The organism is Inquilinus limosus, from assembly GCF_002195995.1.
GTDB lineage: Bacteria > Pseudomonadota > Alphaproteobacteria > DSM-16000 > Inquilinaceae > Inquilinus > Inquilinus limosus_C.
The window spans coordinates 64,424-179,766 of the sequence record NZ_NHON01000002.1; the positions used below are offsets into that span (position 1 = coordinate 64,424).

The 115,343-nt window shown below is 69.4% G+C and carries 93 protein-coding genes and 5 pseudogenes (1 of these 98 cut by a window edge); 55 read left to right on the forward strand and 43 right to left on the reverse strand.

What is annotated here, in order from left to right; all coding sequences use genetic code 11:
• Positions 1-71: 71 nt before the first annotated feature.
• On the forward strand, positions 72-812 hold the full coding sequence (locus tag BWR60_RS01840; protein WP_088149297.1) for a TetR family transcriptional regulator: 741 nt from the start codon (positions 72-74) through the stop codon (positions 810-812).
• Here the strand turns inward: BWR60_RS01840 and BWR60_RS01845 are convergent.
• The 16 genes from BWR60_RS01845 to BWR60_RS01920 form a co-directional block, all read right to left on the reverse strand.
• Positions 757-1,620: a shikimate dehydrogenase gene (locus BWR60_RS01845; protein WP_230982921.1), complete on the reverse strand. Its 864-nt coding sequence runs from the start codon at positions 1,618-1,620 to the stop codon at positions 757-759. The two genes, BWR60_RS01840 and BWR60_RS01845, sit on opposite strands and share 56 nt — an antisense overlap.
• A gap of 247 nt (positions 1,621-1,867) precedes the next feature.
• Complete coding sequence (locus BWR60_RS01850) at positions 1,868-2,182, reverse strand: hypothetical protein (RefSeq protein WP_144445496.1); 315 nt, start codon at positions 2,180-2,182, stop codon at positions 1,868-1,870.
• 60 nt (positions 2,183-2,242) lie between these two features.
• On the reverse strand, positions 2,243-3,853 hold the full coding sequence (locus BWR60_RS01855) for a hypothetical protein (protein ID WP_144445497.1): 1,611 nt from the start codon (positions 3,851-3,853) through the stop codon (positions 2,243-2,245).
• A gap of 123 nt (positions 3,854-3,976) precedes the next feature.
• Positions 3,977-4,660 carry a YoaK family protein gene (locus BWR60_RS01860; protein WP_088149406.1) on the reverse strand — a complete coding sequence of 228 codons (684 nt, stop codon included), beginning with the start codon at positions 4,658-4,660 and terminating at the stop codon, positions 3,977-3,979.
• Between the two features lie 4 nt (positions 4,661-4,664).
• On the reverse strand, positions 4,665-6,086 hold the full coding sequence (locus BWR60_RS01865; RefSeq protein WP_088149405.1) for an alginate export family protein: 1,422 nt from the start codon (positions 6,084-6,086) through the stop codon (positions 4,665-4,667).
• A gap of 16 nt (positions 6,087-6,102) precedes the next feature.
• Positions 6,103-6,996 (reverse strand): glyoxalase, encoded by an 894-nt coding sequence (locus tag BWR60_RS01870; protein ID WP_088149301.1) that lies wholly within the window; start codon positions 6,994-6,996, stop codon positions 6,103-6,105.
• A gap of 26 nt (positions 6,997-7,022) precedes the next feature.
• Positions 7,023-7,466 carry a DoxX family protein gene (locus tag BWR60_RS01875; protein WP_088149302.1) on the reverse strand — a complete coding sequence of 148 codons (444 nt, stop codon included), beginning with the start codon at positions 7,464-7,466 and terminating at the stop codon, positions 7,023-7,025.
• Positions 7,467-7,468: 2 nt separating this feature from the next.
• Positions 7,469-9,373, reverse strand: a complete 1,905-nt coding sequence (locus tag BWR60_RS01880) for an amidohydrolase (protein WP_088149303.1) — start codon at positions 9,371-9,373, stop codon at positions 7,469-7,471.
• 87 nt (positions 9,374-9,460) lie between these two features.
• Positions 9,461-9,721, reverse strand: a complete 261-nt coding sequence (locus BWR60_RS01885) for a DUF1427 family protein (protein ID WP_088149304.1) — start codon at positions 9,719-9,721, stop codon at positions 9,461-9,463.
• A 36-nt stretch (positions 9,722-9,757) separates the two neighbouring features.
• Positions 9,758-10,405 (reverse strand): hydrolase, encoded by a 648-nt coding sequence (locus BWR60_RS01890; protein WP_088149305.1) that lies wholly within the window; start codon positions 10,403-10,405, stop codon positions 9,758-9,760.
• A gap of 244 nt (positions 10,406-10,649) precedes the next feature.
• Positions 10,650-11,606, reverse strand: a complete 957-nt coding sequence (locus tag BWR60_RS01895; protein ID WP_088149306.1) for a LysR family transcriptional regulator — start codon at positions 11,604-11,606, stop codon at positions 10,650-10,652.
• A 161-nt stretch (positions 11,607-11,767) separates the two neighbouring features.
• Complete coding sequence (locus BWR60_RS01900) at positions 11,768-13,831, reverse strand: alpha-amylase family protein (RefSeq protein ID WP_088149307.1); 2,064 nt, start codon at positions 13,829-13,831, stop codon at positions 11,768-11,770.
• Positions 13,832-14,016: 185 nt separating this feature from the next.
• The gene (locus BWR60_RS01905) at positions 14,017-15,315 is read right to left on the reverse strand and encodes an ABC transporter substrate-binding protein (protein WP_088149308.1); all 1,299 of its coding nucleotides are present in this window, start codon (positions 15,313-15,315) and stop codon (positions 14,017-14,019) included.
• A gap of 92 nt (positions 15,316-15,407) precedes the next feature.
• Positions 15,408-16,202: a carbohydrate ABC transporter permease gene (locus tag BWR60_RS01910; protein ID WP_218823293.1), complete on the reverse strand. Its 795-nt coding sequence runs from the start codon at positions 16,200-16,202 to the stop codon at positions 15,408-15,410.
• 86 nt (positions 16,203-16,288) lie between these two features.
• Positions 16,289-17,194 carry a carbohydrate ABC transporter permease gene (locus BWR60_RS01915; RefSeq protein WP_088149310.1) on the reverse strand — a complete coding sequence of 302 codons (906 nt, stop codon included), beginning with the start codon at positions 17,192-17,194 and terminating at the stop codon, positions 16,289-16,291.
• Between the two features lie 332 nt (positions 17,195-17,526).
• Entirely contained in the window at positions 17,527-18,327 is an 801-nt protein-coding gene (locus tag BWR60_RS01920; RefSeq protein WP_088149311.1) for a GntR family transcriptional regulator, read from the reverse strand.
• 162 nt (positions 18,328-18,489) lie between these two features.
• Here BWR60_RS01920 and BWR60_RS01925 point away from each other — a divergent pair, with 162 nt between their 5' ends.
• Positions 18,490-19,485 (forward strand): D-2-hydroxyacid dehydrogenase, encoded by a 996-nt coding sequence (locus tag BWR60_RS01925; protein ID WP_088149312.1) that lies wholly within the window; start codon positions 18,490-18,492, stop codon positions 19,483-19,485.
• A gap of 188 nt (positions 19,486-19,673) precedes the next feature.
• On the opposite strand, the gene BWR60_RS01930 is transcribed toward BWR60_RS01925, so the two are convergent.
• Positions 19,674-20,441 carry a GntR family transcriptional regulator gene (locus BWR60_RS01930; protein ID WP_088149313.1) on the reverse strand — a complete coding sequence of 256 codons (768 nt, stop codon included), beginning with the start codon at positions 20,439-20,441 and terminating at the stop codon, positions 19,674-19,676.
• A gap of 252 nt (positions 20,442-20,693) precedes the next feature.
• Here BWR60_RS01930 and BWR60_RS01935 point away from each other — a divergent pair, with 252 nt between their 5' ends.
• From BWR60_RS01935 to BWR60_RS01955, 5 genes are all read left to right on the forward strand, one after another.
• Complete coding sequence (locus tag BWR60_RS01935) at positions 20,694-21,734, forward strand: ABC transporter ATP-binding protein (RefSeq protein ID WP_088149314.1); 1,041 nt, start codon at positions 20,694-20,696, stop codon at positions 21,732-21,734.
• Between the two features lie 12 nt (positions 21,735-21,746).
• Positions 21,747-23,036, forward strand: a complete 1,290-nt coding sequence (locus BWR60_RS01940) for an ABC transporter substrate-binding protein (protein ID WP_088149315.1) — start codon at positions 21,747-21,749, stop codon at positions 23,034-23,036.
• Positions 23,037-23,200: 164 nt separating this feature from the next.
• Positions 23,201-24,133 carry an ABC transporter permease gene (locus BWR60_RS01945; RefSeq protein WP_088149316.1) on the forward strand — a complete coding sequence of 311 codons (933 nt, stop codon included), beginning with the start codon at positions 23,201-23,203 and terminating at the stop codon, positions 24,131-24,133.
• A 3-nt stretch (positions 24,134-24,136) separates the two neighbouring features.
• The gene (locus tag BWR60_RS01950; RefSeq protein WP_088149317.1) at positions 24,137-25,039 is read left to right on the forward strand and encodes an ABC transporter permease; all 903 of its coding nucleotides are present in this window, start codon (positions 24,137-24,139) and stop codon (positions 25,037-25,039) included.
• Between the two features lie 5 nt (positions 25,040-25,044).
• Positions 25,045-25,779: an aspartate/glutamate racemase family protein gene (locus tag BWR60_RS01955; RefSeq protein WP_088149407.1), complete on the forward strand. Its 735-nt coding sequence runs from the start codon at positions 25,045-25,047 to the stop codon at positions 25,777-25,779.
• Positions 25,780-25,887: 108 nt separating this feature from the next.
• Here the strand turns inward: BWR60_RS01955 and BWR60_RS38600 are convergent, their stop codons facing one another.
• The 3 genes from BWR60_RS38600 to BWR60_RS01965 are packed head-to-tail and all read right to left on the reverse strand — an operon-like array spanning position 25,888 to position 27,225.
• Positions 25,888-26,016 carry a hypothetical protein gene (locus tag BWR60_RS38600; RefSeq protein WP_275542362.1) on the reverse strand — a complete coding sequence of 43 codons (129 nt, stop codon included), beginning with the start codon at positions 26,014-26,016 and terminating at the stop codon, positions 25,888-25,890.
• Entirely contained in the window at positions 26,016-26,315 is a 300-nt protein-coding gene (locus BWR60_RS01960; RefSeq protein WP_088149318.1) for a LytTR family DNA-binding domain-containing protein, read from the reverse strand. The genes BWR60_RS38600 and BWR60_RS01960 overlap by 1 nt, the downstream gene beginning before the upstream one ends.
• 49 nt (positions 26,316-26,364) lie before the next feature.
• Complete coding sequence (locus tag BWR60_RS01965) at positions 26,365-27,225, reverse strand: LysR family transcriptional regulator (RefSeq protein ID WP_088149319.1); 861 nt, start codon at positions 27,223-27,225, stop codon at positions 26,365-26,367.
• 136 nt (positions 27,226-27,361) lie between these two features.
• On the opposite strand from BWR60_RS01965, the gene BWR60_RS01970 reads away from it, so the two are divergent.
• The 4 genes from BWR60_RS01970 to BWR60_RS01985 all read left to right on the forward strand — a co-directional run bounded on the left by BWR60_RS01970 (position 27,362) and on the right by BWR60_RS01985 (position 31,265).
• Positions 27,362-28,198: an oxidoreductase gene (locus tag BWR60_RS01970; RefSeq protein ID WP_088149408.1), complete on the forward strand. Its 837-nt coding sequence runs from the start codon at positions 27,362-27,364 to the stop codon at positions 28,196-28,198.
• A 10-nt stretch (positions 28,199-28,208) separates the two neighbouring features.
• The gene (locus tag BWR60_RS01975) at positions 28,209-28,508 is read left to right on the forward strand and encodes an EthD family reductase (RefSeq protein ID WP_088149320.1); all 300 of its coding nucleotides are present in this window, start codon (positions 28,209-28,211) and stop codon (positions 28,506-28,508) included.
• 87 nt (positions 28,509-28,595) lie between these two features.
• The gene (locus tag BWR60_RS01980; RefSeq protein WP_230982924.1) at positions 28,596-30,110 is read left to right on the forward strand and encodes an MFS transporter; all 1,515 of its coding nucleotides are present in this window, start codon (positions 28,596-28,598) and stop codon (positions 30,108-30,110) included.
• 258 nt (positions 30,111-30,368) lie between these two features.
• The gene (locus BWR60_RS01985; protein ID WP_088149322.1) at positions 30,369-31,265 is read left to right on the forward strand and encodes a LysR family transcriptional regulator; all 897 of its coding nucleotides are present in this window, start codon (positions 30,369-30,371) and stop codon (positions 31,263-31,265) included.
• Positions 31,266-31,461: 196 nt separating this feature from the next.
• Here BWR60_RS01985 and BWR60_RS01990 read toward each other — a convergent pair whose 3' ends face one another.
• From BWR60_RS01990 to BWR60_RS02005, 3 genes are all read right to left on the reverse strand, one after another.
• Positions 31,462-33,639 (reverse strand): xanthine dehydrogenase family protein molybdopterin-binding subunit, encoded by a 2,178-nt coding sequence (locus tag BWR60_RS01990; protein WP_230982922.1) that lies wholly within the window; start codon positions 33,637-33,639, stop codon positions 31,462-31,464.
• Entirely contained in the window at positions 33,636-34,118 is a 483-nt protein-coding gene (locus BWR60_RS01995) for a (2Fe-2S)-binding protein (protein ID WP_088149323.1), read from the reverse strand. The genes BWR60_RS01990 and BWR60_RS01995 overlap by 4 nt, the downstream gene beginning before the upstream one ends.
• Before the next feature lie 391 nt (positions 34,119-34,509).
• Positions 34,510-35,205 carry a GntR family transcriptional regulator gene (locus BWR60_RS02005; protein ID WP_088149325.1) on the reverse strand — a complete coding sequence of 232 codons (696 nt, stop codon included), beginning with the start codon at positions 35,203-35,205 and terminating at the stop codon, positions 34,510-34,512.
• 105 nt (positions 35,206-35,310) lie between these two features.
• Here BWR60_RS02005 and BWR60_RS02010 point away from each other — a divergent pair, with 105 nt between their 5' ends.
• The 5 genes from BWR60_RS02010 to BWR60_RS02030 all read left to right on the forward strand — a co-directional run bounded on the left by BWR60_RS02010 (position 35,311) and on the right by BWR60_RS02030 (position 40,681).
• On the forward strand, positions 35,311-36,450 hold the full coding sequence (locus BWR60_RS02010; protein ID WP_088149326.1) for a mandelate racemase/muconate lactonizing enzyme family protein: 1,140 nt from the start codon (positions 35,311-35,313) through the stop codon (positions 36,448-36,450).
• Between the two features lie 35 nt (positions 36,451-36,485).
• Complete coding sequence (locus BWR60_RS02015; protein ID WP_088149327.1) at positions 36,486-37,730, forward strand: extracellular solute-binding protein; 1,245 nt, start codon at positions 36,486-36,488, stop codon at positions 37,728-37,730.
• Between the two features lie 64 nt (positions 37,731-37,794).
• Positions 37,795-38,901, forward strand: coding sequence for an enolase C-terminal domain-like protein (locus tag BWR60_RS02020; RefSeq protein ID WP_088149328.1), 1,107 nt, complete (start codon positions 37,795-37,797; stop codon positions 38,899-38,901).
• A complete protein-coding gene (locus BWR60_RS02025) occupies positions 38,898-39,836 on the forward strand; it encodes a carbohydrate ABC transporter permease (protein ID WP_088149329.1) in 939 nt (312 codons plus the stop codon). The genes BWR60_RS02020 and BWR60_RS02025 overlap by 4 nt, the downstream gene beginning before the upstream one ends.
• Positions 39,836-40,681 (forward strand): carbohydrate ABC transporter permease, encoded by an 846-nt coding sequence (locus tag BWR60_RS02030; RefSeq protein ID WP_088149330.1) that lies wholly within the window; start codon positions 39,836-39,838, stop codon positions 40,679-40,681. Before BWR60_RS02025 ends, BWR60_RS02030 begins: the two co-directional genes overlap by 1 nt.
• A 99-nt stretch (positions 40,682-40,780) precedes the next feature.
• On the opposite strand, the gene BWR60_RS02035 is transcribed toward BWR60_RS02030, so the two are convergent.
• Genes BWR60_RS02035 through BWR60_RS36165 form a run of 6 tightly spaced genes read right to left on the reverse strand, consistent with a single transcriptional unit; the run spans position 40,781 to position 45,448 of the window.
• A complete protein-coding gene (locus BWR60_RS02035; RefSeq protein ID WP_088149331.1) occupies positions 40,781-41,581 on the reverse strand; it encodes an ABC transporter ATP-binding protein in 801 nt (266 codons plus the stop codon).
• Positions 41,575-42,597, reverse strand: coding sequence for an ABC transporter permease (locus tag BWR60_RS37970; protein ID WP_088149332.1), 1,023 nt, complete (start codon positions 42,595-42,597; stop codon positions 41,575-41,577). Before BWR60_RS37970 ends, BWR60_RS02035 begins: the two co-directional genes overlap by 7 nt.
• Positions 42,584-43,627 carry an ABC transporter substrate-binding protein gene (locus BWR60_RS02045; RefSeq protein ID WP_088149333.1) on the reverse strand — a complete coding sequence of 348 codons (1,044 nt, stop codon included), beginning with the start codon at positions 43,625-43,627 and terminating at the stop codon, positions 42,584-42,586. Before BWR60_RS02045 ends, BWR60_RS37970 begins: the two co-directional genes overlap by 14 nt.
• Positions 43,624-44,637 (reverse strand): ABC transporter substrate-binding protein, encoded by a 1,014-nt coding sequence (locus tag BWR60_RS02050; protein WP_088149334.1) that lies wholly within the window; start codon positions 44,635-44,637, stop codon positions 43,624-43,626. The genes BWR60_RS02045 and BWR60_RS02050 overlap by 4 nt, the downstream gene beginning before the upstream one ends.
• A 23-nt stretch (positions 44,638-44,660) precedes the next feature.
• A complete protein-coding gene (locus BWR60_RS02055) occupies positions 44,661-45,209 on the reverse strand; it encodes an OsmC family protein (protein ID WP_088149335.1) in 549 nt (182 codons plus the stop codon).
• Between the two features lie 41 nt (positions 45,210-45,250).
• Positions 45,251-45,448: a hypothetical protein gene (locus BWR60_RS36165; protein WP_144445498.1), complete on the reverse strand. Its 198-nt coding sequence runs from the start codon at positions 45,446-45,448 to the stop codon at positions 45,251-45,253.
• A gap of 594 nt (positions 45,449-46,042) precedes the next feature.
• Here BWR60_RS36165 and groES point away from each other — a divergent pair.
• The 3 genes from groES to BWR60_RS02070 all read left to right on the forward strand — a co-directional run bounded on the left by groES (position 46,043) and on the right by BWR60_RS02070 (position 49,095).
• Entirely contained in the window at positions 46,043-46,360 is a 318-nt protein-coding gene (gene groES / locus BWR60_RS02060; protein WP_088149336.1) for a co-chaperone GroES, read from the forward strand.
• Between the two features lie 28 nt (positions 46,361-46,388).
• Entirely contained in the window at positions 46,389-48,020 is a 1,632-nt protein-coding gene (gene groL / locus BWR60_RS02065) for a chaperonin GroEL (RefSeq protein WP_088149337.1), read from the forward strand.
• A 400-nt stretch (positions 48,021-48,420) separates the two neighbouring features.
• Positions 48,421-49,095, forward strand: a complete 675-nt coding sequence (locus BWR60_RS02070; protein WP_088149338.1) for a response regulator — start codon at positions 48,421-48,423, stop codon at positions 49,093-49,095.
• A gap of 27 nt (positions 49,096-49,122) precedes the next feature.
• Here the strand turns inward: BWR60_RS02070 and BWR60_RS02075 are convergent, their stop codons facing one another.
• The 5 genes from BWR60_RS02075 to BWR60_RS36815 all read right to left on the reverse strand — a co-directional run bounded on the left by BWR60_RS02075 (position 49,123) and on the right by BWR60_RS36815 (position 56,077).
• A complete protein-coding gene (locus BWR60_RS02075; RefSeq protein ID WP_088149339.1) occupies positions 49,123-50,547 on the reverse strand; it encodes a TolC family outer membrane protein in 1,425 nt (474 codons plus the stop codon).
• A gap of 8 nt (positions 50,548-50,555) precedes the next feature.
• Positions 50,556-51,311: an SDR family NAD(P)-dependent oxidoreductase gene (locus BWR60_RS02080; protein WP_218823296.1), complete on the reverse strand. Its 756-nt coding sequence runs from the start codon at positions 51,309-51,311 to the stop codon at positions 50,556-50,558.
• A 106-nt stretch (positions 51,312-51,417) separates the two neighbouring features.
• Positions 51,418-54,558, reverse strand: coding sequence for an efflux RND transporter permease subunit (locus tag BWR60_RS02085; protein ID WP_088149341.1), 3,141 nt, complete (start codon positions 54,556-54,558; stop codon positions 51,418-51,420).
• Positions 54,555-55,754, reverse strand: coding sequence for an efflux RND transporter periplasmic adaptor subunit (locus BWR60_RS02090; protein ID WP_230982925.1), 1,200 nt, complete (start codon positions 55,752-55,754; stop codon positions 54,555-54,557). Before BWR60_RS02090 ends, BWR60_RS02085 begins: the two co-directional genes overlap by 4 nt.
• Positions 55,755-55,915: 161 nt before the next feature.
• Positions 55,916-56,077, reverse strand: a complete 162-nt coding sequence (locus BWR60_RS36815) for a hypothetical protein (RefSeq protein ID WP_179221594.1) — start codon at positions 56,075-56,077, stop codon at positions 55,916-55,918.
• A gap of 334 nt (positions 56,078-56,411) precedes the next feature.
• Between BWR60_RS36815 and BWR60_RS02100 the strand changes: the two genes are divergently transcribed.
• Positions 56,412-57,770 carry a sensor histidine kinase gene (locus BWR60_RS02100; protein WP_088149344.1) on the forward strand — a complete coding sequence of 453 codons (1,359 nt, stop codon included), beginning with the start codon at positions 56,412-56,414 and terminating at the stop codon, positions 57,768-57,770.
• A 112-nt stretch (positions 57,771-57,882) separates the two neighbouring features.
• On the opposite strand, the gene BWR60_RS02105 is transcribed toward BWR60_RS02100, so the two are convergent.
• Entirely contained in the window at positions 57,883-58,893 is a 1,011-nt protein-coding gene (locus tag BWR60_RS02105) for a LacI family DNA-binding transcriptional regulator (RefSeq protein ID WP_088149345.1), read from the reverse strand.
• Positions 58,894-59,140: 247 nt separating this feature from the next.
• Between BWR60_RS02105 and BWR60_RS02110 the strand changes: the two genes are divergently transcribed.
• The 21 genes and pseudogenes from BWR60_RS02110 to BWR60_RS02235 all read left to right on the forward strand — a co-directional run bounded on the left by BWR60_RS02110 (position 59,141) and on the right by BWR60_RS02235 (position 90,829).
• Positions 59,141-61,069, forward strand: coding sequence for an ABC transporter substrate-binding protein (locus BWR60_RS02110; RefSeq protein ID WP_088149346.1), 1,929 nt, complete (start codon positions 59,141-59,143; stop codon positions 61,067-61,069).
• 79 nt (positions 61,070-61,148) lie between these two features.
• Positions 61,149-63,257, forward strand: coding sequence for an alpha-amylase family protein (locus tag BWR60_RS02115; protein ID WP_088149347.1), 2,109 nt, complete (start codon positions 61,149-61,151; stop codon positions 63,255-63,257).
• A gap of 30 nt (positions 63,258-63,287) precedes the next feature.
• Positions 63,288-64,274, forward strand: coding sequence for an ABC transporter permease (locus BWR60_RS02120; RefSeq protein ID WP_088149348.1), 987 nt, complete (start codon positions 63,288-63,290; stop codon positions 64,272-64,274).
• A complete protein-coding gene (locus tag BWR60_RS02125) occupies positions 64,274-65,449 on the forward strand; it encodes an ABC transporter permease (protein ID WP_088149349.1) in 1,176 nt (391 codons plus the stop codon). The genes BWR60_RS02120 and BWR60_RS02125 overlap by 1 nt, the downstream gene beginning before the upstream one ends.
• Before the next feature lie 20 nt (positions 65,450-65,469).
• The gene (locus BWR60_RS02130) at positions 65,470-67,209 is read left to right on the forward strand and encodes a dipeptide ABC transporter ATP-binding protein (protein ID WP_088149350.1); all 1,740 of its coding nucleotides are present in this window, start codon (positions 65,470-65,472) and stop codon (positions 67,207-67,209) included.
• Positions 67,210-67,297: 88 nt separating this feature from the next.
• Entirely contained in the window at positions 67,298-69,412 is a 2,115-nt protein-coding gene (locus BWR60_RS02135) for a beta-galactosidase (RefSeq protein WP_088149351.1), read from the forward strand.
• Between the two features lie 284 nt (positions 69,413-69,696).
• Complete coding sequence (locus tag BWR60_RS02140) at positions 69,697-70,545, forward strand: hydrolase (RefSeq protein ID WP_088149352.1); 849 nt, start codon at positions 69,697-69,699, stop codon at positions 70,543-70,545.
• Positions 70,546-70,584: 39 nt separating this feature from the next.
• Positions 70,585-72,144, forward strand: coding sequence for an ABC transporter substrate-binding protein (locus BWR60_RS02145; RefSeq protein ID WP_088149353.1), 1,560 nt, complete (start codon positions 70,585-70,587; stop codon positions 72,142-72,144).
• Between the two features lie 528 nt (positions 72,145-72,672).
• Positions 72,673-73,626, forward strand: coding sequence for a helix-turn-helix domain-containing protein (locus BWR60_RS02150; protein ID WP_088149354.1), 954 nt, complete (start codon positions 72,673-72,675; stop codon positions 73,624-73,626).
• A gap of 617 nt (positions 73,627-74,243) precedes the next feature.
• Complete coding sequence (locus BWR60_RS02155) at positions 74,244-75,062, forward strand: helix-turn-helix domain-containing protein (RefSeq protein WP_088149355.1); 819 nt, start codon at positions 74,244-74,246, stop codon at positions 75,060-75,062.
• A gap of 402 nt (positions 75,063-75,464) precedes the next feature.
• Positions 75,465-82,934: pseudogene (locus BWR60_RS36170) on the forward strand (hypothetical protein); the annotation flags it as partial.
• 312 nt (positions 82,935-83,246) lie between these two features.
• Positions 83,247-83,429: pseudogene (locus tag BWR60_RS38895) on the forward strand (hypothetical protein); the annotation flags it as partial.
• 62 nt (positions 83,430-83,491) lie between these two features.
• Positions 83,492-83,575 (forward strand): annotated as a pseudogene (locus tag BWR60_RS38900) (hypothetical protein); the annotation flags it as partial.
• Between the two features lie 174 nt (positions 83,576-83,749).
• Positions 83,750-83,863, forward strand: a pseudogene (locus BWR60_RS38905) (hypothetical protein); the annotation flags it as partial.
• Positions 83,864-83,935: 72 nt separating this feature from the next.
• A pseudogene (locus BWR60_RS38910) lies at positions 83,936-84,022 on the forward strand (hypothetical protein); the annotation flags it as partial.
• A 62-nt stretch (positions 84,023-84,084) separates the two neighbouring features.
• Positions 84,085-87,135, forward strand: coding sequence for a YadA-like family protein (locus BWR60_RS02210; RefSeq protein ID WP_343216349.1), 3,051 nt, complete (start codon positions 84,085-84,087; stop codon positions 87,133-87,135).
• Between the two features lie 13 nt (positions 87,136-87,148).
• Positions 87,149-87,721, forward strand: a complete 573-nt coding sequence (locus tag BWR60_RS02215) for an invasion associated locus B family protein (protein ID WP_144445500.1) — start codon at positions 87,149-87,151, stop codon at positions 87,719-87,721.
• A 19-nt stretch (positions 87,722-87,740) separates the two neighbouring features.
• Positions 87,741-88,352 (forward strand): hypothetical protein, encoded by a 612-nt coding sequence (locus BWR60_RS02220; RefSeq protein ID WP_088149357.1) that lies wholly within the window; start codon positions 87,741-87,743, stop codon positions 88,350-88,352.
• A 22-nt stretch (positions 88,353-88,374) separates the two neighbouring features.
• A complete protein-coding gene (locus tag BWR60_RS37590; protein ID WP_218823299.1) occupies positions 88,375-89,217 on the forward strand; it encodes an OmpA family protein in 843 nt (280 codons plus the stop codon).
• A 200-nt stretch (positions 89,218-89,417) separates the two neighbouring features.
• On the forward strand, positions 89,418-90,215 hold the full coding sequence (locus tag BWR60_RS02230; RefSeq protein WP_088149358.1) for a hypothetical protein: 798 nt from the start codon (positions 89,418-89,420) through the stop codon (positions 90,213-90,215).
• A gap of 8 nt (positions 90,216-90,223) precedes the next feature.
• On the forward strand, positions 90,224-90,829 hold the full coding sequence (locus BWR60_RS02235) for a hypothetical protein (RefSeq protein WP_144445501.1): 606 nt from the start codon (positions 90,224-90,226) through the stop codon (positions 90,827-90,829).
• A 22-nt stretch (positions 90,830-90,851) separates the two neighbouring features.
• On the opposite strand, the gene mug is transcribed toward BWR60_RS02235, so the two are convergent.
• Both mug and BWR60_RS02245 read right to left on the reverse strand, forming a co-directional pair.
• Positions 90,852-91,388, reverse strand: coding sequence for a G/U mismatch-specific DNA glycosylase (mug, locus tag BWR60_RS02240; protein WP_088149360.1), 537 nt, complete (start codon positions 91,386-91,388; stop codon positions 90,852-90,854).
• 20 nt (positions 91,389-91,408) lie between these two features.
• Positions 91,409-92,209, reverse strand: a complete 801-nt coding sequence (locus BWR60_RS02245; RefSeq protein WP_088149361.1) for an IclR family transcriptional regulator — start codon at positions 92,207-92,209, stop codon at positions 91,409-91,411.
• Positions 92,210-92,350: 141 nt separating this feature from the next.
• On the opposite strand from BWR60_RS02245, the gene BWR60_RS02250 reads away from it, so the two are divergent.
• Genes BWR60_RS02250 through BWR60_RS02265 form a run of 4 tightly spaced genes read left to right on the forward strand, consistent with a single transcriptional unit; the run spans position 92,351 to position 96,520 of the window.
• Positions 92,351-93,658, forward strand: coding sequence for an MFS transporter (locus tag BWR60_RS02250; protein ID WP_088149362.1), 1,308 nt, complete (start codon positions 92,351-92,353; stop codon positions 93,656-93,658).
• A gap of 4 nt (positions 93,659-93,662) precedes the next feature.
• A complete protein-coding gene (locus tag BWR60_RS02255; protein WP_088149363.1) occupies positions 93,663-94,409 on the forward strand; it encodes an SDR family NAD(P)-dependent oxidoreductase in 747 nt (248 codons plus the stop codon).
• Positions 94,410-94,445: 36 nt separating this feature from the next.
• Positions 94,446-95,342, forward strand: coding sequence for a polysaccharide deacetylase family protein (locus BWR60_RS02260; protein WP_088149364.1), 897 nt, complete (start codon positions 94,446-94,448; stop codon positions 95,340-95,342).
• An 11-nt stretch (positions 95,343-95,353) separates the two neighbouring features.
• Positions 95,354-96,520 carry a M20 family metallopeptidase gene (locus BWR60_RS02265; protein WP_088149365.1) on the forward strand — a complete coding sequence of 389 codons (1,167 nt, stop codon included), beginning with the start codon at positions 95,354-95,356 and terminating at the stop codon, positions 96,518-96,520.
• Positions 96,521-96,540: 20 nt separating this feature from the next.
• Here the strand turns inward: BWR60_RS02265 and BWR60_RS02270 are convergent, their stop codons facing one another.
• The 3 genes from BWR60_RS02270 to BWR60_RS02280 all read right to left on the reverse strand — a co-directional run bounded on the left by BWR60_RS02270 (position 96,541) and on the right by BWR60_RS02280 (position 102,080).
• Entirely contained in the window at positions 96,541-97,116 is a 576-nt protein-coding gene (locus BWR60_RS02270; protein ID WP_088149366.1) for a flavin reductase family protein, read from the reverse strand.
• 525 nt (positions 97,117-97,641) lie between these two features.
• Positions 97,642-99,993, reverse strand: a complete 2,352-nt coding sequence (locus BWR60_RS02275; RefSeq protein WP_088149367.1) for a xanthine dehydrogenase family protein molybdopterin-binding subunit — start codon at positions 99,991-99,993, stop codon at positions 97,642-97,644.
• Between the two features lie 311 nt (positions 99,994-100,304).
• Entirely contained in the window at positions 100,305-102,080 is a 1,776-nt protein-coding gene (locus BWR60_RS02280; protein ID WP_088149368.1) for an autotransporter outer membrane beta-barrel domain-containing protein, read from the reverse strand.
• A 425-nt stretch (positions 102,081-102,505) separates the two neighbouring features.
• On the opposite strand from BWR60_RS02280, the gene BWR60_RS02285 reads away from it, so the two are divergent.
• The 9 genes from BWR60_RS02285 (at position 102,506) to poxB (ending at position 112,061) form a co-directional block, all read left to right on the forward strand.
• Positions 102,506-103,522 carry a LacI family DNA-binding transcriptional regulator gene (locus BWR60_RS02285; protein WP_088149369.1) on the forward strand — a complete coding sequence of 339 codons (1,017 nt, stop codon included), beginning with the start codon at positions 102,506-102,508 and terminating at the stop codon, positions 103,520-103,522.
• A gap of 59 nt (positions 103,523-103,581) precedes the next feature.
• Positions 103,582-104,523 carry an ABC transporter substrate-binding protein gene (locus BWR60_RS02290; protein ID WP_218823300.1) on the forward strand — a complete coding sequence of 314 codons (942 nt, stop codon included), beginning with the start codon at positions 103,582-103,584 and terminating at the stop codon, positions 104,521-104,523.
• A 67-nt stretch (positions 104,524-104,590) separates the two neighbouring features.
• Positions 104,591-105,382 carry an ATP-binding cassette domain-containing protein gene (locus tag BWR60_RS02295; RefSeq protein WP_218823301.1) on the forward strand — a complete coding sequence of 264 codons (792 nt, stop codon included), beginning with the start codon at positions 104,591-104,593 and terminating at the stop codon, positions 105,380-105,382.
• A complete protein-coding gene (locus tag BWR60_RS02300) occupies positions 105,379-106,398 on the forward strand; it encodes an ABC transporter permease (RefSeq protein WP_218823302.1) in 1,020 nt (339 codons plus the stop codon). Before BWR60_RS02295 ends, BWR60_RS02300 begins: the two co-directional genes overlap by 4 nt.
• 8 nt (positions 106,399-106,406) lie before the next feature.
• On the forward strand, positions 106,407-107,507 hold the full coding sequence (locus tag BWR60_RS02305) for a phosphotriesterase family protein (protein ID WP_088149371.1): 1,101 nt from the start codon (positions 106,407-106,409) through the stop codon (positions 107,505-107,507).
• A 3-nt stretch (positions 107,508-107,510) separates the two neighbouring features.
• Positions 107,511-108,275, forward strand: coding sequence for a glutamine amidotransferase (locus BWR60_RS02310; protein WP_088149372.1), 765 nt, complete (start codon positions 107,511-107,513; stop codon positions 108,273-108,275).
• Positions 108,276-108,460: 185 nt separating this feature from the next.
• On the forward strand, positions 108,461-109,381 hold the full coding sequence (locus BWR60_RS02315; RefSeq protein ID WP_088149373.1) for a ribokinase: 921 nt from the start codon (positions 108,461-108,463) through the stop codon (positions 109,379-109,381).
• Entirely contained in the window at positions 109,378-110,217 is an 840-nt protein-coding gene (locus BWR60_RS02320; protein WP_088149374.1) for a BtpA/SgcQ family protein, read from the forward strand. Before BWR60_RS02315 ends, BWR60_RS02320 begins: the two co-directional genes overlap by 4 nt.
• 116 nt (positions 110,218-110,333) lie before the next feature.
• The gene (poxB, locus tag BWR60_RS02325) at positions 110,334-112,061 is read left to right on the forward strand and encodes a ubiquinone-dependent pyruvate dehydrogenase (RefSeq protein ID WP_088149375.1); all 1,728 of its coding nucleotides are present in this window, start codon (positions 110,334-110,336) and stop codon (positions 112,059-112,061) included.
• A 60-nt stretch (positions 112,062-112,121) separates the two neighbouring features.
• Here poxB and BWR60_RS02330 read toward each other — a convergent pair whose 3' ends face one another.
• Positions 112,122-112,520, reverse strand: a complete 399-nt coding sequence (locus BWR60_RS02330; protein ID WP_088149376.1) for a RidA family protein — start codon at positions 112,518-112,520, stop codon at positions 112,122-112,124.
• 385 nt (positions 112,521-112,905) lie between these two features.
• On the opposite strand from BWR60_RS02330, the gene BWR60_RS02335 reads away from it, so the two are divergent.
• Positions 112,906-113,550 (forward strand): SGNH/GDSL hydrolase family protein, encoded by a 645-nt coding sequence (locus BWR60_RS02335; protein WP_179221596.1) that lies wholly within the window; start codon positions 112,906-112,908, stop codon positions 113,548-113,550.
• 152 nt (positions 113,551-113,702) lie between these two features.
• On the opposite strand, the gene BWR60_RS02340 is transcribed toward BWR60_RS02335, so the two are convergent.
• Positions 113,703-115,223 (reverse strand): carboxypeptidase M32, encoded by a 1,521-nt coding sequence (locus BWR60_RS02340; RefSeq protein ID WP_088149378.1) that lies wholly within the window; start codon positions 115,221-115,223, stop codon positions 113,703-113,705.
• Positions 115,213-115,343 carry the 3' end of an ABC transporter ATP-binding protein gene (locus tag BWR60_RS02345; RefSeq protein ID WP_088149379.1) on the reverse strand. Its footprint extends 898 nt past the window's final position, so only the last 131 of its 1,029 coding nucleotides appear in the window; its start codon lies off the right edge, out of view — the gene reads right to left on this strand; it ends in the stop codon at positions 115,213-115,215. The genes BWR60_RS02340 and BWR60_RS02345 overlap by 11 nt, the downstream gene beginning before the upstream one ends.

Genomic DNA, 115,343 nt, shown 5'->3' on the forward strand with positions numbered 1-115,343 from the left:
GTTCCGGAGAAGTAGAGGCGTCCTTTGCCGATCGGAGCGAAGGCGTCGGTGCGGGGAGACGGGCCAGGGCGATGGCGGGCAGGACCAAGTCGGGCGCGGCAGAGCGGAAGACCTCCCGCAAGAACGACCCGGAGCGCACCAGGGAGGATATTCTCGAGGTCGCGACCGAGGAGTTCGCGGCCCACGGGCTGAGCGGGGCCCGCGTCGACGCGATCGCGGAGCGCACCCGCACCTCCAAGCGCATGATCTACTATTATTTCGGCGGCAAGGAGGGGCTGTACCACGCGGTGCTGGAGAAGGCTTATGCCGATATCCGCACCGCCGAGGCGGAGCTGCATCTGGAGGGGCTGCCGCCGGAGGAGGCGATGCGGCGGCTGGCCGAATTCACCTTCGACTATGACGAGGCGCATCCCGACTTCATCCGCCTGGTCAGCATCGAGAACATCCACCGGGCCGAGCACCTGGCGCACACCGCCTCGATCCGCAGCACCAATCTCGGCATCGTCCAGACCATCGCCGCGATCCTGGAGCGTGGGCGGAAGGACGGCGTGTTCCGGGCCGAGATCGACCCGGTCGACCTGCACATGCTGATCAGCGCCTTCTGCTTCTTCCGCGTCTCCAACCGCCACACCTTCGGCACCATCTTCCGCCGCGATCTGTCGGAGCCGGGCTTGCGCGAGACGCACCGGCGGATGATCGGCGACGCCGTCATCCGCCTGCTGCAGGGCCAGGCGGCGGTCGCGCCCGCAGGGGCTGCTAGCCCGGCCCGAGCGAAGCGAAGTGCCGGGTCATCCGGCCGGCGTCCGGCGTGATGCCGGTGAACAGCCGGAACGCCTCGACCGCCTGGAACACCGCCATGCCGCCGCCGTCGAGGGTGCGGCAGCCGCGGGCGCGGGCGACGCGCAGCAGCTCGGTCTCGAGCGGGAAGTAGACGATCTCGGCCACCCAGTGCCGCGGCGCCAGGAGTTCGGCGGGCAGCGGCAGGCCGGGATGTTTCGCCATCCCGGTCGGGGTGGCGTGGATCAGCCCATTCGCCGTGGCCATGGTGGCGGCGAGATCGGTGCCGGCCACCGCGCGGCCCGCCCCGAACCGGGCGGACAGGCCGGCGGCCATGGCCTCGGCCCGGTCCTGGTCGACATCGAAGATCACGAGCTCGCCGACCCCGAGGGTCAGGGCGGCATGCGCCACCGCTGCGCCGGCGCCGCCGGCGCCGAGCTGCACCGCGCGGTCCTTGCGCACATCCGGCAGGCCGCGCCTGACGCTCTCGGCGAAGCCCCACCAGTCGGTGTTGTGGCCGACCCGCCGGCCGTCCTCGAACACCACGGTGTTGACCGCGCCCAGCGCGCGCGCGTCGTCGGACAAGGCATGCAGCAACGGGGTCACCGCCTGCTTGCAGGGATGGGTGATGTTGAGCCCGGCGAAGCCGCGCCGCTCTGCCGCCGCGACCAGCTCCGGCAGGGCCTCGATGCCACGGCAGAGTGCCTCAAGATCGATCAGCTCGTACTCGTAACGCAACCCCTGTTCAGCGCCTTCGCGCATATGCATGGCCGGGGTCCGCGACGCCTGGATGCCGGCGCCGATCAGGCCGACGCGGAAGGTGGTCGGGCGGATATGGGTCACGGGCGGAAACCAGATCGGAATTGTCCGGCCACAGCCGTTTTCAAGGCATCCGGGATTCTTCGGTGATGGCCCATGATCATTCATCCATGCTGGATCTCTGAAAATGTACGAACTGGTACGTTCAGTCAACAAACCAGATCTGAGATGTGAATTTGCTGAGCGCCGGCTGCGCACGGCGCCGGCCGAGAGGCTCGCGCCCGAAGCCCATCTGCGCGTCACCCAGCTGGTGTTCGGGCCGTTCTCCGGATCAGGGGTCGAATGTCGGCGGGCTGTGCCGGATCTCCGAGCAAGCCCTCGCCATCATGCGGGGCATGGCCGACGTGCAGCAGGCCAGTTGCGACTGGGGCAACCGCGTGCCGCCCTCTGCTACATCCTCGACCAGGACCTGCGCCTCATCGGCCCGTCGCCGGCGGAAGCGGCGCAATAGCTGCAATTCCGGCTCATCGGCGTCACGGTCACGCAGCTTCGCGAGAACATCCACACCATCAATGTCGTGGCCCGGCTGATTCACTGTGCCCGGACGGGGAGCTTCGTCGGCTTGGACGATGTCCGGTTTCGGCATGCCACGGCAATGGCCGGAAATGGCGCATGAAAGACCGGCGGCGCGGGGATCTTCGACGCATCAGCCGCCGACCGGAACCCCGACCGGCAGGTCGTCCTTGCGGTCCAGCCGCTGCGCCTGCACCTGCGCATCCACGGGCAGACCCTCGATCCGCACCTCGGCCACGTCAGCGGGGTCGATGCCCTCGGGCAATGCCACCGAGACGTTGTTGCTGCTGTTGAGCCGGTTGTCGCCGATGTTGAACAGGCCGCCGGCATGGTATTTGCCCACCGTCACCACCCGCCCGTCATTCAGCACGACCTGGATGCGATCCACATCCTTGAAGTCGCTGCCCCGGCCGTCGACCAAGTTGAGGTACAGGCGGTCGTGCGGCCGTCCCTCGTCGAGCTTGCCTTCGCGACGCATTTCCGCGGTGGACACCGTCCAGGTCCAGGGATGGTCGTTCATCAGGCTGATGGTGTTCTTGTCCGGGGTCACGATCGGCGCGCCCGAAAACGCACGATTCCGGGCGCGATGCGGATGGTCCGACGCCCAGCCGTACTGGTTGTGGCCGTTGACGACGGTCACCACCGGGCGGCCGTTGGCATCCACCTCCCAGTGCGATGCGCCTTCGCCCAGGCTCTTGGAGTCGAACCCGACCACTTCGCCCGAACGGTCGTCCACGGTCACGCTGAACACGGATTCGTCGTCGGTGTTGCGCCCCCACTTGCCGTTGAGGCGCCCGGGCTCGGCGCCATCGCCGCCGTCCTCGTTGCTGTAGAGCACCGAGTAGCTGATCGTGGTGGTGCCGTCATCGTTGCGCCGGACCTGGGCGCCGCTGAGCAGCGGCACGTTGTTCCCGGCCTGGCCGTTGTCCTCCAGATGCACCACGGGCGCGTAGCGCGCGGCCAGCGCCGCATCGCGCTCCTGCGGACCCGATGCGTGCATGTCCAATTGCCGGGTCGACGCCCGTACGTCGCTCACCGCGCCTTGGTTGCCGGTTCCGATCGCGGTGCTGTCGCGCAGCTCGATCGTGTGGGGCCCGTCGCCGAGCGCACCGAGGTTGACGTCGACGCCTTCGGGATTCTCGCTCAGGATCGTCGCATCGGCGTAGTAGCGGCCATCGACATAGACCGACACGATGCCGGCGTTGCTGCCGTCGGTATTGCCCCAGGCAGCACCCGAAGGGGCCTGCGCATCGATGTGCAGGATGATCGGGTTCCCGCCCGAACCGTCCACCTGCCGCGACTGCAGCAGCGGCAGCGCGCCGCCGTCCCGGATGGCATGGACGGTCACGTCCTTGCGGCTGATGAAGCCGTCGGTCGAACCGCCTTCGGCGGCAGTGTCCAGGCCGTCGAACGCTTCATCATGCGTCACCAGGTAGTCGGCGGCAGCGCGCTGTTCCCAGGTCGCGGCGGGATTGTCGCGCACCGCGCGCAGGTCGTCGCGGCTGACGATCTGGTCGCGCGAACCGCGGTGCGCGGCGGTGTCGAACATCCCGAAGTCCCGATTCAGCACCAGGATGGCGCGGGCCTCATCCATCGGCTGCGGCGCGGACGGGATCGGCATGTCGGCGGAGGTCAAGGATCGGGCGGAGTCGAGGGCGCGATCGAACGAGGAGGTGGAACCGGCAGCAACCCTCCTCGACATTGTCGAGGGCGAAGCCGCCGCGGGAGCAACACCGTCGGTCATGGCGGGACCTCCTGGTTTTTCTGTTCCGCGAGAAAGCGACGCTGGCAGCTTATACCAGTTCCTATGGAGGTCGACTCTCAGGGTGCGGGGCGGCGGCGCCCGGCGGCCCGCCAGGCCTTTCGGCTATGGGCTGGCCTTGCTCGTCGATGCGCCGGCGAGCAGGGTCGAGATCAGCGCGATGACCGGCGGAACCGCGAAGCACCATTCCCCGACCAGGACAAAGGCCAGGGCGGCCGCCCCGCAGCCCAGGGCGAAGGCGATGACGGCGGCCGACATCCGGGCCAGGCGGGACCGGGCCGCACCGGCCGCATCCGGCGCCACGCCGTGCAGGAGATCGGCCAGGTCGATCATGATCTGGGTCGTCGTGCCGGTCATCAGCGTGGTCGGCGGCGCGCTGGCCAGATGGATGCGGTGGACCGCGTTCTGGATCGCCATCGCCGATACCAGCACCATCCCGGTGACGATCGCCGGCCAGGCGTCGCCGTCGGGAAAGGGACCGAGCCGGATCGCCAGCGCGGCGCCGGCGGCCAGCAGGATCAGCTTGAGGACCAGCATCGCCCGCAGCGGGTTCAGCCCGGTGCCCTCCAGCCCGTAGGCCAGGGATCGGGTGCCGATGACGACGAGGCAGAAGACCGGCAGGGCCAGCAGCTTCGCCACCGCCCCGGTGGTGCCGAGCGCCACGGCCGCGCCGAAGGTGACGAAGTTGCCGGTCACATGCGCGGTGAACAGCCCCTGCAGCGCCAGGAACCCGGCCGTGTCGACATAGCCGGCATTGAGGCTGAGAATCACCGGGAGGGTCGGTCTCATCACATCACCATCCGAATTTCAGCTCGATGCCGAGATAGTCGCTGTCATGCGCGCCGGCGTGCCGCAGCGTGTCGCCGACCTGATAATGCACGGCCTCGACCGCCCCGGTCAGGTTGGCGTTGAAGGCGTAGTCGGCGCGGAACTGGCCGTAGGCGCCGGTCCAGGCGTCGCCCTGCCCGGCGGTGCCGCCGACCGGGACGTTCGGCTGGGTGTAGACCGCGTCGGCAGTGGTCTGGCGCCACAGCAGGCCGATCGCCGCCGTCAGCGACAGCCCGTCGACCGGCTTCACCGTCACCGACGGCTTTACGTGGATCAGGTTGCTGTAGCCGGTGTAGCCGCCCAGGGTGAAGTAGTAGCCGTTCGGGAACAGCGGGTTGAAGGTGCCGAGCGTGCCGTCGCCGGGACGGGTGTCGCCGGAGGCGGCGTCGACCTGCAGGCCGATCCGTGGCTTCCACGGCGCGTCGGCGAAGGTGTAGCCGGCCCGCGTGCCGACGGCCCAGGCGGCGATCGACTTGGACCCGACCGAGCCGGTCTGCCCCATCGCCTCCAGGTCCCAGTCCAGCCCGTCGGCGGCGCCGGCGAAGCGGGCGTCGAAGATGTCGCGATGCTCGTATCCGTCGGCATCGAGGTAGTGCGCATCCTGGCGATCGTAGCGCGCGTAGTAGGCCGACAACTCCTGCGTCCCGAGCACCTGGCGTTCGACGCGCACCGTGCTGAACAGGAAGGTGTCATCCGATCGGTCGTCGAAAGGCTCGCCGTCGAAATACTGCACCGGCTGGCTGACGAAGCCGAGCACGCGCCACGGCCCGCTCTCCCAGTCCATCCAGAAGGCGTCGAAGGACTGGCGGACATTGGGGCCGTCGCGCGAGGAGACGAAGCGCTGCAGATCGAAGGCGAAATCCTGCCGGCCGATCCGGGCCTTGACCACGCCATCGCCCGCCGGGTGGGTGAATTCGAGGAAGGCGAGGCGCAGGTCGAGCGGGTTCTGGTCGACCGGCGCGATCGACCGCTTGTCGAAGGCCCGGTCATCCTCGAGCTGGACAAAGAAGCGCCAGTTCTCGTTGAAGTGCAGGTCGGCATGGATCTGCAGCCGCTGCAGCAGGTAGCCGTCGCCCTTGCTCCCGCCGGTGCCGAAGCCTGGCGTGTCGTTGATCTCGAAGCGCTCCCGCAGGGTCGCGCCGAAGGACAGGTAGGTCTGCGGGTTGCCGGACCAGAGCGGGATGTATTTCAGGCCGTCGAAGGGTTGGGTCCGCAGCGCGGGATCGGCCAAGACCGACCAGTCCTCCTGCCAGCGGTTCATCTGGATCTTCGGCCGCGCCGCCGCCGCGTCCGGCACCTCCTGCGCCGCCGCGCCGGGCAGCAGCGCCATGGCCGCAAGCAGCCCGGCCCCGACGGCCGCGAGGGCGCGGCGGGGCCGGCCGATCATCCCTGCCGTCACCGCCTCAGCCATGCGGGGCCGGACCATGGATCTCGGCGATGTAGCCGCCGGGGAACTCGACCATGGCTGCGCTGCGGCCGTCGGCGGTGTAGGGCGCGACCAGCACCGCCGCGCCGGCCGACCGGGCCTTGGCCAGCGTGTCCTGGAGGTCCGCCACCTCATAGCCGGTGGTCTCGAGGCCATAGGGATAGGGCAGATGGCCGTCGGTGACGAGGGCGGTCAGCCGGCCGAAGGTCGATTCGACCCGGATCCGCCGGTAGGTGTCGCCCGGCCGGCCGATCTCGACGCCGGGCGCCTGCCTGTCGTCGGACACCAACTTGCCTTGCGAGAAGGCCAGAAAGCCGCGCAGGAAATCGTCGATGCCGTCGGGCGAAACATAGACCCGGTTCTCCGGCACGGTCTGGAACGGCGCGTAGGACGGCTTCGCCGCGTGCCAGTAGAGCTGCATGTTGATGCCGCCCGGCCACTGGATGACGGCGTCGCGGCCGATCGGGTCGGGGAAGGCGTCGACCAGCACGATGGCCCCGGCCGCCCGGGCGGATGCCAGCGCCGCGTCCAGATCGGTGACGAGAGTGCCGGTCCGCTCGGCCCCGAACGGATACGGGATCGGCGTCGTGAAGCCGAACAGGGAGACGGTGCCGACCGGCGTCTGCAGCAGCTGCGAGGTGGTGCGGCTCGGCGTCGGCGTCACGGTCGCCACCACCTGCTTCGTGCTCTGCCCGCCGAAGGTGGCGAGAAAGCTGGTGGCGAAGCGGTCGACATCCGCGGGCGCCACATAGACATGGGTGGTGTCGTATTGCGGGCCGACGGCGACCGGTGCGCCGGTCTCTCCGGCCCGTGCGGGGAACGCGGCCAGGATGCTCAGGCCGAGGGCCGCCGCGAGAAGCGGGATGCGCATGGGAGAACTCTCTCTGGTCAACAGGCTCAGCTCGGACGTTTCCGGTCCCGGAGGTCGTGCCAGGCGACGAGCAGGAAGCCGCCGGCGAGGCCGAGATGCTCGAAGAAGGCGTTGGCGGCGCCGAAGCGGTCGGGCGGCGCCATCTCCCAGAACCGTAGCACCAGGAGGGTGGCCGTCAGCGTGAACCCGGCGAGGGCCAGGGCGCCGAGCCACCGCCAGACCCCGGTCAGGATCAGGACCGAGGCGCCGAGCTCCAGCAGGATCACCGCGACCGCGGCGGGGGCGGCCGGGGCGATGCCGAAATGCTCCATCTCGGCGATCGCGACCGGGAAGTCCGCGGCCTTGTTGAGCCCGCCCTGGAGGTAGGCGGCGCAGAGTCCCAGCAGCGCCAGCCACCGGGCCCAGCCCGCCCCGAGCACGGGGCGGACGGACGAGGCGGCGCGGCTCTCGATGGTCGCGAGTGCCGGCATCGTCACACCGCCCAGCAGGCGCAGCCGAGGGCGCCCCAGAAGCTCTTCAGGTCGGAGACCGGCAGTCGGGCCGACCAGGCCGAGGCGTGATCATGGCCGTGGATGCCGCAGCTGGCCGCGCAGCCGCAGCCCGCCGCCACCGTTTTCTGCAGGGCCGCGGAGCCGGCCTGTTCGGTGTCGCCCCAGGCCGCATAGCCGCCGAAGCGGCGCACCGGCGACCAGTCGGGCATGGCGGGCGGCGGGGCGGCCTCGTCCAGCGGGGCGAAACCGCCCGCGGCCCAGACCACCCTGCCGCCGACCATGGTCAGCTCCGAGCTGGTGTCGGCGATCTCGCTCTCGGCGCAGGCGAAGAAGTCCCGGTCGGGCACGATCAGGTCGGCCAGCTGGCCGACGGCGATACGGCCCTTGCGGCCTTCCTCATTCGAGAACCAGGTGACGTTCTCGGTCCACATCCGCAGCGCCGTCTCGCGGTCGAGGCAGTTGCGCTGCGGGGTGATCCGGAGGCCGCCGACGGTCCGGCCGGTGATCAGCCAGGACAGCGAGACCCAGGGATTATAAGAGGCGACCCGGGTCGCATCGGTGCCGGCCGAGACCTTGACGCCCGTCCCCAGCATCCGCGCCACCGGCGGCGTGGCCGCGGCGGCGCCGAGGCCGTAGCGCTCGACAAAATACTCGCCCTGATAGGCCATGCGGTGCTGCACGGCGATGCCGCCGCCCAGCGCGGCGATGCGGTCGATCGACCGGTCCGAGATCGTCTCGGCATGGTCGAAGAACCAGTGCAGCCCCTCGAGCGGGATGTCCTGGTTCACCCGCTCGAACACGTCCAGCGCCCGGCTGATCGTCTCGTCATAGGTGGCGTGCAGCCGCCAGGGCCAGCGGTTCTCGGCCAGGATGCGGACCACGCCCTCCAGCTCGCCCTCCATCTCCGGCGGCATGTCCGGGCGGGGCTGGCGGAAATCCTCGAAATCGGCGGCGGAGAAGACCAGCATCTCGCCGGCCCCGTTGTGCCGGAAATAGTCGTCGCCCTGCCGGTAGCGCGAGGTCCGGGTCCAGTTCAGGAAGTCGTCCTTCTCGGCCTTCGGCTTCTGGGTGAACAGGTTGTAGGCGAGGCGGATGGTCAGCTGGCCTTCATCCGCCAGCGTCTGGATAACGGCATAGTCCTCGGGGTAGTTCTGGAAGCCGCCGCCGGCGTCGATGGCGCCGGTGACGCCGAGGCGGTTCAGCTCGCGCATGAAGTGCCGGGTCGAGTTCACCTGGTAGTCGAAGGGCAGCTTCGGCCCCTTGGCCAGGGTGGCGTAGAGGATCGCGGCGTTGGGCTTGGCCAGCAGCAGACCGGTCGGGGTGCCGTCGGGCCCGCGCGTGATCTCGCCGCCCGGCGGCTCCGGTGTGTCCTTGCCGTAGCCGACCGCCCGGAGGGCGGCCGCGTTCAGAAGGGCGCGGTCGTAAAGATGCAGCAGGAACACCGGCGTGTCCGGGGCGGCGGCGTTCAGCTCCTCGATCGTCGGCAGTCGCTTCTCGGCGAACTGGTGCTCGGTGAAGCCGCCGACCACGCGCACCCATTGCGGCGGCGGGGTGACGGCGACCTGCCGCTTCAGCATCGCCATGGCGTCGGCCAGCGAGCGCACGCCGTCCCAGCGCAGCTCCATGTTGAAGTTCAGGCCGCCGCGTATGATGTGCAGGTGGTTGTCGATCAGGCCGGGCAGCACCCGCCGGCCCTTCAGGTCGATGATCCGCGTCTTCGGCCCGGCCAGCGGCATCACCTCATGGTCGGCGCCGATGGCGCTGAACCTGCCGCCGGCGATCGCCACGGCACTGGCGGTCGGCCGGGCGGGGTCGAGGGTGGTGATCAGGCCGCGATGCAGGATCACGTCGGGCGCACCCGGGGCGGGCGCACGGGTCTCGGTCATCGGGATCTCTCCTGTGCGAAGGCGGGCGGCCGCCCCGGATGGGGTGGGCCGCGACACGGGCGGAGTCGGGGAGCGGCCGAGCCGCGGCTATCCCTCGGCGCGATCCGGCGGCTGGCCGCCCTTCGGCAGGTGCCCGAACATGTGCGGCTTCACCTGGTGGAGCCAGGACACCACCGTCGGCTCCCGGCCCCACAGGCTCCTGACGATCGGCGGGATCTGTTCGCCGAGGAGCATGCCGAGAAGCCCGATCAGGGCGACCACCGGCGGCGCCGGCGAGCGCACGTTGAGCACCGCGTAGATGACGCCGACGAGGATCCCGACGGCGAGCGACACCAGATAGAGCTTCATGGCCATTCCTCTTCGGCGAGCGGGCGGGACAGCGGCTTACGCGGCCGCGCCGGCCTCGCTGGCGTGCTCGCCGAGCGCCCATTTGGAGAAGCGGATCTGGATGCCGTAGGGCGAATGGGCCTTGATGATCTCCATGCACCCGTCATAGGTCTCCACCCGGGCCCAGTCCTGCTGCAGCTCGAACAGGTACTGCAGCGAGGTGATCGGCACCGCGCCGGCCTGGATCATCCGCTCCATCGACCGGGTGTGGGCTTCCGGAGAGATGTCGCCGCAGGCGTCGGCCGGCACGTAGATCTCGAACCCCTCCTTCAGCATGTCGAGGGTCGGAAACAGCACGCAGGCCTCGGTCCACAGCCCGGCGACGACGATCTTCTTCCGTCCGGTGGCGTGGACCGCCTTGCGGAAATTGGCGTCGAGCCAGGAGTTCATCGAGGTGCGGTCGATGATGTCGTGGCCGGGGAACAGGTCGGTGACCTCCGGCATGAACGGGCCGGAGAAGCTCTTCTCGGCCACCGTCGAGATCACGGTCGGGATCTTGAACAGCTTCGCCGCCTTGGCCAGGATCTGGACGTTGTTGAACGGCACCAGCCGGTCGTGCGACTGCACGCCCTGATACATGGCCGGCTGATAGTCGATCAGGGCGATGGCGCTGTTCTGCGGGGTGAGCATATCGAGCTTGGACATAGGTCTTCCTCTGCCGGAAATCGGACATTGAAAGGCTGCGAGAGGACGACCTCGATCGAGGACGGTCCGGCCTCGCCGCCATCGCGGCATGTTCAGGGAGAGGGCCGCAGAGATCGCAGCCCCGGGCCGGCGCAAAGGATCGTCACCCCTCGCGCCGCGGCATCAGACTAGCCGAGCTGGTCGGAACCGCTGAGGACAACCGCTTTCCGGCCTGCAAGGCGAGTTTGCGGAATCGCCTATATCGCTAGGCGGCCGGTGATTCCGCCGTGGCGACCGGCGCGCCAGACATGGCGAGGTCGCCTTCAAAGAGGGGGCGCGACTTGCCGATCTCGCTGGCCAGATAATCGAGGAACACGCGCACCCGGGCCGACTGGCGAAGGTCGGGATGGGTCAGCAGCCAGAGATCGGTGGCGAAATCGGGGACGGGCGGGCCCAACCGGACCAGCGTCGGGCGGACATCGCCGATGAAGCAGGGCAGGTGCCCGATGCCGATCCCGCTTTCGACCGCCTCCGCCAGGCCGAGGACCGTGTTGATCTTGTACACGACCCGCTCCGGCGCGACGTGCTGCCGGACGAAGCGCACCGCCTTGAGCGCCGCCAGATTGTCGCCGAGCGACACCCAGGGCCGGTCGGCGAGGTCGCGCAGGGCACGGGTCTCGGGGCGGGGGAAATCGGCCGCCCGTCCATAGAGCGCCCAGGCGATCCGGGCGACGCGTCGCCCCACCAGCGTCTCCGGCGGGCTGTCCGTGGCCCGGATCGCGACGTCGGCGTCGCGCTTGGACAGGTTCAGGGGCTCGTTGCTGAGCACGACGTCGAGCCGCACGTCGGGGCATTCGCACTGGAACCGTGCGAAAAGCGGGGTCAACAGATGGATCAGCAAGGAGTCATTGGTGGTGACGCGCAGCTCGCCGGCCGGCGTGATGGTTCGTCCCGCCACCTTGCGGGTGAAGCCGGTGATGTCGTCGTCCACGCGGGCGGCCAGCTCCACCATCTCCTCGCCGACCGGGGTCAGGACATAGCCGGAGCGGTGCCGCTCGAACAGCGTCGCGCCGAGCGCCTGCTCGACCTGCCCGAGGCGGCGGAACACCGTCGAGTGGTTGAGGCCGAGCTGCGCCGCCGCCCCCTGGAGCCCACGGGCGTCCGCGATGGCCTTGACCAGCCGGAAGTCGTCCCAGGGGATGTTGCTGAAAGGCTCGCCCATATCCTCGGTCCTGCAGGCTTCATGGCGGTGATGGAGACATGCTGATCCTTTCCTGTTCGCAAGGCAAATTGCCTCTCTGCGGGAGAATATTTGCATTGATGCAAGATCTCGGCCGAGTGGCCCGGAAACGACAGACAGTTGACCTCGGCCGATTCCGGCGATCACCCCGTCTTGATCCTGACGACCTCGAAGAGCTCGAGCGGCGGCAGGTCGATCAGGAGATCGCCATTCGCCTCCCGGATCGCCGGGGTCTCGCCCGATACCAGCAGCTCCGGCTCTCGGGACATGCCGGCCCCCTTCAGCCGGAGGCGTCCGCCCGTGATCGTCAGATGCGGGCCGAACGACTTTCTCCGGGCGCCCGACTGGTTGATGAGATGCACGATCAGGTGGTTGTCGTCGCGGCCGAGGATCAGCTCGACCTGCTCCGGCAGCTCGGCAAAGAGCCGTTGCCCGGTCAGGGGCCCGATCGCGTCGAGGAAATGATCGCGTATCTGCGTGGTGCCGAACTCGCGATAGGTCCGGCCGATCGTCCAGGGGATGTGGACAATCGTGCCCTGGCTCGCGGCCCGCACGAGGTCGGGATCGTCGCTGGCGGTATGGCCATAGCACTTCTCCGGCGGCCCGAACGGCGCCTGCGGCAGCAGCCTGCCGACCTTCTCCACGCCGGGCTTCCAGACGAAGCGGGCGTAGCTGCCATAGACCGGGATGATGGACGGCGCGTACCGATAGTTCCCGATCTCCGGCTGTTCGCTGGCGGTGACATAGGTCGACCACAGCTCGTCGCCGGATTTCGGCGTGCCGACGCGCATCAGGGCCGGGCTGGCGGCAAGCTCGATGCTGCCGTCCTCGGCCACGCCGCTGCTGCCGGTCAGCACGAGATGGCCGCCCCTGCGGACGAAGGCATCGAGGGCTTCGGCGGCCTGCCGGCCGAGCACGCCGAGATCGGGCAGGATGACGAGCGCATAACGTTCCAGCGCGCCTTCCTCGGCCATCTTGCCGATCAGATCGGCCGCCAGGACGTCGAACGGCAGATGCTTCTCCTGCAGCGCCTTGTAGAGGCCGCGGAACTCCTCGACCGAGTCCGCGAAGCCGGGGCTGGCGCTCCGCAGCCGGTCCGGCCGCACGAGCGCGATGCTGGAGGCCGGCTTCAGCCCGGCATAGAGGTCGCGATGCTCGCGGCGAAACGTCGTGATCGGGCCGGAATGGGCGAGGTTGGCATAGGGGATGCGGCCGGGCGCGCCCATGATGTAGGTCGAAGGATTGCCGCCGCGCGCGATCGCCTGCAGCAGGTATTGCGCGAAATGCTCCGGCTGCTCGCCCGCCATGCGATAGGGCATGTCGACGAAGGAGACCGAGTTCACCATCAGCGCGATCTCGGGCATCGCCGTCACATGCGCGCTGACCCATTCCGAGGTGTTGTGGTGCCACAGCTCGCGGCCGAAGGCGTTGTTGGCCTCGTGGTAGATGATCGGCGCGCCGCGGCCGAGCACGAGGGCCGCATCCGGGCGCCGCGCCGTGATGTGGGCGGCGATCTTCGAGGTCAGCGTCCTGATCACCTGGCTCGAGAATTTGAGCCATTCCGGATAGGTGGGCGAATCCGGACCGTCCGGCAGCTCCTGCCCGTTGCTGAAGGCGCGGAAGCCTTCCTGGCATTTCGCGCAGTGGCAGACGCCGTGATAGACGCGGCTGTAGTCGCGCTCGGAGAAGCCGAACCAGTTGAAGAAGAAGCCGTCGACCGGGTAGCGGCCGATGATCTCGTCGAGGATCTCGAGCGAGCGGTGCTGGTAATAGTCGGCGGACGGGCAGGTGCTGAACAGCGTGTTGTAGACCTGCGGCTTCCCGGCCGGCGAGACGAACAGCCACTCCGGGTGCTCGCGCGCGATGCGTGCGGAGACCTTGGAGAAATCCAGCCGCGAGAGCACCCGGATGCCGCGGCGGTGCGCGGCCGCCACGGCATCGCCGATCAGGTCACCCGAGGGCCGGTCGGCGAGGAACGGGCTGCGCGTCTGGAACGGCAGCTCGGTCGGGTAGAAGGACGCGATGCCCCCCGTGTTGATCAGCCAGGTATCGGCGCCGTAGCCCTCGATGACGTCCAGCGCCGTCTCGACGTCCATGACCGCATCGATTTCCTGGAGGTTGGTCTGGAACACCGAGAAGGGCCGGCGCCACCAGCCCCGGTCTCCAGGGACGTCGACGGTGGGTTTCGCTTCATGATCGAGGGGCATAGGGCGCGTCTCCTAGCTGCATTCGGGTGGAAGCCGACGGAATGTCGTCGAGCGTTTTCACGTTGCCTCTCCCGCAAGCGGGAGAGGCAAGAAACTCACCGCTTTCGTTCAATCGGGATGATCCGATCTCGCCTAAGCTCATCCAGCTTTATGGGGGCTCTGTGGGACTCGGTTGGTTTGGTCACTCAGGCCCGCCGCATCAGGGCATGGCCTTGATCGATGAAGGCCTGGGCGGCCTCCTGGACAGAGGATTTGCCGAAGCCGACATCCTCGTTCACCCGGCGCATCAGGTCTTCGATGGCGCGTCCGGCCTTCTGTGGCGGGGGCGCCGGCAGCGCCTTGGGCAGCGCGGCCTGGCTGTATCTGAGAACGCGCTGATCGACCGGCGCGAGATCCTCGAGCTCCAGCACCGCCTCGAGCGCGGGCCTGGAGGCGGGCGGTCCGCTGATCAGGCCGAGGATCCTGGCCGATTCCGGATCGCTCACGAACCAGTCGATGACCTTGACGGCCGCTTCCTTGCTGCCGCTCTTGGCGTAGAGGCAGAGCGAGCTGGTCGGCTGCGGGTAGTATCCGGGGCTGGCCCCGGCGCCGGCCGAGGGCGGGGTGGTGATCGCGAGCGTGTCCTTCGTCAGGGCCTGATATCCGCCGGCGAGATCCTGCGAGGCGATCGGGGCGAAGACCGCCTTGCCCTTGACCAGCGGGCTGTTCGGCCATTCGGTGCCGGTGAACTGGGCCTGGAGGTCGGCCGGCACCGCGCCGCCGCTCTTGCGCATCTTGTCCCAATAGTCGAGCCACTGGGCGACGTCGTCGACGGTGACGGCCAGTGTCTTCCCGTCATAGAGCGACCGGCCCTGGCTCATCAGATACATCTGGAAGGCGTCGAGCCTGGCGGCGCCGTCGTGGCTGCCATGGATCTGCGGGTCGGCGCGATGGATCTCCGCGCAGAATTTCGCGAACTCCTCATAGCTCCAGGCGGCCGGCGGCTCGCCGATGCCGAGGCGCTGCAACGTGGACATGTTGCAGGCGAGGCCCTGGATGCTGACGGCGATCGGCACGCCGTAGATCCTGCCGTTCAGCCGGCCGAGATCGAGCACGGTCGTGTCGAACAGGTCGGCTCTGAAGAGGGACGGGACGAAATCGTCGAGCGGGGCGAGGGCGCCGCGAGGGGCGTATTGCGCCAGGTCGGCCTGGCCGAGCGTGATGACGTCGGGCGCGTTGCCCCCGGCGACCATGGCCGCGATCTTGTCCGGCCACGAGGCGCTCGGCACGCCCTCGAAGGTGACGGGCGTGTCGGGATGAAGCTCGTTGAACCTGGCGATCGATCGGCCGCGGGTCTCGAGCTTCTGCGCGTTGCCGAAGATGCCGAAGCGGACCGGCGCGGTGTCGGCCCCGGACGACCGGCTGCCGAAGGCGGCGAGCCCGCCGAGCGCGGCGCCGCCGAGGAGCAGGGTCCGTCTGCTCATCGCGGTGTCGATCGTGGTCATTGTGCTGTTCCTCCTCCCTGGTTCCGGGCCGCGCCGTTCGCGGCGGCGGCGTGCCCTGCGTGGACGGATGGGCGTGCGGCGGACGCGCCGGCCTATCCCTTGATCCCGGACGTGCTGATCCCCTCGACCAGCCGGCGCTGGAAGACGAGGAAGACGACGAAGGTCGGGACGAGGCTGAGGACCGACATCGCCAGCAGCTGCGCATAGGCGCCGCCGGACGAGTCGACGAGGCTGCGCAGCGCGACCGGCACCGTCAGCGATTCCGGCGAGGTCAGGTAGATCAGCTGCGAGAAGAAGTCGTTATAGGTCCAGATGAAGGTGAAGATGATCGTCGTGATGATTGCCGGCCGCAGCAGCGGGAAGATGATGTGCCGGAACAGCGCGAAGGTGCCGCAGCCGTCGATGGTCGCCGCCTCGTCCAGCTCGCGCGGGATCGTGCGGATGAACTGGACCATCAGGAAGATGAAGAACGCGTCGGTCGCCAGGAACTTCGGCACGATCAGCGGAAGGGTGGTGTTCACCCAGTCGAGGCCGACATAGAGGACGTATTGCGGAATCAGGAGGGCGTGCGACGGCAGCATCAGCGTCAGCAGCATGATGGTGAACAGCACGCCCTTCAGCGGAAATCTCAGCCTGGCGAAGGCGAAGGCCACCAGCGAGCAGGCGAACACATTGCCGATCACCGCCCCGAGGCAGATGGCGAAGGAGTTGATGAAGTAGCGGGTGAAGCTGGGCGTGGCTGCCGTCCAGCCCTGAATGTAGTTGTCGAGATCGAGCCGCGTCGGCAATGCGGCCGGGTTCGAGAAGATCTCCTGGTCGGACTTGAACGAGCTCAGCACCATCCAGATCAGGGGATAGATCATCGCCAGCGCGCCGATCACGAGCACGGCATAGACAGCCCATCCCGCACGGCCTCGCCGGTTTTGCTTGATATTGCCTTTCGGCGCGAGGCCCAGCTCCAGCGCAGCCATCGTCATTGATCTCCGTAGAAGACCCAGCGCCGGGAGAAGGCGAAGTTGATCGCCGTGAAGAACGCGATCACCACCAGCAGGACCCAGGCCATGGCCGAGGCGTAGCCCATGTGAAAGCTGGTGAACCCCTCCTGGTACAGGTAGAGCGTGTAGAACAGGGTCGAATCCGACGGGCCACCGGTGCCGCCGCTGACGATGTAGGCGGAGGTGAAGGCCTGGAAGGAATGGATGATCCCCATCACCAGGTTGAAGAAGATCACCGGCGTGATCATCGGCAGCGTGATGTGCCGGAACTGCCTCCAGCGGCCGGCGCCGTCGATCTCCGCGGCGTCGTAGAGCTCCTGCGGCACCTGCTTCAGCCCGGCGAGGAAGATGACCATCGCCGACCCGAACTGCCAGGCGTGCAGCAGGATCAGCGTGTAGAGCGCGTATCGCGGATTGGAGATCCAGTTCGGCGCGTCGATCCCGAACAGGCCGAGGGCCTGGTTGACCACGCCGCCGTCGCCGAAGAGCTGGCGCCACATCACGGCGACGGCGACGCTGCCGCCGAGCAGCGACGGCAGGTAGTAGATCCCGCGGAAGACGCCGAGCGCCCGGACCTTCTGGTTCAGCAGGATGGCGACCAGCAGCGCGAAGGCGAGGTGCAGCGGCACGCCCAGGAAGACGTAGATGAAGGTCACCGTGAACGCGCCGAGATAGCGCGGATCGTAGGTGAAGAGGTCGATGTAGTTGGCGAGCCCGACCCAGTTCGGGCTGCCGAGCAGATCGAAATCGGTGAAGGACAGATAGAGCGAGGCCGCAAGCGGGCCGGCCGTCAGGATGAGGAGGCCTGCGAACCACGGCAGCAGGAAGAGGTAGGCTTCGTATTGCTGCCGCGCCGCCCGCCTGCGCTTCAGCGGCCTGGCCATCCGCTTTGCGGTCGGCTTCGAGGCCGTCGTCCGGTCATCCGGAATGGACCGCGAGGCGGGAGGCGGGGCCTCCATGCTCGCGGCGTCAGACATTCCGGGCCTCAAGGACGGCGGCTGGCCGGCTGCGGAAACCCGGCGTCGATGGCAAGGGCATCGCTGTCCTCCCTGCGGCGCGGCCTGCTTCGGCGCCCGGGCTTCCAGGCACATGCGGCCGTCTGATGGCGGGGAGACTAGAACACGGGGCAGCGAACTGTGAAGTAGAAAATCAAATTTATGTACGATTGATATTTATCGATGTGCGGACGTGAATTCTCTGCCGCCGACGGGGGCCTCTATCGCTGCACTCGATCGCGCCTCATGCGGCCGAGAAACAGCGCGCGGGAATGGGAGATGTGCCGCCCCATCGCGGCGGCCGCGGCGTCCGGATCACCCCGACGGACCGCCTCGACCACCTCCCAATGCTCCGCGGTGGAGCGATGCATGTTGGCGAGGGTCAGCGGATTCCGACGTGAAAGGGCCCGGATCCAGGCGCTGTGCCGCTTCATCAGCGTCGCGGCCTCGACGTTGTGATGATGCTCGATCATGAGGTCATGGAAGGCGACGTTGGCGCGGTGATAGGCGGGGTAATCGGCCGCGTCGACGGCGCTCTGGCAGGCCTGCTGCAGCGCCTCCAGCGCGGCGACGTCCTCGTTGCTGGCGAACTCGGCGAAGCCGCGGACGAGATAGGGTTCGATCAGGTCGCGGATGTCGAAGATGTTGCGGATGAAGTCCTCGTCGATGGCGCGGACGCGCGCGCCCCGGTTGGGGCTGATGATGACGAGGCCCTCGCCCTCGAGGCCCTGCAGCGCTTCGCGTGCGGGATTGGTGCTGGTGGCGTAGCGCGCGGCGATCTCGCTGACCTTGATCCGCGACCCGGCCGGAATGCGGCCCTCGAGGATGTCGTCGCGCAGGAGCTGCTGCAGCCGCCCGTATCCGGGCTCGCGCTTCGGCGGCTTCGGCACGGCCGGCGTGCCCTTGCGCGGCCGGCCGCGCGGCCGCTTGACCTGACTGCCGGGCTCCAGCGTCCGGGCGTCGGGCCGGGCGTCGGGCCGGGCGTCGGGATCGATCCCGTCCAAATCCACCTCACCGCTCATCTCGATCCATTCCTAGCAGACGCCGGCCCCGAGCGACAGGGCAGAGGAGGAGATACTGGAGGTATAATTTCATATAATACATAAAGATTAATTTATCGTGTGGCCCGGGAATTCGAGATAGGGTCGGGTGATGGTCCGTCCCATACGAAGCGGAGGAAGCGCATGGCCGAACGGGTGGTGATGGTCGACACCGAAACGTCCTTCAAGGGCGCGCATTGGGATCGGCTGGCGGAAGCGGTCCGGCCGGACCGCCTGGTCGCCGTATCGTCGCGGGACACGGCGGCCGTCGAGGCGGCGTTGGAGGAGGCCGAGATCGCCATCCTCGCCGGCGACCTCGACCGGCGGCATCTGGCGGCGCCGAGGCTCAGATGGGTGCATTGCGACCATGCCGGGCTCACCAGATCCGCCCGTCCGGAGGTCTTCGAACGCGGCCTGATCGTGACCGGCTCCGCCGGGCGCTCGGGACCGGCGCTGGCCGAGCACGTGCTGATGTTCAGCCTGATGCTCGGCTATCGTTATCCGGATGTCTACGAAGCCCAGAAGCGGCATGAATGGCTGCGCACGCCCGAGATGGGCGGCCTGCGCGCCCTGTGCGGCCGGACCATCGGGATCATCGGGATGGGCCATACGGGGCGGGAACTCGCGACACGCGCCAAGGCGTTTGGAATGCGGGTGCTCGGCTATCGCCGCCGCGACCTGCCGAACCCGCCCGGGGTCGACCGGATGTTCTCGGCGGACCGAGGCGAGACCATCGATCCGATCCTGGACGAGGCCGACATTCTCGCTCTCGTCATCAACCTGTCGGACGCGACGCACCACCTGATCGACGACCGGGCCATCCGGCGCATGAAGCCGAGCGCCATCATCGTCAACCTGTCGCGGGGCGGCGTCATCGACCAGGCGGCCCTGATCGCGGCCCTGCGGGAGAAGCGGCTCGCCGGCGCCGGGCTGGACGTCACCGACCCCGAGCCGCCGGTTGCCGACGATCCCGTCTGGGACACGCCCAACCTGCTGATCACGCCCCATTTCACGGCCGCGCTGCCCGACAGGACCGAACGGTCGCTGGACGTCATCATCGAGAATCTCCGCCGCTACCGGGCGGGGCAGCCGCTGCTCAATCGCGTCACCGAAGAGGACGTCTGGACGAGGGAGATGTAGCCGTCGTCTCATCGGAGCAAGATGCGGCAGCGCTTCAACTCCTGTCATGTATCGACGCTCGGCGCAGGTGGTTCTGCAGCGCCGGCTCACACGGCCGGAGGGCGAACGGACCGGCTGCGGCGGGTAAAGTGAATGTCCCAGGAAGGTCCCGAGATGCCCCTTATGGCGCGTCCCGGCCTGGCGGGCGGTTATCGGGTTGAAGGTCGGCTCTCCAACAGGAGGCCGCGCGCATCATCGCCTCGCAGCACCGCAGCCAGGTCGACCGGGCCGGCCTCGGCCGGGGCCAGGTCGAGATCCTGCTCGATATGGATCAGATGGGCCAGCATGGCGGCCGCCGCTCGGTCGGCGTCATGCCGTGCCAGAGCCTCCAGGATCGCCTCGTGCTCGGCATGGCCGCAGGCGGAGGCGCCGCTGCGGCCATAAAGGGCGATGACCAGCGAGGCGCGCGACACCAGCTCGCGCAGAAACCGCTCCATCACCCGCTGCCGGGCGATCTCGGCGATGCCGAGATGGAACAGGCCGGAGAGCTGGATCGCGCGGGGGCGGTCGTCGCGGCCCAGCGCCTCGGCCTCATCGGCCAAGTGCCGCTCCAGTCGCCGGATGTCGGCCGGCACGGTGCGCTCGGCGGCACGGCGGGCGATCGCGGCCTCCAGCGTCCGCCGGGCCTCGAACACCTCGCGCGCCTCCTCGACCGTCGGCGCCGCGACGAAGGCGCCGCGGTTCTTCTCGATCACCACCATGTGCTGATGCGCCAGCGCTTGCAGGGCGGAGCGGACGATGGTGCGGCTGACGCCGAAGGCGGTGCCGATCTCGTCCTCCGACAGCTTGGTGCGCGGCGGCAGCCGGTGCTCGACGATCGCGTCCAGGATCGAGCGATAGATCGCCGCCGCCCGCGCGCCGCGGTCGGGGATGTCGCGGCTTCCGGCCAGCGTGCCGACGGTCTCGATCGTGTCCATGCTTCCGCTCCGGCGACGGGCCGCGGCAGGGCGGCCGCGAATCGTCCGGGGTCACCCTCCCATGCAGACGGAAGCCGCTCAAGATTGTATTCTCGTCGCTCCAAGATTGTGCACAATCCTGGTTCCATCCGTATGCACATGCCCAAAGCATAGGCGCCGGCCGGTGCCCCATGCGCCCTCGGGCGGCGGAATCGCGCCGTCGGGCGCTTGGCACGGCGCTTGCTCATCTCCCTGCCCGAAAGGGAGAGCGGCATGCGCGGCGCAGATCTCGAACTGGTGAAGGTGACCAAGCGCTACGGCGGCACCATCGCCGTGGACGGCATCGACCTGAAGATCCCGGCCGGCACCTATTGCTGCCTGCTCGGCCCATCCGGCTGCGGCAAGACCTCGACCCTGCGCATGGTCGCGGGGCATGAGGCGGTGTCGGACGGCGACATCATCCTCGGCGTCGCCAATGTCACCGACCGGCCGCCGGCCAAGCGCGGCACGGCGATGATGTTCCAGTCCTACGCCCTGTTCCCGCATCTGTCCGTGGTCGACAACGTCGCCTTCAGCCTGAAGATGCGCGGCGTGGCGAAGGCGGAGCGCCGGGGCAGGGCGGCGCAGCTGCTGGCCCTGGTGGCGATGGAGGCCTATGGCGAGCGGCTGCCGGCGCAGCTGTCGGGTGGGCAGCAGCAACGCGTGGCGCTGGCCCGGGCGCTGATCACCCAGCCGCAGATCCTGCTGCTGGACGAGCCGCTCTCGGCGCTCGACCCGTTCCTGCGGGTCAGGATGCGGGCCGAGCTGAAGCGGCTGCAGGCGGAACTCGGGATCAGCTTCATCCACGTCACCCACAGCCAGGAGGAGGCTATGGCGCTGGCCGACCTGGCGGTGGTGATGAAGGGCGGCCGGATCGAGCAGGCAGGGTCGCCGCAGGAGCTGTTCACCCGGCCGGCCACCGAATTCGTCGCCCGCTTCATCGGCGGCCATAATGTCGTGACCCTCGGCGGCCGCCCGGCGACGCTGCGCGCCGACCGGCTGCGGCTGAGCAGGATCAACGGCGCCGGCCCCCATGGCGTCACGTTGCCGCCCGGCCAGGTCGAGGCGGTGGTGCAGGGGGTCGAGTACCAGGGCGCCACCGTCCATGTCGCCTTCGGCTGCGACCTGGCGCCCGACATGCTGGCCTGGCTGCCCGAAGCCGACTTCTTCGCCGACCCGGTGGCGCCGGGCGACCGCGTCGCCGTCGCCTGGGCCGACCAGGACATCCATCCCCTCGACGCCGCGGGGCGCGGCGACCATCGCCCCCAACACTGACGGAGGCTCACCATGGCGGACACCAAGGATACCAAGCGCGGCCTCTCCCGCCGCACCCTGCTGAAGACCACGGCGGCGACGGCCGGCGCGCTGGTCGGCAGCCGCGCCATCACCGGCTTCCCGGCGATCATCGCGGCCGAGCCGGTGACGCTGCGCTACCTCGGCACCGCGGTGAACCAGAGCGCCGACATCGCCCGGAAGGCGAAGGAAGATCTCGGCATCATCATCGAATACGTGCCGGTGACCACCGACGAGGTGACCAAGCGCATCGTCACCCAGCCGAACTCCTTCGATCTCGTCGACAGCGAATACTTCTCGCTGAAGAAGCTGCTGCCCTCCGGCAACCTGCAGGGCATGGACGCCAAGCGGATCAAATATGTCGACCAGATCTCGACCGTCTTCACCAAGGGCGAGCTGAACGGCAAGACCATCGGCGACCAGGGCACCGCGCCGAAGAAGGTGTTCTACCTGCCCGAGAAGAACGGGAAGACCTTCGCCGCCGAGCCGACCGAGTGGATCACCCTGATCCCGACCACCTACAACGCCGACACGCTCGGCATCCGGCCCGATCTGATCGGCCGGCCGGTCGAGAGCTGGAAGGAGCTCTTGAACCCCGAATTCAAGGGCAAGGCCTCGATCCTGAACATCCCGTCGATCGGCATCATGGACGCGGCGATGGTGGTGGAATCGGCCGGTCTCCACACCTATGCCGACAAGGGCAACATGACGAAGGAGGAGATCGACCTGACCATGAAGGTGCTGACCGAGGCCAAGCAGGCCGGCCAGTTCCGTGCCTTCTGGCAGGATTTCAACGAGAGCGTGAACCTGATGGCCTCGGGCGAGACGGTGATCCAGTCGATGTGGTCGCCGGCCGTGACCAAGGTCCGCTCGATGGGCATCGCCTGCACCTTCCAGCCGCTGAAGGAGGGCTACCGCGCCTGGGCCTCCGGCTTCGGCCTGCCGAAGACGCTGAAGGACCGGAAGCTCGACGCCGCCTATGACTTCATCAACTGGTTCCTGTCCGGCTGGGCCGGCGCCTATCTCAACCGCCAGGGCTACTACTCGGCGGTGCTGGATACGGCCAAGGCCAATATGGAGCCCTACGAGTGGGCCTATTGGATGGAGGGCAAGCCGGCCGAGAAGGACATCAAGGCGCCGGACGGCACGGTAATGGAGAAGGCGGGCGCGGTGCGCGACGGCGGCTCCTACGACCAGCGCATGGGCTCGGTCGCCTGCTGGAACGCGGTGATGGACGAGAACGACTACATGGTCCGCAAGTGGAACGCCTTCATCGCCGCGTGAGGCGCTGAGGACCATCGTGACCGCCCCCTCACCCGAAATCGCTGCCGCGATTTCGACCTCTCCCCGAGGAGAGGTGAAGATTCCCTCTCCTCGGGGAGAGGGAGGGGCCCGGCCGCAGGCCGGGAGGGTGAGGGGGCTCGCCGCCGCATGATCCGAGAGGCACGATGACCGCCATCCCCGCGGAAGACGCATCCGTCCGCTCCGTCGCGGCGCCCAAGGCTGAATCCTCCGGCCGCTTCACGGCGTTCCTCCAGGCCGCGCCGATGATGCTGGTGTTCCTGCTGTTCTTCGTGCTGCCGCTGGCGGTCACGGTGGTGGTCAGCTTCTGGGACTACACCGAATACTCGATCGTCCCCGACTTCACGGTCCGCAACTATGTCGAGGCCTTCGACGGCTGCCTGACGTCACTGCCGGAGCTGTGCACCACCTTCAAGACCTATCTCTCGACCCTGAAGATCGGGGCGATGGTCTGGGCCATCACCCTGACCCTGGGCTTCACCATCGCCTATTTCCTGGTGTTCCACGTCCGGACCACGGCGATGCAGATCGTGCTGTGCCTGCTCTGCACCATCCCGTTCTGGACCTCGAACGTGATCCGGATGATCTCCTGGATCCCGCTGCTCGGCCGCAACGGGCTGGTCAACCAGGGGCTGCTCGGCCTCGGGCTGATCGACCGGCCGATCGACGGGCTGCTCTACTCGGAATTCTCAGTGGTGCTGGCCTTCGTCCACCTGTTCACGGTGTTCATGATCGTGCCGATCCTGAACTCGATGCTGCGCATCGACCGGTCGCTGATCGAGGCCGCGACCGATGCCGGTGCCAGCGGCTGGCAGATCCTGTGGAACGTGATCGTGCCGCTGTGCAAGCCGGGCATCGTCATCGGCTCGATCTTCGTCGTCACCATCGTGATGGGCGACTTCGTCACCGTCGGCGTCATGGGCGGCCAGCAGATCGCCTCGGTCGGCAAGGTGATCCAGGTCCAGCTCAGCTACCTGCAGTTCCCGGCCGCGGCGGCCAACGCCGTGATCCTGTTGGCCGTCGTCATCATGATCATCGTCGCGCTGACCCGGCTGGTCGACATCCGGAAGGAACTTTGAGCGATGCGCGAGGGCCGTCCGCTCTCCTTCTACGTCCTGGCCGCCGTGTTCGGCCTGTTCGTGCTGTTCCTGTACGGCCCGACTTTGACCATCTTCGTGCTGTCCTTCCAGGGGCCGCAGGGCGGGCTGACCTTCCCGATGAACGGGATCTCGACCTTCTGGTTCGAGAAGCTATGGGCCGGCATGGGCGTGGTCGACATCGGCGCCGCCTTCTGGCGCTCGCTGAAGCTCGGCCTGGTCGTGATGGTGCTGACCATGGCCTTCTCGGTGATGGCGGGCCTGGCCTTCCGCCGGCGCTTTCCCGGGCAGTCGGCGCTGTTCTACACCGCCATCGCCAGCCTGATCATGCCGTCGATCGTGGTCTCGCTCGGCATCGCGCTGGAGTTCCGCCTGCTCGACGAGGCGATCAAAGCCTTGGGCGAGAGCTGGGACATCGCCTGGATCAATGACGAGTTCACCACGGCGATGGGCCTCTTCCGCTCCGGCCTCGGCGCGCATCTGACCTGGACGATGCCCTTCGGCCTCCTGATCATGTTCGCGGTCTTCAACCGCTTCGACCGCCGCTACGAGGAGGCGGCGCGGGACCTGGGGGCCTCCTCCTGGCAGAGCTTCCGCCATGTCGTGCTGCCGATCATCGGCGCCAGCGTGGTCGGCGTCGGGCTGTTCGGCTTCACCCTGTCCTGGGACGAGATCGCCCGGTCGTCCCAGGCGATCGGCGAGCAGAACACTTTGCCGCTGGAACTGCAGGGCCTGACCACCACGGTGACGACGCCGGAGATCTACGCCCTCGGCACGGTGACCACGGCGGTGTCGCTGGCGGTGGTGCTGACCGCGCTCGGCCTGATGGCGCTGCTGCGCCGCCGCCGCGGCCGCCACGGCATGGATGCAGGGCAGGGGCTGGTGTGACCGGCATGGAGATCCTTGTCGTCAACCCGAACACCACGGCCGGCATGACCGCCAAGATCGCCGCCGCCGCCGCGGCCGTGGCGGCGCCGGGCACCCGTGTCACCGCGGTCAATCCGGAGACCGGCCCGGCCTCGATCGAGGGCTGGGTCGACGGCGCCCTGGCGGTGCCGGCGCTGCTGCGGGAGATCGCCCGCGGCGAGGCGCGTGGCGTTGCCGGCCACGTCATCGCCTGCTTCGACGACACCGGGCTGGACGCCGCCCGCAGTCTGGCGGCGGTGCCGGTGGTCGGCATCGGCGAGGCTGCCTTCCATGTCGCCTCGCTGCTGGCCGGCCGCTTCGCGGTGGTGACCACGCTGGGGCGCTCGATCCCGGTGATCGAGGCGAACCTGCAGCGCTATGGCCTGGCCTCGCGCTGCGCCCGGGTGCGGGCGGCGGAGATCCCGGTGCTGGAACTGGAGCGCCCGGGCTCGGAGGCCGAGGCTCGGATCTCGGCCGAGATCGCGGCGGCGCTCGAGGGCGACCGGGCCGAGGCGATCGTGCTGGGCTGCGCCGGCATGGCCGATCTGGCTACGCGGCTGTCGGCCCGGCACGGCGTGCCGGTGGTCGACGGCGTCGCCGCCGCGGTCACGCTGGTCGAGGCCCTGGCGCGGCTCGGCCTGCGCACGGCCAAGACCGGCGGCTATGCCTCGCCGCGGCCGAAGCCCTATGCCGGCGGAATGACCGGGTTCGGCACCCGGTGAGCATGCTGCGCTATCGGTGAACGAGGCTTTCCCCGGTGTATTCGGACAGATGTCCGCTGTCGGGTCGCCGGTGCGACCATCTGCTGAACGCGGTCCAGCGGCGCGGCATCAGTGCCGCGCCGCCCATTCGTGCCAGGCGCCGACGAACACCGCGACATCGCGATATCCCGCCTGCCGCGGCGCGTCGACGGCCGTCGCGGCGCGGCAGGCGACCTCGTCATGGTGGCGTCGCTCCATCAGATGATCACTTCAGGGCGAGTATCGAGGCTCTGTCGCAGCCGCCGCGCGGCAATGCGGCCCAGCATGACTGGTCCAATGCCGTCACCGAGCGACAGGCTGCAACGCCCCGCCTCCCGCCAGTCCACCCGCTCCAACTGGTCCAGGTTGACGATCAGCGAGCGGCTGATGCGGACGAAGGGAGGCGTGGGCAACTGGGCTTCGAAGTGCCGGAGCAGCCGGCACACCAGATAATCCCCGCGCGCCCGGCTCTCTGCCGACAAGACCGGCACGGCCCTCGGCGTCCGCTCCGTCTCCATTGCCGGATTCGTGCAAAGCAGACAGGCCAACTGAACAGAGCCGCCCGAGTCAGGATTGCAAGTTCGCGATGTGATTGGTCACCGTGGTGATGAAGGCCCGCAGACGGTGAAGGCGCCTCATGTCGCGATGATAGCCCATCCAGATATCCCGGCCGGGTGGCTCCGCCGGCAGGTTGAGCCGGCGCAGCCCTGCCATCTGATTGCCGACGACTTGCGGCAGAACAGCGATACCGATGCCCAGTCTGCACATGCGCCCCTGCACATTCCGATTGTTCGAACGCAGGACGGGCCTCGCATTCGGGAAGCTCTCCTCGAGCCAGGCGATATCCGGGAACTGGCCCGTCGACGTCTCGTGGGTGATGAGCCGGAAGCCGGCTCCATCGCCATAGGCCGGCTCGGGGGACTCCGCCGCGACATAGGCACCATAGGCCAGTCGGATCAGCCGTCGCTGCACGACATCGGGCGTGTTGAACGGGACGATCCGGAACGCGATGTCGGCCTCCCGCTGGGCGAGGCTGAACAGGCGGGTGCCCGTCAGGATCTCGATATCGACGAGGGGATAGGCCTTGGCGTAATCGGCGATGATCGGCGGCAGGACGTAGGCGCCGAACCAGTCGGCGGACGATATGCGCAGGCTGCCCTGAAGGTCTTGCTCCTGCCCGGCGAGCCGCCGTTCCATGGCCAGGGCGCCTTCCTCCATCTGCTCCGCCATGGCGATGACGGCGTTGCCCTCCTCGGTCGGAATGAAGCCGTCGGCCGTTCGCTGGAACAGCGTATGGCCGGTCGCCTGTTCGAGGGCCCGGAGGCGACGGCCGACCGTCGGATGGCTCAGGTGAAGCGCGCGGGCGGCGCCGCCCAGCGTGCCGGCGCGGGCTATGGCCAGAAAAATCCGGACGTCGCTCCACTCCATCGGGCCGACTCACAAAAGTGAACAGAGATCGTTCGATACTGTCAGTTATCGTACAGATCTGATCGCCTAAATCCACCTGGTGCGGACGAGCCGCGCGTGAAGCAGGCCCTCGTCGGGCGCATCGCAGGAGGATTTGGTGAAGACCTGGCTGATTACCGGATGTTCGTCCGGCTTGGGGAAGCAACTTGCCGAGGCGGTCGCCGGGCGTGGCGACCGGCTTGTCGCCACCGCGCGTTCGGTCGATGCCTTGCGGGCGTTGTGCGGCCGTTACCCCGATACTGTGCGCGGCATCGCGCTCGACGTGACGCAGCCCGGCGCCGCGGCAGAGGCGGTCGCGCTGGCCGAGAGCGCCTTCGGCGGTCTCGATATCCTGGTGAACAACGCCGGATTCGGCTTCATCGGGGCGATCGAGGAGGGGGAGCCCGGCGAATACCGGCCGGTGTTCGAGGCGAATGTGTTCGGCCTGATCGAGACGACGCGGGCCGCGTTGCCGGCGCTCCGCAGGCGTGAAGGGGCCCGCATCGTCAATCTTTCCTCCGGCGCCGGTATCGCCGGTTCTGCGGGCAATGGCATCTACAACGCGACCAAGTTCGCGGTGGAAGGCCTGTCGGAAGCCCTGGCGGAGGAGCTTCGTCCCCTGGGGCTGAAGGTCATCATCGTCGAGCCCGGCCCCTTCCGCACCGAGTTTCTCGGCCGCTCGATCGTCGCCGCGGCGCGGGAGATCGCCGCCTATGCCGACACGGCGCATGCGAGGCGGCGGTATCGCCAGACCAACAATGGCAGGCAGGCAGGCGATCCCGCCAAGGCCGTCGCCGTGATGCTGCAGGCCATCGATACCGAGCATCCGCCGCTGCACCTCCCGCTCGGACCGGTCGCGCATGCGATCGCGGATCGGAAGCTGGAGAGATTCCGCGCCGACATCGCCGCCTGGCGCGACATCTCCATCGCCACTGATTTCGACACTCGGAGCTGAGGAGCCCGCTATGATCACCATGTACGTGACCTATGCCGGAAATGCCGACACGCCGTTCGACCGCGAGCACTGGATCAACGTCCATTTCCCGCTCGTGCGCGAATGCTGGGGACCCTACGGGCTCGAACGCCTCGCCGGCTTCTTCCCGCAGGGGGATGACGGCGGCCTGATCGCCATCGCGACCTGTGTCTTCCGGGACGAGGCGGCCATGAGAACGGCCCTGGCCTCGCCGGAAACGGCGCGGGTGATGGCCGACGTGGATCTGGTCACAGCCGTCAAGCCTCAGCGCAGCCTGGCCAAGCCGCTCTGAGCGGCGGCGCGACAGCCGCTGGAGCGACCTGGACGGGTCGGCGACGGCGACGTTCACCATCCAGAACGGAAGACATCCGTGAGCACCATGGAAGCGCACCCGGAAGCCCTGCCGCCCGCCCGGCCCCGGGGTGATGTTGCCTCGCCCGACCCGCGCCGCTGGGCCATGTTCGTGATCCTGCTGGTCGGCGCGTTCCTGCCGCCGCTCGACTTCTTCATCGTCAATGTCGCCCTTCCCTCGATCCGCGGGGAATTGGGCGCCGCGTCCTCTGCCGAGCAGCTCGTCATCTCCTCCTATGCCGCGTTCTATGCCGTGATGCTGATCACCGGCGGGCGCCTCGGCGATCTCTATGGTCGCGGCCGGGTGTTCTTCCTCGGGCTGATCGGTTTTGCCGCGGCGTCGCTGCTGTGCGGCTTTGCATGGTCGCCATGGGCGCTGATCGCCGGGCGCGCCCTGCAGGGCGTGACGGCGGCGGTGATGGCGCCACAGGCGCTCGCCTCGGTGCAGGCGATCTTCCCTGAAAGCGAAAAGCCGCTCGCGCTCAGCCTTTACGGCGCGGTCTTCGGCCTGGCCTCCGTGGTCGGCCAGGCGCTGGGCGGTATCCTGATTTCGCTCGATCTCATGGGCTTGGGCTGGCGGGCGATCTTCCTCGTCAACCTGCCGGTGGCGATCCTGGTCGTGCTGTTCGGCATTCCCCTGCTGAAGGAAACGCGTGCGCAAGACGCCCGCAAGCTGGACCTTGGCGGCACGGCGTTGTCGATGCTGACGCTGGGCGCGCTGATCGTGCCTCTGATCGAGGGGCGTGAGGCGGGCTGGCCGCTATGGTCCTGGCTGTCGCTCATGGCGGTGCCGGTGCTGGCGTGGCTGTTCTGGCGTTACGAGGCCCGGCTGGCACATGCGGGCGGCACGCCCCTGATCGATCCGGCCGCCGTGCGGGCGCCGGGGCTGGGCCGCGCGCTGCTGATCGCGCTGCTGTTCTACGCGATCGCGCCCTTCTTCCTGCTGTTCTCGGTCTATCTGCAGGACGCGCTGCACGCGACCGCGCTGGGCGCCGGCCTGGTCTTCCTGCCCTTCGGTGCGGGCTTCCTGCTGGGGCCGCTGGCGGCTCCCGCCTGCAGGCGCATTCTCGGCGCCTATGTCAATCCGGTCGGCATGGGGCTGGAGGCCGTCGGGTTTGTCGCCCTGGTCTCGGCCATCGTGGCGGCGCCGGCCGGCGTGCCCCCCGCGCCCGTGCCGCTTGCCGCCATCCTGTTCGTCATCGGTTTCGGGCAAGGGCTGGCGCTGCCGACCTTGATGCGGATGGTGACGGGCCGCGTCGCGCCGGCCTTTTCCGGCATGATCGCCGGCATCGCCGGTTCGACCCTGCAGGTCGGCACCGCGCTCAGCGTCGCGGTGATCGGCGGGATTTTCTACACCGTTCTCGATGCGCGCACCGATCCGGCGGTCATCACCCAAGCCTTCGTCGTCGCCATCCTCTGCATCGCCGCCTGCCTCGCCGCCGGCACGGGTCTCAGCATCACCCTTGCCCGGCGGCTCGCCCCGCTCCCGGGAGAGGAAGATGCGGATCGGCCATGTGGCCGACACCGTCTCGCCGGCGGATAGCGGGACTGTATTGGCGCGCCAAGACCGTGCGAGCCGACGTGACACGCGTGCTTCGCGAAAGGCTGTCGAACGCGGCATCGAGGCGCTCGCCAGCCGCGTCGACGTGGCGACCACCGCAAGCTGGAGATCTGCGAACTCATTCCTCCGCATCCATCGAGTGCGATACCGGGCATGCCGAGGCATGGTTGTGCGGGATGTCGGCGATGTCGCTATACGAGTCCGGACCTGAATTGCCGGCAGGGTTGACAGGAGTGACGGATGGATCGGCTGAAGGCGATGGAGACGTTCGTCCGTGTGGCGGAGGCCGGAAGCCTCTCCAGGGCGGCGAAAGCGCTCGGCCTGCCACGCTCCTCCGTCACCATGACGATGCAGCGTCTGGAGCATCACCTCGGCGTGCGGCTCCTGCATCGCAGCACGCGGCGGCTTAGTCTTACCGAGGAAGGGGAACTCTATGTCGAGCGCTGCCGTGCCATCCTGCTCGATGTCCGGGCTGCGGAGGACAGCTTGCGTCCGGACGGGCGCGTCAGCGGGCGCCTGCGGGTCGACATGCCGCCGGCCGTCGGTCGCTCGATTGTCCTGCCGGCGCTGGGTTCGTTCCGTGAGCGCTATCCCGATGTCGAAATGTCGATTGGCATGAATGACCGACTGATCGACCTCGTCCAGGAAGGCGTCGACTGCGTCATCCGCACCGGGGCACTTCCCGATTCGAGCCTCATGACCCGGCGCGTCGGCAGCTATCGCTGGGTGGTGTGCGCCTCGCTGGACTACCTGGAACGCCATGGCGAGCCACAGGACGTTGCGGCGCTCGCCGGCCACGTGCTGCTGGGCTATTCCTCGGCGCATAATGGCCGTCCCGACAAGTGGGTGATGAACGAAGGCGATGTCTCCCACGCCATCGAGCCGCGTGGATGCCTCGTGGTCGACGAGACCTTCGCACTGCTGGATCTCGCCGTAGGAGGCTTCGGGCTGGCCCGCCTCTCGGACTTCATCGTGGCCGACGATACTGTCAGCGGCCGTTTGCGCGAGGTGCTCGGCCGGTGCCGCTCCGACCACGTGCCGATCTCCCTGCTTTTCCCACCGTCGCGGCAGGCTTCGCCTCCGGTCCGGGCATTCATCGACTGGGTGACGGCACTGTTCGCCAGCCGCGGCTCATGAGGCACGGCCGCTCGTCGCGGTTATGGAGCGGCAGTTGGCGAGGCCAGCAGTGTCCTCAGATCGGCGATGACGTCCTGACGGTCGTCGCCGTCGGCGCGCGGGCTGGATGGTCGAGGCAGGCAGAAAGCTGGCAGCGAGCACGCTGATGATCGATCGCATGGGACGCCTGCGGAGTGGGGACGGGAGGGGCGACGCGTTAACCGCCGAGCGCTTCCGGCGTGATCGGCAGATGCCGGAGACGCTTTCCGGTCGCCGCGAAGACGGCGTTGGCGACAGCCGGGCCAATGCCGGACGTGCCGGCTTCGCCGACGCCGAAGGGAACGGTGCCGCTTTCGATGATGTGCACTGTGATCCGCGGCGCCTGGTCCATCCGCACGGCCGGGGAGCTGTCGAAATTTCCCTGCTCGACGCGCCCGTTTGCAAAGGTGATTTCGCCATAGAGGGTGGCAGAGATGCCGAACATGGCACCGCCCTGGATCTGCGCTGCGACGGTATCCGGGTTGATGACCTTGCCGCAGTCGACGACGGAGGTGACCTTCGTCACCCGCGTGGAGCCCCATTTGTCGATGGCCACTTCGGCGACATGGGCCAGGATGGTGCCGCCGAAATCCTGCAGGAGGCTGACGCCGCGGCCCATTCGCTCGCCCGCCTTGCCTTCGGGCAACGGCGCCCCCCAGCCCGATTTATCCGCCGCCATGTCGAGGACCGCGCGCAGCCGCGGATCGTCGGCCAGATGCATGCGGCGGAACGCCAGCGGATCGATACGCGCGGCGGCTGCCAGCTCGTCCATGAAACTGTCGACCACGAAGGCATTGTGCGTGGTGCCGACACCGCGCCAGAAGCCGGATCGATAGGCCGGGCTTTCGCGGCGCACATATTCAACCTGCATGGTCTCGAAGGCGTAGGGGCCGACCGCGCTGGTGATCGCGTCGGGATCGAGGCCGTCGCTGCGGATTGCGGCTGGCAGCCAGCGCGTCAGCGGCGAGGGACCGACGATTCGATGCGCCCAGCTGGTGATCCGCCCGGAGGCATCGAGGCCGGCCTTCAGCCGATTCAGATAAGCCGGACGATAGAAGTCGTGCTGGGTATCCTCCTCGCGGCTCCACACGATCTTCAGGGGATGATCGACCTGTCGGGCGAACAACACCGCCTGGGTGACGTTATCGGATTCCGCCCGCCGGCCGAACGAGCCGCCGAGATACTGGTTGTGGACCTCCACCTTTTCGATGGGCAGGCCGGCGGCCTTGGCGGCCGCTGCCTGCGCGCGCGTCGCCGCCTGGGTGCCGACCCAGACCTCGCACCTTCCGTCATGGAGATGGACCGTGCAGTTCAGCGGCTCCATCGGCGCATGGGCGATCATCGGCAGGCGGTAGGAGGCCTCGATGGTGTGCGCCGAGCCGGCAAAGCCGGCTGCCACGTCGCCGGCGGACGGGCCGCGCACGGCAACGTCGGACGCGGCCGCCTCCAGATCCGCGAACAGCGCCTTCGTCGAGAAACCGGCGTTCGGACCGTCGTCCCAGGCAATCACGAGGGCATCGAGCCCTTTCTTGGCGGCGGCCCAATGATCGGCAACGACGGCGACCGCATCGTCGATGCGCAGGACATCGCGTACATCGCCGATCTTGCGCGCGGCGCTATCGTCCAGCCCGGCGAGCCGCCCCCCGAGCACCGGCGAGGCCATGACAGCCGCCACCTTCATGCCGGGAAGCCGCACATCGATGCCATACTGCGCGGCGCCCCGCACCTTGGCGGCCGAATCCAGCCGCCTGTGCGGCGTGCCGATGAGGCGGAAGCCTCCCGTCTTCAGCGGGACATCATGCGGAACCGGCAGCGTCGCGGCGCGCTGGACGAGATCGCCATAGTCGATCCGCCGTCCGGTCGGCACGTGGACGACGGCGCCGTCCCGGGCCCGGCACGAGGCGGCGTCCACGCCCCACACCGATGCCGCGGCGGCAACCAGCATCTGACGCGCCGTCGCCCCGGCCCGCCGCATCGGTTCCCAGGCCGCCCGCATGGAGAGCGAGCCATCGGTCTCCTGATCGCCCATGATGGGGTTGGCATAGAGCGCGTCATTCGCCGGAGCGTGCACCACGGTGACGGCACCGAGGTCGATCTCGAGCTCCTCGGCGATCAGCATCGGGACGGAGGTATAGGTCCCCTGGCCCATCTCCACATAAGGCATGATCAGCGTCACCGCGCCGTCACGGGCGATCCGCAGAAAGGCATCGGGTGCAAAGACGACAGGCCCATCGGCCTGCGCGGCGTCGGGCTTGGCTGCGAGCGGTATGCCGATCATCAGCGCGCCGGCGGCAGTCGCTCCGGTGCCCAGAAAGGCGCGGCGGGAAATCTTCGCGTGCGACATATGCTTCATCATTGCCGGCCTTCCCGAACCGGATGACGTCGGGCCGCGACCTGCCGGATCGCATCCTTGATGCGGTTATAGGTGCCGCAGCGGCACAGATTGCCGGACATCGCCGCGTCGATGTCGTCGTCGGTGGGATGGGGGTTTTCGCTGAGCAGCGCCGTTGCCGCCATGATCTGCCCGGGCTGGCAATAGCCGCACTGGACCACCTCCATATCGAGCCAGGCCTGCTGGACGCGCCGGCCGGTCTCGGACGCGGCGACGCCCTCGATGGTGGTGATCCGCGAGGAGCCGAGTGAATCGATCGGCGTTTGGCAGGCGCGCGTCGCCGCGCCGTCGATATGGACGGTGCAGCAGCCGCACAGCCCGGCGCCGCAGCCGAACTTGGTGCCGATCATTCCCAATATGTCGCGCAGCGCCCAGAGAAGAGGCGTGTCCGGATCCGCCTCCACCCGCTGGATCGCGCCGTTGACGACGAGGTCGTAGGTCATGGTCCTGTCCCGCATTCGTGAGTGTCGCCGCGAGCTCCACGAATGGACGCGCCAGGTGATCCGTTGCGCGCCCGTGCCGGGGCTTCGGTCCTGATCACTAAATTGTTCGCGCCGTCATTCGGAAGGCGTCCGATGCCGGCAGGCATGTTCAGGTTATGTGAACAATATTCCGGTCATGCCGCTCACCCAGCCAGCGCGCCCCGGCCAAGATGGTCGGGCAGCGACGGGATCGCCCGGCCTGGGCCGCGGTGATGCCGAAGGTGTTGCTCATATACTCGTCGTCGGTCCAGGCGAGGTGCGGTTTCGGGGGGAGCCGGACGAGCTCCATCCGGTATTCCGCCTCGGCGGTCGCCGCCAGCCCGTTGCGGTCGCCGGTCGGATCGCTCTTGGCCTAGAGGCCCATCGCCCGTTGGATCGATTGCGTCAGATGGGTCTTGAGCGCCGCCTCGGCGGCGTCCGGATCCCTGGCCAGGCAGGCCTCGAAGATCTCCAGATGCTCCGCCATCGTCCGCCGCACCTTCGCCGCCGAGTAGGCGTAGTGATGATCGAGGCGGATCAGGCGGATGTAGTCCTGCGTCTGCAGGAACGCCCTGCGCAGGAGGGGGTTGTCGAGCGCGTCGATCGCGCCGAGATGCAGGCTGAGATCGACCTCCTCGATCCGGCGCGCCAGGTCGCGGTCGAGATCGGCGCCATCGACCCAGCCGATGGCCTCGCGATGCTGCGCGATCATGGCCTCGATCCGGTCGCGCGGCGCCGCCTCGGCGAAGTGCCGGATGGCGGGCGTCTCCAGGAACAGGCGCAGCTGGTAGGAGTTGCGGACCAGCGCCAGGTCCGGCTTGGCGATCTCGATGCCGGCGCGGGCCCGGATGGTCACCAGCCCTTCCGCCTGCAGCACCTGCAGCGCCTCCCGCAGCGGCCCCAGGGGCGAGCCGACGATCTCGACCAGCTCCGCCTGCGACATGAAGGCGCCGGGCTGCAGCCGTCGTTCGAACAGGGCTTCCTTGAACCGCTCATAGGCAATGCGGCTGAGATTCGGCGCGCCTTCGGAAGGGGTCGATGGGCGCTCGTCGGATGACCGTTTCAGCATCTGTCATTTGCCTGATGATTCAATTGCACCGTATAGAAATATCTGTTACCTGAGTTGATATATCAACAGCCGTCATCGAAAGGCGGTGCGCCGGAGGAGCCAGAGATGCGGCTGACCGACTTCACCCTGACCCGCTTCCAGTTTGCCCGTGACCGGGTGATCGGCGACAGCCAGGTCCGCATCGCCCAGGCGCATATCGGCGTGGTCGAGCTGCATACCGACGACGGGCGCACCGGCACCGGCTTCTTCCACAGCCTGTTCCATCCGCTGCCGGCGCTGGCCGAGATCGAGCGGATCTTCGCGGAGGAGGCGTGGCCCGGCCTGGCGGGGCAGGCGCCGGCGGGGCTGATCCACCGGGTCACCCGGCCGCGCGGCGGCAACAACCGCCGGACCTCGCTCGGCTTCGAGGAGGCGGTGGCCCAGGCGCTGTGGGACCTTGCGGCGCAGGAGGCAGGCCTGCCGCTCTACCGCTACCTCGGCGGCAGCGATCCCAAGGTGCGGGTCTATGCCAGCGGCCTGGATTTCCACCTGACCGACGGCGACTACGCCTCCCTGTTCCGGCAGGCGCGGGACCAGGGCTATCGCGGCTTCAAGATCAAGGTCGGCCATCCCGACATCGAATGGGATCTCCGGCGCCTGGCGATGGTGGCCGAGATCGCGAAGGGCCATGGGCCGATCATGGTCGACGCCAATGAGGCCTGGTCGCCGAAGGAGGCGATCCGGCGGCTCGACCAGTTCCGGCGCGCGGGGTTCGACATCCTCTGGGTCGAGGATCCCTGCCTGCGCGACGACATCGACGGCCTGCGGGAGATCCGCCTGGCCGCGCCGCATGTGCTGGTCAATTCCGGCGAGTATCTCGACCTGCGCGGCAAGCGCCGGCTGCTGGAGGGCCGCGGCGCCGACCTCCTCAACGTCCACGGCCATATCGGCGACGTGATGAAGGCTGGCTGGCTGGCGGCGGAGCATGGCGTCCCCGTGACGCTCGGCAACACCTCGCTGGAGATCGGGGTCCATCTGGCCGCGGCGCTGCCCGAGGCCGACTGGCTGGAATATTCGTTCCAGAACTATAACCACCTGGTCGAGGAGCCGGTCGCGATGCGCGACGGCTATGCCTTCGCGCCGGACCGGCCGGGCCATGGCCTGGTGCTGTCCGCCGAGGCCCGGGCCGGGGCGGCGCCGCAGGTGCTGCGGCCGGAGGAACTGCCGCCGGCCCCGGCATCGACGCCGATCCGGCTCTCGTCCTGACCAGATCCAAGAACAGAAAGCAGGGAGGACATGTCATGCTCGTCGATCGGCGCACATTGCTGCGGACGGCCGCGGCCGTCCCGGTTCTGGCGCTCGCGCCGCGCCTCGCCCGGGCGGCAGTGGAAGGCCGGATCAACTACTGGCACCATCTGACCAGCGAGAGCGAGTTCAAGGGGCTGGAGGCGGTGATGGCGCTGTTCCAGCAGCGCTACCCCGGCATCTCCCTGACCCAGGAGAACATCCCGAACCCGGAATACATGTCGAAGATCACCGCCGCGGTGGTCTCGGGATCGAAGCCCGACACGGCGATGGTGATCGCCGAGCGGGTCAACGACATGGTCGGGATGGGCGGGCTGATCGACATCACCGACCGGATCAAGGGCTGGGACAAGGCGGCGGCGTTCCCGGAGGATCGGTGGAGCGGGGCGAGCGTCGGCGGCAAGATCTACGGCATCCCGGCCTTCACCTTCGTCGACTGGATGTACTACCGGAAGGACTGGTTCGACGAGGCCGGCATCAGCGGGCCGCCGAAGACCATGGCCGAGTTCCAGGAGGCCGCGATCAAGCTGACCGATCCGGCGAAGGGCCGCTACGGCTTCGGCCTGCGCGGCGGGGCCGGCGGCTACCAGTTCGTGGTCGACATGATCGAGAGCTTCGGCTCGCCGATCGTCGTCGACGGCAAGCCGGCGATGGACAAGGCCAAGGCCGTCGAGGCGGTCACCTTCCTGTCGGAGCTGTTCACGCGGCACAAGGCCTGCCCACCCAGCGCGCCCAATGACAGCTACCGGCAGATCATGGAGGCGTTCAAGACCGGCCAGACCGCCATGGTCTGGCACCACACCGGATCGCTGGCGGAGATCTCCGGCGCGATGAAGTCGGGCCAGTTCATGACCGCGGCGCGCCCGGCCGGCCCTGCCGCCCACATCGCGCGGCTGACCTATCTGTTCAACGGCCTGATGTCGGACGCCAATGCCGATGCCGCCTGGGCCTGGCTGACCTTCTGGGCCGAGCCCGACGCGGCGATCGCGTTCCTGGAGCAGACGGGGTACTTCCCGGCCTCGCCGCAGACGGCGTCGGACAGCCGCATCACCGGCAATCCGCTCTACGGTGCCGCGGTCGAGACGACGAAGTTCGGCCGCCTGCCGCCCCGCTTCGTCGGGTCCGCCGGATGGGACGACAATGTCGTGCTGCCCGAATTCCAGAAGGTGCTGGTCGGCCGGAGCACGCCGGAAGCCTGCGTCGACGCCCTGATGACCGGCCTCGAGGCCGCCCTGCAATAGCGGCCGGGGCAGGGGCGGCGGCCGCGCCGCGCACCGCAAGACCCATGTTCGAGGGAGGCACCGCATGCGCATCGAGGACATCCGCTGCTGGGTGGTCGAGGCCGAGCACCCGGCGCATCCCTATCGCTGGCGCAAGGGGCTGGCCGGATCCGGCGACGGCACCCCGGCGGACCGCAAGCCGCTGAAGGCCGTGATCCGCATGGACACCGATGCCGGCATCATCGGCGCGATCGAGGTGGCCAACGCCTGGGGCGCGATGAGCCTCGTCGACCGGCGGCTGAAGTGCCTCGTCGGCGAGAACCCGCTCCTGACCGAAAGGCTGTGGACGCTGATCTGGGAGATCGACCGGATCGAGGAGATCCCGATGCCGCATCTCGGCATCGTCGACTTGCTCGCCTGGGACATCAAGGCCAAGGCCGCCGGGATGCCGCTCTACCAGCTGCTCGGCGGCCATGACCGCCGGGTGCCAGCCTATGCATCGACGGTCACCTGGGCTTCGATGGGCGACTATGAGCGGCACATCAAGGAGTGCATCGATGCGGGCTTCACCGCCTTCAAGCTGCATGCCTGGGGCGACGCGAAGGCGGATGCGGCGCTGTCGCGCAACCTCCGGCGCTGGGCCGGGCCCGATGCGGACCTGATGTTCGATGGGTCGGCCGGCTGGGACTATGTCACCGCCCTGCAGTTCGGCCGGGTGCTCGAGGCGGAAGGGTTCCTCTGGTACGAGGAGCCGATGCGGGAGTTCGAGCTCGGCTCGTACCGCAAGCTGTGCGACGCGCTCGACATCCCGGTCCTGGCGGCAGAGACGTCGGATGGCTGCCACTGGAACATGGCCAGCTGGATCCAGGCCGGCGCCCTCGACATGGCGCGGACCAGCACCTTCTACAAAGGCGGCCTGACCGGCGCGGTCAAGATCGCGCATCTGGCGGAGGCCCACGGCATGCGGGCCCAGGTGCACGGGATGGGCCTGGCCAACGCCCAGCTCTGCGCCGCGATCCGCAACAACGACTATTACGAGCAGCTGGTGATCTCAAGCGAGCAGATCGCGGGCCTGGGCGCGCTCGGGCCACTGGCGATCGAGGGCGGCATGCTCACGGTCTCCGACCGCCCGGGGATCGGCTTCGACTTCGACTGGGAGCGGATCGAGGCCACCGCCGTGGCGCGGGCATGACGGCGCTGGACCTGCCCGCGGCGCCGGCGCCGGCCCGCCGGCTCGGTCCTCTCGGCCGGCTGTCGGAGAGCCGGCGCTGGGCCTACTACCTGTTGCTTCCCAGCCTGGTGCTGATCCTGGCGGTCGTGCTGTACCCGACGCTGTGGGGCATGGTGCTCAGCGTCCGCGAGATGCGGCTCAACCGGGTCGACCTCGGCACCGGCTTCGTCGGCCTCAAGCACTATCTGGCCCTGGTCGGGGATCCGGTCTTCTGGCTGTCGCTGCAGAACACCGTGATCTGGGTCGCGGGGGCGGCGGCCGGCGAGCTGCTGCTCGGGCTCCTGACGGCGCTCGTGCTCAACACCAGCCTGCCGGGCTTCCGGGTGCTCGGGATCCTGGTGCTGCTGCCGTGGTTCCTGCCGAATGTCGTCGCCGGCCATATGTGGGCGCTGATGCTGGACCCGCGCCTCGGCGTGCTCAACGACATCCTGGTGCGCATCGGCATCCTCGGCAGCTACAAGGCATGGTTCGCGGACCCGGACACGGCGATGGCCGCCGCCATGGTGGTGGAGGTCTGGCACGGCTTCCCCTTCTTCGCGCTGCTGCTGCTGGCCGCCCTGAAGGGCATTCCCGGCGACCTCTACGAGGCGGCGGCGACCGACGGCGCCGGGCTGTGGCGCCAGTTCGTCCATGTCACCCTGCCGCAGCTCCGGGTCGTGATCGTGGCGACCGTGGTGCTGCGGGTCATCAGTCTGGTGAACTCGCCCGACATCCTGCTGATCCTGACCGGCGGCGGGCCGGGCCGCTCGACCCAGGTGCTGTCGCTCTATGCCTTCCTGAAGGCGAACAAGGAGTTCAACTTCGGCTATGCCAGCGCGTTGTCGGTGGTCATGTTCCTGCTGCTGATGGTGTTCAGCTACGCCTATGTGAAGCTCTCCAACGCGATGAGGGACTGATGCTTCGCAGCCGTACCGCCCGGCGGCGGATCCATGTCCTGCTCTGCTATGCCGCGGCATTGTCGATCGTGGCCTTCGCGATGTTTCCGGTGCTGTGGGCGCTGCTGACCTCGCTCAAGCCGGAATCGGACATCGTCACCGCGACGATCCAGTACATCCCGGATCGGGTGACGTTCGAGAACTATGTCGCGATCTGGACGCGGTCCAACTTCCCGACCCTGATCGCCAACAGTGCCGTGGTGACGCTGACGACCGTGGTGATCTGCGTCGTGATCGGGACGCTCGCCTCCTATGCCGTGGCCCGCTACCGCTTCCGCGGCCGGCGCGAGCTGATGCTGTTCTACCTGGTGGTGCGGATGTTCCCGGCGGTGATGATCATCGTGCCGCTGTTCATCCTGATGCGGAGCGTCGGCCTGCTCGACAGCCGCCTCGGCCTGGCCCTGGCCTATACGACGTTCCTGCTGCCGGTCTTCATCTGGATGATGAAGGGGTTCTTCGACGCGGTGCCGTCCGAGCTGGAGGAGGCGGCCCGGATCGACGGCGCCTCGCGCATCGGCGCGATGCTGCGGATCGTCCTGCCGCTCGTGTTGGGCGGGCTCGTCGCCACCGCGGTCTTCGTCGCGATCGGGGCGTGGAACGAGTTCCTGTTCGCGCTGATGCTGACGACCAGCACCGGGTCGCGCACCTGGCCGGTCGGGCTGCAGCTCATGGTCGGGGAGTTCCAGCTGCCCTGGGGCGCCCTGTCGGCCGGGGGCATCATCAGTATCGTGCCGGTCGTCGTGCTGTTCGCGATCGTGCAGCGGGCCATGGTCCGCGGCCTGACGGCCGGGGCGGTGAAGGGCTGAGCGGCGTTCCCGATCCGCGGTGGCCTTGTCACCTCGGCTTCCGCGCCTCGACATCGCAGTGTGCCCGGTGGAGGGGAAGCGGGTCATCGGGATCCCGGTTCACCAGGTGGCGTCGAGACCGAGCAGCCTCAGCGCCTCGTGCCGCAGCGCCGCCAGATGCGGGTCGCCGCGATGGCGCGGATAGGGGCGGTCATTGGCGATCTCGGCCGCGATCCGGGCCGGCCGGTCGCTCAGCACGATCACCCGGCTGGCCAGGATCAGCGCCTCCTCGATGTCATGGGTGACCAGGAGGGCGCTGAAGCCCTTGCGCCGCCACAGTTCGACCAGCTCGCCCTGCATGGTCAGGCGGGTGAGGGAGTCGAGCTTGCCGAGCGGCTCGTCCAGGATCAGCAGGCTGGGATCGTTGACCAAAGCGCGGGCCAGGGCGGCGCGCTGGGCCATGCCGCCGGACAGCTGGCGCGGATAGGCGCCGCCGAAGCCGGACAGCCCGACCAGCCGCAGCGCCTCGTCGACCCGGCCGCGCCGGCTGTGCAGCAGCCCCTGCGCCTGCGGCCCGAGGGCGACGTTGTCCCAGACCGTGCGCCACGGGAACAGCGTCGGGTCCTGGAACACCACGACGCGCGAGGGCGAGGTCGAGCGGATCGCCGCGCCGTCGGCGAGGATGGCGCCGGCGGTCGGCGGCTCCAGCCCCGCCACCAGCCGCAGCAGGGTGGACTTGCCGCAGCCCGACGGGCCGAGCAGGGCCACGAACTCCCCCGGCTCGATGGCCAGGCTGATGCGGTCCAGGACCGGCAGCGTCGCGCCCTCCAGCTCGAACTGGTGGCTGACGTCGCGGATCTCGATCCGGGCGCCCTCCACCAGGGCCCCGGGCGCCGCCTCGTGGATCGCCGCCGCTACCATCGCACCACCCCCTTCTGCCAGGCCAGCAGCCGATCGCGCAGCCGGAACAGCAGCGTGATCAGGCCGGAGAACACCAGCGCCATCACGATCAGCGCCGCATACATGTTGGAGTAGGAGGCCCAGCCCTGGGCCCATTGCAGGTACCAGCCCAGGCCCGACTTCACGCCCATCATCTCGGCCGCCACCAGCACCGAGAAGGAGGCGCCGAGGCCCATGAACAGGCCGACGAAGACATGCGGCAGGGCGGCCGGGATGGCGACGCGCAGGACCAGGAAGCGCTCGCCGGCGCCGAGCGTGCGGGCGACGTCGTAATAGGCCCGGTCGACGCTGGCGACGCCGGACCAGGTCAGGACGGTGACCGGGAACCAGGTGGCCAGGCCGATCAGGAAGACGGCGGCCGCCCAGCTGGATGGAAAGAAGAAGAAGGCGAGCGGCAGCAGCGCGGTCGACGGAATGGGCCCGAGCAGCCGCAGCACCGGATGCACCCAATAGCCGAGCTGACGCGACCAGCCGACCGCGACGCCGGTCAGGAAGCCGGAGACGGCGCCGAGGACATAACCGTTGGCCAGCAGCCAGAGGGAGTTCAGCAGGCTGTCCCCGAGGCGCGGCCAGTCATCGGCATAGACCTCGATCAGCGCCTGCGGCGGGGCGAAGAACGGGACGGGGAGGAGGGCCAGCTTGGCCGTCACCACCTCCCACGCCGCGAACAGCGCCGGCAGCACCACCAGCCAGGGGCCGGCCGGCCGCAGCCAGGCGAAGACCGGCCCCAGCCGCCGGCCCAGCACCGCCGTGGCGGCGAGCAGGGCGGCCAGGACGGCGACGCCGATCGCGAATTCGGCGGTATAGGCCCAGTCGGTGAAGCCGACCTTCCGGTTCGGCCATTGCCAGGTCAGGGCCGCCAGCGCCAGCCAGGCCGCGGCCGCGGCCAGCCCGGTGGTCCATAGGCGGTCCGGTGGCGCCGGGCGCGCGGCGGCCGTGGCCGGCGTGCCGGCCAGGCTTTGGTCAAGCGAGGACATCGGGGGCGATCACCTTGGCGAATTCGGTGGCGTCGGTGCCGGGCCGGATCACGTGGATCAGCTTCAGATCCTCGGTGAAGGCGGCGATCTCGCCGCGCAGATGGGCGCCGGTCGAGGCGTGGTTATGGGTGTGGCTGCGCAGGATCGCCTCGACGACCTCCGGCTTGACGTCGCCGGGGATGAAGGGGGCGAAGATCTGCGCCGTCTCGGCCGGGTTCGCCGCCGTCCAGTGCTGGGCGTCGATGAAGGCGCGGGCCAGCGACGCCGCGACCTCCGGCTCGTCGCGCAGCAGGCTGCCGCGGATGCCCAGCACGCAGCAGGTCTTGGTGGCGTAGTCGCCGTCCAGGTTGGTGGCGATCTCGGTCAGCCCGTCGCGCTCGCGCAGGAACCAGGCGTTCGGATCCTCGATCGCGACCGCCTGGACCTCGCCCTTCTTCACCACCTCGGGGAACAGGTCGCCGGGATATTGCCGCCAGTCGACCTGCTCCGGGTCGATGCCCTCCTTGGCCAGGCGGATGGCGAAGAAGTTCTTCACCGGGCTGGCCTGGTCGGTGACGGCGACCGCCTTACCGCGCAGGTCGGCGACCTTGGTGATGCCGGAGGAGGCGGAGGCCAACAGGCGCATGCAGCCGCCATGGGTGCCCACCGCGAGGCGGACGTCGAAGCCCTGCTCCAGCGGCTTCAGCCAGCGCAGCGCCATGCCGATGCCGCCATCGGCATGGCCGGTGGCGATGGCCTCCAGCAGCTGGTCGGTCGGGCCGCTGTACTGGATGTGCTCCACCTCCAGCCCGTATTTGCCGAAGAAGTCGCGTTTCAGCGCCACCGAGATCGGCGACTGGCAGACCGCCGTCTGGCTCCAGGCCAGCTTCAGCTTGCGGGGGGCTGCGGCCTGGGCCCAGGATCGCCGGCCCGGCAGCGCCAGGGGGGCGATGCTGCCGGCCGCCGCGGCCGCGCGCAGCAGCTTGCGGCGGGAGACGGTGCCGCAGCCGACGGCCGCGGCCGCGGGCGTGGGGGCGCGGTGGCCGGTCATGACAGCACGTCCTCGGTGACGGTTTCGGCGAACAGCGCCGGGTCGGTGCCGGAGCGCAGCACCTTCACCAGCTTCAGGTCCTCGGCATAGGCCTTGATCTCGGCTCTGAGCTCCAGCCCTGCCGGGTGGTGGCCATGGGTCAGGGTGCGCAGCACGGCGGTCAGGTCGGCCGCGCTGGCGGTCGACATCGAGGTGCAGATCTGCGCCGTCGCCTCCGGATGCTGCACCACCCAGTCCGACGCCTCCAGGATGGCGCGGCTCAGCGCCGCCGCGGTCGGCCGGTCGTCCTGGATCAGGCTGCCGCGGATGCCCAGCACGCAGCACACCTTCTCGCGATACTCGCCCGACAGGTTGGTGGCGATCTCGACCAGATCCGGCTGGGTCTTCTGCAGCAGATACAGGTTCGGGTCGCCATCGGCGATCGCCTGGATCTCGCCCTTCTGCACCGCCAGCCCCAGCAGGTTGGCCGGGTATTGGCGCCAGGTGATCTCGTGCTCCGGGTCGATGCCGTGCTTGGTCAGGTAGATGGCGAAGAAGTTCTTGCCCGGGCTGGCCAGATCGCTGACCCCGACGGTCTTGCCGCGCAGGCTCTCCAGAGTCGTCACCCCGGCGGCCTGGGAGCCGACCAGGCGCGAGCAGCCGCCATGTGAGCTGGCGGTCAGCTTGACGTCGAAGCCCTGCTCCAACGCCTTCAGCCAGCGATGCACCATGCCGATGCCGGCATCGGCATTGCCGGTGGCGATCGCCTCCAGTAGCTGGTCGGTCGAGCCGGCGAAATTGATCAGCTCGACGTCCAGGTTGTGCTTCTCGAAGATGCCCTGGGTCACGGCCACAGGGATCGGCGACAGGCAGATCGCGGTGGCGTTCCAGGCCAGCTTGACCGGCACCGGCTGCGCCGGGGCCGCGCTCTGGGCCCAGACCCGGGTGCCGAGCGCCGACAGCGGCGCCGCGGCCGCGGCCAGGCCGGCGGCCTGCAGCACGTCACGGCGGGACAGGTTGAATCGTGGCATGGACCATCCTCCTCGTCGCGACGTCATTCCGCCGCCACGGCGGCCGGTGTCTGGGACAGCCGGATCTCGCCGGCGATGGCCTGCGGCTGGCGCAGCAGGTTCAGGATCGGGCAGTTGCGCTCCACCGCCTCCCGCAGCGCCTCGATCTCGGCCGGCGCGGCGGGGGAGGCGATCGACGCCGCGTAGCGGATGCCGTGCGGATAGATCGGCACGGCCTCGAAGCCGGGGGAGCCGGCGCGCGGGTCGATCGTGCCGGTGATCTCCAGCTCCAGCGAGTCGAGCGGCACCCCGAGGGCGGCCGCCTGGATCAGGAAGGTGTGGGTCAGGCAACTGCCGAGCACGCCGAGCTGCAGCTCCGGCGAGCTCGGGCCCAGGTCGTAGCCGGCGAAATCCGCCTCGCTGTCGCTGATCACCTGGAAATCACGGATGCGGATGCGGCGGATGCCGCTGCGGCCCTCGGCGCTCACATGCGCCGTCAGCGTCTTCGGGCCGGCCTCGCCGGCGGCGACACGGGCCCTGCGCGCGACGATCGCCGCGCGCTTCTGGCCGAGATACTCGTTGAGCGTGGTCATTCGAATCCTCCTCGAAGCGGGATCGCCGGTCGGCCAGGTCCCTAGGACGCCATTGTGTTCACGGGTATTTCCGAGGCCGGTGCGGTGCCGCCCTGCGCGATCCGGCCCAACTGCTCGATCGCGAGGTGGCGATGTTGCCGTCCCGCCCGAAGCTCTCCGCCTCCTCGCGGATGGCGCCACGACATGCCGCCCCGCGGGTTGAAGAAGAACGCACTCAGGATGATGTGCCGGCGCGACATCGCGCACTCCTTGCAGATCGGGGAGCGGGTGGCGGCGGCCGTATCGATTCAGCCGTTCTTCTAGTAGTTCATCAGAATATTATATGAATCAAGAGTAGAAATATAAATAATATACAAATATTATGAGTTATATGGTGTTTCCAGGCAACCCGAGATGGACGGCATGCCAGCGTTTGCGGCGGCCGCCCCGGGGAGGTGGGTTCAGGTCGGCGACAGGGCAGAAGGGTTGATGACCGAGGTCGGGCTTCAAGGGTGGGCGATACGGCGATACCGGCACGACCCGCTTCTTCAAACTGAAATATCTTATAAATCATGTACAAAAAATAATATTGACTCTTGAAAATGTCATTTCATACGCTATCCCATGCCGAGCTTCCTCGGCACCCTTGCCGTCGGCCGGATCCGCCTGATGACCGCTTTCGCCAGCCTGCATGCCTCGACCCCGCCCGCCTCCGGGCGCCGGTGGTGTCGCGGCCGCTGTCGTCCGGTCTGATCCGCCGGCCTATCCCCCTATCCCGTTCGAACCCGGAAGCGCCGCCTGAACTTGCGGATCGCCGCGGCCATGCGCCTTCCCGACATCCGAGGAGCATACCCATGTCCTTTCGCCCGCTGCATGACCGTGTCCTGATCCGTCGCCTCGACCAGGACGAGAAGACCAGGGGCGGGATCATCATCCCCGACACCGCCAAGGAGAAGCCGCAGGAGGGCGAGGTGATCGCCGTCGGCCCCGGCCTGCGCGACGAGGCCGGCAAGCTGCAGCCGCTGGACGTGAAGGCCGGCGACCGCGTGCTGTTCGGCAAATGGTCGGGCACCGAGATCAAGCTGGAGGGCACCGACTACGTGGTGCTGAAGGAATCCGACGTCATCGGCGTGTTCGAGGCGGCCAAGCGCCCCTCGAAGAAGGCCGCCTGAGACCGCGACAGAGCTGAAGGAACCCATCATGGCAGCCAAAGACGTCAAGTTCAGCGCCGACGCCCGCGACCGCATCCTGCGCGGCGTCGACATCCTGGCCAACGCGGTCAAGGTCACACTCGGGCCCAAGGGCCGCAACGTGGTGATCGACAAGTCGTTCGGCGCGCCGCGCATCACCAAGGACGGAGTCACCGTCGCCAAGGAGATCGAGCTTTCCGACAAGTTCGAGAACCTGGGCGCCCAGCTGGTGCGCGAGGTCGCGTCGAAGACCAACGACCTGGCCGGCGACGGCACCACCACCGCGACCGTGCTGGCCCAGGCGATCGTGCGCGAGGGGGCCAAGGCGGTCGCCGCCGGCCTCAACCCGCTGGACCTGAAGCGCGGCATCGACAAGGCAGTCGAGGTGGTGATCAAGGCGGTCGAGGGCCGGGCCAAGAAGATCTCGACCAATGACGAGATCGCCCAGGTCGGCACCATCTCCGCCAATGGCGAGGCCGAGATCGGCCGCATCATCGCCGCCGCGGTGAAGAAGGTCGGCAATGAGGGCGTGATCACGGTCGAGGAGGCCAAGAGCCTGGAGACCGAGCTGGACGTGGTCGAGGGCCTGCAGTTCGACCGCGGCTACCTGTCGCCCTATTTCATCACCAATGCCGAGAAGCTGATCGCCGAGCTCGACAACCCCTATATCCTGATCCACGAGAAGAAGCTGACGGCCCTGCAGCCGCTGCTGCCCTTGCTCGAGGCGGTGGTGCAGAGCGGCCGGCCGCTGCTGATCATCGCCGAGGATGTCGAGGGCGAGGCGCTGGCCACGCTGGTGGTCAACAAGCTGCGCGGCGGGCTCAAGATCGCGGCGGTCAAGGCGCCGGGCTTCGGCGACCGGCGCAAGGCGATCCTCGAGGACATCGCCGTCCTGACCAAGGGCCAGGTGATCTCCGAGGATGTCGGCATCAAGCTGGAGAACGTCACCCTCGACTATCTCGGCACCGCCAAGCGCGTGCGTATCGCCAAGGAGGAGACCACGATCGTGGACGGGGCCGGCGGCAAGAAGGAGATCGAGGGTCGCATCGCCCAGATCCGCGCGCAGATCGAAGAGACCAGCTCGGATTACGACCGTGAGAAGCTGCAGGAGCGGCTGGCCAAGCTGACCGGCGGCGTGGCGGTGATCCGCGTCGGCGGCGCCACCGAGGTCGAGGTGAAGGAGCGCAAGGACCGGGTCGACGACGCGGTGCACGCCACCCGCGCCGCGATCGCCGAGGGCGTGGTGCCGGGCGGCGGCGTCACCCTGCTCTACGCCGCCAAGGCGCTGGAGAAGCTGAAGGCCGCCAATGACGACGAGCGCGTCGGCATCGACATCGTCCGCCGTGCGCTGCAGGCGCCGGTGCGCCAGATCGTCGAGAATGCCGGCGGCGACGGGTCGATCGTGGTCGGCAAGCTCTTGGACGGTGCCGACATCAACCGCGGCTACGATGCCCAGAAGGGCGAGTTCGCCGACCTGCTGAAGGCCGGCATCATCGACCCGGCCAAGGTGGTGCGGATCGCGCTGCAGGACGCGGCCTCGGTCGCCGGCCTCCTGATCACCACCGAGGCGCTGATCGCCGAGAAGGTGGAGAAGAAGGCCCCGGCGGTTCCTGCCGCGCCCGGCGGCGACTACGACTTCTGATCGCGTATCGGATTCGCCGCCGGCGGACCCGATATAGTCTCGAAGGACGGCCGCGGACATCCAGCGGCCGTCTTTTGCTTCATCCTCCGGATCATGCCGTCACCACCTGGGTCGCCAGGCTGCCTGCCCTTGGCGCGCATCTGCGCGCTGATCTCCGACCACCGGCATGGGCTCGATATCGGGCAAATGATGCCGTCAATTCTTGCATGCCATTGGTGTCGGGGCATCGACGCGGCGTCTCCTTGTGGCGCTCCTCGGCCGGCCTTGGAGCTCCCATCCCATTGTCCCATGCGTTTCAGAGTGTCTGGAAGGACCGATCGGGTCGCGGTAATGGTGCCGGCGGATGGATGCCTCGCCATGTCGCCGATCGAGGCGATCAGGATCACCCGGCGGAGGTCGTATGCGCGTGCTTCTCGTCGAGGATGAGCCGGAGATGGCCGCGGTCCTGGCCGCGGCCCTTGCGGTGCGGGATTTCGTCGTCGATCGCGCCGCCTCTCTGGCCGAGGCCGAGGCCGCGGCGCGATGCGCGGAGTATCGCGTCATCATCGCGGACCGGCGCCTGCCGGACGGCGACGGGCTGAGCCTGGTGCGGGCCCTCCGCCGATCGGGCATCGGGGTGCCCGTGATCATGCTCACGGCCCGCGGTGACGTCGGCGACCGGGTCTCCGGCCTCGAGGCCGGCGCCGACGACTATCTCGCCAAGCCTTTCGCCTTCGAGGAACTCCTGGCCCGGCTGCGCGCCGTGCTGCGGCGGCCGCCGGAGGCGCGGCCGGATTTCGCCCGGCTGGGCCGGCTGGAATTCGACCTGGGCCATCGCGAGGCGCTGGTCGACGGCCGTCCCCTACCGCTGCGGCGGCGGGAGCTGGCGATCTTGGAGGCCCTGATCCAGCGCCGGGAGCGCGCGGTGCTGCGCGAGACGCTGGAATCCGCGGTCTACGGCCTCGACGACGAGATCCAGTCGAACTCGCTCGACGCCCATATGTCCAGGCTCCGGCGCAAGCTCGCAGAGGCGGATGCCGGGGTCGAGATCCGCAGCATCCGCGGCGTCGGCTATCTGCTGCGGGCCGCACCATGACGGGAGGCCGGCGACCGGCGCGGCCGGTCACCCGTCGACCGAGGTGCCCCACCAGCGGGATCGGGTCGTGCGGTAGTCCGGCTCCGGATCATAGATCTCGACCGGCAGCGCCAGGTCGCGGGCGGTGAGGGTGCCGATGGCGGCGCGGAGCTGATAGCCGGCGACCACCTCGTTGCGCCGCGCCTCCACCAGGTTGAGCTGGGCGTTGAGCAGGTTCTGCTGCTCGGTCAGGACGTCGAGCACGGTGCGCGAGCCGACCTGGGCCTCCTGCCGCAGGCCGTCCACCGCCATCGTCTCGGCCCTGACCGCCACCTGGAACGACGTGATCGCCGCCCGCGCGGTGACCAGCGACTGCCAGGCCTGGACGGCGCTCTGGATCGCCTGGCGCCGCTGGGCCTCGATCTGGATCCGCTTCTGGCCATGGGCATAGCGCGCCTGGCGCACCAGGGAGTCCTGGTTGCCCTGGGCATAGAGCGGGATGGTCAGCTGGGCGACGATCGCCGCGGAATCGATGCGGTTCTGCGCCCCGCCGCCGGACCGCGGATGGGAGACCGTCGAATACTGCCGCTGGATCCGCGCCTGCAGGTCGATCGACGGCAGCAAGGCGCCGAACTGCAGGTCGATGGCGTCGGCCGCCGCGCGCTCGCTGAACAGCGCGGCGACGATGCCCGGATGGTTCGCCTGGGCCTTCTGGATCGCATCCTGCATCGAGGCCGGCAGCCCGGCCGGCACCGCCGGCGTCTCCAGCGTCCCCGGCGGCCGGCCGACGATGCGCTCGAAGACGGCGCGGCTGGTGCGCAGCGTGCCCTCCGCCTCGACCCGGCCGGCGACGGCGCCAGCCAGGCCGGCTTCGGCCTGGCTGACATCGGTCGGGGTCACCTCGCCGACATTGAACCGGTCGCGGGTGGCCTGCAGTTGCTGGCCCAGCACCGCCTCGTTGTTGCGTCGGACGTCGAGCGCCGCCCGGGCCCGGACCATGTCGGCATAGGCGGTCGCGGCGTCCAGCAGCACCGTCTGCTCCGTGGTCTGGACGACGGCGCGGGTGGCCATGACCGTGTTCTCGGCCTGGTTCACCGCGGCACGGGTGCGACCGCCATTGTAGAGATTCTGGTTGACGGTGATGCCGATCGTGGCCGGGTTGACCTCGTGCCATCGGCCGTCCCGGCCGCCCGAGGGCAGGGCGGTGCCGCCGTGCTGCCCGTCGGTCTGCGTGCTGGTGAACTGGCTCTCGATGCTGGCGCTCGCGCTGACCGACGGCCGGTAGCCCGACAGGGCCTGGGCGACGCCTTCATTGACCGCCTTCAGGTTGGCGATGTCGGCGGCGAGGTCCGGATTGGTGGCATAGGCCGACGCCAGCGCCTCGGTGAGCGACTGCGCCGAGGCCGTTCCCGCGGCCGGCGACAGCGCGATGACGAGCATGGCCGCCCGGAAGCGGCTCAACCCAACTGTCATGATCGGTTTCATCTCCGTTGTCTCGCATCGTCCGGGTCCAGCCGCCCGTCGATGATCAGCTCGGTGCCGGTGACGTAGCGCGCGTCGTCGGAGGCCAGGAACAGGACCCCCTCGGCGATGTCCTGCGGCGTGCCGGAATGGCCCATCCGGAGCGAGGCCCGGGCGATCGCCGCCGGCTCTCCCGCGCTGATGATCGGAGCATCGATCGCTGTCGGGCGGATGGAATTGACCCGGACGCCGTTGCGCGCGCCGACGCATTCGAGCGCCCTTGCCCTGGTCAGCAGCGTGATCTCGCCCTTGCCGGGAGGGCGATAGGGAAAGCGCGGGTTGCCCGCGTGGGTGTCGGTCAGGGCGACGTTGACGACGGCGCCGCCGCCGGACCGCGCGATCGCCGGAATCGCATGCTCCAACCCCAGCGAAACCGCGAGGAGGCCCGAGGCGCGCTCCCGCCCCAGATCCGCCCATGCCGCATCGGCGCGATGGCCGAGGACCGGCACGCCGACGGCGTTGACCAGCACATGCAGCGCTCCGAACCCGGACCATGCCGCTTCCACGACCTTTCGCCACGAGACCCCGTCACCGATGTCGTGGCACTGGAATGCGACGCGTCCGCCGGCATCGCGGATCATCACCGCGGTCTCGACCCCGGCGCTCGGATCCTTGTCGGCGACCAGAACGACCGCGCCCTGCAGCGCCAGGACGAGCGCGCTGGCCCGGCCGATCGGGGACGCCGCCTCCGTCACCAGGACGACCTTTCCCGCCATCCGTCCCGGGACGACTCTGCCTGCCGCCGGCGACCGGCGGAGCGTCCGGACGTCCCGGCGCCGGGGCCGCGCCCGCGGCCGCTCGTCGGGCGGGGGGAAATACCGCTCATGCATGTCCGGCCTCCTGTCGGGCGGCAGCGGCAGGCTCCGCCGCCATGCGGTCGGCCTCGGTGACCGAGGTCAGCCGGCCGAGGCGGGGCGCCAGCCAGGCGCGCAGGTCGTCCATCAGCGTGAACACCGCCGGCACCAGCACTAGGCTGAGCGCGGTCGAGGTGACGAGGCCGCCGATCACCGCCGCCGCCATCGGGCCGCGGAAGCCGGCATCGGTGCCGAAGCCCAGCGCCGCCGGCATCATGCCGGCGATCATCGCCAGGGTGGTCATGACGATCGGCCGGGCCCGCACCAGGCAGGCCTGGATCAGGGCGGTGCGCCGGTCGAGCCCGGCCCGCCGCCCCTCGATGGCGAAGTCGACCAGCAGGATCGAGTTCTTGGTGACGATGCCCATCAGCATCAGCAGGCCGATCACCGTGGAGAGGTCGAGCGCCGCGCCGGTGCCGAGCAGCGCCAGCACCGCCCCGATCGCCGACAGCGGCAGCGCCGCCAGGATGGTCACCGGCTGCAGGAAATCGCGGAACAGCAGCACCAGGACGGCCAGAACCACCAGCAGGCCGGCCATCATCGCGCCGCCGAAGCTGGCGAACATCTTGTCCATGGATTCGGCGTCGCCATAGGCCGGCCGCTCCACCCCCTCCGGCAGCTGCGCCAGCGCGGGCAGCGCCTCGATCGCGGCCAGGGCGGTGCCGAGCGGCACGCCGTTCAGATCGGCGTCGACCGAGACCCGGCGGCGGCGGTCGAAGCGCTCGACCTCGGCATCGCCGGCGCCGAAGCCGATCTCGGCCACCGAGGTCAGCGGCACGGCCCCGCGGTCGCCGGCCACGCGCAGCTGGCGCAGCGTCTCGATGTCGGCGCGGGCCGCGCGGTCCAGCGCCACCCGGATCGGCACCTGGCGGTCGCCGAGGTTGAACTTGGCCGAGTTGGCGTCGGTGTCGCCGATCGTGGCGATGCGGGCGACGATGCCGATCGCCTGGGCCGAGACGCCGAGCCGCGCCGCCTCGTCCGGCCGCGGACGGATGCGGATCTCCGGCCGCGGCAGCGGTTCGGTCGAGCGGGCATTGGCCAGGACCGGCAGGCCGCGCATCTCGCGCTCCAGCGCCCGGGCGGCGGCACTCAGCGCGTCCGGATCGTCACCGGTCAGCACGATCGACACGTCCTTGCCGCCGCTCTCGCCCAGGAAGGCGAAGCGGATGTCCGGGATCCGCGACAGCTCGTCCCGGGCCGACCGCTCGAACGCCTTGCGGGTCACCTGGCGCTCGCTGCGCGGCTTCAGGACGATCACCAGGCTGGCCTTGGCGATGTCGCCGCTCGAGGCGTTGGCGTCGGCCGCGGCGGCGCCGCCGGCCTCGCCGATGGTGGCGAAGACGTGGTCGACCTCCGGCCGCTGCCGCAGCTCGGCGGCGATGCGCCCGGCCACCGCATCGGTGTCGGCCAGGGTGGCGCCGGGCGGCAGCTCGACCGTCAGGTTCGAGATCCGGCTGTCGCTGTCCGGCAGGAAGCCGGAGGGTAGCAGCGGCACCAGCAGCAGCGACCCGGCGAGGAGGGCGCCGGCCGCGGCCAGGGTGGCCCCGCGGTGGTCGAGCGTCCAGTTCAGCAGCCGGACATAGCGGCCGCCCGGCGGCGTGGCAACCGCATCGCCGCCCGTCGCCGCGCGCTTCGGCTGCAACAGATAGGCCGCCATCAGCGGCGTCAGCAGCCGTGCCACCAGGAGCGAGGCGAGCACGGCGACCGCCACGGTCAGGCCGAACTGCTCGAAATACTGGCCGGTGACGCCGCCGATGAAGCTGACCGGCGCGAACACCGCGACGATGGTCAGGGTGGTGGCGACCACGGCGAGGCCGATGGCGTCGGCCGCGTCGATCGCGGCGCGGTAGGGCCGCTTGCCGAGATGCAGGTGCCGGTCGATGTTCTCGATCTCGACGATCGCGTCGTCGACCAGGATGCCGATCACCAGGGTCAGCGCCAGCAGCGAGATGCTGTTCAGGGTGAAGCCCAGCAGGTCCATCGCCCAGAAGGCCGGCAGGATCGACAGGGGCATGGCCACGGCCGCGATCAGCGTCGCCCGCCAGTCGTGCAGGAACAGGAACACCACCAGCACGGTCAGCAGCGCGCCTTCGACCAGCGTCGCCATCCCCGAATCGTAGCTGTCGCGGGTGTATTCGACGGTCGAGGCGATCTCGCCGATGGTGACGCCCGGCGTGCGGGACTGGAGCTCGGCCAGCCGCGCGGCGACGCCGTCGGCCACCACCGTGTCGCTGGCACCCTTGGCGCGGTAGACCGCGAAGGCGACCACCGGCTCGCCGTCGAGCCGGGCCAGCGAGCGCTGTTCCCCGGCGCCGTCGGTGACGGTGCCGAGGGTGGCGAGCCTGGCCCAGCGGCCGTTCGGCAGCGCGATCGGCGTGTCGGCCAGGGCCGACACGGTGCGGGCGCCGCCGAGAGTGCGGATCGCCTGCTCGCGGGCGCCGATCTCGCCCCGGCCGCCCGGGACGTCGGCGTTGGTGCTGCGCAGCTGGGCGTTGACCTGGTCGGCGGTGATGCCGAGCGCCGCCAGCCGGTCGGGGTCGAGCTCGACCCGGATCTCGCGGCCGACGCCGCCCAGGCGCTGCACCTTCTGCACCCCGGTCACGGCCAGCAGGTCGCGGGCGATCCGGTCGTCGACGAACCAGGACAGGTCGACCGCCGACATCTGCGGCGCGCGCACGCCGTAATAGAGGATGGCGCCGCCTTCGACGTCGAGGCGGGCGACGATCGGCTCCTCGATGCCCTGCGGCAGGTCGCTGCGGATGTTGGTCACCGCGTCGCGCACATCGGTGGCGGCGCGATCCGGGTCGACGCCGATGCGGAACTCGACCGTGGTCGAGGACGTGCCGTCGGCGATGGTCGAGGTGATGTGGCGCGCCCCGGCCAGTCCGGCAACGGCTCCTTCGATCCGGCGGGTGACCTGGCTCTCCAGCTCCGAAGGCGCGGCGCCGGCCTGGGTGACCGTGACCGTGACGATCGGGAATTCGATCTTCGGGTTGGCGTTGACCGGCAGGCGCAGGAAGGACCACCAGCCCGCCAGGGTCAGGACCGCGAACAGGACGAGGACCGGGATCGGCCGGCGGATCGACCAGGAGGAGAGGCCGGAGGTCATGGCCGGCCCGCCAGCGGCCGGAACAGGGCCGGCATCTCGTCCGCGACGGTCACCCGGTCGCCGTCGCGCAGGAACGCCCCGGCGCTGAGCACCACGGGCTGGCCGGGGGCGAGCCCCGAGCGGATCTCTGCCCAGCCGTCCTGGCGCAGGCCGACCGTCACCACCCGGCGGGCGACGGTGCCGTCGGCGGCGACCGTGAGCACCGCGCTGTCGCCGAGGTCGTCGCGCTGGATCAGCGCCGAATCGGGGATGACGACGGCGCCGTCGCGGCGCTCCGCCACGATGGCGGCGCGGCCGAACACCCCCGGCCGCAGCCGCGGGTCGACCGGCAGCGCGATGCGCGCCCGGCCGAGTCGACTGTCCCGGTCGGCCTTCGGGGCCACCAGCCGCACCCGGCCGTCGAACGCTTCCTCGACGCCGGTGACCCTGATCCGGGCCGGCTGGCCCGCCGCCAATGCCGGCAGGTCGACCTCGGGCACCTCGGCCTCGAGCTCGACCTCCCCCTCGCGGATCAGCTTGACCAGCGGCCCGGAGCCTGCGAGCGCGCCGACCCGGGCGGCGCGTTCGGAGACGATGCCCGCGGTCGGCGCCCGGATCTCGGCCCGGCCGAGCCGGGTGCGGGCGTCGTCGGCCTTGGCCTGCGCCTGCGCCACCTCGGCCCGCGACACCTCCAGCATCTTGTTGGAGGAGACGGCGACGGCGCGCCGCTTGTCGTATTCCTGCGGGTTGAAGGCGGAGGAGCCGCGCAGCTGCTCGATGCGCCGGAAGCTGACCGCGGCCTCGGCCTGGGTCGCCTGATCGCGGGCCAACCCGGCCTGCGCCCGCAGCACCGCCGCCTCGGCGTCGTGCAGCGCGGCGGTCAGAAGGTCGGTCTCCAGCCGGAGGATCACCTGGCCGGCAGCGACCCGGTCGCCTTCCTCGACCAGCACCTCGGCGATGCGCTGGCCCTCGATGGCGGTGCCGATCGCGATCTCCTCGCGCGGCATCACCGTGCCGGTCAGCGACAGCATCCGTTCGATCGGGCGCTGCCGGGCGATGGCCACCGAGACCACCGGCCGGGCCTGCCCGGCCGGCGCCATGGCCGATCCGATGCCGTCGGCGCCGGTCATCACGACGGCCGTGGCCGCCAGGGCGGCCGCTCCCAGGCCGAACAGCACGGCCAGCCAGGGCCGCGGGCGGCGCCGCGCGGCTTGCATCACGGGTCGTTCCGCCGGGTCTGGCGGTCGGCTATCGGACATGTCTGTTTCGCTCTGGTTCTTCGAGCGGGCGGAACTCGTCGGGGAGCTCCGGCCTGCCGAGGGGATGCGCCTATCGCGCTGGGTCTGATGGTCCTGAAAGGGCTGGAGATCGGCAGCCGTCACGGCCTGCTGACGGAAGCGCCGCAGACCGCCAGGGTGTCCCTGGGCTTCAGCGCCGCAGCCAGGCGCTGGGATCCCCACGCCATGATCAGCACGGCCCCGATCACGCCCAGGATCGCCAGCGACATCGCCGTGCGCCGCACGGGGTCGGCCGCGGTCACGGGCTCGCCTGACGCTATGGACCCCGCACGCATCGACGACCGTTCATCGACCATGTCTCTCGACCTTCTGCCGCCGGATCGCTCTTCGCCCTGGCGACGCCATGGCGCGACATTCCCCTTGGGGCGATGTCCCGATCCCCGACAGCCAATGCACCCCCAGCATTGCCCGAACATTGCACGCGATGTTCTGCCAGCCCTGCCGGCATTGGCGGCTGTGAAGAATGAGCCGGGCATGGATCATTGTGCTGGCGGCGGGGTGCGTTCCCGGCTTCAGTGAAGTGACGGCCCGAACCTGCGCGGCCGTTGAAGGAGAACCGATCTTGCGGAGGCTGGCATGGCTCGCCGTCCATCCCTGACACGGCGGCTGGTGCTGCGCCTTTCCGCGTTGCAGATCGTGGCCGTCATCCTCGCGGTGATCGCGACATTCGTGCTGCTGGCAGGGAAGCAGGATCGCGAGTCCTTCGGTGCCGTCTATGTCGCCGACATCCTCGGAAAGAACGTGGAGCGGGCCGGGGATGGAGGGCTGAGCCTGTCGGACTCTCCGGCCGTGCAGGAGATCCGCCGACGGATCGCCTCGGGCTTCTGGTTTCGCATCACCGACGGCACCCGGACGATCGCCGAGGGCGCCGGCCCCACCGACATCCTGTCGGTCGCCGAGGCCCTGCAGGGCGGCGTCAACTATTCCGAGCTGAATGCGCCGGACGGGACATTCATCGGCTCGCTCCAGGCGATCAGCACACCGGATGGGCTCAGGCTGCTCGTCGCCACCGGCCCGATCGACATGGGACTCTGGGCGATACTCGTCGCCGCCGTGGATCCGGACAGCGCCTATTTCCTGTACCTGGGCATCGCGCTGGTCATCGGGACGGTGATCGCGGTGCCGCTGACCGTGCGCTCCGCACTGAAGAATCTCGGTCATGTGGCCAACGCGGCAGCGCGCATCGATCCGGATCGGCGCGGCAACCGGCTGCCGGTCGAGCAGGTGCCGCGCGAGATCACGCCGCTGGTGGCGGCGGTGAACGAGGCGCTGACCCGCCTGGACGCGGGCTATGAGCGGCAGCGCCGCTTCCTGGCCAGCGCCGCGCACGAGCTGCGGACGCCCATCGCGATCCTGAAGCTCAGGCTCGAAGCCTTCGGGGACGAGCCCATCAAGGCGAGCCTCGGCCGGGACCTCTTGAGGCTCGAGCTCATGGCCGATCAGCTGCTGGACCTCGAGCGTCTGCGCAGCCGCACCAGCCTGTTCTCCGCCGTGGATCTGGTGGCCCTGGCCCGCAAGGTCGCGGCGGATCTGGCGCCGCTGGCGATCGCCAACGGCTATGACCTGGTCGTCGAGGCGGAGGAGGAGCGGGTCGACGTCGACGGCGACAACGCGGCGCTGGAACGTGCGACCGCCAACCTGATCCACAACGCCATCCAGCATGGCGGCCAGGCCGGCACGATCGTCGTCCGGGTGGAGCGTGGCGGCAGCATCGTCGTCCAGGATGAGGGGTCGGGCATTCCTCGCGAAGAGCGTGAGCGCATCTTCGAGCCGTTCCATCGCCTGGCCGGCGGCGCCGGCTCCGGGCTCGGGCTCAACCTGGTGTCGGAAATCGCCCAGGCCCATGGCGGCCGGGCCATCGTCCGTGATGGCCCGCGCGGCGGCGCGTCGTTCCATCTGGAACTCGGGCGCCGTGGCGGGGCAGGGCTCGGCTAGATGCTTGGGTCATGATCGGCGCGGGGCGTTCGTCATCGCCCCTTCGCAGCCTGCGATTTTGCCGGGGCCGGCCCGGTCTGAGACCGCGATGCGGCGCTTCGCCCGAAGCTGTCTAGCCCACGACCGGCAGGATCGGAGCCTCCACCTGGCTTCTCGGACCGCAGGAGGCGCGCTCGATGATGCGGCTCGTGATCTGCACGCGCACCGGGACGTCGGGCGGAATGCGCCCCTGGATCCGGTCGTCGAGCAGCCGCACGCACGCGGCCCCCACCTGCTGGCCGAAGACCTTGACGGTCGTCAGCTGCGGCGAGATCTGGGTCGCGGCGGAATAGTCTCCGAAGCCGACGACCGAAGCGTCCTCCGGAATCCGGTAGCCGAGCCGCAGAAGCTCGGAGACCACCGTCAGCGCCAGGCCGTCATGGGCGCAGAAGAAGGCGGTGGGGTGAAACCCCTCGGCATGGGCGGCGCGAAGATGCTCAGTGAAGCGCGTGTCCGCGTGGAACTTCATCTCGCGGAACCCCACATCGGCCTGCTTCTCCAGGACCTCCCTCACGCCGTAGAAGCGCTCGACACGCCCGCGGAAGCCCGGCGTCCCGTGCACATAGACGATGCGGCGGTGGCCGAGGGCCAGGAGATAGTTCGCGACGGCGGCACCGGCCTCATGGTCGGTGCCGCCGACATGATCGGCCTGCTCGAGCGGCTCCAGCCAGCCCTGCCGGACGATCGGCTTGCCCAGCGCCCGGAGGCGGGCAAAGGTCTCGCGATCATGCGGCCCGATCAGGACGGCGCCGCGGCAGGCGCGCACGATGCCCTGGATCTCGTCGGGCTGGTGGGTCCAACGCATGGTGAGGCGATAGCCCAGCTTCTCGGCCTCCAGCTGGGCGCCATTCTGGATCAGCAGGTAGAGCTCGCTGTTGACGAGATCGGTGTCGTGGAAGATCACCCCCAGGGCGGGCAGTTCCGGCTCGGCGCCCATGCGCGCATAGCCCAGCTCCGCAGCCACCTCCTGGACGCGCCGGCGCGTCTCCTCGGACACCCCGTCCTTGCCGGACAGGGAGCGTGACACCGCGAATTTCGACAGGCCTGTCCGCTGCGCGATGGTCGTCAACGTCACCTTGGCCATTGCTGATCCTCTTCCCAGGCCCGGTCCCTTCTAGCACTGGCCCATAACGTTTCAAAAAAGTTTTGTTTCAAGGCTCTGTCGGTGTTCGACATCAGGATGATAGCCTTATTTTCTGTGGATTTTTTTTATGAGTTGGAGCGATTAAATTTCCGTATCATAACGCTTTACCTAACGAAATCGCGTGTGCAAGCCTAACTCTTGCCACGGCCGATCATAACAGGCTGGGCTTGGGAGGAGGAGCTCAACGATGGTGAAGCTGAGTCGCCGGGCTTTCATCGCCGCCACATCCGCCACCGCCGCATCGCTCGCGCTGCCCGGGCTGGGCCGTGCCGCCGAGCTCAAGGAATCAGCCTTCCTGAAGGACCAGGTGGCGGCCGGCGCGCTGCCCCCCGTCGCGCAACGGCTGCCGGCGAACCCGCTGGTGATCGCGCCCCTCGAGCGCGCCGGCCAGCAGGGCGGCGACTGGAAGCACGCGCTGGTCGGCGGCGGGTCGCTGTCGATGGTGGTCCGCTATCAGGGCTATGAGCCGCTGGTCCGCTTCAACCCCGACTGGTCGGGCCTGGTCGAGAACACGGCCGAGTCCTGGAGCGTCAATGCCGACGCCACCGAATACACGTTCCGCCTGCGCAAGGGTCACAGATGGTCGGACGGGCATCCCTTCACGACCGAGGATGTCCAATTCTGGTACGACGCCTTCTTCACCGACAAGGACACCAACACCGGCGGCAACAGCTGGTGGTACGCCGACGGCAAGCCGGCGCGCATCGAGGTGATCGACGAGACGACGTTCAAGGTCGTCTTCCCGTCGCCCAACGGCTTCTTCGTGCAGAACCTCGCCTGGGCGCAGCAGGACCAGCTGACGCGGACGCCGAAGCACTACCTGCAGCAGTTCCACGCCCGCTACAACCCGGATGCCGACAAGCTCGCCAAGGAGAAGGGGTTGCAAAGCTGGATCGCGCTGTTCCAGCGCGAGATCGGCCTGTCCGACGACAACACCTTCTTCCAGAACCCGAACCGGCCGACGCTCAACGCCTGGATGTTCACGGTCGCGCCGGGGCAGAGCACCGAGCAGGCGCTGGCGGTCCGCAATCCCTACTACTTCAAGGTCGATCCGGAGGGCACCCAGCTGCCCTATTTCGACCGCATCGTCTACCAGATGGTGGCCGACCCCGAAGTCCTGCTGCTGAAGGTGCTGCAGGGCGAGATCGACATGATGGACCAGTACATCGCCACGCCCGCGAACAAACCGGTGCTGTTCGACGGCCAGCAGAAGGGCGGCTACGGCTTCTACACGCTGAAGGAGACCGCCGCCAATGTGATGGTCTTCCAGCTGAACCTGAACCACACCGACCCGGTGAAGAACAAGCTGTTCAACACCAGGGAGTTCCGCCAGGCGCTCTCGCTCGCCGTCGACCGGCAGGCGCTGATCGACGCCGTGTTCGTCGGGCAGGGCCAGCCGGCACAGGCGTCGATCCGGCCGGACGATCCGCTCTATGTCGAGCGGCTGGCCAAGGATTTCACGCAGTACGATCCGGACGCCGCCAATGCGATGCTGGACAAGCTGATCCCGAACCGAGACGGCGACAATTACCGGACCGACGAGAGCGGCCGGCGGGTGACGGTCATCTTCGAGCTCGACCAGACCCGCACCACCTTCCTCGACATGTTCCAGCTGGTGGTCCCCATGTTCCAGGCCGTGGGCATCGACGCCCAGGTGCGCAGCATGGACCGCTCGCTGTGGGAGACACGGGTCCGCCGCGGCCGCGACTTCGACGCGACGGCGCATCAGTTCGGGGCGAACAGCGGCATCGCCGCCATGCTCGATGCCCGCTACTTCGTGCCGTTCTCGACCAACTCGCTCTTCGCTCCCGGCTGGTCGCTCTACTATCTCGACCCGAAGAACCCGGACGCGATCGAGCCGCCGGCGGAGATCAAGGCGCAGCAGGATCTCTACACGACGCTGCTGGCCACCGGCGACCCCGAGCAGCAGAAGGCGGTGATGAAGCAGATCCTCGAGCAGGCCGCGGACCTGTTCATGACCTTCGGCGTCAGCCTGCCGCCGGACAGCTACGGCATCGTCAAGACCAACATGGTCAATGTGCCGAAGACCATGCCGAACTCCTTCGGCTGGCCGACCCCCGGCCCGGCGCGGCCGGAGCAGTTCTTCAAGGCCTGACAGGCCGCGTCCCTGATCGCTTCCGGATCCGCCCATGGGGCGGCACCGGATCCCTCGACCGAAAGACAGAGAGCGAGACATGCCGGACACCGTTGCGCCATCGGCCGGGGGCCTGAGGACAGCCGACTGGTACAAATCGGCGACGCGCTGGACGCAACTCACCCTCGCCGAGGACGACCCGATCCGCTTCGATCCGGAGTTCTGGATCGACCTGTTCCGGCGCAGCAAGTCGAACGCGACCTGCCTCAGCGCCGGGGGGTATATCGCCTATTACCCCTCCAAGGTGCCGTTCCATTATGTGAGCCAGTATCTGGGCGACACCGACCCCTTCGGCACGCTGGTCGAGGGCGCCCGGCGCCTCGGCATGCATGTCATGGCGCGGGTCGACCCGCATGCCATCCACCAGGACGCGGCCGACGCCCATCCGGAATGGATCGCGGTCGACAGGGATGGCAACCGGCGCCGCCACTGGGCCTATCCCAGCGTCTGGGTCACCTGCGCCTACAGCGGCTACAATTTCGAGTTCATGCCGCAGGTGGTGCGCGAGATCACGCGCAACTACGACATCGACGCGATCTTCGCCAATCGCTGGCAGGGGCATGGCGTCTGCTATTGCGAGACCTGCCGGCGGAACTTCCGCGACGCGTCCGGCCACGACCTGCCGCTCGATGCCAACCCCGAGGATCCGGCCTGGCTGGCCTGGACGGCCTGGCGGCGCACGGTGCTGAGCCGCCTCGTGGTCGAATGGGACGAGGCGATGAAGGCGATCAAGCCGAACACCAGCTTCATCCCGAACATGGGCGGCGTGTCGCTGATGGAGTTCGATCTCAAGCTGATCGAAAAGCACTGCCCGTTCCTGGTCGTCGACGACCAGGGCCGGCGCGGCACCGAGCCGGTCTGGATGTCGGGCCGCAACGGCAAGCGCATGCGGGCGACCTTCCGCGACCGGCCGGTGGTGCTGATCACCTCGATTGGGCCGGAGGAGAAATACCGCTGGAAGGATGCGGTGACGACGGGCCCCGAGATCCGGTCCTGGATGCTCGACGGCGTGGTCCAGGGCATGCTGCCATGGTTTACCAAGTTCAACGGCGTGGTGCCGGATCAGCGCTGGGTCGCGCCGGTCGTCGACAGCTTCGGCCTGCACGCGGCGCTGGAGCCGGTCCTGGCGGCGACACGGCCGGCGGCGGAGATCGCCATCCTCGATCCCGCCACCACCCTGCGCCATCACGGGCCGGACACACGCCGGGAGGCGGAGGCCGACGATCTCGGAGTCTACCAGGCGCTGGTCGAGGAGAAGCTGCCCTTCGAGATGCTGTCCGACCAGGCGATGACGCCCGAGCGGCTCGACCGGTTCAAGGTCGTGATCCTCGCCAACGCGACCTGCCTGTCCGACGCGCAATGCGCCGCGCTGGAGGCCTATGTCGCCCGCGGCGGCGGCGTGGTCGCCGCCCATGAGACCTCGACGCGCGACGAGAACAACCGCCCGCGGGGAACCCTGGCGCTGGCACGCCTGCTGGGCGTGACGGTGACCCGGCCGCCCCGGGCGGGCGTTCAGAACAGCTATGTCGCGCTGAACGGCCGCCACCCGATCTCGGAAGGCTATGACGGGGCGGCGCGCATCATCGGCGGCACCCGTCTGATCGGCGTCGAGGCCGCGGTCGATGCCGAGGTGCCGTTCCTGTATGTGCCGGATTTCCCCGACCTGCCGATGGAGGAGGTCTATCCGCGCGAGGCGCCGCGGGGCGCCGCGGTGGTGGCGCGCCGGCATCCGGGCGGCGGGCGGACGGTCTACATCCCCTGGAACATCGGCGGCATCTTCTGGGAAGTGCTGGCCGCCGATCACCAGCGGCTGATCGCCAATGCCGTGCGCTGGGCGCTGGGCAAGCGGCCGGATGTCGAGGTGACCGGCCGGTCGGTGCTGGATGTCGCCTTGCGCGAGAACCAGGACGGGCTGGTGGTCGCGCTGCAGAACCTGACCAACCCGATGATGATGAAGGGGCCGACGCGGGAGACCTATCCCGTGGGGCGGCAGGAGGTCTCGGTGGCCATCCCCGTCGGCCGCGCCTTCGCCGGGGCGCGGCTGCTCGTCGCCGGGGAGGCGGCGGAGGCGGAGGTGGAGGCGGGCCGGGTGACCGTGACCGTCCCGGCGATCGAGCTGGTCGAGGCGGTGCACATCACCTGGGCCTGAAGCAGAAACAGGGGAGGGGCGCGGGCGGACATGCTGCGCTACGTCATCAAACGCCTGATCTACATGGTGCCGACGCTGCTCGGCATGTCGATCATCGCGTTCCTGATCATCCAGCTGCCGCCGGGCGACTATCTCACCTCGATGATCGCCATGATGACGGATTCCGGCCAGAACGTGGATCCGGCGCAGGTGGCGCGGCTGCGGGAGATCTACGGCTTCGACGATCCCGTCTGGCTGCAGTACTGGAAGTGGATGAGCGGCATCCTGTTCCGCGGCGACTTCGGCTATTCCTTCGAATGGAACCGGCCGGTCGCCGACCTGATCTGGGAACGGATGGGCTCGACGCTGGCGATCTCGCTCGCCTCGCTGCTCTTCGTCTGGGCCGTGTCGCTGCCGATCGGCATCTATTCGGCCATGCGCCGCCATTCGGTCGGCGATTACGGCTTCACCTTCCTCGGCTTCCTCGGTCTCGCAGTGCCGAACTTCATCCTGGCGCTGACTCTGATGTATCTCTCCTACAAGTATTTCGGCCAGAGTGTGGGCGGGCTCTACTCGCCCGAATATGTCGACGCCCCATGGTCCTGGGCCAAGATCGGCGACCTCCTCGCCCATCTCTGGATACCGATCATCATCATCGGCACGCACGGCACCGCGGCGCTGATCCGGATCCTGCGGGCCAATCTCAGCGACGAGCTGAACAAGCCCTATGTGATCACCGCCAAGGCCAAGGGCCTGCCCGAACGCCGGGCGGTGCTGCGCTATCCCGTGCGCATCGCGCTCAACCCCTTCGTCTCGGCCCTCGGCTGGGTGCTGCCGGAGCTGATCTCGGGCGCCACGATCACGGCCATCGTGCTCAACCTGCCGACGGCAGGGCCACTGCTGCTCCGGGCCCTGATCTCGCAGGACATGTACCTGGCCGGCAGCTTCATCCTGCTGATGGGCGTGCTGACGCTGATCGGGATGCTGGTCTCCGACATCCTGCTCGCGCTGCTCGACCCCCGGATCCGGTTCACGTGATGAGCGGGCACATCTTCATCGACGGGCCGGCGGAGACCGGCCCCGCCATCACCCCCCTGAAGCCCGGGACGAAGCCCGGCGAGATTGCTGCCGCCGGGCAATGGACGCTGATCTGGCGGCGCTTCGCCCGCAACAAGGTGGCGGTCGCGTCGGGCGTCGTCATCCTGCTGTTCTACCTCATCGGCGCCTTCGCGGAGTTCCTGGCGCCGGCGCTGCCCGACGCCGCGCGGCCGCAATTCACCAACGCGCCGCCGCAGAAGATCCGCTTCTTCGCGGCCGACCCCGACGGCGGCTCCCGCTTCCTGCCGCATGTCACCGGCTATTCGATGCAGGTGGACCAGGCCTCGCTGCGCCGCAGCTATGTGGTGGACGAGGCCAAGGTCGTGCCGATCGGCTTCTTCGTGAAAGGTCCGGCCTACCGGCTGTGGGGCCTGATCCCGATGGACCGGCATCTCATCGGCCCGGTGCGGCCGGGCGACACCCTGTATCTGCTCGGCACCGACAAGCTCGGCCGCGACCTGCTGAGCCGGCTGATCTATGGCACCCGGGTGTCGATGTCGATCGGGCTCATCGGCGTCTGCATCAGCCTGCTGCTCGGCGTCACGCTCGGCAGCCTCTCCGGCTTCTATGGCGGCGCGGTGGATATGGTGATCCAGCGCATCATCGAGGTGATCAGCGCGATGCCCACCATCCCCCTCTGGCTCGGGCTGGCGGCGGCGATCCCGCTGACCTGGTCGCCGCTCCAGGTCTATTTCGTCATCACGCTGATCGTCTCGCTGTTCGGCTGGACCGGGCTGGCGCGCGAGGTGCGCGGCCGGTTCTACGCCCTGCGGGGAGAGGATTTCGTCACCGCCGCCAGGCTGGACGGGTCGGGCGAGCGGCGGCTGATCTTCCGGCACATCCTGCCCTCGCTCACCAGCCACATTCTCGCGGTGGTGACGCTCGCCGTCCCCACCATGATCGTGGCGGAGACGGCGCTGTCCTTCCTCGGCATCGGGCTGAAGCCGCCCGTGGTCTCCTGGGGCGTGCTGCTGCAGGAGGCGCAGAACGTCCGCACCATCGCCGGCGCCCCGTGGCTCCTGGTCTGGCCGGCCGGCGCCGTGGTGCTGGCGGTGCTGGCCTTCAACTTCCTCGGCGACGGCCTGCGCGACGCGGCCGACCCCTACGACTCATGACGGGGGCCGCGATGGGACTGATGACGGCGGACCGGCCCGCCGCAGCCGCCGACACGGCCGAGGTGGTGCTGCGGGTCGAAGGGCTCAGCCTCGATTTCAACCTGCGCACCCATATCCTGCACGCGGCGCGGGAGGTCAGCTTCGAGCTGAGGCGCGGCCGGACGCTCTGCCTCGTCGGCGAGAGCGGCTCGGGCAAGAGCGTGACGGCGCGGGCGCTGCTGCGCATCATCGACCGCAACGGCCGGATCGCCGGCGGTCGCATCCTGCTGCGCGGCGAGGCCGGCGAGACCGACATCGCCGGGCTGACGGAACGCAGCCCGGAGCTGCTGAAGATCCGCGGCGGCCGGATCGGCCTTGTCTTCCAGGAGCCGATGAGCTCGCTGTCGCCCGTGCACACGATCGGCTCGCAGATCGTCGAGGCGCTGCGCCTGCACCGCCGGCTCGGCAAGAAGGCCGCGCGCGAGGCGGCCATCGACCTGCTGCGCCAGGTGGAAATCCCGCATCCCGACCGGATGGTCGACCGCTACACCTTCGAGTTCTCGGGCGGCATGCGGCAGCGGGCGATGATCGCCATGGCGCTGGCCTGCGACCCCGACATCCTGATCGCCGACGAGCCCACGACCGCGCTGGACGTCACCACCCAGGCGGAGATCCTCGACCTGATCAAGCGGCTGCAGGACAGCCGCGGCATGGCCATGCTGCTGATCACCCACGATATGGGGCTGGTCGCCGAGATCGCCGACGAGGTGGCGGTGATGCATTACGGCCGCATCGTCGAGCGCGGCAGCGCCGACGACATCTTCCACGACCCGAAGTACCCCTATACCCGCGCGCTCTTGAACGCGACGGTGAAGCTGGAGCAGAACCGGCGCGCGCTCACCCGGCCCGCGGCGGCCGAGCCGGGCGAGGCGTCGCCGGTGCTGTCGCTGCGCAACGTCTCGAAGGTCTATGGCCGCGGCGACCACGCGATCCGGGCGGTCGACGATGTCAGCCTCGACCTTTTCCCCGGGGAGAATCTCGGCATCGTCGGCGAGAGCGGCTCGGGCAAGACCACGCTCGGCCGGCTGATCCTGCGGACGGTCGAGCCCAGCGCCGGCCGCATCACCTATGTCGACGGCGCCGGGCGGCCGGTGGAGGTGACGGCGCTGGGCAAGCCGGGGCTCAAGGCGTTCCACCGCGATGTCCGGCTGGTGTTCCAGGACCCCTTCGCCTCGCTGAATCCGCGCATGACGGTCAAGCAGATCATCGGCGATCCCCTGTATGTGAGCCGGACGGCGCGCGGTGCCGCCCTGACCAGGCGGGTCGCCGGGCTGATGGAGCTGGTCGGGCTCGACCCGCTCGGCATGGAGCGCTATCCGCACGCCTTCTCGGGCGGGCAGCGGCAGCGCATCGGCATCGCCCGCGCCCTCGCGCTCGACCCGCGCATCGTCATCGCCGACGAAGCGACGGCCGCGCTCGACGTCTCGATCCGTTCGCAGATCCTCGACCTGCTGCTCGACCTCCAGCGGCGGCTGCGGCTGAGCTTCGTCTTCATCTCGCACGACATCTCGGTCGTCCGCTATTTCTGCGACCGGGTCGCGGTGATGCATCGCGGGAGCCTGGTGGAGATGGGGCCGGCCGAGGAGATCTGCACCGCGCCGCGCGAGCCCTATACCCGCAGCCTGATCTCGGCCGTCCCGAACCCGGATCCGCGCCGCAAGCGGATGATGCACCGCACCCGTTTCGTCCCCGGGGAGGCATCGGCCGGCAAGACCGGCTAGCCCCCGAGGGATCATCACGCCGCCGGTTGACGCGGCGGGCGCAGGTCGCGCCCGCCGAAGGACGAGCATTGCGCGAAAGGAGCGCCCCATGCCCACGGACAAGGTCCCGCAGATCCCCTTCGGGGCGGTCTATTTCCGCAAATCCAACCCGCCGCGCGAGGATTGGCAGCGCGACTACAGGACGGCGGCGGAGGACGGGCTGAACATCTTCCGCCACTGGTTCATGTGGAGCGTCATCGAGCGCCGGCCCGGCGTGTACGACTGGGACGACTATGACCGGCAGATGGACCTGGCGGCCGAGAACGGCCTCAAGACCATCATCGCCGAGCTGACCCACACGGTCCCCGACTGGGCCTATCGCAAATTCGCCCATGCGCGGCAGGTCCGGATGGACGGACGGCCGCTGACCTCGAATATGGGCGTCAGCGCCGCCGTCGGCGGCTTCGCCAACAATGGCGGCGGGGCAGGGGCCCTGAGCATGAACTGCCCCGAGGTGAAGGAGGCGGCCGGCGCCTTCCTGACGGCGCTCGCCACCCGCTACAAGGGACATCCGGCGCTGCTCGGCTACGACGTCTGGAACGAGGTCAACTACGCCGCCGACGTCGATTATTCGAGCCACGCCAAGGCTGCCTATCGCGAATGGCTGCAGCGGAAATACGGCGACCTCGAGACCCTGGCCCAGGCCTGGCACCGCTATTCCTATGCCGAGTGGGAGGATATCGAGCCGCCGGCCGAGATCGCCCCCTATCCGGAGGGTCTCGACTGGATCGAGTTCCGGCGGGACAATTTCTACGGCCAGATGCAGTGGCGCATCGACACGATCCGCGCGGTGGACCCGGACTGCCTGATCGCCGCGCATGGCATCGCCGGCGCCATCCCGAACATGGCGGCCAATGGCTGCGACGACTGGCTGGCCGCGTCCAAGGTCGAGATCTACGGCATGACCTGGGTCCCGGCGCGCAAGGGCAACCAGCCCTGGCGCAACTTCTACGGCGCCGACATGACCCGCGCCGCCGCCCGCGGCAAGCCGTTCTGGCACGCGGAGCGGCAGGGCGGGCCGCTGTGGCTGCAACCGCAGGTGCTGGGCCGCGACAAGGAGGATGGCCGCGTCGCCGAGCCGGAGGATATCCGGGCCTGGACCATGACCTCCTTCGCCGCCGGGGCGACCGGTGTCCTCAATCTGCGCTGGCGGCCGCTGCTCGACGGCCCGCTGTTCGGCGCCTTCGGCTCCTACGCCATGGACGGCTCGCGCACGCCGCGCTCGGAGATGGCGAGCACCATCGCGAAATGGGCGAACGCGCCGGAACAGAAGGAGCTGTTCGCGGCACGACCGGTGAAAGGCGACATCGGCCTCCTGGTCGTCCCGGAGGCGCAGGCCTGGGACCTGCTGCTCAACCACCGCCACTGCCCGGAGACCTATGCCGAGGCGATGTGGGGCGCCTATCGCGGCTTCTTCGACAACGGCATCCAGGCGGACTGGGCGCATGTCGACGACATCGACGCCTACGACACGATCTATGCCGCTTATCCGATCATGCTCACGGCGGCGCATGCGGAGAGACTGGCCCGCTGGGTGGAGGCGGGCGGCACGCTGATCAGCGAGGCCTGCATCGGCTATTTCGGCGACCGCGGCCAGGTCGGCGTGGTGCAGCCCAACCACGGGCTGGACCGCGTCTTCGGGGTGCGGGAGCACGAGGTCGAGTTCATGCCAGACATCGGCGACCGCATCCGCTTCACCTATGGCGGCCACACGGTGACGGGCGGCGGCTTCCTGCAGAGCTACACGCTGGCGGGCGGGACCGAGCGCGGCCGGTTCGCCGACGGGCGGCTCGCGGTGGTCGAGCACACCCATGGCCGGGGCCGGACCCTGCTGGTCGGCACCCATCCGGGCGTGGGCTATTTCAAGACCTCGGGCGAGGCGAACCGGAGCTATTTTTGCGAGATCTTCGCCTGGACCGGAAAGGAGCAGCATGTGCGGCTCTCGAACGGCGCGATGCAGGCCAGGCTGCATGACGGCGAAGGCGGCAAGGTGCTCTGGGTGGTGAACCCGACGCGAGAGACCCAGCGCTCGACCGTCACGCTGGCAGGCCGGCACGGGACGCTCCGCCCTGGCGAGAGTCACTGGGGCGCCGGGACTGCCCGGATCACGGGCGACGAGGTGGTGCTCCCGCCGCGGGACGCCCTGGTGGTCCGGCTCACATAGCTGCGGAGCGGGGCCGCGGCCCCGCACCCGCTTTCTCGCTCGATGTCGAGGCCTGATCAGAGCCCCGCCCGGGAAAGGGCGGGGCCCTTTGCATTCTGCGGGGCTTTCGGAAGGATCAGCCGGACTTGGCCGACCCCGCTTGGTGCTGGTCCGGCGCTCGGCACAGGGCCAATGTGTTTCCAAAAGAGAAAAGACGATCCAGTTGCCTGATTGCCGGAGATGATGCTTTTCATAGACTTAAAAATATGCCTCACTTTCTCGAACAACAGGACGAGGGAGGCATCATGGCGCGGCCGCACGGGCACGGACGGGTGCTGACATCCAGTGATTTCGGGGCGACGACGGTCTATGCCTGCGGCCTCGACCAGCGCTTCTGCTACTGCGCCTATGTGCCGGAGGATTACGACGAGGACGGCACCGATCGCTGGCCGCTGGCGGTGGTCGTGCACGGCACCGAGCGCGGCATGCAGCGATACCGGGACGGCTTCGCCGATTTCGCCGAGCGGAACGGCGTGATCGTGCTGGCGCCGCTGTTCCCGGTCGGCATCACCGAGCCGAACGACCTGTCCAGCTACAAGCTGCTGCGCGCCGGCGACCTGCACTACGACGCGGTGCTGCTGGCGATGATCGCCGAGACCCAGGCCCGCTACCGGATCGAGGGCGACCGGGTGCTGATGTACGGTTTCTCGGGCGGCGGCCATTTCACCCACCGTTTCCTCTATTTGCATCCCGAACGGCTGCTCGGCGCCTCGATCGGCGCGCCCGGCGTCGTCACCCTGCTCGACCCCGAGCACGACTTCTGGGTCGGCGTGCGCGACTTCGAGGCGGTGTTCGGCAAGGCGCTCGACCTCGACGCCATCCGCCGGGTGCCGGTGCACATGGTGATCGGCGGCGACGACACCGAGACCTGGGAGATCACGATCAAGCCGGGCGATTCCTGGTGGATGCCGGGCGCCGACATGGCCGGCCGCAACCGGCTGGACCGGATGCGGTCGCTGCGCCGCAGCCTGGAAGCGAACGGCGTCGTGGTGCAGCAGGACACCATTCCCGGCATCGGCCATGACGACCGCGAGCTGCTGGGCGCGGTGAAGAGCTTCTTCGGGGAGGTGCTGGCGCGGCGACGCGCGGTCTGAGGGTCTGACAAGCAACGAAACGACAAACAGGGGGCCGTGATGAAGGCGATGTTCGGCGGGCTCGCGCTCGCCCTGGTCCTGGCTGCCGGCGCCGCAGCGGCGCAGGACGCGCCGCGCGACGGCGGCACCATCACCGTGGCGCTGACCGCGGATATCCGCAGCACCGATCCCGGCATCAACCGCGACAGCAACACCGACACGGTGCTGCAGCATGTCGTCGAATCCCTGGTCGGCTACCGCGCGGACCTGACCGTCGGCCCGTCCCTGGCGGAATCCTGGACCGTCTCGGATGGCGGCCGGACCTATGATTTCAAGCTCCGCCCGGGCGCGCTGTTCCACAACGGCAAGCCGGTGACCTCGGCCGAGGTGAAATGGAGCTGGGAGCATCGCTGGGCCGACCCGGCCTGGCTGTGCCGCCCGCTGTTCGACGGCACCGCCGGGCTGAAGGTCGATGCGGTGGAGACGCCGGACCCGCAGACCGTGCGGTTCCGCCTCGCCGCGCCGAACGCGCTGTTCCTGGCCCAGCTGGCGCAGTTCCAGTGCTTCGCCGGCGGGGTCATCAGCCCGGACAGTCTGAACCCGGACGGCAGTTGGAACGCGCCGATCGGGACCGGCCCCTACACGCTGAAATCCTGGAAGCGGGGCGAGGCGGTGGTGCTGGAGCGCTTCGCCGGCTACAAGCCGCTGTCGGAACCGGCCAGCGGCTACGCCGGCGCCCGCATCGCCCATGCCGACATCATCCGCTTCCAGATCGTGCCCGACCCGTCGACGGCGGAGGCGGCGCTGGCGGCTGGCCAGATCGACCTGCTGCCCAGCCTGGCGCCGGCACAGATCGACCAGGTCAAGGCGGCCGGCGCCACGGTCGAGACCGCGCCGGGCCTGGGCTGGTCGACACTGCTGATCCAGACCCGCGACCCGCTGCTGTCCGACCCGCGGATGCGCCTGGCGATCGCCCATGCCATCGACATCCGCCAGGTCGCCCAGGCCCGCGCCGGCGGGCTGGCGGATGCCAATCCCTCGGCCGTGCCCAGGGCCAGCACCTTCTTCGACGACGGCTTCCTCGACTGGCCGGCCTACGATCCGGCCAAGGCGCAGGCGCTGCTGCAGGAGGCCGGCTACAAGGGCCAGCCGATCACCATCCAGACCAACAAGCGCTATGACGGCATGTATGACAGCGCGGTCGTGGTCCAGGCGATGCTGGCCGCGGTCGGGATCGACGCCCGGCTCGAGGTGCTGGATTGGGCGACCCAGCTCGACAACTACATGGCCGGCCGGTTCCAACTGCAATCCTTCGGCTATTCCGCCCGGCTCGACCCGTCGCTGATGTACACGGCGGTGATCGGCCGCAAGGCCGAGCGCCCGACGGCGCAATGGGATGATCCGCAGGCGGCGGATCTGCTGGCCAAATCCGTGCAGACCGACGATCCGGCGGCCCGCAAGGCGATCCTGCACCAGATGCACGCGCTGATGGCGCGGCAGGTGCCGATCATCGGCCTGTATTACGACATCGTCGCCGACGCCGCGGGGCCGAAGCTCAAGGGCTACCAGCCCTGGCCGGGCGGCAAGCCGATCCTGTGGGGCGCCTGGAAGGCGGAATAGGCGCGGCGGGGCGGGTCTGCCCCGACGGCCCGGCCAGGCCTCCCAGAGACGATCACGCCGGCACGAAGAGGCATCTGGTCCCGAAGACGGCGGGTCGGTCGCCGGACGCAGGCCATGGCCGACCGGTGGCTCACGAAGGTGATGCGGCGCTTGCGGTCCGCTTCGGTCCCAGCGCTCCAGAAGGGCCTGCCGGCGCAATGAACCCCGATCCGTGACGGGCCTCTCGTTTCACATGAAGGCCGATGGAATTGGTGTGTCTGAAATATTGAACAATATTGGATTGTCTAATGAAATAAACAATCCGAAAATGTATAAAATAAAATCTGTTGATTCAGAATCAACCCTGCGAGAGATAAAGCTCCCGAGCGGGAACGGATGGATCCATCTGAATCCGAATCCAGAATTGACTCCGAAGATTTGAGATGAGTGGCGTGATTTCTGGATAGGTGGGGCGGAATAAATTGAGGCCGCCTGCAATAGTGAGGCGCAAGGCCCTGGGTTTGACAGCTGGTTGATCTGGCGATCGTCATGGCAACTATCGTTGAGGCGCAGCGGCTGGCCGGCAGTCACTGCGGCGTATCCGGCACCGACGGCAGGCTGGAACGGCGCGGCTCCGACAGTCGGAAGGCATCGGCCGACCATCTTCTCAAAGGCATTCCGGAGAACGCCGGGCCGCGGCTGGTGACATCGCGTGGGGCGGTCATCCATGCGATTCGTCCGCCGGGACCGCAGCGGCTCCTGGCCGATCACCACCTTGCCGGCGTCCTGCTGTCTCCGGCACGGGTCAGGGTGTCTCTTGGAGGCCGGCCGCCGCAGGACCTCGACATGTCTCCCGGCGCGCTCATCGTCCAGCCGGCCGATGTGGAGGGTCACTATGCCTGGGCATCAAGGCGCGAGGCCGTGGTCGTCGCCTGGACGCGGGAGACCCTGCGCGGGCTGGCGGACCGGGAGCTCGGGGCGCGGCGTGCGGTGTTCCAGCCGCCACCACTCGGGACCGTCGACCAGCAGGCGCTCCGGACCGCACTTCTCTTGAAAGCCGAGCTGGTCCAGAGAGAGGTGCCGAACAGCCTGTATGTGGAATCCCTGATCACGTTGCACGGGATTCATCTTCTTCGTCAGTATTCGGGCATCAACCAGGCTGAGACTTCCGTCAAAGGCGGGCTGCCCGCGCAAAGCGTTCGGCGCGTGCGGGAATACTTGGATGCCAGCTTCACGACGAAACTGTCCCTGACGGAGCTGGCGTCGGTTGCCGGCCTGTCAGCGCGGCACTTCCTGCAGGCATTCACCAGGACCTTCGGCGACCCGCCGCACCGCTACGTCATCGGGCTGCGCCTGTCCTTCGCCGAGAAGCTCCTCAGGACCGGCGATCTCGCGATCGCGGAGATCGCCTATCTCAGCGGCTTCTCGAGCCAGAGCCACCTGACCACGAGCATGAGGAAGCACCGGCAGATCACGCCGCTGCAGATCCGGCGCGACCGGTAACCGGCCGGGCCTGCGGCGGGACGGCCCGGACATGATGGCGGCTCACCCGGCCGGCGCCGTGGAGCGCCGGATCATCCAAAACTTGAGCCATCCATGATCAAGTCAGGATTCGATGTGGGTTTTCCGATAAAACTGCATAAAATATTAGGTTTCAAAAAATTCATGAGCTTTTTGGCAATCGTTTGCCATTTTGTGAAAAAATCGGACATTTGTGGAATACCAGCTTGCACGACCTATGGAATTCCTGCCCTAGGAATAAACGTCGGGCTTTTTTGCTCCGGCCCACGATGGCCCGGCCGGGCGGAAGCCGGGGCGTGATGCGTAAGCCCAGAAAGAAGTTGATACATCAATGGGATAGGCGATTCGTCTCCACGGCGCTGGGCGGGCCAGGCATGGTGGAGAAGATCAGGGCCAGAACCGCCGTGGCGAGCGTTCCAGGGCATCGCTGAAGAAACCATCCTCTCCGCTTCGGACTTACGATGAACTATTTCGTGAAACCATCCGGAGCTGCCGCCGGCATGCCCGGGTCGATCCGGACGCGAAACCCTGCACCGCTGCCCCGCCTCGGCGCCGACCGGTCGGGGGCCGTGCCGCTGATGACATTGCTTCCACGGAGCATGGGCTCGCGGCTCGCGACGCCCCATGGCGGGGCGATCCACGCGATCCATCCGCCGGGGCTGCAGGCGGCCGACACCAAGCACCATATCGCCGAAGTCCTGCTGTCCTCGGTCCGCCGGGCCACCGTGGCCCGCAGGGGCGAGGCGGAGCAGGAGTTCGATGCGGCGTCCGGAACCCTGCTGATCAGCCCGGTGCGTGCGGACAGCCGGGTGTCGTGGCCGACGGTTCGGGAAAGCGTGATCGTCGCCCTGACCGAGGATGCGATGCGGACGCTGGCGACGCATGAGTTCGACACCGCCGGTGTCGAGCTCCGCCCGCCGCCGCCCGGGACCGTCGATTCCTGGGCGCTGCGCATCGGCCAGCTGCTGAAGGCGGAGCTGGCGCAGCGGGAGGTCCCGAACGAGCTCTACGTGGATTCCCTGATCACGCTGTTCGGCGTCCACATCCTCCGCCATTACTCGAATGTGCGGAAGCCGCCGCTGGTCATCCGCGGCGGGCTGGCCGCCAGCGTCGCGCGGCGCCTGCAGGACTATATCGAGAACAACCTGTCGCGCAGCCTGCCGGTGGCGGAGCTGGCGGGGATCGCGGGCCTGTCGGTCCGGCATTTCATCCAGGCCTTCACCCGGTCCTTCGGGGAGCCGCCGCACCGCTATGTCGTCGACCAGCGGCTGGGGTTCGCCGAGAAGCTGCTGACCAGGGGTGAGCTGACCATCGCCGAGGTCGCCTATCAGAGCGGCTTCTCGAGCCAGAGCCATCTGACGACGACGATGAAGAAGCACCGGCAGAAGACACCGCTGCAGGTGCGGCGGGAACGATAACACCGGGGTGTGCCGGCGCCCCGGCCCTGCCGGTGACAGCATTCGTCAGTATTAGCGAAAAATAGAGAAATCTCCTGTCTTTCCGTCGCGCGCGTTTTTTCATGAAGCGATCGCGCTTTCCTGAAGAAACCGGAGATTCATGGAATACAGCCGCGGCGGACCCGTGAGTTTCTGGCAGGCAGATTGCGTAATTCGGTTTTATTGCCGGCGGAGCCGAAAACGGCCGCGGCTGCAGAGGGGGTCACATAAGTGAGCAGCGCCTGGAATCCCAACGCCTCCACCACTCGTCGGCCCTCTGCTCGTTTCGCGGGGAACTGGGTCCCGGGCGCCGGTGATAACAGCAGCCGTTCCCTCCGCCGCCGCCTGATGGCGGCGCTGCGCAACGCGCATCGCATCCTCGGCATGAAGCGCGACCGGCTGGGCCTGGGCTCTCTGGGCGCCGGCGGAGCGGTGGCCGCGCTGCTGGTCGCGCTGGGGGTGGTGGCCCCGCAATCGGCCTCCGCGCAGGCCATCTTCGGCCCCGGCAGCAGCGGCACGGGCGGCAACCCGACCGCCATCGGCAACGGCGCCGTGGCCACCGGCAACAACTCCACGGCGATCGGCACCGCCACCCACTCCACCGGCGATGGCTCGATCTCGATCGGCTATCAGAATGGCTCCAATGGCCTGAACGCGATCGCGATCGGCGTCTTCTCGAACGCGACCGGCGTCAATGCCCTGGCCCTGGGCGGAAACGCCCGCGCCCTCACGGACGGGGCATCGGCCTTCGGCGTCAACTCCACGGCCAACTCCGGCGGTTCGCTCGCCCTCGGCAACACCGCTTCCGCCCTTGCGGGGAATGCGACGGCGCTGGGCATCAGCTCGAAGGCCAGCGGTGGCAATTCGATCGCCGCGGGCGCAAGCACCACGGCGAGCGGCGCCAGTTCGGCGGCCTACGGCCCCAGCGCGCTCGCCAGCGGCGTCCAGTCGACGGCGCTGGGAAATGCGGCGCAAGCGACCAACAACAACACGGTTGCCGTGGGCTCGAACACCATCGCGAGCGGTTCGAGCGCGTCGGCCCTGGGCAACTTCGCGCTCGCCGGCGGCAAGCAGGCGATGGCGCTGGGCTTTTCGGCGAATGCGTCCGCCGAGAATTCCGTCGCGGTCGGGACCGTGTCCAGCGCCAGCGGCCTTGCTTCGGTGGCCATGGGTCTGGCGGCCAACGCGACCAACAACAGCTCGATCGCGATCGGCTGGCAGTCGATCTCTTCCGCCGTGAACTCGATCTATCTCGGCGCGCGCACCGTCGCGGGGACGGGGGCCACGGCGGAGAGCGCCATCGGCATCGGCACCGATGTGACGGCCTCCGCCTTGGACGCGATCGCCATGGGCCGCGTCTCGAAGGCGACCGGTACGGGTGGCGCCACCGCAATCGGGGTGAGTTCCCAGGCCACGGGCCAGGGCGCTGTCGCGGTTGGCCCCACCGCCAAGGCGGCCGGCAACTTCTCGCTGGGCCTGGGCAACGGGACCGTGTCGAGCGGAGTCGGCTCGGTGGCGGCGGGGTCGGGGGCCCAGGGCACGGGCGTTTCCTCCACAGCGGTCGGCAACAACGCCGCCGCGCTCGCCGACAACGCGACCGCGTCGGGGGCAGGCGCCGTGGCGGGTGGTTTGAACGCGGCGGCCGTGGGCGCTTTCGCCAATGCCGCCGGGGCGAACGCGGCGGCCTTCGGCAACAAGGCCAGTGCGGCGGCGGCGAATGCCACTGCGCTCGGCAACGGCTCGAAGGCACTCGCCGCCTCGACGGTGGCGCTGGGCGACACCACCACGGTGGCGGCGGGGGCCGGCACCGGCTCGGTCGCGATCGGCCACAACTCGACGGTGAATGGCGGCACGGGCGCGGTGGCGATCGGCGAGGGTCAGGTCGTCAGCGGCAACGGCGCGGTGGCGATCGGCGACCCGAACACCGTCACCGGCACCGGCGCCGTCGGCATGGGCGCCAACAACACGGTCAACGGCACCGGCGCGGTCGGGATCGGCAACGGCAACACCGCGACCGGCCAGGGCTCGGTCGCGATGGGCAACGCCAGCAGCGCCGCGGGCGCCGGCTCGCTCGCCTTCGGCGACGCGGCCTCGGCGACCAACGCCAAGGACGTGGCGCTGGGCTCGGGCTCGGTGACCGCGGCCGCGGTCGGCACCAAGAGCACGGTGATCGGCGGCACCACCTACAATTTCGCGGGCACGACCCCGGCCAGCACGGTCAGCGTCGGCGCCGCGGGGGCGGAGCGGACGATCACCAATGTCGCGGCCGGGCGGATCGCGATCGATTCGACCGACGCGATCAACGGCAGCCAGCTCTTCGCCACCAATAAGGCGCTGGAGGCGAACATCGCCGGCGCGGCCGTCCATTACTACAGCGTCAATGACGGCGGCACCCACGGCGCGAACTACAACAACGACGGCGCGACCGGCGTCGGCGCCCTGGCGGCCGGCATCGGAGCCTCGGCCACAGGCCCGCAGTCGGTCGCGATCGGCTCCGGGGCCAGCGCGTTGACGGGGCACACGGTCGCCCTGGGTCAGGGTGCGACCGCCGACGCCAACTCCGCCGGCGGCGGGGCGATGGCCCTCGGGTCTGGCGCCAAGGCCGTCGTCACGGGGGCCCAGGGCGGGTCTCCGATTGCCATCGGCATCGGCGCCAATGCCAGCGGGGCCGCAGGCACGGCGCTTCCCACCGGAGGCCTGTCGTTCGAAGCGGTCGCGATCGGCAACAATGCCGTTGCCACCGGCCAGGATGGCACAGCCGTCGGCCTGCTGGCCGGCGCGACCGGGACCTGGTCCACGGCCCTTGGCGGATCGGCCAAGGCCTCGGCCGCGAACGCCACGGCGGTCGGTATCCTCGCCAATGCCAGCGGGCCGAACTCGACGGCGATGGGCGCATCGGCCAACGCCGCCGGGCTGTCTGCGACGGCACTCGGGAATGTGTCCGTCGCGGCGTCCGACGGCGCCACCGCCCTGGGCAATCAGAGCAACGCGACCGGCGTCAACTCCACGGCCTTGGGCAATGCCGCGCTCGCCAACGGGGGGGCCGCCACGGCGCTCGGGACGGGATCGAACGCGACTGGCATCGCCGCCATGGCCTTGGGCCGGCAATCCAAGGCGACCGCCGATAGCGCGACCGCCTTGGGCGATGGCGCCACGGCCGGCCAGGCCGGCGCCGTGGCGCTGGGCTCGGGCTCGGTGACGGCGGCGGCAGTCGCCACCAAGAGCACGGTGATCGGCGGCACCACCTACAATTTCGCCGGCACGACCCCGGCCAGCACGGTCAGCGTCGGTGCCCCCGGCGCCGAGCGGACCATCACCAATGTCGCGGCGGGGCGGATCGCGCTGAACTCGACCGACGCGATCAACGGCAGCCAGCTCTTCGCAACCAACCAGGCGATCCAGGCCATCGCCGCCAGCACGCCCGTCCACTACTACAGCGTGAACGACGGCGGCACGCAGCAGGCGAATTACGGCAACGCCGGCGCGACGGGCGCCAACACCATAGCGGCCGGCGTGGCAGCCACCGCGGCGGGCACGAACTCGTCGGCGATCGGCTTCCAGGCCAACGCTGCCGGATCGCAATCCATCGCGGCCGGCAACGGCGCGAACGCCACCGCCGCTCTGAGCACCGCGATCGGCGCCGCGACGGTTGCCGCGGGAGCAAGCGGTTCGACCGCGGTCGGCGCCAATGCCAATGCGAGCGGTACGAACAGCCTGGCGGTCGGCGTCTTCTCTAACGCGAAGGCCGAGCTCGCCACGGCGGTCGGCCCCGGCGCGGGCGCCACGGCGCAAAACGCCGCGGCGATCGGTCCGAATTCGCGTGCCACCAACACGGCGGCCTCGGCGCTGGGCTTCCAGGCCAATGCGACGGGCCTCAATTCGACCGCGGTCGGCGCCGGGTCGGTCGCGGCCGGCGCGTCGTCGGGCGCCTTCGGGGTCAGCGCCAACGCCAGCGGCGCCAGCTCTCTGGCCCTCGGCGGCGGCGCCATCGCCTCGACGGACTTCACGACGGCCGTCGGCCGCGCCGCCACGGCGACCGCGGCGAACGCCACCTCCGTCGGCATTCTTGCCAATGCGGCGGCTGAGAATGCCACTGCGGTCGGCAACGGGGCTTCGGTCTCGGCCCAGAACGGCACGGCGGTCGGCAACGGCGCCGTCGCTGCGGGAGCGCTTGGCGGCGCGACCGCGGTCGGCACCGGGGCCAAGGGCAATGGCGAGTTCTCGGTGGCGCTCGGCGCCAACGCCAATGCCGGCGACCACGCCTCCATCGCCATCGGCACCGGCACCAACGCGTCCGGCGTCCGTGCCGTCGCCATTGGCGACACCGTGCAGTCCACCGGCGCCGGCTCGATCGGCATCGGCGGCAACGGCGTCGGGCAGGCCAAGGCGACAGCGGACGACGCCATCGCCCTGGGCGGCGCCACCACCGCGTCGGCGGCGCAGTCCGTGGCCCTGGGCGCCGGCGCCMCGGCCGGCCAGGCCGGCGCCGTGGCGCTGGGCTCGGGCTCGGTGACCGCGGCGGCGGTCGCCACCAAGAGCACGGTGATCGGCGCCACCACCTACAATTTCGCCGGCACAACGCCGGCCAGCACGGTCAGCGTCGGCGCCGCGGGGGCGGAGCGGACGATCACCAATGTCGCGGCCGGTCGGATCGCGCTGGACTCGACCGACGCGATCAACGGCAGCCAGCTCTACGCCACCAACCAGGCGATCTCGGCCATCGCCGCCAGCACGCCGACCCACTACTACAGCGTGAACGACGGCGGGGTGCAGAAGCCGAACTACACCAACAACGGCGCGACCGGCCTCGACTCCATCGCGGCCGGACCCGACGCTTCGGCGACCGGAGCCTACTCGACCGCGGTCGGCGCGGGCGCGAAGGGGACGGCCGATTGGGCGACGGCCTTCGGCCAGAACGCCACCGCGTCCGCCCAGCAGGCCCAGGCCATCGGCGCGGGGAGCGTCGCCAGTGGCCAGTTCGCGCTCGCGACCGGCTTCCAGGCGGCCTCGGGCGGGGCGGCGTCCACGGCCGTCGGCCTGCACGCCAACGCCTCGGCGGACAATGCGATCGCGGTCGGCAACGCGGCCGCCGCCTCGGCCGTGGACAGCATCGCCATCGGCACCAGCGCCGTGTCCACCGGGCCGTCGGGAGCCTCGATCGCGATCGGCCCGAACGCCAACGCGACCGGGTCCTTCACGACCGCGGTCGGCGCGGGCGCGAAGGCCAACGGCGATTGGGCGACGGCCTTCGGCCAGAATGCCAATGCGGCCGCCCAGACGGCCCAGGCCCTCGGCGCGGGGAGTGTCGCTTCGGGCCAGTTCGCCCTCGCGACCGGTTTCCAGGCCGCCGCGTCGGGCGCCGCCTCCACGGCGGTCGGCTTGCACGCCAACGCCTCGGCGGACAATGCGATCGCGGTCGGCAACGCGGCCAACGCGGCGGCGGCCAACGCCACTGCGATCGGCAACGCCTCGCAGGCGCTGGCGGCCTCGACCGTGGCGCTGGGCGACACCAACACGGTGGCGGCGGCGGCCGGCCCGGGCTCGGTGGCGATCGGCCACAACTCGCAGGTGAACGGCGGCACGGGTGCCGTCGCTATCGGTGAAGGCCAGGTCGTCAGCGGCGACGGCGCGGTGGCGATCGGTGATCCGAACTCGGTGACCGGCACCGGCGCCATCGGCATGGGCGCGAACAACACGGTCAACGGCACCGGTGCGGTGGCGCTGGGCAACACCAACACGGCGACGGGCCAGGGCTCGGTCGCGCTGGGCAACGCCAGCAAGGCCGCGGGTGCGGGCTCGCTCGCCTTCGGCGATGCGGCTTCGGCCGGCAATGCCGGCGACGTGGCGCTGGGCTCGGGCTCGGTGACCGCTGCGGTGGTCAACACGCCCAGCACGGTGATCGGCGGCAAGACCTACAATTTCGCCGGCACGGGGGCGACCTCGACGGTCAGCGTCGGCGCGCCGGGGGCGGAGCGGACGATCACCAATGTCGCGGCCGGCCGGATCGCGCTGGACTCGACCGACGCGATCAACGGCAGCCAGCTCTTCGCCACCAACCAGGCGCTGGAGGCCAGCATCGCCGGCGGCGCCGTCCACTATTACAGCGTGAACGACGGCGGCAAGAACGCGCCGAACTACAACAACGAAGGCGCGACGGGCTCCTATGCGATGGCGATCGGCCCGGCTGCGGCCGCCGCCGGTGACGGGGCGGTCGTCATCGGGCGCGGCGCCGGCATCGGCGCGACGACCGGCAGCACCAACTCCATCGCCATGGGCCTCGGCGCTGGCCAGTTCGTCACCGGTGCGCAGAATGTCGGCCTCGGCGGCGGCATCAACGGCACCATGCGCGGCGCCGGCGCCGGCGTGACCGGAACGCGGAACGTCGCGATGGGCTCCGGCGACGGCACCGTCGACTATGACGCCACGACGAAGGCCTCCGCCGGCAACCTGGTCACCGGCGACGACAATGTCGCGATCGGCACCAATGCGGGCATCGGGGTCGCCGCCGACAAGACGACCTCGGTCGGCTTCGGTTCGAACGCCTCCGCCGAGAACGCGATCGCGATGGGCACGCAATCCGTCGCCGATGCCGCCGATGCGGTCGCCATCGGCACCGGCGCCAAGGCGACGGGCGGCAAGGCGGTGTCGATCGGCGCGGGCAATGTCGCCACCGGCGACGGCGCCGTGGCGATCGGCGACCCGAACATCGTCACCGGCACCGGCGCGGTCGGGATGGGCGCCAACAACACGGTCAACGGCACCGGCGCGGTCGGCCTCGGCAGCGGCAACACCGCGACGGGCCAGGGGTCGGTGGCGCTCGGCAATGCCAGCAGCGCCACGGGGGCCGGCTCGCTCGCCTTCGGCGACACGGCCAAGGCCACCAATGCCGGCGACGTGGCGCTGGGCTCGGGCTCGGTGACCGTGGCGGCGGTCGGCACCGCCGGCACCACGATCCGCGGAACGAACTACACCTTCGCCGGGGCGACGCCGACCAGCACGGTCAGCGTGGGCGCGCCGGGGGCGGAGCGGACGATCACCAATGTCGCGGCCGGCCGGATCGCGCTGGACTCCACCGACGCCATCAACGGCAGCCAGCTCTTCGCCTCGAACCAGGCGATCGAGAACCTGGTGACCAGCACGGCGACGCACTACTACAGCGTCAATGACGGCGGCACGAAGGGCGGGAACTACAACAACGACGGCGCCACCGGCGCCAATGCGATGGCGGCCGGCATCGGCGCCACGGCGTCGGGCGCCCAGGACGTGGCGCAGGGCTTCGGGGCGAATGCCTCGGGCGGCGATGCCGTGGCGCTGGGTACCAACACCAAGGCCGCAGCCTCCAGCAGCATCGCCATCGGCGCCAACGCCGCGGCCTCGGGGGCGAGCGGCTCGACGGCGCTGGGTGCCAACTCCAGTGCCAGCGCCAGCAACAGCCTGGCGGTGGGCGAGTTCGCCAACGCGTCCGGTGAGCTCTCCGCGGCTGTCGGCCCGGGTGCGACCGCGTCGGCGGCGAACGCCACGGCGCTCGGCAACAACTCGAAGGCTCTGGCGGCGTCGAGCGTCGCGCTGGGCGACGGGGCCTCGGCCACCAATGCCGGCGACGTGGCGCTGGGCTCCGGCTCGGTGACGGCTGCGGCGGTCGGCACGGCCAGCACGACGATCGCGGGCAAGACCTACGCCTTCGCCGGCACCACGCCGGGCTCGACGGTCAGCGTCGGCGCGGCGGGGGCGGAGCGGACGATCACCAATGTCGCGGCCGGCCGCATCGCGCTGGACTCCACCGACGCGGTGAACGGCTCGCAGCTCTTCGCCACCAACACGGCGGTCGACACGCTCAACACCCAGATCACCGACGTCACCGGCAAGCTGACGCACTACTACAGCGTCAACGACGGCGGCACGAAGGGGGCGAACTATGACAATGACGGCGCCGCAGGGGTGAACTCCCTGGCGGCCGGCGTCGCGGCCTCGACCTCGGTGCAGGACGGCGTGGCGATCGGCCATGGCGCGACCGCCGGGGTCAATGTCGGCGACRTCGCCCTCGGYTCGGGCAGCACCACSGCGGCSGYGGTCCAGACAAAGAGCACCACGATCGCCGGMRACACCTACAAYTTCGCMGGSACSACCCCGACCAGCACGGTCAGCGTCGGCGCGSYGGGGGCGGARCGGACSATCACCAAYGTCGCGGCCGGCCGCATCGCGGCCGACTCCACCGACGCGGTGAACGGCAGCCAGCTCTTCGCCACCAACACCTCGGTCGACACGCTGAACACCAAGGTCGACAACATCAGCACCGGCGGCGGGATCAAGTACTTCCACGCCAGCTCGACACCTCGGTCGACACGCTGAACACCAAGGTCGACAACATCAGCACCGGCGGCGGGATCAAGTACTTCCACGCCAGCTCGACCCTGGCGGACAGCCAGGCGACCGGGACGGACAGCACGGCGGCCGGTCCCGAGGCGGTGGCCTCGGTGCAGGAYGGCGTCGCGGTCGGTCACGGCGCGACCGCCGGGGCCAATGTCGGCGACGTGGCGCTGGGCTCCGGCTCAGTGACGGCGGCGGCGGTCGGCACGGCCGGCGCGACCATCGGCGGCACGGCCTACACCTTCGCCGGCGCCACGCCGACCTCGACGGTCAGCGTCGGGGCGCCGGGGGCGGAGCGGACCATCACCAATGTCGCGGCGGGGCGGCTCTCCGACACCTCGACCGACGCGGTGAACGGCTCGCAGCTCTTCGCCACCAACGAAGCTGTCGACAGCGTCACGACCACCGTGACCAACATCAACAACGGCGGGGGGATCAAGTACTTCCACGCCAGCTCGACGGCGCCGGACTCGCAGGCGCTGGGGACGGACTCCGTCGCCATCGGCCCGAATGCGGTCGCCAACAACGCGGGCGACATCGCCCTCGGCTCGGGCAGCACCACGGCGGCGCGCTGAACACCAAGGTCGACAACATCAGCACCGGCGGCGGGATCAAGTACTTCCACGCCAGCTCGACCCTGGCGGACAGCCAGGCGACCGGGACGGACAGCACGGCGGCCGGTCCCGAGGCGGTGGCCTCGGTGCAGGACGGCGTCGCCGTCGGCCACGGTGCGACCGCCGGGGCCAATGTCGGTGACGTCGCCCTTGGCTCGGGAAGCACCACCGCAGCCGTGGTCGGCACTGCCAGCACCAAGATCGCCGGCACCACCTACACCTTCGCCGGAGCCACCCCGACCTCGACGGTCAGCGTCGGCGCGGTGGGGGCGGARCGGACCATCACCAACGTSGCGGCCGGCCGGATTGCGGTCGACTCCACCGACGCGGTGAACGGCTCCCAGCTCTTCGCCTCGAACCAGGCGATCGAGACCGTCGCGAACGAGGTCACCAACATCAACAACGGCAAGGGCATCAAGTACTTCCACGCCAACTCGACCGAGCCTGACTCGCAGGCGCTGGGGACGGACTCCGTCGCCATCGGTCCGAATGCGGTCGCCAACAATGCGGGCGACGTCGCTCTCGGCTTCGGCTCCACGACGGAGGCGGCGGTCGGCACCAGCGGGGCGACGATCGGCGGGACGGCCTACACCTTCGCCGGTGCGAACCCGACCTCGACGGTCAGCGTCGGTGCGGCGGGCGCAGAGCGGACCATCACCAATGTCGCGGCCGGGCGTCTCTCGGACACCTCGACCGATGCGGTGAACGGATCTCAGCTCTTCGCCACCAACCAGCAGGTCACTGTCAACACGGGTGCGATCACCAATCTGGGCGACACGATCAACAACATCGCCGGCGATACATCCAAGAGCTACACCGACGCCAATGGCCGTGGCATCCGGTATGTGCGCACCAATGACAGGACGTTGCCGGTCACCGACTCCTCGGCTCAGGGGATCGGCTCCACCGCTGTCGGCTACCAGGCGACCGCGGTTGCCGACAGTTCACTGGCTCTCGGCCGTGACAGCCAGGCCACGGTCCTGGGTGGCGTGGCGCTTGGTTCCGGATCGGTCGCCGATCGCGCACTGTCTCCGGCAACGGGCCAGATCGGTGCCGGGCCGGCCATCATCGAGTACAACACGACGGACAAGACCCTTCTCGGCGCGGTATCCGTCGGCACGGACAAGTCCTACCGGCAGATCACGAATGTCGCGGACGGCACCGATGCCCAGGATGCCGTGACGATCCGGCAGCTTCAGGGCGCCATAGCTTCCGTCGCTGTGACCTCGACCAAATATTTCCACGCCAATTCCACGGCGGGAGATTCGCTCGCGGTCGGCGATCAGTCGGTTGCCGTCGGTCCCACGACGGTCGTCAACGGTGACAATGGCGTCGGCATCGGCAATGGCGCGATCGTCGACCAGACAGCGCCGGGCGGCACGGCGATCGGCCAGAACGCCCATGTCATGCTGGCCGACGGCCTGGCGTTCGGCACGAACTCGCTGGCCGCCGGTATCCAGGCCATCGCCATCGGCGCAGGCGCCCAGAGCACCTTCGCCAACAGCATCGCGCTTGGCGGCAATTCAAGGACCACCGTCGGCGCCCAGACGAACTACACGGCCTTTGGCCTTGCAGGACCGCAGAATTCGGTCGGCGAGGTCTCGATCGGGGCCGGCGGAGCCGAGCGCAAATTGACGAATGTCGCCGCCGGTTCGGCGGACACCGATGCCGTCAACGTCTCGCAGCTCAAGGGTACGACGCAGAACATCACGAACCTGTTCGGCGGAACAACCGTCATCAATCCGGACGGCTCGATCACCGGCCCGACCTACAACATCGAGGGCAAGGGCTATACGACCGTCTATAATGCCTTCGAAGCCGTGAACAACAGCCTGACGAACATCAACAACGGCGGCGGCATCAAGTACTTCCACGCCAACTCGACCCTGGCCGACAGCCAGGCGAACGGCACCAACTCGGTGGCGGTCGGGCCGACGGCGGTGGCCTCCACCCAGGACAGCGTGGCCATGGGCCATGGGGCGCAGGCGAGTGCCAATGCCGGCGACGTTGCCCTGGGCTCGGGCTCGAAGACGCAGGCCGTGGTCGGGACCTCGAGCGCCTCGTTCAACAACTTCACGCTCGATGGCTTTGCCGGGACCAACCCGACCAGCACGGTGAGCGTGGGCGATGTCGGCGCCGAGCGCACCATCACCAATGTGGCGGCGGGGCGGATCACGAAGGACTCCACCGACGCGATCAATGGCTCGCAGCTCTACTCCCTGGCGAGCCAGGTCGACAGCTCGATCATCGGCGGCGCCGGCATCAAGTACTTCCACACCAACTCGACCCTGGCGGACTCCGTTGCCAGCGGTACGAACAGCACCGCGATCGGCCCGGCCTCGACCGCCAGCGCCAGCAACGCGATCTCGATGGGCAACGGCTCCAGCGCCTCGGCCAACAACGCGATCGCGATCGGCGCCGGGGCGAAGGCGACCAGCGCCAACTCCCTGGCCCTGGGCGCCGGCTCGACCACCATGGCCAACCTCTCCGACGCGGCCTACGCGCCGGTGGTGGGCATGAAGACGGCCGGGGTGGCGACGGGCGAGGTGTCCTTCGGCTCCTCCGGGTCGGAACGGCGCCTCACCAACGTCGCCGCGGGCTCGGCCGCGACCGACGCGGTGAATGTCAGCCAGCTGTCGGCGCTGGCCAACATCTCGGTGAAGTACGACACCGACAGCTCGGGCAACCTGACCAACCGGATCACTCTGGGAGGGGGCAACCCGAACGCGCCGGTCACGATCGGCAATGTCGCGCCGGGCGTGAATGGCACGGATGCGGTGAACCTCGACCAGCTGAACGGCGCCTTCGACTCCCTGAACGGGAAGATCAAGCAGGCGCGGCGGGAGGCCTGGCAGGGGGCGGCGATCGGCATCGCGGCATCGTCGCTGCGCTACGACGACCGTCCGGGCAAGCTCAGCGCCTCGGTGGGCGGCGGCATGTGGCACGACCAGGGGGCCCTGGCCCTCGGCCTCGGCTACACTGCCGAGTCCGGCTGGGTCCGGGTGAACGCCTCGGCCATCCAGAGCGATGGGGATTGGGGCGCCGGCATCGGCGTCTCCTTCACCCTCAACTGAGGATGGGCGGCCGATGAGGCTGGCGGCTGGATGTCTGGCGGTGGCGCTGACGCTGTCGGCGATCTCCGGGACGGCGCGGGCGGTGGGGTGGGTGCAACTGCCCTCCACCTACGTCGTGAAGTCCTCGGAGGTCGCCATTCCCGATGGGGAGCAGCTCGGCCAGTACAGGCGGGTCATCCAGCCGTTCGAGAACTGGACCCTGATCTGCGACGAGAGCCTGAAGTCGAAGCGTCGGATCTGCAACCTGACGCAGTCCATCGTCAACCAGCAGGGGGCCCCGGTCTTCAACTGGTCCTTCGTGGCCACGGCGGACGGCAAGCCCCTGGTGGTGATGCGGGTGCCCGCGGCGGTGGGGGAGGGCGCGGAGATCGGCCTGGCGCTGGGCGACGGCCGGGACCGGATCGTCGCCCAGACCGACCGCTGCGACGCAACCGTCTGCGTCGCGACCATCGCTATCGGCCAGATGCTGCGCCGGCACATCCAGGCCGGGACCGACTGCACCGTGACCTACGAGCTCCCGGACGGAGAAGTCTCGTTCCAGGCACCGCTCGAAGGATTGTTCGCCGCTCTCTCGGCGATGAAGTAGCAACGCAAAGGATCGATCGATGAACAAAGCCCTGCTCCTCGTGCCTCTCCTGGGCGCCGTCGTGCTTGGCGGCGTGTTCGGCGCGGATGTGATGATCGGCCAGGCGGCCGAGAAGAGGAATCAGCCCGCCGCGGCCGCCGCCCCGGCGGCACCCGTGGAGGCAGCCAAGCAAGATCCGGCGACCGCGCAGCAGGCCGTCGCCTCGATCTTCGAAGACCATGCGCGCGAGGGCAAGATCGGCGCCTGCAAGAGTGTCTTCACCACGCTCGGCCGCGGCGTCGTCGCCGACGAGACCTATACGGCGAAGACCCAATGGAACACCAAGGCTGCCGATGCCCATGCCGTCGCGTCGCTGGTGGCGCTGGACGGCACTGCGGACAGCCAGGGGCAGCGCGGCGCCGGCGTCGTCTTCGCGGCGCCGGTCGGGCGGTCCTGTGAGGGCACGCTGGTGCGGGTGACTCCGGTCAAGGCGCCCTGCCAGGCCGTCTCGGCCGAGCTCGTGAACCAGAGGGGCCAGGCTGGCTCGCTGGGCGACCTGCCCACCGTCGCCATGCCCAACGGGGCGCAGGTCGTGCTGGTGCCGCTCGACCAGTCCTGTGTCGCCATGACCAGCCTCAGCATCGGCGGCTGAGGATTCTTGCGGGAGACCGACCATGCTGCGATCCGCCCTCCTCGTGTTCGCCGCGGCGGCCTGCCTCGCCTCCGCGGCCGGCGCGGCCGATCCGACGCCGGCGCCGGCCGTGGTCGGGACGGTCGATACCATCCCAGACCGCAGCTACCTGGTGTTCTTCGACTTCGACAGCTCGCATCTGACCCCGGAAGCGCAACAGGTGGTGGCCTCGGCCGCGGCTGATGCCCTCCAGGGCAAGACCACCCGCATCGACGTCACCGGTCACACCGACCGTTCGGGCTCGGTCCAGTACAACCAGGCCCTCTCGGTCCGGCGTGGCGAATCGATCCGTCGCGAACTGGTTGCCGACGGCGTTGCCGACAGCCTGATCGCGGTCAAGGGCGTCGGCGAGTCCGATCCGCTGGTCCCGACCGCCGATGGCGTCCGCGAGCCGCAGAACCGTCGCGTCGAGATCGTCCTGTCGCCGGCCGGCGCGCCGGCGGTCGGGCAGGGCTTCGGGCCGGGGATCTGGGGCGCCATCGCCTATTCGGTGCGCGACGAGAAGCGCGGCTTCTTCTGGGGCGCTGACAAGCCGGAGGAGGCGCAGGAGATCGCGCTGCGTCACTGCGTGCACCGGGGCGGGCAGGATTGCAGGGTCGTCACCCTGTTCCGCAACTACCGCCATTGGTGGAGCGACGACGACAAGTCCGGCTTCCCCTACGAGCATTGCGGGGCCCTGGTCGTCGGCGAGCCGGAGGCGAGCGGCCGGCCGGCCCCCTGGGGCGCCGCCTCCGCGACGACCCGGCGGGAGGCGGAGGAGAAGGCCTCGGCCACCTGCGGCGGCGACGCCAAGGCCTGCTCCGTCCAGGAATGGGTCTGCACCTGACCCCGCGCATGTTCCGCGGATACGAGAAACCGAGAGTCCGGCGCCCACACGGATCTCGGTGCTCGGGGGCCATGATCCGCACTGTCGCCAGACGGATCATGGTCCCCGAGGGTCAGCACGACCGATAGGCCCGAGGCCGTGGCGGCACCGGGCAGGACCGGATCGTCGAGTTCCTTTCAAGCTGGAAGCCAGATACCGAGATGCTCCCTGTCGATGCACTGCGGTCGATGAACGTGCTCTGGGCCACGCCCTGCTACATCTCGGCCGTGTCGATGAACTATGTGACGAGCATGTTCCTGCTCACGCATGAGGCGATCCGCCTGGGACTGCCGTCGTCGCTGCACATGCGGGCGGAAAGCCTGGTCACCCGGGCGCGGAACGAGATCGTCAAGTTCTTCCTGATGCACGAGGAATACACGCATCTGTTCTGGATCGACTCGGATATCGAGTTCCAGCCCCAGGCCGCGATCCGCCTGCTGCTCGCGGACCACGACGTGGCGGCCGGGATCTATCCGATCAAGCGCTTCAACTGGCCGCAGCAGGGCGTCCCTGCCGGCACCACGAAGGAGGCGTTCGAGGCGTTGTACACCGACTACCCGTTCAATCCGGTGGGCCTCGGGTCCGAACCGCTGTCGAAATTCACCACCGAGGACGGCTTCGTCGAGGTCGCCGAGGCGCCGACCGGGTTCATGACCATCAAGCGCCACGTGTTCAGCCGGATGATGGAGCGCTATCCGGAGCTCAACTACGTCCCCGACGGTCCGCCGGACAATCCCGAGGCGCCGTTCTACTGGCTGTTCTTCGACTGCATGATCGACCCGGACAGCCGGCGCTACCTGTCGGAGGACTATGCCTTCTGCCGCCGGTGGCGGGACATCGGGGGCAAGGTCCATGCCGATCTGAATTCCGATCTCGGGCATCTCGGCCAGCATATGTACCGGGGAAATTTCGCCGGAAGCGGCATCATATCGTCGTTGAACGCGGCCGGCCGGGATTGACGGCCGGGTTGACCTTCGTGACGCCATCGAACCAGCCGGCGGAGGAGGCCATGGAGCAGGGCAGGACGTCTGGCGGCGCAAGGATCGTTCCGCTCGCGAGGCCATCGGCGGGCGTGGGGGCCTGCCGCAGCCCGGGACGCGGGCCGCTCCGGGCCGCGGGGATTTCACCGCTGGTCGTCCGTCGCCGCGACGGCACGCCAGGATCCGAGGGACGATGTGACGGGGAGCGGGACAGCCGAGCCATCGACCCGGCCTATGTCCAGTACCGGCCGGACGGCAGCCGGATCGAATTCTGGTACCGGGACAACCGCTTGAACCGCATCGACGGCCCGGCCGTCATCGAGAGGGCGGCCAACGGCCGCATCCTGAGCCAGGAATGGTGGATCGACGGGAGGAACATAACCGATCTGGCGGAGGCGTATCTTCGCGAGACGGGCGCGCGATATCCCCTCGACCCTGGCCACCAGAGCATTCTTCTCTGCCGGCAGCTCCTCGGCGGCGAGAGGGCGGCGATGCTCGCCGATTGTCTCGGCTGGCGATCGATCCTCACCGCCTTGTGCTATGTCGGGCCATTCTGGGTGTTGCTCGGGCTGTCGATCACCCTGTTCCACTAGCCGCCTTGGGAGCACCGCCGCCCTACGCCGTTCGGGCCATCCACCGCGCCAGGGAGGATGAGCGCGCCTCCCTGAAGGCCGTGTAGGCCCCGACCAGATCGGCCAGGCCGAAACTGCGGTTCAGCCCGCTCGGATTCGGCAGGATCCAGACGGCGGCACCGCCGAACCGCGCGGGTTGCGGGCCCCAATTGACCCTGGTGCCGACAATCGCCTCATACGCCGCCTTTCCCAGGAAGGCGATCGTCTCGGGCCGGAAGTGCCCGATCTTCGCGCGCAGCCCGTCGCCCGAGCCGCGGAGCTCGCGGCCGTCCAGCTCGCCGGCGCTGCGCGTCGCCCGCAGGACGGCGGCAGTGATGCCGCAGCCGAATTCGAGCAGGCGGCGGTCGTTCTGCGCCGCGATCCGCATGGGCGTGAAGCCGGCCAGGTGCAGGACAGGCCAGAAGCGGTTGGACGCCGATCCGAAATTGTGGCCGGACGCCGCCGCCTGTGTGCTGGGGTTGATGCCGCAGAACACCACCGGCAGGCCCGGCGCGAGGATGTCGAAGGCGGACAGTTCCATCGGCGGCTATCGCGGCGTCATCAGGACCGGCGGAGCACCGCCCCGCCCGTCGCGGTGACCATCCGCGACCGGCTGAGGGACTGCGCCGTCTCCATGGCGAAGGGGGCGAAGCGTGTGGCGAAGTCCTGCGGCGCCCATTCCGCCACCGACCCGGCGATGTGGATGGCGGCCACCGGCACGCCCGCCGCGTCGGTCACCGCCACCCCGAGGGTCAGCTCGCCCGGCACAGTCTCCTCCACCGCCAGGCCGTAGCCCTGCGCCCGGGCCTCCGCCACCTTGGCGCGGATCGCGGCCGGGTCGGTGATGGTGGCGGGCGTCAGCGGCGACCGGTCGGACCGGGCGATGATGTCGTCCGCCCGGTCGTCGGGCAGGGCGGCCAGGATGGCGCGGCCGCCGGCAGAGGAGAACACCGGCACCCGGCGTCCGATCAGCGTGCCGTAGAAATACTCGCGCTTGCTCTGCTGCCGGATGGCGTAGATCAGCGTCAGGTCGTCGTGCAGGCTCAGATTGACCCGCTCGCCGCACGCCCGGCGCAGCTCGATCAGCGCCGGCGTCGCCGCCTCGATCAGCGGGTTCGAGCGCAGGTAGAAATAGCCGAGCGTCAGCACCCGCTTGCCCAGCCGGAAGCGGCGGGTCCGCTCGTTCTTCTCCAGATAGCCGGCCTGCCACAGGGAATGGGCGAAGCGCTGCGCCGCGCTCTTGTCCAGCCCGGTCAGGCCGGCGATCTCGGTCAGCCCCAGCTCATCGGTCGAATGGCCGAAGGCCTCCAGCACGCGGAAGGCCTTCTCCACCGAGGCCACGGTCAGGGAATCGCCGGACAAAACAGCTCCTGTCCCATTGACGGGCGTACGGAAATCGCTTTACGATTTATAGTATCACAATCCGATACAGACGCACAACAAACAGCGCTAGCAGGCGGTCGCCGCGGCAATGTCCGGCGGCGGCCGGAACAGGAGGCATCCATGTCCGGATACGCGGAGGGCAGGGCGGGGATCGGCACGGACCGGCCCGCCATGAAGGGGCGCCAGGCCGTGGGTGCCGCCGTCATCGGCAACATCCTCGAATGGTACGATTTCGCCATATACGGCTACCTGGCGACGCTGATCGCCCACGCGTTCTTCCCCTCGGCCGACGAGGTCGGGGCGCTGCTCTCCACCTTCGCGGCCTTCGGCGTCGGCTTCGTCGCCCGTCCGATCGGCGGCATCGTCATCGGCCGCATCGGCGACACAAGAGGCCGCAAGGCGGCGCTGGTGCTGACCATCTTCATGATGGCGGTCGGCACCGTCGGCATCGGCCTGATCCCCGACCACGCGACGATCGGCGTGCTGGCCCCGGTGCTGCTGGTGGTCTGCCGCCTGCTGCAGGGCTTCTCGGCCGGCGGCGAATGGGGCGGGTCGACCGCCTTCATCGTCGAATGGGCGCCGCCGGGCCGGCGCGGCTTCTTCGGCAGCTTCCAGCAGGCCAGCGTGGCGCTGGGGCTGCTGCTGGGCTCCGGCGTCGCCGCCCTGTTCAGCACCGTGCTGACCGCCGACCAGATGGCGGGCTGGGGCTGGCGCATCCCGTTCCTGATCGGCGCGATCCTGGTGCCGGTCGGCATCTATATGCGCCGCAACATCGACGAGACGCCGGCCTATCGCGCGGCCCAGGCGGAGGTGAAGAAGACGGCCCCGGCCGCCCCGGCGGACTCGCCGCTGGTGCTGGCCGGCCGGGCCTTCGGCTTCACCATCATCTGGACCGTCGCCTATTACGTGATGCTGAGCTATATGCCGACCTTCACCCAGAAGTTCGGCGGCCTCAGCGCCACGGCGGCGCTGTGGTCGAACACGATCGGCCTCTTGGTCCTGGTGGTCGCGGTGCCGGCGATGGGCCACCTGTCCGACAAGATCGGCCGCAAGCCGCTGCTGCTGGCCTGCTGCGCCGCCTTCATCGTGCTCAGCTACCCGCTGTTCTCGGTCATGGCCTCCGGCGCCGGCTTCCTGACCGTGGCGGCGATCCAGATCGTGTTCGGCCTGATGATCGCGCTGTTCTCCGGCGCCGGCCCGGCCGCGATCGCCGAGATCTTCCCGACCAGCTCGCGCTCGACCTGGATGTCCACCGGCTACAGCCTGGCGACCGCGATCTTCGGCGGCTTCGCCCCCTATATCGCCACCTGGCTGATCAGCACCACCGGGTCGCCGGTGGCGCCGACCTACTACCTGATCGCCGCTGCCATCATCTCCGCCGTCGTCATCGCCGGGCTGCGCGAGACGGCACGCGACCAGCTGGGCTGACGCCATGCACATCGCCTTTCCCGGCAAGCGCATCCTGGTGGCCGGCGCCGCCCGCGGCATCGCCGAGGCCTTCGCCGAACGTGGCGCCGAGGTCTTCGCCAGCGACCTGCTGGCCGAAGAGGTCGCGCGCTTCGCCGGCCCGGCCGCCGGCGGCGGCGCGATCCACGCCCTGGCGGCGGACGTCACCGACGCGGCCTCGGTCGCGGCGATGGTGACCGAGGCCGGCGCGATCGACGGGCTGGTCTATGTCGCCGGCGGCGTGCGCGGCCAGTCCCCGCATCCCATCGAGGAGGTGGAGCCGGAGGATTGGCGCGCCATCGTCGACGCCAACCTGACCGGCGCCTTCCTCTGCGCCCGGGCCGTGGCCCCGCTGATGAAGCAGGCGGGGCAGGGGCGGATCGTCATCATCTCCAGCCGCTCCGGCCTCGCCACCAGCCTGACCGGGATCCAGAGCTACGCCGCCGCCAAGCACGGCCAGCTGGGCCTGATGAAGCAGCTGGCGGCCGAGCTGGGGCCGCATGGCGTCACCGTCAACGCCGTGGCCCCCGGCTTCATGCCGACCAGCCCGGATTATGAGCGGCAATGGGCCGGCTATGGCGAGGCCGGCCAGAAGGCGCTGGTCGAGCGCGTGGCGATGCGCCGCCTCGGCCGGCCCGAGGATATCGCCCATGCTGTGCTGTTCCTCGCCTCCGACTACGCGTCCTGGATCACCGGCCAGGTGCTGCCGGTGACCGGCGGTCCCGTCGCCTGACCCCTGAAGGCCTGACCTTTTCAAGGAGTGCCTCCCATGACCGAACCCGCCCTCGAACCCTGGCAGTGGCCTGACGCGCATTGGCAGCGCCTGATCAACCAGGTGCGCGCCGGGCGCGCCCTGCGGCCGGCCGCCTGGCCCGGCGGGGCGCGCTGCGCCGTCGCCCTGTCCTTCGACAGCGACCATGAGACCAACGAGCTGCGCGACGGCGGCAAGTCGATCGGCCGCATGGCCTGGGGCCAGTACGGCAACCGCGTCGGCGTGCCGCGCATCGCGGCGCTGCTGGACCGCCACGGCGTCAAGGCCACCTTCTACGTGCCGGCGGTGGCCGCCCTGACGCATCCGGACGAGCAGCGGGCCCTCGTCGCGGCCGGGCACGAGATCGGCATCCATGGCTGGATCCACGAGCTCAACTCCGTCCTGCCCTATGAGGCGGAGCGCGACCTGATGATGCGGGCGGCGGAGACGCTGGAAAAGATCACCGGCGTCCGCCCCGTGGGCTTGCGCACACCGTCCTGGGATTTCAGCCCGAACACGCTGCGCATCGAGGCCGAGATGGGGCTGCTCTATGACAGCTCGCTGATGGCCGACGAGGATTGCTACGAGCTGGTGCTGGACGGCACCCCGACCGGCATCGTCGAGCTGCCGGTCGAATGGGTGCGCGACGACGCCGTCTACTTCATGATGCACCGGTTCCAGAGCCTGCGCCCCTACACCCCGCCGGCCGACGTCTTCGACATCTTCCGGCGCGAATTCGACGCGGCCTATGAGGAGGGCGGCGTCTTCCAGCTGACCTGCCATCCGCACATCATCGGCTACCGGTCGCGCATCTGGATCATCGACGAGCTGATCCGCCACGCCAAGTCGAAGCCGGGCGTGTGGTTCGGCACCCATGCCGAGGTCGCGGCCTGGGCCCGCGACAACGCCGCCTGACGGAGCCGCCGATGACCGACGTTACCCAGGGGCCGGCCGCGGCCCTGGCCTGGCTGGCCGGCCAGAAGGGCGCGATGCTGGCGCTGCTCGAGGAGCTGGTGAACATCGATTCCGGCTCCTACGACAAGGCCGGCGTCGACGCGGCGGGGGAGCGGCTGCAGCGCTTCTTCGCCGAGCACGGCATCGCCACCGCGACCGTGCCGCAGGAGCGGCATGGCGACGTCATCCGCGCGACCGTGCCGGCGGCCGGCGGCGGCAACAAGCCGATCGTGCTGATGGGCCATCGCGACACCGTCTTCCCGAAGGGCGAGGCGGGGCGCCGCCCGTTCCATATCGCCGACGGCCGGGCCTATGGCCCCGGCGTCTGCGACATGAAGGCGGGTCTGGTGATGAATGCCTTCGTGCTGGCGGCCTATGCCAGGTTCGGCGGCGCGCCGGCGCCGCTGATCGGCCTCGTCACCAGCGACGAGGAGATCGGGTCGCCCTCCTGCCGGCCGGTGATCGAGGCGACGGCGCGGGAGGCGCGGGCCGTGTTCAACAGCGAGCCCGGGCGGCCCAGCGGCAATGTCGTGACCGGCCGCAAGGGCGGCGTGTTCCTGCAGATGGAGGTGCTGGGCAAGGCCGCGCATTCCGGCGGCAATTTCCAGGACGGCATCAGCGCCATCGCCGAGCTGGCGCACAAGATCGTGGCGCTGCAGGCGATCACCGATCTCGCCCGCGGCGTGACGCTGAATGTCGGGCTGGTCTCCGGCGGCCAGTCGGTGAACACGGTGGCGCCCCGGGCGGAGGCGCAGATCGACCTGCGCTATCTCCAGCCGGCCGACCGCGACCGTGCGCTGGCGGAGATCGAGCGCATCGCCGCCAGCGCGACCGTGCCCGGCACCACCGCGACGGTGGAGATCCGCGGCGAGTTCAAGCCGCTGGTGCAGGACGAGGCGTCGGCCGCGCTGTTCGACACCTATGTCGGTGCCGCGCGGGAGGCGGGGCTGAAGGTGGCAGGCGAGTTCTCCGGCGGCTGCGCCGATTCCGGCTTCACCGCCAGCGTCGGCTGCCCGACCATCTGCGCGGTCGGGCCGGTCGGCGGCAAGGCCCATTCGCCGGAGGAGTATATGGAGGTCGAGAGCTTCGTGCCCCGGGCGCAGAGCCTTTTCCTGGCGATCGGCCGCCTGGCCGGCTGACGCTCCTCCGCCCCTGGCTGTCAGGCCCTGGCGTCCAGCGCGTCGCCGATGGCGTAGAAATGGCCGCCGGAGACATGGTGCAGGCTGCGCCATTCCGGTCGCGCCGTCTCGAAATGCCAGCGGCCGTCGCGGAAGACGCGGGTGTCGGCCCAGGCGCCGACCACCTCGCCGATGAACAGGTCGTAGGTCTGCTGGACATGCGGCTCGGGGATCAGCCGGCAGGCCAGCCAGGCTGAGCATCCTGAGACGAAGGGCAGGTCGTGGCCGGGCATCTCGAACAGCCCGACGCCGGCCTGCCGCAGCTTCTCCGGGTCGTCGGCCAGGCTGCGCGTGCCGACGATCCGGGTCAGCTCCAGCTGCGCGGCCGTCGGCACCTGGACGGCGAAGGTGCCGCTGGCCTCGAGCAGTGCCCGCGTCCGGACCATCTTGTCCAGCACCACGGTCAGCTTCGGCGGCGAGAAGTCGAGCCCGCAGGCCCAGGCCGCGGCCATGACATTGTCGACGCCGCCGGCGCGGGCGGAGACGAGCACGGTGGGGCCGTGATTGATCAGCCGATACGCCTTGGCGAGATCGACGGGGGCGATGTGGGGATCCATGGTGCCGCTTCGCTGTGATGCGCCGACCCTACACCACGCCCGGCGGGATCCGCAGGGGGCGCGATGGCAGGGCTGACAGGCGCGTCTGGTGCGGGATGAGCTCAGCAGGATCGCCACCGCAGATACAAGGCGTCGCCTCTCCCGCTTGCGGGCGCTTTCACACCGCCACCCCTTACCGTCATTGCTGTAAAACTCTTGAAGGTCGCTGCGGCAGGCAGCTTACCCACAGCTCCATTGAGCAAGGCTGAATCTGCTGGTCATAGCGGCGGACCATGCGTTGAGAGCGGCTTCTTCAGCCTCCGAAACGATCAACGAATTAATGAACATCCACAATTGCGAGGAGGCGAAGCCGACGAAGCAATCCAGGGGCCAGTGCGAACCGGCCCCTGGATTGCTTCGCTGCGCTCGCAATGACGGTCTTTGGAATTCTGAAAAAGTCCCGCCAGGCGGGAGAGGCCACGCGAAGACGCTTGACATCCTCTCGGCCGCCGAACGCGGACCGCGACCTGACCGCAATCGCTCCGCCTAACCCTGCCGCGCCGCGATCGCCTGCCACACCGCCAGCGGCGTCGCCGGCATGTCGATGTGGCGGATGCCCAGGCCCGACAGCGCGTCGACCACGGCGTTCATCACCGCCGGCAGCGATCCGGCGCAGCCGGCCTCGCCGCAGCCCTTGGCGCCCAGCGGGTTGGTCGCGGTCGGCTGCGGCCGGCTCTCGAAGGTGAAGACCGGCGGAGCATCGGCGGCGCGCGGCATCTGGTAGTCGACGAAGGAGCCGGTGGTCAGCTGACCCTCCGGGTCGTAGACCGTGCGCTCCATCAGCGCCTGGCCGACGCCCTGCATCACGCCGCCATGCAGCTGGCCCTCGACCAGCAGCGGGTTCACCACCGTGCCGAAGTCGTTGACCATGACATAGCGCACCACCTCGGTGACGCCGGTCTCCGGGTCGATCTCGACCTCGGCGACGTGGCAGCCATTGGGGTAGGCCGACGGCGCCTGCTTGAAGATGTGGTCGACATCCAGCGACTCCGGCACGTCGGGCGGCAGCTGCATCCCCGCGCGCAGCCGGCCGGCCAGCTCCATCAGGCCGATGCCCTGGTCGGTGCCGGCGACGCTGAAGCGGCCGTCGCGGAACTCGATGTCGAAGGCCCCGGCCTCCAGCAGGTGGCCGGCGATCTGCCGGCCCTTCTCGATCACCAGGCCGCCCGCCTCCAGGATCGCCGCGCCGCTGGCCATGATCGACTTCGACCCGCCGGTGCCGCCGCCGGCGATCAGCCGGTCGCTGTCGCCCTGCACCAGGCGGACGCGGTCGAGCGGGATGCCCAGCTTCGCATGCAGCACCTGGGCGAAGGGCGTCCAATGCCCCTGGCCGTAATCGAGCGTGCCGGTGACGATGGTGACCGTGCCGTCCGGCTCGAAATGGATGCCGCCCATCTCGCTGCTCGGCGGCGCCGTCACCTCGAGATAGCAGCCGATGCCCAGGCCGCGCAGCCTGCCGCGGGCGGCGCTCTCGTCACGTCGGGCCGGGAAGCCGGCCCAGTCCGCGGCCTCCACGGCGCGGGCCAGCAGGCCGGGGAAGTCGCCGCTGTCATAGGCGGTGCCGGCCGGGGTCTGCCACGGCAGCTCGCCCGGCGCGACCATGTTGCGGCGGCGCAGCTCGATGCGGTCGACGCCCAGCTCGGCCGCGGCGGTGTCGATCAGCCGCTCCATGTAGTAGTTGCCCTCCGGCCGCCCGGCGCCGCGATAGGCGCCGATCGGCACGGTGTTGGTGACGGCGCAGAGCGTGTTCACCTCGACCAGCGGCGTGCGGTACATGCCGATGGAATTCTTGGCGATGTTCAGTGTCGTCATCATCGGCCCGACCTGCGAGAGGTAGGCCCCGAGATTGCCGTATCCCGTGAAGCGAGTGGCCAGGAAGCGGCCCTCGGCGTCCAGCGCCAGCTCGGCCACCACCTCCATGTCGCGGCCGTGATGATCGGAGACGAAGCTGTCGGAACGGTGGTCGGTCCATTTCACCGGCCGGCCGAGCGCGCGGGCGCCGTGCAGCAGGCAGACATATTCCGGGAACACCGCGCCCTTCATGCCGAAGGAGCCGCCGACATTGCCGGTGAGCAGGCGGATCTGCTCGGTCGGGATGCCCATGACGGCGGCGAGGTTGTTGCGCTTGCCGAACACGCCCTGGCTGGGGGCATGCAGGGTGAAGCGGCCAGTTCCGGCGTCGAAGGCGGCCACTGCCGCCCGCGGCTCCATGGCGTTGACCACGACGCGGTTGTTCAGGATTTCAAGCCGCGTCACATGGGCGGCCCGGGCGAAGGCCTCGGCCACCTTCTCCGCGTCGCCGAAATGGTAGTCCAGCACCAGGTTGCCCGGGGCTTCGTCATAAAGCTGCGGCGCCCCGGCGGCGATCGCGTCCGGCACGCGCGTCACCGCGGGCAGGGGATCGATGTCCAGCTCCACCGCCTCGGCCGCGTCGCGCGCCCGATCCGCGGTCTCGGCGATCACCACCGCCACCGGGTCGCCGACGAAGCGCACCTTGTCCGCCGCCAGGGCGTGGCGCGGCGGCGTCGCCATCGGCGTGCCGTCGCGGTGCTGGAACGCGATCACGCATTTCAGCAGCCCGTAATTCGCCAGGTCGGCCGCGGTGTAGACCGCCAGCACGCCCGGCATCGCCCGCGCCGCATCGGTGCCGATGCCGCGGATCACGCCATGGGCGTGGGGGCTGCGGACGAAGGCGGCATGGGCCTGGCCGGGCAGGCTGACATCGTCGGTGTAGCGGCCCTCGCCCCGCAGCAGGGTCGGGTCCTCCATCCGGGTCACCGGCTGGCCGACGCCGAATTTGAGGGCGGCGGAATCCTCGGCCTTGAAGACGTCATTCATCGGCGGAGTCTCGATCGCTGCGGGTGGAACCTCGGCGTCGCGCGCTGGCGAGACGTCTCTGGCGGGACGTCTGTCGAGATTCGGGACAGGGAGACTCCAGACTACGAGCAAGGCCCGGGATGAGAGAAGCCGTTTTGGCAACTCTCCCCCGGGATCATCGCAGGCCTCAGAGACCGTTTGGAAATTCGCTCCGGCGAGTCGGCTGGCGTGGTTTTCGAGAACCGGAGCGCAGCGAACATTGGGTCCGTGAGCACCGGAAGCGCAGAAAACCGCGTCAGATGGCTGCCAGAATAGAGTTTCCAAACGGTCTCTCAGAAGCTGACGCGCAGCCCGCCGGTCGCCGCCTGGCTGCGATAGCCGTCAGCAAAGCTGCCGTCATAGCGCAGGAACAGCGTCGCCGCCTGCGCCGCGAGGCTGATGCCGACGCCGACCTTGGCCAGGTCGCGCGGCGCCTCGGCGCCCTCGATGCTGAACTCGGCGTCCGAGCCCTCGAAGCGCCCGTCGAAGCTCCGCTCCGTATCCGCCAGGTCGTGGCTCCACGCCGCCCGCAGCGACAGGCCGAGCGGGGCGCTGAGGCCGATGTCCAGGCGATGCGCCAGCTCGGCGCCCAGCATGCCCTGGGCCGAGGTCACGGTCCGGCCGCCGATGCGCAGGTCGACCGCGCCGGCGCCGCTCTCGGTGATCGAATCCTGGCTGACGACGATGGCCTGGAACCCGGCGAAGGGGGTCAGGTCGGTGCTGTCGCCCAGCGCCAGGCGGTAGCCGGTCTCGACGCCGGACAGGAACAGGTTCGAGTCGGTGTCGGCGGCGGCGAAGCGGTCGATGCCGGGGAAGGCGATCGCGCGGCTCACCGTGCCCCAGCCATGGGCGTAGCCCAGCGCGCCGTCGACATACCAGGCGGCGGGCGCGTAGCTGGCGTACAGGCCGACGGAGACGGTGCTGAGGTCGCCGTCGCCCGACAGCCTGCGGGTGTTGAAGCTGCTGCTGGAGAAGGCCAGCGCCCCGCCGACGGCCAGGCCGTCATCCAGGCGATGGTTGAAGCCGACGGCGACGCCGAGCACGTCGAAGTCCAGGTCGTGCCGGTCGCCGTCGCCCGACTGGCGGCCGACGCTGCCCAGCCCGGCGATCCAGGCGTTCGGCCGGCCGGGCTCCCCGGGGCTGGCGGCTGTCGGGCCGCCGGCCATCGCCGCGCCGCCGGAGCGAGACTGGCTGACCTGCTGCCGCAGCACGCCCAGGAAGGCCCGGGCGCCTTCGATCTCGACCGAGGGCAGGTCGGCATAGACCTCGCCGCTGAGCTGCTGCAGGGCCGATTGCAGCGGGTCGGAGTCGCCGTAATTCAGCAGGTCGAGGCTGTTGTAGACGCTGTCCATGTCGCCGAACAGCGCCGGTGGCGTGGCCCGGTCCAGTGCCCGGCCGATGGCGCCGGCATTGCCGCCGCCGGCCCGCGGCGCATAGGCCAGGGCCTTGTCCCCGATCAGCTGCCGGTTGGTGTAGGCATCCGACGGCAGGAATTGCGGGTTGGCGCAGTTCGGGTCGTTCGACGTGCCGATCAGCGAGGATTGCGCCGTGCCGCCGCTGCCCCACGGGCCGCCCACCGGGATCGACGGCGGGTTGGCCGGAAAGTTGCCCAGGATCGGCGCGCCGGTGCCGGTCAGGATGCAGGTCCCCGCCGGCACGCGGACGATGGTCAGCGAATCCGGCAGATAGGGCAGGGCCAGCTTGTCCTTGATCTCCGCCGCCGTCAGGCCGCGCACCGTGTCGGATCCGGCGATGAAGCCGCCGACCGGCCGGGTGGTGCCTTCGGTGTAGACGCGGACATATTGCGTCGGGGCCGTGGTCCGCACCACCGCCGCCGCGGCCGAGTTGACGAAGGATTCGGTCGGCGCGGTGCTGAAGATGTAGGCGTTGGCGTCGGCCCCGGTCCGGACAAAGGGGACGGAGGTGCCGTCCCGGCGATAGACCAGGCCGGACACCACGTCGCCCGGGGGCAGCGGCAGCATCTGGCCCAGGGCCGGGGCGGCGCTTCCGACCGCCAGCAGGACCGAAACCACAGTGGCGACACGCCGTCCGGCCTGCCGTGCCCGCATCGGGGAAAGGGGGATCCTGGCCAAATGAGCCTCCCGAGAGATATGCCGGTCGGCCCGATCTCTCCCGACCGTCAGGTCGTGGAAGGGATCGGACCAAATGCCTTACGAATGCTCTGACTTGTTAATGGATTCCTTTCTCGGGTGTACAGAAGAAATTGCAATTCACGCAGATACTGGTTGAGATAAATTCAGTGAAATTGATAAATAAATTGATGATAAGCTGCCAATTCTGGCTTCTATCGGTCAGGTGCCAGCTTATTGCTCACGAATTTCTGTTTCTCCTTAGCGAAATTTCTGTGCGGATCTGGTGCGCCAAGTGTGAGGCGACGCCGTTCCCGCATTCTCCCGACGAGCCCTGCCTTTCTGATCAGAAACCGGTTTACTAAACCGGTTTCCGTGGTTACGGTGCGGTCAAGGAGACAGGGATGGCGACCATTCGCGACGTCGCGCGGGAGGCGGGTGTTTCACCGGCCACGGTCTCGCGCTACCTGAACGGCAATATCGAGCTGCCGGCGGAGACCGCCGGGCGCATCGATGCCGCGTCGAAGCGGCTGGACTATCGCCCGAACCTGCTGGCCAAGCGCCTCAGCCTCGGCAGCTCAGAGACCATCGGCCTGGTCACGCCCGAGATCGCCAACCCGTTCTTTGCCGCCCTGGCTGCGGCGGCGGAGGACGAGGCGCGGCGCGCCGGCTTCTCGATCCTGCTCAGCAGCACCGGCGGCGACCTGGAGATGGAGGCGGCGAGCATCGACCGGCTGGCGGCGCGCCATGTCGACGGGCTGCTGGTGCTGACCAACCGGGTCGATGACGGGCGGCTGCGCGACCTGATCGACGGCCGCACCGACGTGGTGGTGCTGGATGAGGATGTGCCCGGCGCCAACGTCACCCGGATCTTCGTCGAGAACGAGGCCGGCGCCCATGACGCCACCCGTCATCTGATCGCCGCCGGCCATCGCCGCATCGCCCATATCGGCGGGCCGGAGCAGTTACTGAGCAGCCGCGAGCGCTTCGCCGGCTTCGCCCGGGCGATGGCCGAATCCGGACTGGCGGTCGAGGACGGGCTGGTGCGGTTCGGCGCCTATGAGCGCGATTTCGGGCGCGACGCCACCCGGGCGATCCTGGCCGAAAGCCGGCCGACGGCCGTGTTCACCGGCAGCGACTACATCGCCGTCGGCGTGCTGCAGGAGCTGGCGGCGCACGGCCTGTCGGCGCCGGGCGACCTGTCGCTCGCCAGCTTCGACGACATGCCCTTCGCGGACCTCCTCAGCCCGCCGATCACCACCGTGCGCCAGCCGATCGAGGCGCTGGGGCGGATCGGCATCCGGACGCTGCTGGCGCAGATCCGGGGCGGGGAGACGCCGCAGATCCAGCGCCTGCCCACCGAACTGGTGGTCCGCACATCCGTCGGACCGCCGCCGGGGAAGGCCAACACGGCAGGCTGATCGCGAGGCCTGCCGCCGGGGACGAAACGCGACAACAACACCGCACAGAGGAGAGCTTCATGATCCGACTGAACGCACTGATGTCCGCCGCGGCGCTGGCCGGCGCGGCGATGCTGGCCGGAGCCGCCCAGGCACAGGCCGAGACCATCGCTTTGGTGACCATCAACCAGCAGGCGCTGTTCTTCAACCAGATCAACGAGGGCGCGCAGAAGGCGGCCGACGCCGCCGGCGCCAAGCTGGTGATCTTCAACGCCAACAACGTGCCCAGCGCCCAGAACGACGCGATCGAGACCTACATCACCCAGAAGGTCGACGGCATCGTCCTGGTGGCGATCGACGTCAACGGCGTGAAGCCGGCGATCACCGCGGCCAAGCAGGCCGGCATCCCGGTGATCGCGGTCGACGCGCAGATCCCGGACGGCGACAACGCCGCCTTCGTTGGCGTCGACAACCTCAAGGCCGGCGAGGAGATCGGCAAGCACACCGCGGACTACGTGAAGCAGAACATGGGCGGCAGCGCCAAGCTCGGCGTCATCGGCGCCCTGAACTCCTTCATCCAGAACCAGCGGCTGGACGGATTCAAGAAGGCGCTCGCGGATTCGGGGGTGAAGGTCGACATCGTCGACACGGTCGACGGCCAGAACGTCCAGGACGTCGCCCTGACGGCGTCGGAGAACCTGATGACCGCCAATCCCGCCATGACCGCGCTCTACGCCACCGGCGAGCCGGCGCTGATCGGCGCGGTCTCCGCCGTCACCAGCCAGGGCCGCACCGGCGACATCAAGGTGTTCGGCTGGGACCTGACCGCCCAGGCGATCGCCGGCATCGACGCCGGCTGGGTCGCCGCCGTGGTGCAGCAGGACCCGGCGACCGAAGGCAAGGTCGCGGTCGAGAGCCTGCTGAAGCTGAAGAAGGGCGAGACCGTGCCGGCGATCATCAACGTGCCGGTCACCATCGTCACCAAGGCCAACGTCGATCAGTTCCGCGGCCTGTTCAAGTGATGCGCCCGGTCCCCCGCCGCATCGAGGCGGTGGGGGATCTCCGATGCGACCAGTGATGGAGGGACTGTTGGACGAACCCGTCCGCGTCCGCATGAGCGGCATCTGCAAGCGCTACGGCGCGATCCAGACGCTGACCGATGTCGACCTGACCCTGCGCCGCGGCGAGGTGCTGGGGCTGGTCGGCGACAACGGCGCCGGCAAGTCGACGCTGAGCAAGGTGCTGTCCGGTGCCGTGATCCCGGACGCCGGCACCATCGAGATCGACGGCGCCGCGGTGCGCTTCGACAGCCCGGCCGATGCCCGCCGGCACCATGTCGAGATGGTCTATCAGGACCTGTCGCTGTGCGACACGGTCGACGTCGCCGGCAATTTGTTCCTGGGGCGGGAGCCGCGGCGCGGCGCCCTCGGCCTGTCCTTCCTCGACAAGGGCCGCATGCATGCCGAGGCGCGGACGATGCTGGACGGGCTCGGCATCCGCATCCCCAACACCTGGCTGAAGGTCGAGAACCTGTCGGGCGGCCAGCGCCAGAGCATCGCCATCGGCCGTGCCGCCTCCTTCGACCCCAAGGTGCTGATCATGGACGAGCCGACGGCGGCGCTGGCCGTCGCCGAGGTCGAGGCGGTGCTGGAGCTGATCCGCACGGTCAGCGCCCGCGGCGTCAGCGTCATCCTGATCACCCACCGGCTGCAGGACCTGTTCCTGGTCTGCGACCGCATCCAGGTGATGTACGAAGGCCGCAATATCGCCGAGCGGGCCATCGCCGATACCAATATCGAGGAGGTGGTCGACCTGATCGTTGGCCGGAAGTTCAGCGCCCGGTCGGCCCGCATGGCCCCGGGCGCGGAGGCGCGGGCATGAGCGCGGCGGGGAGCACGGCGATGACCGAGCAGCGGGGCGACGCGAAGGCTGACCGGCCGCCGGGGCTGCGCCACCAGGTGATGGCCAATGGCGGCGTCGCCAGCATCTTCATCTTCTTCCTGGCCGTGTGCATCCTGTTCGGCCTGGTCACGGATGCTTTCCTGACCGAGGCGAACATCCTGAACATCCTGCGGCAGAGCGCGCCGCTGCTGATCGTCGCCACGGCGATGACCTTCGTCATCACCACCGGCGGCATCGACCTGTCGGTCGGCTCGATGCTCGGCCTGGTCGGCGCCCTGTCGGCCGTGGCGCTGCAGGCCGGCGTGCCGTGGCCGCTGGCGCTCGTCGGCCTGGTGCTGCTGGGCGCGGTGATCGGCGCGGTGCAGGGCTTCTTCATCGCCTATGAGGGCATCCCGGCCTTCATCGTCACCCTGGCCGGGCTCGGCATCATCCGCGGCGTGGCGCTCTTGATCACCCAGGGCTATTCGATCCCGGTCGATCCCGGCAGCGCCTTCGTCGAGATCGGCCGCGGCTGGGTGGCGGGGCTGCCGATGCCGGCGATCATCGCCGTCGCGGTGCTGGCGCTCGGCGTCGTGATCTTCACCCAGACCCGCTTCGGCCGCTATGTCACCGGCATCGGCGCCAATGCCGAGGCGGTGCGCCGTGCCGGGGTGAACATCCGGCGGGTGACGCTGTTCGTTTACGTCCTGTCCGGCGCCGCCGCGGCGTTGGCCGCCGTGGTCATCGCGGCGCGGCTGGGCAGCGGCTCGGCCAATGCCGGGGCGGGGTTCGAGCTCGACGTCATCGCCGCGGTGGTGCTGGGCGGCACCAGCCTGTTCGGCGGCCGCGGCACCATGATCGGCACCGTGCTGGGCGCGCTGACCGTGGCGGTGATCGGCAACGGCCTGATCCTGGCACATATGTCGCCGTTCCTGACCCCCATCATCACAGGCGTGATCATCCTGATCGCGATCTGGCTCAACTTCCGGATCTTCCGGACCACGACCCGCCGCTGAGGCCCGACATGACGACGACAGACAGCACCATCGGCGTGCGCTCCGGCCAGGTCATGACCGTGCTGGGGCCGATCCCGGTCGAGGCGATGGGCGTGACGCTGATGCACGAGCACATCCTGCTCGACACCTCCAGCTGGTGGCGCAGGCCCTGCTGCGCCAGCCACATCGCCCTGGCCGAGAAGCCGATCGACATCACCATGATCGGCGAGCTGCGGATGAACCCGTTCCTGAATCGGGACAACTGCTTCCTGCTCGACACCGACCTGGCGGTGGAGGAGCTGGGCAAGTTCTCCGAGCTGGGCGGCGCCACCGTGGTCGACCCGACCTGCCTGGGCATCGGCCGCGACCCGGAGGCGCTGCAGCGCATCAGCCGCCGCACCGGGCTGAACATCGTCATGGGCGCGGGCTACTATCTCGGCCAGTCGCACCCGGAGGAGGTGCGGGACATGGACGCCGACACCATCGCCGAGCGCATCGTGCGCGATGTCGGCGGCGCGCCGCCGCCGGAGGATGACGACACGCCGGTGATCCCGGCCGGGTTGATCGGCGAGATCGGAATCAGCAAGAATTTCACCGCCGAGGAGGAGAAGTCGCTGCGCGGCGCCGCCCGCGCCTCGCGCCGCACCGGCGTGCCGCTGTCGATCCACCTGCCGGGGTGGGAGCGGCTGGCCCACCGCGTGCTCGACGTGATCGAGGAGGAGGGGGCGGATCTGCGGCACACCGTGCTGTGCCATATGAATCCGAGCCACGCCGACCTGGCGTATCAGCGGGCGCTGGCGGACCGCGGCGCCTTCCTCGAATACGACATGATCGGCATGGACTATTACTATGCCGACCAGAAGGCGCAGTCGCCGAGCGACGAGGAGAATGCGCGGGCGATCGTCAGCCTGATCGAGTCCGGCCATGCCGACCGGCTGCTGCTGTCGCAGGACGTGTTCCTGAAGATGATGCTGACCCGCTATGGCGGCTTCGGCTACGGCTACATCCTGAAGCATTTCGTGCCCAGGCTGCGCCGCCACGGCGTCGACCGCGCGACGATCGACAGCCTCCTGATCGACAATCCGCGGCGGGTCTTCTCCGCCGCCCATAATTCTAGAACCGAGGCCTGAGCGATGGCGAAGCACAAGATCCTGCTGGCGGGCGAATCCTGGGTCTCGACCGCGACCCACATCAAGGGGTTCGACCAGTTCCCGACCGTGACCTACCACCAGGGCGCCGAGCCGCTGCTGGAGGCGCTGAGGGACTCGCCCTTCGCCATCGACTACATGCCGGCGCATCTGGCCCAGCGCGACTTCCCGCAGACGCTCGAGGGCCTCGCGGCCTATGACGCGGTGATCCTGTCCGATATCGGCGCCAACACGCTGCTGCTGCACCCGGACACCTGGGTGCACAGCCAGCGCACGCCGAACCGGCTGAAGCTGCTGCGCGACTATGTCCGCGGCGGCGGCGGCCTCCTGATGTTCGGCGGCTATTACAGCTTCCAGGGCATCAATGGCGGCGCCCGCTTCCACAAGACTGCGGTGGAGGAGGTGCTGCCGGTGGAGATCCTGCCGGTCGACGACCGGGTCGAGGTGCCGGAGGGTTTCGATCCGAAGCTCGTCGCCGACCACCCGATCCTGGCCGGCCTGCCGGGTCCGTGGCCGGCGCTGCTCGGCTTCAACGAGGTCAGGCCGAAGCCGGGGGCGCAGGTGCTGGCCACGGTCGGCCCGGAATACGGCGACCTGCCGCTGCTGGTGGTCGGGGAATACGGCCAGGGCCGCACTTTGGCATGGACCTCCGACATCGGCCCGCACTGGCTGCCGCCGGACTTCGCCGCCTGGCCCGGCTATGGCCGCCTGTGGTCCCAGGCCCTGGCCTGGACGATCCGAGAAGCGTAAGGCGGATCGATGCGGAGACGCCGGTGACGCCCCCTCACCCGAAATCGCTGCGCGATTTCGACCTCTCCCCAAGGAGAGGTGAAGCGCGGCCCCTCCCTCTCCTCGGGGAGAGGGAGGGGCCCGGCGCGACAGCGACGGGAGGGTGAGGGGGGACCGCGCCGCCGGAGCAGACCCATGGGAACTTCATGACCGTCCATGTCGTCGGCAATGCCTGTCTCGACACCCTCTACCGGCTGCAGCGCTTCCCGGAGCCGGGGGAGACGATCGTGGCCGACGGCATGGCAGAGGATCTAGGCGGGAAGGGGCTGAACCAGGCGGTGGCGGCGGCCCGCACCGGCACCCGCGTCCGGCTGTTCGCCGCCATCGGCATCGACGCGGTGGGCGAGGCGGTGGCCGAGCGGCTGGCGGCGGAGGGGATCGACACCGCCGGGCTGGCCTGGCTCGATTGTCCGACCGACCGGTCGATGATCCAGGTCGACGCCGCAGGCGAGAACGCCATCGTCAGCGTCACGACCTGCGCCGACCGCTTCGCCCCGCCGCGGGGCACCGGCCTGGACGCGGCGCTCAGGGCCGGCGACCTGCTGCTGATGCAGGGCAATCTGCGGATCGCGGCGGTGCGGGACTGCTTCACCCTGGCCCGCAGTCGCGGCGCCGGCACCATCCTGAACCCGTCGCCGATCCGTGAGTCCTATGCCCCGGTGCTGCCGCTGACCGACCTGCTGGTGGTCAATCGCGGCGAGGCCTGCCGGCTGGGCGGCGATGCCGACCCGCACCGGGCGGCGCAGACCCTGCTGCGCCGTGGCGTGCCGATGGTCGTCGTCACTTTGGGCGCCGCCGGAGCCTCGGTGCTGACGGCGGAGGGCCGGACGGACCATCCCGCGCCTGCCGTCGCGGCGGTCGACACCGCCGGCGCCGGCGACCTGCTGTGCGGCGTGCTGGCCGGGCTGCTGGACCGGGGCGCGTCGGTCGAGGACGCCCTGCCCGTCGCCATCCGCGCCGCCGCCATCGGCGTCAGCCGGCCGGGCGTGCTGTCATCCTTTCCGAGCCGGGCGGAGATCGACGCGATCCTGCCCGCATCCCCGGCCCGAGGAGGGGCCACGCGATGACCGAGACCAAAGCCGTCGCCGAGACCCGTGGCCACGCCATCCGCGACACCTTCGGCCGGACCAAGGCGGTGATCGGCGTCGTCCACCTGCTGGCGCTGCCCGGCGCGCCGCAGCATCGCGGCGGCGGGGTCGAGGCGATCTATGATCGCGCCATGGCCGATGCCGAGGCCTATCTGGCCGGAGGCTGCGACGGGCTGATCGTCGAGAACCATGGCGACATCCCGTTCTCCAAGCCCGACGACATCGGGCCGGAGACGGCGTCGCATATGGCGGTGATCGCCGACCGCATCCGGCGCGAGTTCGGCAAGCCGATCGGCATCAATGTGCTGGCCAATGCCGCGATCCCGGCCTTCGCCATCGCCAGCGCGGCGCAGGCGTCCTTCATCCGGGTGAACCAATGGGCCAACGCCTATGTCGCCAATGAGGGCTTCGTCGAGGGCGAGGCGGCGCGCGCCCTGCGCTACCGCGCCCGGCTGCGGGCCGACGGCATCCGCGTCTTCGCCGACGCCCATGTCAAGCACGGCGCCCACGCCATCACCGGCGACCGGCCGGTGGAGGAGTTGGTGCGTGATGTCGCGTTCTTCGACGCCGATGCGGTGATCGCCACCGGCCAGCGCACCGGACACGCCGCCGACCTCGACTACATCCGCACCATCGCCGGCGCCACCACGCTGCCCTCGCTGGTCGGCAGCGGCGTCACGCCGGAGAACGTCAACGCCATCCTCGGCGTGGTCGACGCGGTGATCGTCGCCAGCGCGCTGAAGCGGGACGGCGTGTGGTGGAACCCGGTCGACCCGGCACGGGTGCGCAGCTTCATCGCCGGCATCGACCGGTAGGCGGCTCGCCGTCTTTCCTGCCGGCCCGGCGACCACTCCGCGCATCGACAGGCGGGACGTGGTCGCGGAGGATGGGCCGAGCCGAGCTCCGCGCCGCGGACAGACAGGAGAGCATCATGGCCAGAACCGTTGCCGACCAGATGGTCGAGACCCTCGCCGCCGCCGGTGTCGAGCGCATCTACGGCATCGTCGGCGACAGCCTGAACGGCTTCACCGACTCGCTGCGGCGCCATGGCGGCATCCGCTGGCTGCATGTCCGGCACGAGGAGGTGGCGGCCTTCGCCGCCGGGGCCGACGCGCATGTCACCGGCGGCCTCGCCGTCTGCGCCGGCAGCTGCGGCCCGGGCAACCTGCACCTGATCAACGGCCTGTTCGACTGCCACCGGTCGCGGGTGCCGGTGGTCGCCATCGCCGCCCATATCCCGTCGCCCGAGATCGGCTCCGGCTACTTCCAGGAAACGCATCCGGAGCAGCTGTTCCGCGAATGCAGCCTGTATTGCGAGCTGGTGTCGAACCCCGAGCAGATGCCGCGGGCGCTGGAGATCGCGGTCCGCCGCGCGGTGGCGGACCGCGGCGTGGCGGTGCTGGTGATCCCCGGCGACATCGCGCTGAAGGCCGCGCCGGACGCGCCGGCGCCGAAGCCGCAGGGCCTGCTGCCGGACCGGCCGACCGTGACCCCGCAGGAAACGGCGCTGGACCGGCTGGCCGAGCTGCTCAACGGCGCCTCCCGCGTCACCATCCTGTGCGGCAGCGGCTGCGCCGGGGCGCATGACGCGGTGATCCGGCTGGCCGAGACGCTGAAGGCTCCGGTGGTCCATGCCATGCGCGGCAAGGAGCATGTCGAGTACGACAACCCCTACGATGTCGGCATGACCGGGCTGATCGGCTTCTCCTCCGGCTATTACGCCATGGAGGCCTGCGATACGCTGCTGATGCTGGGCACCGACTTCCCGTACCGGCAGTTCTATCCGAAGGGCGCGCGCATCGCCCAGGTCGACCTGCGGGCCGAGGCGATCGGCCGGCGCGTGCCGGTCGATCTCGGCGTGATCGGCGACGTCGCCTCGACCCTCAAGGCGCTGCAGCCCCGCCTCCAGGCCAAGACCGACCGGGCGCATCTCGACGAGTCGGTGCAGCGCTACAAGGAGGCGCGGCGGGGGCTGGACGAGCTGGCGACCGGCCGCGCCGGCGGGCCGCTGCACCCGCAGCACATCGCCCGGGTGGTCAGCGAGCGGGCGGCGGACGACGCCGTCTTCACCTGCGATGTCGGGCTGCCGACCGTGTGGGCGGCGCGCTACCTGGCGATGAACGGCCGCCGGCGGCTGCTCGGCTCGTTCTGGCACGGCTCGATGGCCAACGCCCTGGCCCAGGCGATCGGCGCCCAGGCGGCGGATCCGAAGCGGCAGGTGGTCTCGCTGTCCGGCGATGGCGGCTTCACCATGCTGATGGGCGACCTGCTCAGCCTCAAGCAGCTCGGCCTGCCGGTGAAGGTGGTGGTGTTCAACAACGGCTCGCTCGGCTTCATCGAGTTGGAGCAGAAATCCTCCGGCTTCCTCGACACCGGGACGGAGCTGCAGAACCCGGACTTCGCCGCCATGGCCGAGGCGATCGGCATCAAGGGCGTGCGGATCGAGGATCCGGCCCAGGTCGAGGACCGGATCGCCGAGGCGCTGGCCCATCCCGGCCCGGTGCTGATCGACGCCGTGGTCAACCGGATGGAGCTGGCGATGCCGCCCAAGGTCACCACCGAGATGGCCAAGGGCTTCAGCCTGTACATGCTGAAGGCGGTGCTGAACGGCCGGGTCGACGAGGTGGTGGAGCTGGCGCGCTCCAACCTGCGGCGCTGACCGCGCCGGCGAGCCCCGGGGACGGACGCCCACCCATCCCCCGGGGCCGCCGCCGGCCGGTCAGGCGGGCCGGGGAATCCGGGCGATGACCTTGATCTCGAAATCGAAGCCCGCCAGCCAGTTCACGCCCACCGCCGTCCAGTTCGGGTAGGGCGGCTCGCCGATCTCCTCCAGCCGAATCGGGGCGATCGTCTCCCACTGCCGGGCCGGGTCGGTGTGGAAGGTGGTCACGTCGACCACGTCGTCGAAAGTGCAGCCGGCTTCCTTCAGCACCGCCGCGAGATTGGCGAAGGCAAGCCGGACCTGCTTGGCGAAATCCGGCTCGGGCGAGCCGTCTTCGCGGCTGCCGACCTGGCCGGAGACGAACAGCAGATCGCCCGAGCGGATCGCCGCCGAGTAGCGGTTGATCTCATACAGCGCCTGCCGGCCGGCAGGGAAGATCGCGTCGCGTTTGGCCAAAGGGTTGCTCCTGTCTGGACTGGGCAGGCCGGAGCCCGAGCGGGCCGGGACGGACCCCGCCGGAAGGGCGAGGGGCATCCGCCCGCGTGTCGGGGCCGGCTTCTGCGTTTCGCTGATCGGGACAGCATTGAGATACGCCCCGTATGTCGATATATCGATGCATACGCCTCGTATGTCAATTGGCATACGCGGGGTATGTAATTTTTGCGGAGATCCGCGACGACGGCCGGAGATGACACGGCGCTTCGTCGGGACCGCGTTCTGTGACACGGTGGCCCCGACCTGCGGCGACGGCGACATCCGGCTGGATCGTCGGGTCAACACCAAGGCCGCCGGAGCGGCCGACGCTGCTGGGGCGGGCGGCGCAGGATCGGGAGGGACCGTCGTGACCAGGACCATCCTCGCCTTCGGCGACAGCCTGACCTATGGCGCCGATGCCGAGACCGGCGGCCGCCACCCGTTCGAGGACCGCTGGCCCAGCGTGCTGGAGGCCGGGCTGGGTGGCGCGGCGCGGGTGATCGCCGAGGGCCTGGGTGGGCGCACGACGATGTTCGACGACCATGGCGCGGCGGCCGACCGCAACGGCGTGCGCATCCTGCCGACGCTGCTGGGCAGCCATTCGCCGCTCGACCTTGTGATCATCATGCTCGGCACCAACGACCTGAAGCCGCATGTCTGCGGCACCGCCCAAGGCGCCGGGGCGGGGATGGAGCGGCTGGTCGAGATCGCCCGCACCTATCCCTATGGTGCGGGCACGGCCGCGCCGCAGGTGCTGATCGTGGCGCCGCCGCTGTTCGGGCCGACCGTGGGCGGCGACTGGCAGCCTTCCGGCGGCCACGGCAGCGACGAATCCCGGAAGCTGGCGCCGCGCTATCGCGACGCCGCGGACTATTGCGGCTGCGCCTTCTTCGACGCGGCCGGCGTGGCCACGGCGTCACCGGTCGACGGCATCCATCTCGACGCCGCCAACACGCGGGCCATCGGCGAGGCGCTGGTGCCCGTCGTGCAGCAACTCCTGGCAGTGCGCTGACCGGCCGTCAGGCACGGCCGTTCTCTTTCCTGCGAGAGAATCGTCATTGCGAGGAGGCGAAGCCGACGAAGCAATCCAGGGGCCGGTGCGCACTGGTCCCTGGATTGCTTCGCTGCGCTCGCAATGACGATCTTTCTATCGACTCCCTGGCTTCAGCCCGCCTCGCCGAGCGGGTACTTGGCCTCCAGATAGGCGAGGTACGGTTCGGGGTCGAGGCCGTTGCCGGTCGCGGCCTGCAGGATCTCCTCGGGCGTGCGCGACCGGCCGTGGCGGTGCACCGCGCGGTTGAGCCAGAGCTTCAGCGGCATGTAATCGCCGGCCTCCAGCCCGGCCGCCACCGTCGGGTCGCGCTCCGCCGCCGCGAACAGCTGCGAGGCCATGATGTTGCCCAGCGTGTAGGTCGGGAACGACCCGACATAGCCAGTCGACCAGTGCACGTCCTGCAGCACGCCGCGTGCGTCGTCCGGCACCTCCAAGCCGAGATCGGCGCGCATCCGCTCGGCCCAGGCGGCCGGCAGGTCGGCGACGGCCAGGTCGCCGGCGATCACCGCGGCCTCCAGCTCGACCCGCAGCGCGATGTGCAGGTCATAGGTCAGCTCGTCCGCCTCGACCCGGATCAGCCCGGGCCGGACATGGTTGACCGCACGCCAGAATTCGGTAGCCGAGACATCGCCCAACTGCTCCGGGAAGGCGTCGCGCAGCAGGCCGAAATTCAGCTCCCAGAAGCGGCGGGACCGGCCGACCCGGTTCTCCAGCAGCCGCGACTGGGATTCGTGCATGCCGAAGCTGGCGCCGCCGACGGCGTAGAGGTTGACGATGTCGGTCGCCAGCGCCGACCGGCCGATCTCCGGGTCGATGCCCTGCTCGTACATCCCGTGCCCGGCCTCGTGCAGCGCCGCGAACAGCCCGGCCGGCAGGTAGTTCGGCCGGTAGCGCGCGGTGATGCGGACATCGTCGCGGGTGAAGGAGATCTCGAACGGGTGCACCGTCTCGTCCAGCCGGCCATGGGCATAGTCGAAGCCGATCCGCTCGGTCAGGCTCCGGGCGAAGGCCTTCTGCCGGTCGACCGGATAATCGCGGTCCAGGAAGTCGCGCCGCGCCGGCGGCCGGTCCAGCACCCGCTGCATCAGCGGCACCAGCCGGCCCCGCAGCGTGGTGAAGAGCGGCCGCAGCTTGGCCAGGGTCATGCCCGGCTCATACTGCGCCACCAGCGCGTCATAGGGGTGCTCGGACCAGCCCAGCGCGTCGGCGATCCGGCGCTGCAGGGCGAAGCTGCGCTCCAGATACGGCCGGAAGGCCGGGAAGTCGGACCGGGCGCGGGCCGCGACCCAGGCGGCCTGCGCCTCGGTCTTCAGCAGCGCCGCCTCGTGCAGCAGCATCTCGGGGATGCGGTCCAGCGCCGCGACGCCGTCCTCCATCGCGGCGACGGCGCGGCGGCGCCGGCTGGTCTCGGGCTCGCCGGCCACTTCGTCACGGGCTGCGGCCAGGGCGTCGCGCATTGCCGGGCCGGTCGCGATCTGCCGGGCGATGGCGGTCAGCGTGGCGATCTGCCGGCCTCGCGCCGCGGCGCCGCCCGTCGGCATCTGCGTGCGCGAATCCCAGACCAGCAGGTTGACGGCGTTCAGCACATCGTTCAGCCGGCCGGATTCCTCGGCGAAGCGGTCAGTGCCCATGGGCGGCTTCCTTCTGCGGCAGCACTGCGGCGGCGGGCGCCCGGTCCAGCAGATGGCAGGCGGCGCTGCCGGTGTCGGTCGGGCGCGGCAGCGGCGCCTCCACCCGGCAGCGGTCGAAGG

Bases quoted from the DNA above. Each gene is read 5' to 3' on its own strand.
- BWR60_RS01840 (WP_088149297.1), top strand. From the start codon at position 72: ATGGCGGGCAGGACCAAGTCGGGCGCGGCAGAGCGGAAGACCTCCCGC.
- BWR60_RS01850 (WP_144445496.1), bottom strand. From the start codon at position 2,182: ATGCCGAAACCGGACATCGTCCAAGCCGACGAAGCTCCCCGTCCGGGC.
- BWR60_RS01855 (WP_144445497.1), bottom strand. From the start codon at position 3,853: ATGACCGACGGTGTTGCTCCCGCGGCGGCTTCGCCCTCGACAATGTCG.
- BWR60_RS01860 (WP_088149406.1), bottom strand. From the start codon at position 4,660: ATGAGACCGACCCTCCCGGTGATTCTCAGCCTCAATGCCGGCTATGTC.
- BWR60_RS01865 (WP_088149405.1), bottom strand. From the start codon at position 6,086: ATGATCGGCCGGCCCCGCCGCGCCCTCGCGGCCGTCGGGGCCGGGCTG.
- BWR60_RS01870 (WP_088149301.1), bottom strand. From the start codon at position 6,996: ATGCGCATCCCGCTTCTCGCGGCGGCCCTCGGCCTGAGCATCCTGGCC.
- BWR60_RS01875 (WP_088149302.1), bottom strand. From the start codon at position 7,466: ATGCCGGCACTCGCGACCATCGAGAGCCGCGCCGCCTCGTCCGTCCGC.
- BWR60_RS01880 (WP_088149303.1), bottom strand. From the start codon at position 9,373: ATGACCGAGACCCGTGCGCCCGCCCCGGGTGCGCCCGACGTGATCCTG.
- BWR60_RS01885 (WP_088149304.1), bottom strand. From the start codon at position 9,721: ATGAAGCTCTATCTGGTGTCGCTCGCCGTCGGGATCCTCGTCGGCGTC.
- BWR60_RS01890 (WP_088149305.1), bottom strand. From the start codon at position 10,405: ATGTCCAAGCTCGATATGCTCACCCCGCAGAACAGCGCCATCGCCCTG.
- BWR60_RS01895 (WP_088149306.1), bottom strand. From the start codon at position 11,606: ATGGGCGAGCCTTTCAGCAACATCCCCTGGGACGACTTCCGGCTGGTC.
- BWR60_RS01900 (WP_088149307.1), bottom strand. From the start codon at position 13,831: ATGCCCCTCGATCATGAAGCGAAACCCACCGTCGACGTCCCTGGAGAC.
- BWR60_RS01905 (WP_088149308.1), bottom strand. From the start codon at position 15,315: ATGACCACGATCGACACCGCGATGAGCAGACGGACCCTGCTCCTCGGC.
- BWR60_RS01915 (WP_088149310.1), bottom strand. From the start codon at position 17,194: ATGGCCAGGCCGCTGAAGCGCAGGCGGGCGGCGCGGCAGCAATACGAA.
- BWR60_RS01920 (WP_088149311.1), bottom strand. From the start codon at position 18,327: ATGAGCGGTGAGGTGGATTTGGACGGGATCGATCCCGACGCCCGGCCC.
- BWR60_RS01925 (WP_088149312.1), top strand. From the start codon at position 18,490: ATGGCCGAACGGGTGGTGATGGTCGACACCGAAACGTCCTTCAAGGGC.
- BWR60_RS01930 (WP_088149313.1), bottom strand. From the start codon at position 20,441: ATGGACACGATCGAGACCGTCGGCACGCTGGCCGGAAGCCGCGACATC.
- BWR60_RS01935 (WP_088149314.1), top strand. From the start codon at position 20,694: ATGCGCGGCGCAGATCTCGAACTGGTGAAGGTGACCAAGCGCTACGGC.
- BWR60_RS01940 (WP_088149315.1), top strand. From the start codon at position 21,747: ATGGCGGACACCAAGGATACCAAGCGCGGCCTCTCCCGCCGCACCCTG.
- BWR60_RS01945 (WP_088149316.1), top strand. From the start codon at position 23,201: ATGACCGCCATCCCCGCGGAAGACGCATCCGTCCGCTCCGTCGCGGCG.
- BWR60_RS01950 (WP_088149317.1), top strand. From the start codon at position 24,137: ATGCGCGAGGGCCGTCCGCTCTCCTTCTACGTCCTGGCCGCCGTGTTC.
- BWR60_RS01955 (WP_088149407.1), top strand. From the start codon at position 25,045: ATGGAGATCCTTGTCGTCAACCCGAACACCACGGCCGGCATGACCGCC.
- BWR60_RS38600 (WP_275542362.1), bottom strand. From the start codon at position 26,016: ATGGAGCGACGCCACCATGACGAGGTCGCCTGCCGCGCCGCGACGGCC.
- BWR60_RS01960 (WP_088149318.1), bottom strand. From the start codon at position 26,315: ATGGAGACGGAGCGGACGCCGAGGGCCGTGCCGGTCTTGTCGGCAGAG.
- BWR60_RS01965 (WP_088149319.1), bottom strand. From the start codon at position 27,225: ATGGAGTGGAGCGACGTCCGGATTTTTCTGGCCATAGCCCGCGCCGGC.
- BWR60_RS01975 (WP_088149320.1), top strand. From the start codon at position 28,209: ATGATCACCATGTACGTGACCTATGCCGGAAATGCCGACACGCCGTTC.
- BWR60_RS01980 (WP_230982924.1), top strand. From the start codon at position 28,596: ATGGAAGCGCACCCGGAAGCCCTGCCGCCCGCCCGGCCCCGGGGTGAT.
- BWR60_RS01985 (WP_088149322.1), top strand. From the start codon at position 30,369: ATGGATCGGCTGAAGGCGATGGAGACGTTCGTCCGTGTGGCGGAGGCC.
- BWR60_RS01990 (WP_230982922.1), bottom strand. From the start codon at position 33,639: ATGATGAAGCATATGTCGCACGCGAAGATTTCCCGCCGCGCCTTTCTG.
- BWR60_RS01995 (WP_088149323.1), bottom strand. From the start codon at position 34,118: ATGACCTACGACCTCGTCGTCAACGGCGCGATCCAGCGGGTGGAGGCG.
- BWR60_RS02005 (WP_088149325.1), bottom strand. From the start codon at position 35,205: ATGCTGAAACGGTCATCCGACGAGCGCCCATCGACCCCTTCCGAAGGC.
- BWR60_RS02010 (WP_088149326.1), top strand. From the start codon at position 35,311: ATGCGGCTGACCGACTTCACCCTGACCCGCTTCCAGTTTGCCCGTGAC.
- BWR60_RS02015 (WP_088149327.1), top strand. From the start codon at position 36,486: ATGCTCGTCGATCGGCGCACATTGCTGCGGACGGCCGCGGCCGTCCCG.
- BWR60_RS02020 (WP_088149328.1), top strand. From the start codon at position 37,795: ATGCGCATCGAGGACATCCGCTGCTGGGTGGTCGAGGCCGAGCACCCG.
- BWR60_RS02025 (WP_088149329.1), top strand. From the start codon at position 38,898: ATGACGGCGCTGGACCTGCCCGCGGCGCCGGCGCCGGCCCGCCGGCTC.
- BWR60_RS02030 (WP_088149330.1), top strand. From the start codon at position 39,836: ATGCTTCGCAGCCGTACCGCCCGGCGGCGGATCCATGTCCTGCTCTGC.
- BWR60_RS02035 (WP_088149331.1), bottom strand. From the start codon at position 41,581: ATGGTAGCGGCGGCGATCCACGAGGCGGCGCCCGGGGCCCTGGTGGAG.
- BWR60_RS37970 (WP_088149332.1), bottom strand. From the start codon at position 42,597: ATGTCCTCGCTTGACCAAAGCCTGGCCGGCACGCCGGCCACGGCCGCC.
- BWR60_RS02045 (WP_088149333.1), bottom strand. From the start codon at position 43,627: ATGACCGGCCACCGCGCCCCCACGCCCGCGGCCGCGGCCGTCGGCTGC.
- BWR60_RS02050 (WP_088149334.1), bottom strand. From the start codon at position 44,637: ATGCCACGATTCAACCTGTCCCGCCGTGACGTGCTGCAGGCCGCCGGC.
- BWR60_RS02055 (WP_088149335.1), bottom strand. From the start codon at position 45,209: ATGACCACGCTCAACGAGTATCTCGGCCAGAAGCGCGCGGCGATCGTC.
- BWR60_RS36165 (WP_144445498.1), bottom strand. From the start codon at position 45,448: ATGTCGCGCCGGCACATCATCCTGAGTGCGTTCTTCTTCAACCCGCGG.
- groES (WP_088149336.1), top strand. From the start codon at position 46,043: ATGTCCTTTCGCCCGCTGCATGACCGTGTCCTGATCCGTCGCCTCGAC.
- groL (WP_088149337.1), top strand. From the start codon at position 46,389: ATGGCAGCCAAAGACGTCAAGTTCAGCGCCGACGCCCGCGACCGCATC.
- BWR60_RS02070 (WP_088149338.1), top strand. From the start codon at position 48,421: ATGCGCGTGCTTCTCGTCGAGGATGAGCCGGAGATGGCCGCGGTCCTG.
- BWR60_RS02075 (WP_088149339.1), bottom strand. From the start codon at position 50,547: ATGACAGTTGGGTTGAGCCGCTTCCGGGCGGCCATGCTCGTCATCGCG.
- BWR60_RS02080 (WP_218823296.1), bottom strand. From the start codon at position 51,311: ATGGCGGGAAAGGTCGTCCTGGTGACGGAGGCGGCGTCCCCGATCGGC.
- BWR60_RS02085 (WP_088149341.1), bottom strand. From the start codon at position 54,558: ATGACCTCCGGCCTCTCCTCCTGGTCGATCCGCCGGCCGATCCCGGTC.
- BWR60_RS02090 (WP_230982925.1), bottom strand. From the start codon at position 55,754: ATGCAAGCCGCGCGGCGCCGCCCGCGGCCCTGGCTGGCCGTGCTGTTC.
- BWR60_RS02100 (WP_088149344.1), top strand. From the start codon at position 56,412: ATGGCTCGCCGTCCATCCCTGACACGGCGGCTGGTGCTGCGCCTTTCC.
- BWR60_RS02105 (WP_088149345.1), bottom strand. From the start codon at position 58,893: ATGGCCAAGGTGACGTTGACGACCATCGCGCAGCGGACAGGCCTGTCG.
- BWR60_RS02110 (WP_088149346.1), top strand. From the start codon at position 59,141: ATGGTGAAGCTGAGTCGCCGGGCTTTCATCGCCGCCACATCCGCCACC.
- BWR60_RS02115 (WP_088149347.1), top strand. From the start codon at position 61,149: ATGCCGGACACCGTTGCGCCATCGGCCGGGGGCCTGAGGACAGCCGAC.
- BWR60_RS02120 (WP_088149348.1), top strand. From the start codon at position 63,288: ATGCTGCGCTACGTCATCAAACGCCTGATCTACATGGTGCCGACGCTG.
- BWR60_RS02125 (WP_088149349.1), top strand. From the start codon at position 64,274: ATGAGCGGGCACATCTTCATCGACGGGCCGGCGGAGACCGGCCCCGCC.
- BWR60_RS02130 (WP_088149350.1), top strand. From the start codon at position 65,470: ATGACGGCGGACCGGCCCGCCGCAGCCGCCGACACGGCCGAGGTGGTG.
- BWR60_RS02135 (WP_088149351.1), top strand. From the start codon at position 67,298: ATGCCCACGGACAAGGTCCCGCAGATCCCCTTCGGGGCGGTCTATTTC.
- BWR60_RS02140 (WP_088149352.1), top strand. From the start codon at position 69,697: ATGGCGCGGCCGCACGGGCACGGACGGGTGCTGACATCCAGTGATTTC.
- BWR60_RS02145 (WP_088149353.1), top strand. From the start codon at position 70,585: ATGAAGGCGATGTTCGGCGGGCTCGCGCTCGCCCTGGTCCTGGCTGCC.
- BWR60_RS02150 (WP_088149354.1), top strand. From the start codon at position 72,673: ATGGCAACTATCGTTGAGGCGCAGCGGCTGGCCGGCAGTCACTGCGGC.
- BWR60_RS02155 (WP_088149355.1), top strand. From the start codon at position 74,244: ATGGGCTCGCGGCTCGCGACGCCCCATGGCGGGGCGATCCACGCGATC.
- BWR60_RS02215 (WP_144445500.1), top strand. From the start codon at position 87,149: ATGAGGCTGGCGGCTGGATGTCTGGCGGTGGCGCTGACGCTGTCGGCG.
- BWR60_RS02220 (WP_088149357.1), top strand. From the start codon at position 87,741: ATGAACAAAGCCCTGCTCCTCGTGCCTCTCCTGGGCGCCGTCGTGCTT.
- BWR60_RS37590 (WP_218823299.1), top strand. From the start codon at position 88,375: ATGCTGCGATCCGCCCTCCTCGTGTTCGCCGCGGCGGCCTGCCTCGCC.
- BWR60_RS02230 (WP_088149358.1), top strand. From the start codon at position 89,418: ATGCTCCCTGTCGATGCACTGCGGTCGATGAACGTGCTCTGGGCCACG.
- mug (WP_088149360.1), bottom strand. From the start codon at position 91,388: ATGGAACTGTCCGCCTTCGACATCCTCGCGCCGGGCCTGCCGGTGGTG.
- BWR60_RS02250 (WP_088149362.1), top strand. From the start codon at position 92,351: ATGTCCGGATACGCGGAGGGCAGGGCGGGGATCGGCACGGACCGGCCC.
- BWR60_RS02255 (WP_088149363.1), top strand. From the start codon at position 93,663: ATGCACATCGCCTTTCCCGGCAAGCGCATCCTGGTGGCCGGCGCCGCC.
- BWR60_RS02260 (WP_088149364.1), top strand. From the start codon at position 94,446: ATGACCGAACCCGCCCTCGAACCCTGGCAGTGGCCTGACGCGCATTGG.
- BWR60_RS02265 (WP_088149365.1), top strand. From the start codon at position 95,354: ATGACCGACGTTACCCAGGGGCCGGCCGCGGCCCTGGCCTGGCTGGCC.
- BWR60_RS02270 (WP_088149366.1), bottom strand. From the start codon at position 97,116: ATGGATCCCCACATCGCCCCCGTCGATCTCGCCAAGGCGTATCGGCTG.
- BWR60_RS02275 (WP_088149367.1), bottom strand. From the start codon at position 99,993: ATGAATGACGTCTTCAAGGCCGAGGATTCCGCCGCCCTCAAATTCGGC.
- BWR60_RS02280 (WP_088149368.1), bottom strand. From the start codon at position 102,080: ATGCGGGCACGGCAGGCCGGACGGCGTGTCGCCACTGTGGTTTCGGTC.
- BWR60_RS02285 (WP_088149369.1), top strand. From the start codon at position 102,506: ATGGCGACCATTCGCGACGTCGCGCGGGAGGCGGGTGTTTCACCGGCC.
- BWR60_RS02290 (WP_218823300.1), top strand. From the start codon at position 103,582: ATGATCCGACTGAACGCACTGATGTCCGCCGCGGCGCTGGCCGGCGCG.
- BWR60_RS02300 (WP_218823302.1), top strand. From the start codon at position 105,379: ATGAGCGCGGCGGGGAGCACGGCGATGACCGAGCAGCGGGGCGACGCG.
- BWR60_RS02305 (WP_088149371.1), top strand. From the start codon at position 106,407: ATGACGACGACAGACAGCACCATCGGCGTGCGCTCCGGCCAGGTCATG.
- BWR60_RS02310 (WP_088149372.1), top strand. From the start codon at position 107,511: ATGGCGAAGCACAAGATCCTGCTGGCGGGCGAATCCTGGGTCTCGACC.
- BWR60_RS02315 (WP_088149373.1), top strand. From the start codon at position 108,461: ATGACCGTCCATGTCGTCGGCAATGCCTGTCTCGACACCCTCTACCGG.
- BWR60_RS02320 (WP_088149374.1), top strand. From the start codon at position 109,378: ATGACCGAGACCAAAGCCGTCGCCGAGACCCGTGGCCACGCCATCCGC.
- poxB (WP_088149375.1), top strand. From the start codon at position 110,334: ATGGCCAGAACCGTTGCCGACCAGATGGTCGAGACCCTCGCCGCCGCC.
- BWR60_RS02340 (WP_088149378.1), bottom strand. From the start codon at position 115,223: ATGGGCACTGACCGCTTCGCCGAGGAATCCGGCCGGCTGAACGATGTG.